Source organism: Thioalkalivibrio sp. ALJ1 (genome assembly GCF_000745395.1).
Taxonomy (GTDB): Bacteria; Pseudomonadota; Gammaproteobacteria; order Ectothiorhodospirales; family Ectothiorhodospiraceae; genus Thioalkalivibrio.
In genome coordinates this window covers 2,041,343-2,156,685 of the sequence record NZ_KN050684.1, presented here as the reverse complement: position 1 = coordinate 2,156,685, position 115,343 = coordinate 2,041,343, and the positions used below count along the sequence as shown (strand labels likewise).

Sequence of the window (115,343 nt, the reverse complement as noted above, 5' to 3'; positions counted from 1 at the left end):
CCATCTGTTCCTTCAGCAGGTCGCCCAGGGTCGTACCACCACCCGCGTTGCTGCCGTAGTCGGAGACCATTTCGGCTTCCTCGGCACGATCCTTCGCCTTAATCGAAAGGCTGATGGCACGGGTCTTCTTGTCGACACCCATGAACTTCGCCTCGACCGTCTCGCCGACCTTCAGCACGGTGCTGGCATCTTCCACACGGTCCTGGGAGATATCCGACGCACGCAGGATGCCGTCGATCCCATCGGCCAGCTCGATCACGGCGGCCTTGGCGTCAACTTCCTTGACGGTACCGGACACGATACTGCCCTTGCTGTGTTCCGCCACGAAGTTGGCAAACGGGTCACGATCCAGCTGCTTCAGGCCCAGGGAGATGCGCTCACGCTCGGGATCCACGGACAGGACCACCGCCTCGACCTCGTCACCCTTCTTGAAGTTGCGGATCGCCTCTTCACCGGCTTCATGCCAGGACAGGTCGGACAGATGAATCAGGCCATCGATGCCGCCGTCCAGGCCGACAAACACACCGAAGTCGGTGATGGACTTGATCTGGCCATGGACCTTCTCGCCACGATTGTGGTTGGCTGCGAAGTCGTCCCACGGGTTGGACTGGCACTGTTTCATGCCCAGCGAGATGCGGCGGCGCTCTTCGTCCAGGTCCAGGATCATGACCTCGACCTCGTCGCCGATTGCGACCATCTTGCCCGGATTCACGTTCTTGTTGGTCCAGTCCATCTCGGACACGTGCACCAGGCCTTCCACGCCGTCTTCGATTTCCACGAAGCAGCCGTAGTCGGTGATGTTGGTGACCTTGCCGAAGATGCGGGTGCCGGTCGGGTAACGGCGGGTGATGTTCTCCCACGGATCCTCGCCCAGCTGCTTCAGGCCCAGCGATACGCGCATGCGCTCGCGGTCAAACTTCAGCACCTTGACTTCGACTTCCTGGCCGATCTCGACCACGTCGGACGGATGCTTCACACGCTTCCAGGCCATATCCGTAATGTGCAGCAGGCCGTCGATACCGCCCAGATCCAGGAACGCACCGTAGTCGGTGAGGTTCTTGACGATGCCCTTGACCTGCGCGCCTTCCTGCAAATTCTTCAGCAGTTCTTCGCGTTCGGCGCTGTATTCCTGCTCGACCACGGCGCGACGCGACACGACCACGTTATTGCGGCGACGGTCGAGCTTGATGAGCTTGAACTCCAGCTCTTTGCCTTCCAGATACGCGGTATCGCGCACCGGGCGGACATCCACGAGCGAACCCGGAAGGAATGCACGAATGTCACCCAGCTCGACGGTGTAGCCGCCCTTGACCTTGCCGGAGATCTTGCCGGTGACGTACTGCTCTTCTTCCATGGCCCCTTCAAGACGGTCCCAGGCCTTGGCCCGCTTGGCCTTCTCGCGCGACATGCGCGTCTCGCCGAAACCGTCTTCCGGGGTCTCGAGGGCCACTTCGACGACATCGCCGACCTTGACCTCGAGCTCACCCTCGTCGTTCATGAACTGCTCGGTGGGAATGACCCCCTCGGATTTCAAGCCGGCGTTCACCACGACGACTTCCGGGGTGACCTCAATGACGGTAGCACTGAGGATGGCACCCGGCTGCATCTGGGTGTAGGCCATGCTCTCTTCGAGCAGTTGCGCGAAACTTTCACTCATGGATTTGTGAACCTGTGGTTTAACAAATGCTTGCAGAAACTTCCTGCAACCAGTTCTAGACGTTTATGATCCCGCTTCCGACGGCTTATTCCGCGGGGCGGGGGCTTGGTTCCGGGAGTACGTCCCGGAGGCGCTCCAGGATCATGTCCACCACGCCAACGATGTCGAGGTCCGTGGTATCCAGTTCCCAGGCATCTTCGGCGGGCTTGAGGGGGGCCACGCTACGCTCGCGGTCGCGGCGGTCACGCGCCTCCATCTCGTCCTGAAGGGCGGAGAGATTAGCACTAAGTCCTTGTTCCTTCAACTGCATGTAACGTCGCCGGGCACGCTCCTCGGCGGAGGCCGTCAGGAACACCTTCAGGTCCGCGTCGGGGAAGACCACCGTGCCCATATCGCGCCCATCGGCCACCAGCCCTGGGGCCTTTGCAAAGCCCCGCTGACGCGCCAGTAGCGCCTCGCGAACCGCCGGAATGGCCGCGATTTGAGAGGCGTCGCTTCCCGCCTGTTCCGTCCGCAGAAGCTGATCCACCGAGGCCCCTTCCAGCAAGGTATTCACGGCGGTCGCGTCCTGATTGACCTCGAAATCGACATCCAGGCCGGCGGCAAGCCGCGTCAATGCGACCTTGTCGGTCAATTCGACCCCGTGCTGGCGCGCGGCCAGTCCGACCAGACGATAAAGCGCACCGCTATCCAGTAGATGCCAACCCATCGCGGCCGCCACGCGCATGCACACGGTGCCTTTGCCCGCCCCACCAGGGCCGTCGATGGTCAGGATAGGAATCGCGGCACTCATACCACCTCCAGCTGCAATCCGGCCGTGCGGGCCAATTCGACAAAACCGGGGAATGAGGTCCCCACGTTGGAGCAATCGCGGATGCGGATTGGCGCGTCAGCACGCAACCCCGCCATCGCGAACGACATCGCAATGCGGTGATCGCCATGGCTGTCCACGTCGCCTCCGGTGAAACCCTTTCCGCCCTGGATGCGAATCCCATCCGGCTGCACTGCGCACTCCACACCCAGTGCGGCCAGGCCGTCTGCCATCACCTGGATGCGGTCACTCTCCTTCACCCGCAGTTCTTCGGCCCCGGTCAGCACCGTCTCACCCTCGGCACAGGCGGCCGCCACGAAGAGCGCGGGGAACTCGTCGATCGCCAGGGGTACCAGGTCCTCGGGAATCTGGATGCCTTTGAGCGCGGCGGCCTCGACTTCCAGATCGGCCACGGGCTCACCACCTGCCTCGCGCTCGTCGAGCACTCGGATTTCCGCGCCCATCAGGCGCAGAATATCGATCACACCGGTGCGGGTCGGGTTGATCCCAACATGCTCCAGGCGCATCCGCGAGCCAGCAGCGATGGAGGCCCCGACCAGGAAGAACGCCGCCGAGGAGATGTCCGCCGGCACATCTACGGGACTCGCGACCAGCTGGCCGCCGCCCTCGACACAGGCCCGCGGTCCGTCCCCCTCGACGGGATAACCGAAGCCGGCCAGCATCCGCTCGGTATGATCGCGAGTCGGTGCGGGCTCGGTGACGCAGGTGCGACCCTCCGCCCACAACCCGGCGAGCAGGAGCGCAGATTTCACCTGCGCACTGGCCACCTTGAGTACATGATCCGTGCCCCGCAGCGGCGCACCGCCGTGGATCCGCAGCGGCGGCGTACCGGCCTCGCTGGTATCGATCCGCGCGCCCATTAACGCCAGCGGATCGGTGACCCGTCGCATCGGCCGCCCGGTCAGGGAGCGGTCCCCAACCAATTCGCTGTCAAACGCCTGACCGGCCAGCACACCGCATAGCAGGCGCATCGCGGTTCCCGAGTTCCCCATGTCGAGGGCCACCGCTGGTGCCTGCAAGCCACGCAGACCGGCACCTTGGATACGCACATCGCCAGGCCCGGTACGCTCAATGGTTACGCCCATGGCACGAAAGGCCTCCAGCGTGGCGATGCAATCCGCCCCTTCGAGAAAGCCGGTCACGCGCGTTTCGCCCTCTGCCAGGGCCCCCAGCATGATCGAACGATGAGAGATGGACTTGTCGCCCGGCACGCGGGCGCGGCCCGCGAGCTGCCCACCGGGCTGTACGGTAAAGGTATTCATTGGTTATCAGGTATCCAGTTGTGCATCCGCAGGGTCGCAGAGGCGATCGCGGGTTTCCTTGGCATGTTCGAAGTTTTGTTCGATTTGGGCGGCATCGCCTCGCTCGATCGCGGCGCGCAACGTCTCCAGATCGGCCTGATAATGGCGGATGACCTCGAGTATGGCCTCGCGATTGGCGAGGCAGATATCACGCCAGACCACCGGGTCACTGGAGGCGATGCGGGTAAAGTCGCGAAAGCCCCCGGCTGCGTAATGAAAGATCTCGTCACGCTCGCTCATGTTCGAAAGCGAGGACACCAGCGTAAAGGCCAGGACATGGGGCAGATGGCTGGTCGCGGCCAGTACCCGATCGTGGTGCGCCGGGGTCATGTATTCCACCCGAGCCCCCGCAGCCTGCCACATCGCCGCGACCCGGTCGGTCGCGAGGGGATTGGTGGCATCCGCCGGGGTCAGGATCACTAGGCGCTCGCGGAACAGGCTGGAAAATGCCGCCCCTACCCCGCTTTTCTCCGTGCCCGCGATGGGATGCCCCGGGACAAAGCCACGCGGGACCTCGCCAAACCCGGCACCGACGGCGTCGATCACCGCCTGCTTGCTGCTACCCACGTCGGTCAAAGGGCTGCCCTCCGGCCAAGCGTCCGCGAGATCACGGGCCAGTGGTTCCATCGCGCCCAGCGGCACCGCCAAGACGCCCATGTCGGCGCCTTCGGCGGCCTCCGCCACGTCGGTGGTCCAGCGATCAATAACGCCTAGGCGCTGCGCCTCGCGCAGGTTGTCGGCATTGCGCGAACAGCCAACGACTTCGCGCACCGCCCCCGCCTCGCGCAGAGCCAGCGCAAGCGATCCCCCGATCAGCCCCACACCAAAGATGACGAGCCGTTCGATCACGCCAGGGCCTTCTTCAGTGCCATGAGAAACCGATCATTGTCCTCCGGCGTTGAAACCGTCACGCGCAGATGCCCAGGAAGACCGTAGTTCTCGACCGGGCGCGTGATGACCCCTTCGCGCAGCATCACGTCGTATACGGGGCCGGGGTCTCGGCCGGTGTCGAAAGTCACGAAATTGCCCACCGAAGGGATCACACGCAGCCCCATCTCGCGCAGGGCCTCGCTCACCTGGCGCACGCCCGCCCGGTTGATGGCGACCGATTTTGCCACGTGTGCGGCATCATCCAGGGCCGCCAAACCGGCTGCCTGGGCCACTGCGTTTACGTTGAACGGCTGACGAACCCGATTCAACAGCTCTGCAACGCCCGGTGAGCTGACCGCGTAGCCGAGCCGCAAACCGGCAAGGCCCTGGATCTTGGAAAAGGTTCGCGTCACGATCAGATTCGGGAAGCGATCCAGCCACTGCGTCGTGTCGGGATAGCTGGCTTCTTCAACGTACTCGAAGTACGCCTCGTCGACTACGATCACGGTGGTAGCAGGCATCGCGGCCACGAATGCCTCAAGCGCCGCTGTGTCCAGCCAGGTGCCGGTAGGATTGTTCGGGTTGGCCACGAAGACCACGCGCACATCGGCATTCACGCGCGACTGCATCGCGGCAAGGTCGTGTCCAAAAGGCTGCGCGGGATGATCGGCGGGCAGCGCTGGCGCCACCCGTGCTTCAGCGTTGACCGCCTGTGTAACCAGCGGATAGACCGCGAACGCATGCGCCGAAAACACGGCGGCCCGACCCGGCGCCAGCCAAGTGCGGGCAATCAGTTCCAGCACCTCGTTGGAGCCGTTGCCCAAGGTAATCTGCTCCGGGGCAACACCATGGCGTTCGGCCAGCCGGGACTGCAGTTCAAAACCGTTTCCGTCGGGATAGACATGGGCATCGGCCAGCGCCGCATGGCCAGCCTCCACCGCCAGCGGTGACGGGCCCAGTGGATTCTCGTTGGAGGCCAACTTAATTGCCTGAGTGATCCCCAGTTCACGCTCCAGCGTGGCCACTGGCTTGCCCGGCTGGTAGGGACTCAGCCTCTGGACCCCGGCGACCGCAAGGGTCACCGGATCAAAGTCCACACGGGCCGGGTCGGCCTGACCCGATACGGAAGGATTGGATGCCATTGGGGATGCCTCGGCGTGTCAGGTAGAAGATTCAGGAACGCAATTCAGGTCGCGGCTTGGGGATAACTTCCCAGCACCTTGACCGTGTCCGCGCTTGCGCGCAGCTGTTCCAGGCAATCACGGATCAACGGGTCTTGCTGATGTCCGATCAGGTCGAGGAAGAAGACGTAGTTCCAAGGCGTGCAACGCGAAGGCCGCGACTCAATCCGGGTCAGGCTGACCCCCGCCTCCGCGATCGGCTTCAACAGCGAGTACAACGAACCGGGCCGATTCGCAGTACTCAGCATCACCGAGGTCCGGTCCGCGCCACTGGGCTCGGTGGTGCCGGAGCCAATAATCAGGAAACGGGTGGTGTTGTCGGCGCGATCTTCCACGTGTGGCACACGTACCGGGAGCTGGTAATGATCCGCGGCCGCCTGGCTTGCCAGCGCCGCCACCGAGGGATCGGTCGCGGCGATCTCCGCCGCGCGGGCATTGCTGGAAACCGCCTCGCGTTCGGCGTGCGGCAACTCGTTGTCCAGCCATTGCCGACATTGCGCCAGCGCCTGGGCATGGGCCAGCACCCGCCGCACCTGACCCAACTCCTCCGCATGGGACAGCAGATGATGATGAATCGGGGTAATCACCTCGCCACAGATCTGCAGAGAAGAATCCATGAAACAGTCGACGGTGTGGGTCACTACACCCTCTGAGCTGTTCTCGATGGGCACAACCCCGAACTGGGCGCGCCCCGTCTCCACCGCACCAAACACGGCGTCGATGGAGGCAAGGGGCTGGGTCTCCACCGCATGGCCAAAGTGCTTGCGAGCCGCCAAATGGGTAAAGGTTCCCACCGGCCCCAGATAAGCCACGTTAAGCGGATACTCCAGCGCCAGACACTCCGACATGATCTCGCGGAACAGTCGGGTGATGGCTTCCGCCGAAAGCGGCCCAGGGTTTTGCTCTCGCACCCGCCGCAGGATCTCGGCCTCCCGTTCCGGGCGGTAGAATACGGGATTGCTCTCTTGGCTACGTTTGACCCGCGCCACCGCCTCGGCACACCGGGCACGCTCGCTCAGATGCGCCAGTAATTCACTGTCCAGCGCGTCAATGCGCGCCCGCAGCGCGGCGAGATCGTCCCGCTCGGGGGGCTGGTGCGAATGCTGATCTTCAGCCACGGTCTACAACACCCGCGCCCGCAACACGCCGTCGATTTCGTGCAATGCGCTTAGTGTCGCCGGGTCAGGGTGCCCATCCACGTCCAGCAGGGTGTACGCCAAATCCCCGCGAGAATCGTTCATCAGATGCAGAATGTTGATGTTCGATTCACCCAGGGTGTGCGAGATGCGCCCCACCCGGTCTGGAAGATTCTGGTTGATGATGGCGATGCGCGTATCGCCCTTGCGGTCCAGGACCAGGGTTGGGAGATTCACCGAATTCACGACGTTACCGTTTTCCAGGTAGTCGCGTAGCTGATCCGCGATCATTATCGCGCAGTTCTCTTCGGACTCGGTCGTCGAGGCCCCCAGATGCGGCAAGGTGATCACCCGCGGGTGTCCGACCATGCCCTGAACGGGAAAGTCGGTGACGTAGGCGTGCAGACGTTCACTGTCCAGGCCCTCGCGCACGGCCTCGTCGTCCACGATGCCTTCGCGCGCCAGATTCAACACCATTGCCCCAGAATTCATCCCTGCCAGGGTCTTGGCATTGACCAGATTCGCGGTGTTCTCCGTTAGTGGCACATGCACGGTCACCGCATCGGCCCCTTCCAGTGCCGCCTCGACCGAACGGGCGCGCTCGATGCCTGAGTGCAGGCGCCAGGCGTTTTCCACAGTCACCTTGGGATCGAACCCCACGACATCCATGCCCAGCGCCCGTGCCGCATTGGCCACGCCCACGCCGATCGCACCAAGGCCGAGTACCGCCAACCGGCGTCCGGGCAGTTCAAAGCCGGTGAACTTCTTCTTACCCTGCTCTACCGCGGACATGAAGTCTTCCTTGGTCGGGTCGAGCTCCCGGACATAGCCAGCGGCCGGCAGCAAATTGCGCGCGCCCAGCAGAAGGCCGGCGATCACCAATTCCTTCACTGCGTTGGCATTCGCTCCGGGGGCGTTAAAGACCGCTACGCCACGCTCGGACAGCGCCTGCACCGGAATATTGTTCACTCCGCTACCAGCACGACCGACGGCCAGCACCGATTGCGGAATCTCCACCGAATGCAGGTCGAACGACCGCAGCATTAGTGCATCCGGCTTGTTGATATCCGAAGCTACTTCGTAATGGTCGCGCGGGAAACGGTCCAGTCCGCGCACCGCGATGTTGTTGTAGGTCTGAATTCGGTACATCACGACCTCCTGGCCCGGTGGTTACGCCGGTGATTGCGGTTCAACGGGATCAGGCGTGGCGGTTCTCAAAATCCGCCATGAACTCGATCAGGCCATCCACCGCGCTCTCCGGCACCGCGTTGTAGATACTGGCGCGCATACCGCCCACGGAGCGATGCCCCTTCAGGGAGGACAATCCTGCCGCATCGGCCTCATTCAGAAACGTCCCGTCCAGCGAGTCATCCGCGAGAATAAACGGCACGTTCATCCACGACCGAGCCGCGGGCTCGACCGGATTCCGGTAGAAGGCAGAATTGTCGATGTAGTGATAGAGCTTGGCGGCCTTGCGCTCGTTGATCTCCGCCATTTTTTCGAGGCCACCCTGCTCCAGCAGCCACTCGAATACCAACCCGGCCAGATACCAGCCAAAGGTCGGCGGGGTGTTGTACATCGAGTCATTCTTCGCCTGCAGCGCCCAGTCCAATACCGCCGGCACGGGGGCCTGCCTGTCGCGCTCCAGCAGATCGTTATGCACGATCACCACCGTCAGGCCAGCTGGCCCGATGTTCTTCTGCGCCCCGGCGTAGATCACGCCGAACCGCGACACGTCGATCGGCCGCGACAGAATGGTGGAGGACATGTCCGCCACCAGCGGCACGCCCCCGACATCCGGGATGTCGGGGAACTCAACCCCGCCGATGGTCTCGTTCGGGGTGTAATGCACGTAGGCGGCATTCGGGTCGAGATTCCAGGAGGCACGATCCGGGATCGAGTCATACCCGCTGGCCTGCGAGCTGGCCACGATATTGACCGGCCCGTACTTCTGGGCCTCCTTGATCGCCTTGCCCGACCAGGCGCCGGTGTCGATGTAGTCCATACCCTGGCCATTGCCGAGGTTCAGGGGGATGGCCGCAAACTGCCCGGTGGCACCCCCCTGCAGGAACAAAACGGTGTAGTTGTCGGGGATGTTCATCAGCTTGCGCAGATCCTGCTCGGCCTTCTCGGCGACCGCCATGAACGGCTTGCCGCGATGGCTCATCTCCATCACCGACATCCCGGAACCACGGAAATCCAGCAGCTCGTCGCGGGCGCGTTCCAGCACCGCTTGAGGCAGAGCCGCCGGCCCTGCGCTGAAATTCATCACTCGCGTCATGCCTGTTCTCCATCATCGCTGGATTCGGGACCCGCATTCGGGTCCGCTTCGGCTTCCATCTCGTCCGAATCGTCGTCCTCACCCTCGCCCTGCAGCTGCGCCACGCGGGCCAGTTCCACCAGATTCTCGTTCTCGTCGAGGCGGATCAGACGCACGCCCTGCGTATTGCGCCCAATCAGCGGAATCTGATCCACCGGGGTGCGCACCAGCGTCCCGCCGTTGGTAATCAGCATCACCTCGTCATCGTCGAGCACCCGGGAAGCACCCACCAGGAGGCCGTTACGGCCCTCGGTCTGAATCGCGATCACGCCTTGGCCACCGCGGCGGTGGACGGGGAATTCGTCGAACCGGGTGCGCTTGCCATAGCCATGTTCGGTCGCCAACAGGGCCGACCCTTCGTCTACATTCAGCAGCGCGATCACACGCTGATCGTCCTCCATGCGCACGCCGCGCACCCCGCAGGCGGTGCGCCCCATGGCGCGTACGTCGCTCTCGTGGAAGCGAACCGCCTTGCCCGCCGTCGTCACCAGCATTACATCCAGCGTGCCATCGGTCAGCGACACGTCCACCAGATGATCGCCCTCGCGCAGATCCACCGCGATGATGCCTGAGGCCCGGCGGCGCGAGAAATCGGTCAACGGCGTCTTCTTGACCGTCCCCTGAGCCGTCACCATGAAGACGTAATGATCCGGATCGTACTCACGCACCGGGAGAATCGCATTGATGCGCTCGTCAGACTCCAGCGGCAGCAAGTTCACAATCGGCTTGCCGCGGGCGGCGCGCGAACCCTGCGGCAGCTCGTAGACCTTGAGCCAGTAGACGCGTCCACGACTGGAGAAACACAGGATCGTGTCGTGCGTGTTGGCTACCACCAGGCGGTCGATAAAGTCCTCTTCCTTGAAGCTGGTCGCGGCCTTGCCCCGTCCACCGCGACGTTGCGCGCGGTAATCGGCCACCGGCTGGTACTTCACGTAGCCGGCATGCGACAGCGTGACCACGACGTCTTCTTCGCCGATCAGATCTTCCAGCGTCAGGTTGGCCTGGCGTTCGCGCAGCTCGCTGCGCCGTTCATCGCCAAACTGCTCGGCGACCGCCAGTAGCTCGTTGCGGATCTCCAGCTGCAGGCGATCGCCGGATCCGAGGATGTCCAGCAGATCGTCGATCAGTTCCAGAAGCTCGCGATACTCATCGAGGATCTTGTCTTGTTCCAGCCCGGTAAGTCGATGCAGCCGCAGGTCCAGGATCGCCTGGGCCTGGGCCTCGGAAAGACGATAGCCGTCCGCACCCACGCCGTATTCGGCTGCCAGGTCTTCCGGCCGCGAAGCGCTGGCCCCGGCCCGGTCGAGCATGTCGCTGACCACACCCAGCGGCCAGCTGCGGGCCAGCAGACCGGCCTTGGCCTCGGCAGGGTTGGGGGCCGCGCGAATCAGCTCGATCACCGGATCGATGTTGGCCAGCGCAATCGCCAGGCCTTCCAGGATATGCGCGCGCTCTCGGGCCTTGCGCAGGTCATAGATCGTGCGCCGGGTCACCACCTCGCGGCGGTGACGCAGGAAGGCCTGCAGAACCTGACGCAGGTCCAGCACCTTCGGCTGGCCGTCCACCAAGGCCACCATGTTGATCCCGAAGACGTTCTGCATCTGGGTGTGCATATACAGGTGATTCAGCACAACCTCGGCCATTTCGCCGCGCTTGAGCTCGATTACCAGGCGCATGCCGTCCTTGTCGGACTCGTCACGCAGCTCGGAGATGCCTTCAATGCGCTTTTCCTTCACCAGCTCCGCGATTTTCTCGGTCAACCGTGCCTTGTTCACCTGGTACGGCAGCTCGGTCACCACAATGGCCTCGCGCTGCCCGCCTTCTAGGGGCTCCACGTGCGAGCGGGACCGGATCAGCACCCGACCACGCCCGGTGCGGTAGGCCTCGCGTACACCATCGACACCGTTGATGATGCCGGCGGTGGGGAAATCGGGCCCGGGCACATGTTCCATCAGACCGTCGATCGAGATCTCGGGATCATCAATGAGCGCCACGCAGGCGTTGATGACTTCGCGCAGGTTGTGCGGCGGGATGTTGGTCGCCATGCCCACGGCAATCCCGGCGGACCCGTTGACCAGCAGGTTCGGGAACTTGCTCGGCAGCACCGCCGGCTCGGTCTCGGAACCGTCGTAGTTGTCGATGAAGTCGACGGTTTCCTTGTCGATGTCGGCAAGCAGTTCGGCCGCGATGCGCGCCATGCGCACCTCGGTATAGCGCATGGCGGCCGGCGAATCGCCGTCGATGGAACCGAAGTTGCCCTGCCCGTCCGCGAGCATGTAGCGCATCGAGAACGGCTGCGCCATGCGCACGATGGCGTCATAGACCGCGGAGTCGCCATGCGGGTGATATTTACCGATCACGTCACCGACCACGCGCGCCGACTTCTTGTAAGGCTTGTTGTAGTCGTTGCCCAGCTCGCGCATCGCGTGAAGCACGCGGCGGTGGACCGGCTTGAGGCCGTCTCGGACATCGGGGAGAGCCCGGCCCACGATTACGCTCATTGCGTAATCGAGGTAAGACTGCTGCATCTCGTCTTCGAGATTGACCGGGAAGATTTCCTTGGCAAATTCAGCCATCGAGAGTTACGCCGTCCGTCTGAACAAGCTCGCGATGATACCACAGGGGTAACCACTAGGGACGGCCTTTTCGCCCCTCAAAACGGTTCTCCGAGCCTCTCAGGCCCTTATCGGCTTCATGCAGCCCCGTATTGGGCGGCTGTCAGACAAGCGAGCCGGTCTCCGCAGGCTCCCGCAACACAGCCAGACGCTCCATTGTGGGCGCCTCGACCACGCCGCTTTCGGTCACAATGGCGTCAATCAAGTCCGCCGGGGTGACATCAAACGCCGGGTTGAACCCGCGAGCGCCATCGGCGGCAACACGCTGCCCCCCAAGCGCCAGCACCTCGTCCTCACCCCGCTGCTCGATGGGGATGCCATCACCATTCGGCATATCAAAGTCGATGGTCGCCACGGGCGCCGCCACCATGAAGCGCACACCGTGGGCACGTGCCAGAACCGCCAGTCCATAGGTGCCGATCTTGTTCGCGGTATCACCATTGGCGGCAATCCGGTCCGCGCCCACAATCACCCAGCCGATCCGGCCAGAACGCAGGAGACTGGCGGCTGCACCTTCGCACAGAACCTGGACCGGGATCCCGTCATGGACCAGCTCCCAGGCGGTCAGGCGACTGCCCTGCAACCAGGGGCGGGTCTCGTCGGCAAAAACCTCTTCGATGCGACTGGCATCCCAAGCCGCCCGGATCACACCGAGTGCCGTGCCATAGCCTCCGGTTGCCAGTGAGCCAGTATTGCAATGCGTCAGGACCCCGCGCCCCGGCTCAATCAGCTCCGCACCCAGTGCACCCATGTTTCGATTGCCCGCGATATCCGCATCGAGCATTCGTTGGGCCGCCGCTGTGGTCGCGGCTACAGCGGCTTCGGCACTGGCACTGGCCGTCACTTCGGCTTGCATGCGATCCAGGGCCCAGAACAGATTAACGGCGGTGGGTCGCGCACCCCTCAAGGTCTCGACATCACCCGTCACCCGCGCACGCCAGTCGTCATGTCCCTGGGCCCGCTGACAGGCCAGCGCCACCCCAAAGGCCGCGGTGATGCCGATTGCCGGCGCGCCACGCACCACCATGTCGCGGATCGCTTCCGCAACGGCGGGGGCGGCATCGTACGTCTGCCAAAGAGTCTCCTGCGGGAGCCGTCGTTGGTCCAGCAGCTGCAACTGGCCCTTCGCAAATCGGATCGGGCGAATGGTGTCGGAGTGTACTTTGCTCATGTGCTCATTCTATCAGGGCGGTCTCGCCGAGCGCCCAGCTTGGCAACCTTCCCGAGGGATGGGCGTGGTGGGAACGGTGGTATGCCACAGGCGGCGGGTCTGGGCACGATTTCCAGGCGTCACCCTCAATTCCGTATCCGCCTCCAGTCGCAGGGCCCCCTGTACGCCGGTTTCCTGCAACGGGATGCAGGCGGCCATCAGCCGCTGGCGAACCGACTCGGCCAGGCCTCGACGCTGACCATCGGTGCTCGCCCATGCGATTTGCGGCCGGGCATCGTCCAGCCAACCCCGGCTCAAGCTATCCGCGCCGGCCCCACGTGGCACTACCAGTAAGTCGCTCTCCCGGATCGTCGCCGACCGCCGCATCAGGATCGCCTCGCCCAGCCCGGAAAGGCCCCCGGTCAGAACCAGCCGTACGCCGCCTGCCGTCTCGACCGCCAGTACACACGAGGCGGAGGCCTGGTCATTCCATCCAGGCGGTGGATGTAGCACCTCGAAGCGCACCCCATCCCACTCCCATTGCTGTCCGGCTCGGCATTGCCGTTCGTTATGTGCTTCCGGACGACGCCGCAGAACCTCCGTCACGGGCATTGCGTCGCGAACCGCAGGAGCACCTCCGGCATGGGCGGCATGCTCATGGCTTAGAATCATCCGGTCCAGATCCCGTAGCCCCGATGCACGCAGGGCCGGCACGACGATCTGCTCTCCTGCACTGAAACCGTCGTCCCGTCCAAACCCGGCATCGAACAGCAAGGCATGTCCACGGGTCTGCAACAACACAGACTGGCTATTCCCCACATCCAGCAGCTGAGCTCGCAAGGCGCCCTCCGCGATGTCCGGTCGCAACGGCAACACCAGCGCCAGCCCCACCAGCAGAGTCCAGACCGCCCCTAACCGCAGCCGGGGCTGCAAGGCGAGTAGCACCCCCAAACCGCCCAACAGGCTCGCGGCTAGGGGCACTCGCCGCTCGTCAACCAGTACCGGAAGCGTGGACAGTCGGTCCAGCAACACCAGCAGCATGGCCAGAACGCCGTCACCAAGGTAAAGAAACGGGGCGCCCAGTGGGGTCCACAACGCACTGAGCCCCGCGCCCACCAACAACACCGGCAACACCAGAAGGCTGATCACGGGCACCGCGATCAGATTCGCAACCGGCGCGATCCAGGACCCCAGCTGGAACCAGGCCAGACTGAGAGGCAACATGGCGAGAGCCAGCATCACCTGGATGGTCCCGGCCTCGCGCCATCCCGGCCGGCGAGAGCGTCCCTGCAATAGCAGCAAAATGACCGTGACCGCGCCGAAGGAGAACCAAAAACCGGGCGCCAGAACGCTGGCCGGCTGCCAGACCACCACCGCGATGGCCGCCAACATCAATCCGCGCCAAGCGAAGGCCTCACGGCGCCACAACAAGGCCGCCATGAAGGCACCGAGCATGATCACGGCGCGTTGGGTGGGAATACTGAACCCTGCCATGGCCGCATAGATCACAGCGCCGAAGAGACCCGTGAGCGCCATGAAAGCGGCTTTTCTGGAAACGCCCTGAAGGGGTCGCGACACGGACCACAAACCACCCGCCAGCAAACCCACGAACCCCGCCACCAGGCCCACATGCAGCCCGGAAATTGCCATCAGGTGGTTGGTCCCGGTGCGCAGAAAGGCCTGCCACTCTCGGGACGTCATGCCCTGGCGATCACCAATCACCAGGGCCTGGATCAAGCCTGGATGATTCAGACTTGGCGCCGCGCGCTCCATGCGATCGCGCAACCAGCCCCGCCCATGGTGCAGACGTGCCCGCCAACGGATTGTGGTCGATGGTGGAACCGACTCCTGGAGCGGTGTCCATTCCAATAGGGTCCCGGAACCGTGCAGCCCCTCACGGTAATACCAACCCGCACGATCAAAGCCTCCGGGATTCGAGCGGCTAGCGGCAGGACGCAAGCGCACGGCCATTCGTGCCCGTGTCCCTGCGAGGATCTCCGGTCGCCCAGGATAGACCGTCACCAATAAATCGCGGGCGGATACATTCTTCGGCCCGGCCAGCACTGCATCCACCGTGATCCGAAAGCGGCTGCGATGCTCGAGATGTTCCGGCAAGCTGGTGACCGTTGCCGAGACGACGATCTCCTCACCCGCAAGCGAGGGCTTCACCACCTGTTTGAGCCAAGTGTCGGCCGTCACGAAAACCAAGGCCCAGGCCATGAGGGCACCGGCTGCGGTGGCGACGAACACCCGGATCGGAAGCTTCAAATGCCGCGCGGCGGCGAGGATGAACAAACCCGTCAGCGCAAGAACCACGACGTACGATGCAGTCAGCTGGGGTAGCTCCGGCTGACGGTGCAGCCACCAGGCGACCAGCAGCAACCCCAACGTAAAGCCTTTCATTGCGGGGAACCGGACGCCGTCGCGTGGGTGTGACCCAAAATCGGCACAGGGACATCGCCGCGCAGCGGCCAGGCAAAATCGGCGAGAATGCAGGGAACGTGCGTGGCAGCGTGCCCGCGCCAGGCGTACCATCGGCAGCGCGGAACATGGCAAGACACATCTTCAAAAGAATGTTTCCCGGCATGGAACACATGCGCGGGCACAAGGCCCTCGCCCCGCTGGGCCCACGCCTGGGTTCGCCTGATCTTTGGCATCTGAACCGCCGCTCCGTGGCTGGTGCGTTTGCCGTTGGGCTTTTCGTGGCCTTCCTGCCACTGCCCATGCAGATGCTGATCGCGGCCGCCATCGCCCTCGTGGTCCGCGTCAATCTGCCGATATCGGTGATCCTGGTATGGATTTCCAACCCGGTCACCATGCCCCCCATGTTGTATACGGCCTACACGATCGGCCGCAAGTTGCTGGACGAACCGCGGCGGGATATACACCTGGACTGGAACTGGGAGTGGTTCACCACCGAGCTGCTGACGATCTGGCAGCCCCTGTTGTTGGGCAGTGTTCTGCTAGGAGCCGTCGCGAGTCTATCCGGATACCTGTTCGTACGATTCTTGTGGCGCCTGAACGTCGCCCAACGCATGCGTAGCCGGCGCTACCTGCGACGCCTTCGAAAGGAACTCGCAGAACGCGAAACCGCGGAACAAGACCGCCAACGGCAAGCGAAAGATCAGGAACCGCCTTCGTTCAAGTAACCCGCCTCACCGAAATGCGTCGGGCCTAGCCGCTCGCCAGTTGCCCATCCAGGGGCTTTTGCTCGAGATGCCCCTTGACCAGTTGCACCGATCGATCAAGCTCGCGGGCCAGGGTGATGTCATGCGTCACGAGCGCCAACGCCGTCCCGGTCGAACGGTTCATCGCCCGTAGCAGCTCGAACACCTGGGCCGCGCGTTCCTGATCGAGGTTGCCGGTGGGCTCATCGGCCAGAATCGCCGATGGCCGGGTAACCAAGGCTCGGGCAATCGCCACGCGTTGGCGCTCGCCTCCGGACAGCTCGGAGGGCTTGTGGTCCAGGCGATGCCCCAAATCCACCTGTTGCAACCAATGCTGCGATTCCTCGCGCGCGCGGCGGTTGCTCATCCGCCGAATGAGTAGCGGCAAGGCGACGTTTTCCGCCGCCGTAAGCTCCGGCAGCAGATGATGGAACTGGTAGACGAATCCGAGGTGCTTGTTGCGCAGGTGTCCGCGACGCGCTTCGCTCATTCGGGTCCAGTCGGTCCCGAGCAGCCGCACCTCGCCCGCTGTCGGCCGGTCCAGGCCGCCAAGCAGATGCAGCAACGTGCTCTTGCCACTGCCCGAGGCGCCAATAATCGCCGTCTGGTCACCAGGCTGCAGGGCAAAGTTGACGCCACTGAGCACCGCAACATCCAGTTTGCCGTCGCGAAAACGTCGTTCGAGACCGCGGGCCTCGAGCACCGGGGTCTGGGCTTCAGTCATAGCGCAAGGCCTCCGCCGGCTGGGTACGTGCGGCCCGCCACGCCGGGAACAACGTTGCGACGACGGTTATCAGGAATCCAAGCACACCCACCCGCAAGACATCTGCGAGTTTCAGTTCCGATGGCAAGTCACTGATATAGTAAACATCAGCGGACAAAAATTCGACGCCGGAAACGCGTTCGATAAACGGCACGACCACATCGATATTACTCGCGAGCGACACCCCGGCGAGCGTACCCAGAAGGATGCCGATCGCGCCAATCACCACGCCCTGGACCATAAAGATCACCATGATCCCACCTGGCGACAGGCCCAGCGTTCGCAGGATTGCAATATCGCCCTGCTTGTCCGTGACCAACATGATCAATGTGGAGACGATATTGAACGCCGCCACCGCGACGATCAGCGAGAGGATGATGAACATCACCATCTTTTCCATCTGAATCGCCCGGAAAAGGTTCGCGTGCTGACGGGTCCAGTCCGACACCCGGAACAGACCATCCAGCTTGGCCGCCACATCACGCGCCACCACACCCGCCTGCATCATGTCGGTGAGGCGCAGACGCAGCCCGGTTACCTGATCCCCCAGCTGGAAAACCGCCTGGGCGTCCTCCATGTGGATAAACGCCGTACCGCGGTCGTATTCGTACATCCCGACCTCAAACAGTCCGGACACCTCGAAGCGCCGCATGCGGGGCATCACGCCGGCTGGGGACACCGATGCCTGTGGCGCCATCAGGATGATGGAATCGCCCACCCGAACGCGTAGTTCGGCCGCCAGTTCGCGTCCCAGCACAACGCGATAGGCACCCGCCTCAAGGCTTCCCAGTTCGCCTCGGATCATATGCTCGCCAATCCGTGCGACCCGCTCTTCGGCTTCCGGCTCGATCCCGCGAACCAACGCCCCGGAGATATTCCCGCGGGCGCTCAGCATCGCCTCGCCTTGCACGTAAGGCGCCGCGGCCACCACACGCTCATCAATCTCCGGCGCCTCACGCTGCAGGCGCTCCCAGTCCCGCAACCCTCCATTCGCCTCCTGGATCGTGGCATGGGAGGCCATCCCGAGGATGCGTTCGCGAAGTTCTCGCTCAAAACCGTTCATCACCGAAAGCACCGTGATCAGTGCCATCACACCGAGCGCCAACCCGATAATCGAGACGACCGAGATGAACGAAATAAAATGATTGCGTCGTTTGGCGCGCGTGTAGCGCAAGCCGATCGCAAGGGTCAGGGGGCGAAACATCGGGAAATCATGCCAGAGATCCCCTGCCCCGCCTATCCCCAGACGGGCCTTCGCGCCCACCCGAACGTCGAGGGGAGGCATGCCGCCCCAGTTGACGCTACCATGGAGATATCCAGCAAACGGAGAGTTGGCGATGCCAGGGAAATGCGACGTGTTAAATCCCACCCCGAAGGTCACTCGAAGCCGGGTGTATCACCTTTCGGCCCGCGCCTGCATGGTATTCGCGCTCGTCCTGCTCAGCGGGGCCTTGGCCACTGCGTCGGCCGACATCTTGCGCAGCCCCGATGGTGGTTTCACCGTGCAGGAACGCGACGGACTCCCGACCCGTGGACAGTCGCAGTCTGCCGTGACCCGGCAGCATGGCGAGCCCGAGCAACGCCATCCGACCGTCGGCGATCCGCCCATAACCCGTTGGGACTACGGCGATTTCTCCGTCTTCTTCGAAGGCGAATACGTCTTGCATAGCGCGGTGCGCGACGGATCCCACTCCGACCGTCCATGACGGCCGGGGATCCATCCCCTGCTCGGCGACGCCTGCCTGCCGAGTGGGAACCCCAGGGCGCGATTCAGCTGACTTGGCCACACGACGGGACCGACTGGGCCCCGGTGCTGGACACGGTCCACCCGGCCTTTGCCCGCATCGCCGCGAGCATTAGCCAGTACGAACCGGTCATTATCGTCGCCCGTGATCCCGAGCACATCGAGGAGATCTCCGGCTTCTTGACCGAGACCGCCATCCGGCCGGACCGCCTATGGTTCGCCCTGGCCCCCAGCAACGACACCTGGGCGCGCGATCACGGCGCGATCAGCGTATTCGAGGACGACCAACCACGGCTGCTGGATTTCACCTTCAATGGCTGGGGCGGCAAGCACCCTGCGGACCTGGACAACGCTATCACCCGGGCACTGGCCAGCCAGGGGGTATTCGGCCTCTGCACCCCGGAACCTACTGGAGTGGTCCTCGAAGGTGGCTCCATCGAATCCGATGGTAATGGAACCCTCCTCACCACCAGCCGCTGCCTCCTCTCCACGACCCGCAACCCGGATCTCGATCGTGCCGGAGTCGAACAGCGTCTCGGGCTATGGCTGGGTGCCCAACGCGTCCTGTGGCTGGAGCATGGTCAGCTTGAGGGGGATGACACCGACGCCCACATCGACACCCTGGCCCGGTTTTGCAGTCCCGACACCATCGCCTACGTCCAGTGCGACGACCCGAATGACACCCATTACCCCGAGCTCAAGGCCATGGAGGCCGAACTGCTGGCCCTGCGCCAAACCTCGGGAGAACCCTACCGGCTGATCGCGCTGCCGTGGCCTAAACCGGTTATCGAGGATGGCCAGCGCCTCGCCGCGACCTATGCGAATTTCCTGATCCTCAACGGCGCGGTCCTGCTTCCGGTCTACGGCGACCCGGCCGACGCAGTCGCCCGCGACCGTCTGACCGCGGCATTTCCAGGTCGCGAGATCGTAGAGATCGACTGCCGCCCCATCATCCGGCAGGGTGGCAGCCTGCACTGCCTGACCATGCAATACCCTGCCGCCATCCTCGGCATCCCGCAGGAAGAATTCCCGAGCGAGCCCGAAGAATGACCCAAACGACGCTGCCCATCGCCCTGATCCAGCACCAAGATGCTGGCAGTGTTGAGGACAACCTCGATGCCACCACGAAGGCGGTCGCGGCGGCCGCGGCGGTCGGGGCGCGCCTGGTCGTGCTCGCCGAGCTGCACACGGGTCCCTACTTCTGCCAGACGGAGGATCTCGCCACCTTTGATCGCGCCGAGACGATCCCCGGCCCGACGTCCGAACGGTTGGCCGCAATCGCGCGGGAAAACGAAGTGGTACTGGTCGGCTCCCTGTTCGAACGCCGCGCACCCGGGCTCTATCACAACACCGCGGTGGTATACGAGACCGACGGGCAGCAGGTCGGCAACTATCGCAAGATGCACATCCCGGACGATCCGGGCTATTACGAGAAGTACTACTTCACCCCGGGCGACACCGGATTCGTGCCCATCGATACCTCCGTCGGCCGCCTGGGCGTGCTCGTGTGCTGGGATCAGTGGTACCCGGAGGCCGCGCGAATCATGGCCCTCTCCGGCGCTGAAGTGCTGATTTATCCCACCGCCATCGGCTGGGACCCACAAGACACGCCCGAGGAGCAATCGCGTCAACGCGAAGCCTGGATCACCGTGCAGCGCGGCCATGCGGTCGCAAACAACCTGCCGGTCATTGCCTGCAACCGTGTCGGGCACGAGCCCGACCCCTCCGGCCACTCGCCAGGCGCCACCTTCTGGGGCCACAGCTTCGTCGCCGGACCGCAGGGCGAGTTTCTCGCCCAGGCCAGCCAGGACCAACCGGAGATCCTGACCGCCTCCCTGGACCGCGGCCGTACGGAGGCGGTACGCCGCCAATGGCCCTTCCTGCGCGACCGCCGCATCGACGCCTACGCACCCATCCTCAAGCGCTACATCGACCCCGACTAAGCGAAGAAAAGCAATTCACAGGAAGATGTGAAGATTGGAAGATTAATGATGTGTAGGGCCGCATAGGTCTACTGCTGGCGCGGTACATCCGCAGCGCTCACCCGCCACCTCTTCACCCTAAAACCCTTCCCGCCTTCCAAACTTCCTGTAGATCGCGGTTGACCTCGCCCTTCTCCGTGACCTCCGTGTCCTCTGTGGTAAATCACCCTTGACCTTCACATGGCCGATCGCGCACCTGTGGGGCGGAATCCGTATAATCGCGGCCCTTCTCCGCAGCCCCCAAGCACACGAATCATGTCCGATCCACGGCGAAATCCGCTCCATCCCGGTCGTTTGCCCGGCTCCGGCTTCGAGGTGTGGTCGGGGCTGAATCCCTCCGCGGCCACCCTGGCCCTTGCCCACAGCGCAGCCGAATTCAGCGGACCGATACTGGTCATCACCGCATCCAACGAGGCTGCCGATCGCTGGCAGGAAGAGTGGGAGTTCTTTGCCGGGCATCACGACCTTCCGCTGATGCGCCTGCCGGACTGGGAAACCCTGCCCTTCGATGTCTTTTCCCCGCACGAGGACATCATCTCCGAGCGCCTGCGCACCCTGTATCACCTACCGAGCCTGGAACGCGGGATCGTACTGATGCCGGTTTCCACACTGATGCAGCGCCTGCCCCCGCGAGACTGGCTGACCACCCAGGGGCTTTCGCTGCGCACCGCACAGCGTCTGGATCGAATGACCCTGCGCGAGAATCTTGCCAACGCCGGATACAGCGCCGTCCAGCAAGTGATCAGCCATGGTGAATTCGCGGCGCGAGGCGAGATCCTCGACCTGTTTCCGATGGGGGCCGACGAGCCCGTCCGGATCGAGTTCCTGGACGACGAGATCGACTCCCTGCGGCGCTTTGACACCGAATCCCAGCGTTCCACGGAACGGGTAGAACAGCTCGAAATCCTTCCCAGCCACGAATTTCCGCTGAACGACGAGTCCATCCGAGAGTTCCGAACCCGTTATCGGGCCCAGTTCGCCGGCGACCCCTCCAGCCACCCAATCTACCGTGACATTAGCGAGGGACTAGTCCCACCGGGTATCGAAGCCTACCTCCCCTTGTTCTTCGAACACATGGACACGGTTTTCGACTACTGCCCCAAGGCACAGGTCGTCCAGGTTGGAGACATTGCAGGCGCTGCGGAAGACTTCGCGCAGGAGATTCGGGACCGCTTTGAGCAACTCAGCCATCAGTACGACCGCCCCCTGCTGAATCCAGAGCGGCTGTATCTGGATACCAATGGGCTCGGAAGCGCCCTGCGCGAGTACGCCGGGATTGCCTTGGGCGATCCTGCAGCCCCCCTTCCGGCCGAGCGCGGCGCGAATATTCCATTCGATTGCACCCCACTTCCCGAGTTGGGGCTTCAGCAGGGCAAGGACGACGCGGCCCAGCGCCTGAAGTCGTTCGCCAGCGAGCAACCGCGCCTGCTGCTAACGGCCGAATCCGCCGGCCGCCGCGAGGCCCTGCTGACCTTACTGCGGGATCAGGGCGTTGCCCATCACTCCGTCGATGACTGGGCGCACTTCCTCACCGCCGAGCCCGGCCTGCATGTCACCGTAGCGGCGCTAGGGGAGGGATTCGTACTGCCGGATGGCATCGCGGTCGCTCCAGAGGCCGCGCTGCTTGGAGAGCGGGCGCGCCAGACGCGCGGGCGTAACCGCAGCACCCGTGATGCCGATGCCGTCATCCAGAACCTCAGCGACCTGACCATCGGCGCACCGGTGGTCCACGAGGAACAAGGCGTCGGCCGTTACCTGGGACTGCAGACGCTCGATTTCAATGGCCAACCTGCGGAGTTCCTGACCCTCGAATACGCCGATGGTGCAAAGCTCTATGTCCCGGTTTCGTCCCTGCACCTGATCAGTCGTTACACCGGCGCGGACGCCGAGCATGCCCCCCTGCATCGACTGGGCAGCGAGCAATGGGACAAGGCCCGCAAGAAGGCTGCCGCGAAGGCACGCGATGTCGCCGCCGAGCTCCTGGACATTCATGCCCGACGCGCTGCCAAACAGGGAACGGTTTTCGCAACCGACACCTCCGAATATCACGCGTTTGCGGCCGGCTTCCCGTTCGAGGAGACACTGGACCAGCAACAGGCAATCGACGCGGTTTTGGACGACATGGCCGATACCCGTCCGATGGACCGCGTCGTCTGCGGCGATGTGGGCTTCGGCAAGACCGAAGTGGCCATGCGCGCCGCCTTTGTCGCGGTACAAAACCAAAAGCAGGTCGCGGTACTGGTCCCCACCACGCTGCTCGCGCAACAACATCATCAAAATTTCACCGACCGGTTCGCGGACTGGCCGGTCGAGATCGAATCACTGTCGCGCTTTCGCAGCAGCAAGCAACAGGCAGCTGTGCTGGAGGGGCTCAAAGACGGCAAGGTCGATATCGTGATCGGCACCCACAAGCTCCTGCAGGCGAATCTGAATTTCTCGAACCTGGGTCTGGTGATCGTGGACGAGGAACAGCGCTTCGGGGTCCGCCACAAGGAAGCGCTCAAGAAACTGCGCGCCGAGGTCGACATGCTGACCCTGACCGCCACCCCGATCCCGCGCACCCTGAACATGGCGCTGGCCGGCCTGCGCGACCTGTCGGTGATCACCACACCGCCGCGCGAGCGCCTGGCGATCAAGACCTTCGTCAATGAATGGAACGATGCGATCATCCAGGAGGCCTGCCTGCGCGAGATCCGCCGCGGGGGCCAGGTCTACTTCGTGCACAACGAGGTGAACACCATCGAACGCACCGCGCAACGCATACAGGAATTGTTGCCCGGAGCCCGCGTGGGTATTGCACACGGGCAGATGCGCGAACGCGAGTTGGAACAGGTGATGCTCGATTTCTATCACCGGCGCTACAACATCCTGGTCTGCACGACCATCATTGAGACCGGCATCGACGTTCCCACCGCCAACACCATCGTGATGAATCGGGCGGACAAGCTTGGGCTAGCCCAGATGCACCAGCTGCGCGGTCGCGTCGGACGCTCCCACCACCGCGCCTACGCTTACCTGGTTACGCCACCCGAAAAGGCGATGACCGCCGACGCGAAGAAGCGCCTGGAGGCCATCGCGTCACTTGAGGACCTCGGGGTGGGCTTCACCCTGGCCAGCCACGACTTGGAGATCCGCGGAGCCGGCGAACTACTGGGCGACGAGCAGAGTGGCCAGATCCACGAGGTCGGCTTTTCGATGTACAACGACTTGCTCAACCGCGCGGTGAACGCCCTGCGCTCCGGCAACATGCCGCAACTGGACACGCCCGAGGCTACTGGGACCGAGGTCGAACTCGGATTGCCCGCCTTGCTGCCATCGGCGTATGTCCCCGACGTGCATACGCGCCTGATCCTCTACAAGCGGATCAGCTCGGCGGCCTCATCCGAAGCGCTGCGCGATCTGGAGATCGAACTGGTGGATCGTTTCGGGCTGTTGCCCGATGCCGCCAAGGCCTTGTTCGAGGCCGCGCGTCTGCGTCTGAAACTGACTCCGCTCGGCATCCGCAAGCTGGAGCTGGGCCCCGCCGGCGGACGCCTGGTTTTTGGTCCCAGTCCCAATCTCGACATCGCGGCCCTGATCCAACTGGTGCAATCCGATCCACAGGGGTACAAACTGGATGGCCAGAAGGCCTTCCGATTCGTTGCCGAGATGGAGACCCTGGAGGCCCGTGCGCAGTCCGTACTGCGTCTTTTAAATACCATTAGCCCCGAACAACAGGCCGCCTGAATGTCCGACCACGCCCCGAACACCCCGAACCCTCTGCGCCGCCGCGTCCTCGCGGGCCTCACGGCCCTGCCCGTCGTCGGCCTGGGAAGCCCGGCGATGGCCCAGGCCGGTCGGGAATACCGCATCGAACTGGTGATCTTTGAACACCGCACCGATGAAAGCCGCCGGCTGCAGATGGAGCTGGCCGCTCCCCGGGAGCCCCGTTTCGGAGAATCCGAGCTCGGCGGTCGCGTCTACCGTACCTCGCGGCGGGGCTTCGAACTGCAACGGGCGGCGGGCCGGGTGGAGGATTCCGGCACGGGTCGCGTCCTCGCGCGTCTGGCCTGGGACCAGACCGGGCGCGACCACGCCTCGTCACCGTGGCTGCGTGTACAGGAAGGGCGTCGTCTGGGGGCACGCACGTTGGTGCAAGACGAGCCCGGCCCTCTCACCCCACGCGCCCTGGTGGAGGACCAGCACGCTCGATTCGAGCTGGAGGGACGGTTGCGCATCTGGGTCGGACGTTTTCTGCACCTCGAAACCGACCTGATCTATCACGTCGATGAACCGCGCGACGATCAGCCGCCACGCTCCGTCGTCGTGCGCGGCAGTCAGCGCATGAACTCCGGGGACGACCTCTTCTACCTGGACCACCCCATTATCGGCATGATTGCGCGCGTCACCCGTATCGACGAGGGGCGTCGCAGCTAATGGAAGCGAGCGATCCGCCCCGCTTTGGGGCGGCGTACCACTCGATGACGCGTCACCGCCACTGCGGCGTGGTTTCCCAGCTCATCCATTGCTGGAACGCGGCCATCCCCAGATCCTCGAACAACAGCTGCAAGGCAGTTCGCCGCGGCTTGAAGACCACCAGCTTCTCCACACCAACGACGTCTCGGGCCACAGTGCGGTCCGTCCCCAGGCCGTCAATCAGCCCCAGCTCCAGCGAGCGATCCCCGGTCCAGATCAGGCCATTGAACAGATTGTCGGACTCGTTCAGGCGGTCACCACGACCACTGCGCACGACGTCCACGAATTGTTGGTGAACGCCTTGCAGGACACCGTCGAGGTGGTCCACATGGTCGGTGTCCAACGGCAGAAACGGGTCCAGGAAGCCCTTGTTCTCGCCCGAGGTGAACAGGCGGCGCTCGACGCCGATATTCTCGATCAGGTCCACTAACCCAAAGCTATCCATGCGTACACCGATCGAGCCGACCATGCTGGCCTGGCTGGCGTAGATCTCGTCGGCCGCGACCGCGATGTAATACGCCGCCGAGGCGCCCACGTCACCGATCACCGCATAGACCGGGATGTCCGCGTGCTTCTCCTTCAGGCGCAGGATCTCGTCATGGATATTCGCAGCCTGGACCGGGCTACCACCACCGCTGTTGATTCGCAGCATCACCGCCTGGGTGCCCTCGGCCTCGAAGGCCTCGTTCAGCACCTTGGAGATGTCTTCAGCATTGGCCGAGGCACTGGAGGCAATCAGCCCTTCGACCTCCACGACCGCCACATGGGCGGTCGGCTCACGATCGCTCTCGAACAGACCGCCAAGACCCATGTCGCCACCGCGTACAAAAATCAGAAGCGCGACCAGATAGAAGAAAAACAACAGCTTGAAGAAGATCCCCCAGCGCCGTGCCCGACGCTGCTCGATCACCTGGGCCTGTACCAGCCTCTCAAGCGTTTCACGTTCCCAGCCCGGTTTGTTCTCGTTCGCCCAGCCCATCTTGAGTCCTTTATTCGGTTTCGCGTTCGGCCTGCCGGAAGACGTCTAACAGGGATTCCAGATCCGGTTGCATTCCCAGCGGCGCTTCCTCGCGTAGCCGTTCCGGTGAATGCACCCCGTGGGTCACCGCCACTGCTGGCACCCCGGCATGACGCGCCATCTGCAGATCATAAACGCTATCACCGACCATGCGGGCTCGCGCACGTTCGACGCCCGCGCGATTCATCACATGTTCCAGCATCGCCGGGTTGGGCTTCGACGGGTGTTCGTCACCGGTCGCCGTCGCCACGAAGCGACTTGCCAGACCGGTTGCCTCCAATGCCTGATCCAACCCGCGGCGGGATTTGCTGGTCGCCACAGCCAACAGGACATCGCGCGCCTCCAGCCAGTCGAGGAGCAGCGCCACTCCCGGAAACAGCGGCGTCTCCGGCGCATCCTCGGCGCCCAGGTAACATTCGCGATAGGTCTCCGCGAACTGGCGCACGAAGGCATCATCCGCCTGTGGATAGAGCTCGCGTACGGCAGCGTCCACACCAAGGCCGATGATGTTGCGCAGGGCAGCTTCATCCCGCACGGGCGCCCCGATCTGCCCGGCAGCCCGCTGCAGGCAGTGGACGATCCGGCGGGGCGAATCCATCAGGGTCCCGTCCCAGTCGAACACCACCAGCCGCAGGGCATTCTCCGCTGGTGGCAGGAGAGGTGTATTCACGCGTCGTCGCCCGCGTCCAGACTCGCCAGAACCGCCACCAGCTCGTCCGGAAGCGGCGCCGAAAAGATATGTTGTTCGCCATCCGCTGACTGGTAGCCCAATGCCTGGGCATGCAGGAACAGGCGCTTCAACCCGTGCCGCCGCAACAACCGATTGGCATCCGGGAGGCCGTAATCGTGATCCCCTACCACCGGATGCCCGATCGCCTGACCATGCACGCGAATCTGGTGGGTACGTCCGGTGCCAATGCGAACCTCGGCCAGCTGGAACGTCCCATGGGTCTCCAGCGGCACGAAGACGCTTTGCGCCTCGCGTGGGCGCCCGCCCTCGTCTTCAGACTCACCGGTGCTCATGCGGCGACGTCCGTCGTCCTGGCGGCCGCTGGCGATCGGGGCCGCACATTCGATCGGCTGGTCCTTGTCAAAACGGCCAACCAGCAACGCCAGGTAGCGTTTCTCCACCCGCCCCTCGCGCAGCGCTGAGTGAAAGTCCTGCAGCGCCGCTCGGCGTTTCGCCAGCAGGAGACAGCCACTGGTCTCCCGGTCCAGGCGATGGCCCAGCTCCAATTCGCAATCCGGCCGCAGCTGACGCATCGCCTCGATGATCCCAAAGGCCAGCCCACTGCCCCCGTGGACGGCGAGACCGGAGGGCTTGTCCAACACCAGAACATCGTCATCTTCAAAGATGATCGCCTGGCGCAGCCGTTCCAGCACCTTGGGCGGGATCTCGGCGGTGGCCGTTTCCGGCCGATCCAGATCGGGCACCTTCACCTCGTTGCCCGCTACCAGCCGCTTGTGTGCCTTGGCACGGCGCCCATCCACCCGTACCGCCCCTTGGCGTACCAAGCGATAAATCAATCCTCGCGGCACGCCCTTCAGCTCGCGGAGCAGGAAATTGTCGAGCCGTTGCCCGTCACCCCGTTCGGTGACCTGCAAAGTACGAGGGCCGGAGGATTCACGCCTTGCATTCATGGCGCGGGATGCTACCCGAGCGGCGCGTCCCGGGCTACAACACACACCACACGCAATACCGAAAAAACTTGCCCATACGGGGGGTTATGCCCTACATTGGCGCACGGTACGTAGCCGCGTGAAGCGGGCCAAGTACCTCGAATCATCCGCCACTTCGACCCGCGAGCTGACAGCAGCTTCCGGTCGGAGGGCAATCGCCGAAAAGCGACACTGTGACACTATTTCTTCTAACCCAGTCCTGTCTCCCCGGCTTCGCCTCCCGCAGGCGACTAAACCCATGGTTGCTGGTGAATACCTGGCTGGCGCGCTGGCTTGCGCTACGCGCCGCCGCTGCGAGCACGCGTGCGCAAGCGTTGCCGTGCCGCCGCTCCATCACCACTCCACGGGCTTTTGCTGTTACCGCCGGCTGGCAGGACGGCCTACCGAGTCCAATGCATGAAACGGATCCTGATCAATGCCACGCAGCCCGAAGAGCTGCGTGTCGCCATGGTCGACGGCCAGCGGCTGTACGACCTGGACATCGAACTGCCTTCGCGCGAGCGCAAAAAGGCGAACATCTACAAGGCCAAGATCACCCGCGTCGAACCGAGCCTCGAGGCCGCGTTCGTCAACTTTGGTGCTGATCGTCACGGCTTCCTGCCGTTCAAGGAAATTGCCCATTCGGCGGTGGGTGGTCCCGCCGACAGCGACAAGCCGATCCGGGACTTCCTGAAGGAAGGCACCGAACTCCTCGTACAGGTCGAGAAGGAAGAACGCGGCAACAAGGGTGCCGCGCTCACCACCTACATCAGCCTGGCGGGCCGCTATCTGGTCCTGATGCCCAACAACCCCAAGGCCGGCGGCGTCTCGCGCCGCATCGAGGGGGAAGATCGTGCCTCCCTGCGTGACGCCCTCTCCGGCCTCAACATGCCCGAGGGCATGGGGGTGATCGCGCGCACGGCCGGGGTTGGCCGCAGCACCGAAGAACTCCAGTGGGACCTCGACTACATGACCGCCCTGTGGGCCGCCGTGACCGAGGCCGCCGAAAAGGCCAAGGCGCCGGCACTGATCCACCAGGAAAGCAACGTCATCATCCGCGCCCTGCGCGATCACATGCGCAACGACGTCGGCGAAGTCATCATTGATGACAACGACGTCTACCAGCAGGCCGAGGAATTCGTGCGCCTGGTGATGCCGAACAGCCTGCGCAAGCTTAAGCGCTACGACGACCCGGTCCCGCTGTTCAATCGCTATCAGATCGAGAGCCAGATCGAGAGCGCCTTCGATCGAGACGTCACCCTGCCCTCGGGTGGCGCCCTGGTGATCGATCACACCGAGGCCCTGATCTCCATCGACGTCAACTCCGCCCGCTCCACCAAGGGCGGCGATATCGAAGAGACCGCCTTCCACACCAACCTGGAAGCGGCCGAAGAGGTCGCCCGTCAGCTACGCATCCGCGATTTGGGCGGCCTGATCGTGATCGATTTCATCGACATGAACGCCAACAAGCACCAGCGCGAGGTGGAAAACCGGCTACGCGAGGCGCTGGAGATGGACCGTGCACGGGTTCAGGTCGGCCGCATCAGCCGCTTCGGTCTGCTGGAGATGTCGCGCCAGCGCCTGCGCTCCTCGCTCGGTGAGTCCAGCCAGAACACCTGCCCCCGCTGCGAGGGCCATGGCCAGATCCGCAGCGTCGAATCTCTGGCTCTGTCGATCCTTCGCCTGATCGAAGAAGAGGCGATGAAGGACCGTACCGGCCTGGTCATGGGCCAGGTTCCGGTGGATGTCGGCACCTTCCTGCTCAACGAAAAGCGCGAATCGATTACCGATATCGAGGATCGCCACAAGGTCGATATCAGCATCATTCCCAATCCTCACTACCTTACCCCTCGTTTCGAGGTCCGCAGGGTGCGGGGGGACGAGCGCGAAGAGGCCGTCAGTGATCGCGGCTCCCACGAGCTGGTGGAGACCGTCGAGGAAGAGAGCACTCCGCACCACGAACGCCGTAGCAAGGTCGAAAAGCCGCTGGTGAAGGGTGTCAAGATGACGGGTCCCGCACCGGTCAGCGATTCCGCGACGGAAACGGCGGAACCGGAAGCGCGAGTACCCCAACCGGGTTTCTTCACCCGCATCTGGTCTTCGTTGTTCCCCAACGCCCGCCCAACCGAAGACGAAGGCGAACCGGAAGCGTCCGGCAAAGCCGGTGGCCGACGCGGCGGTCCCAAGGGCGAAGGTGGCGGCGCCGGGAAATCGGGCGGCCGAGGGCGCGGTGGTAGCCAGAAAAAGGCAGCCGACAAGGCCCCGACGACTTCCAGCGAAGAGTCGGGCAACGCCAAAAAAGGTGCGTCCGACAAGCCTGAAGGCGGTGGAAAGGGGCGTTCTCGCCGCGGCGGCAAGCCAGCTGCACCTCAGGCCGACAACAAGCCGGCGGCGGACAAGGCGGCGAAGCCCACCGGCGACGGCCCGTCCGAACCCAATTCCAGGGGTCCGGAGAAGACCGAGGACGACGACGCCAACAAGGGCCGTACACGCAGCCGTCGGTCCCGTCGGGGCGGACGCCGTCGCGGCGGCCGGGGTCGTTCCGGGGGCGATCAATCCGGTGAAGCGGGGGCCGAGGCCGGGAATAGCAATGATCAGGAAAGCGATTCCGCGAATTCGTCGAATCAAGAGGCCCGCAAACCGGAATCCGACTCGGGCCCTGCTGCGACACCTGAAGCCACGAGCCCCAGCGACAACGCACCCGAGCCACGAGCGACAACGAACGTGGCCGATAGTCCCGATCAGGCCTCCAGCCCCGAGGCATCGTCCGGCGAGCCCCCCAAGGGCGACGACACCGATGCGACGGCACCGGCCTCGCCGCGCCGAAGCCGAGGCGGCCGTAGCCGGAAGCCGGCGGCCGACAAAGCCCCCGCAGAAGCTCGCTCGGATGCGTCCGACACGTCTGCCGCGGCAGCGGACCCGGCTTCGGGCCAGAAAGCCGAACCCGCGTCCGTAACCGAAGCGGGTGCCGCGAATGATCCGGCCTCGGAGAAGATGGGCAGCGCCGGCCCTGATGCCGCTGACACTCCACCGAAGCCCCGCCGCTCACGGGCGAAGGCCCCGGCACGTGATGCCGATGCTAGTGCACCGTCGAACCAGTCCGAAGGCCAAACGCCGGGACCCAGCCAGCAGGTTGACCCTTCCGGCGATGCACCGAGCCCTTCTGGCCAGAAAGATCGTGATTTGGCGTTTACTACGGAAAGCAACGAGAAGTCCGCACAACGCGAGCCTCGCTCCGAACCGGCCGCCGAATCTTCCGATCCAGGGGAGCGCAAGGGCGGCGACTAAACGCCCGTCCAAAACGCAAAAGGGCCCGCCATTGTGGCGGGCCCTTTTGTTTTCTGAGCAGATTCAATGACCACGAGTGGCGCCGCACTGCGCGGGCCGCGCAACCGTTCAAGCCCGGTTGTACACCCCCGTCCGTCAGGAAGCCTTCAGGGCACGATGGGTACGAATATGCTCCAGCAGGCCATCGGCCGCAGCCTCGACGAGATCCATCACGTGAACGAAGCCCTGATCGCCTCCATAGTACGGGTCCGGAACCTCGTGTTCGTCAAACTGCGGCGCAAAATCCAGAAAGCGCAAGAGCTCCGCACGCCCACCAGCGGGTCGAATATCTTCCGCATTCTGGTAGTTCGCATCGTCCATCGTCAGGATATAGTCGAACTCTTGAAAATCTTCGGGCTCAAGCTTGCGGGCCCGCAGATGCTCCAGGTCATAGCCTCGGGAGCGAGCCTCCTGGCGAGCTCGGGGGTCTGGCTTGGCCCCGATGTGATAACCCGCCGTACCGGCCGAGTCCACCTCGATGACATCCTCCAGGCCGTGTTCACGCAAACGCGCCTCGAATACCCCATGCGCCATGGGTGACCGGCAGATATTGCCCAGACAAACCATTAATACGCGTATCTTCGCCATACATCCACACACCCGTCTCTAACGAATGCTCAGGATACCAAACCGATCGCCCCCGAGTTCTCGTGCTTCTTGCACCACCCTTCTGTGTGCGATGCTGGGGTTTTCCATCGGCGGAGCATGCCATGGCCGACCTGAACGGACCCCGTGTACCCGGCTGGATGGTGCCAGGCGCCAGCCCGGCAGGAACGGCGGCCAGCGAGCGGCTGAATCTGACCACCGGCACACGGGTTGAAGTCCGGGTGATTGAGGTGCTGGCCGATCGCGCGGTGCGGCTGCGGCTCGAGGCGCCCACGACACGCGCGGGTCCTGGTACGCCATCAACACCCGTAGTCACTGCACAACTGGCGGCGGGCGCCCTACCTGACGCCCTGCTCAATCGAAGCGCGGCGGCGATACGCGCCCAGCCCATGCTGGCCGAGATCACCCGTACGGAACCCCGCCTGGAGGCACGCCTGATCCCGCTGGCCGCCGACCGCACCGAACCTCGGCCAAGCAGGAACGTAGCGGCGAATCCGGCCCAGCAATGGCTGGGCCAGGAGCTGCGCCATCAGTTGCCGGGCGCCCGTCCCTTGGCGCAGGCCCTGCAAAGCCTGCTACCCAGCGCACTGGCGGCGGCACGCCCCGATGCAGGCGAGGCGCCTGCTCAGCCCGCTCCTCCCGCGTTGCAGCGAATCCTTGAACAGCTCCCGGGACCGGGACAACTCGTGCAGCCGGACACGCTCCGCCACCAGGTGCAACAGTCCGGTCTGTGGATGGAGGCGATGTTGGGACAGGCCGTACGCAGCACGGTCATCGCGCCCCAACTTGCCGCCGATCTCAAGGTTCAACTCCTGCGTGCCGCCGATCAGCTGCGCCAGACGCCGCCCCAGCCACGCATGGCAACTCCGACGCCTTCGACAACACCCACGCCGGCAGTGACCACGACCCTGCCTTCCCTTACGGGGCTCCTAGAAGGATTGCTCAAGCGCGTGACGTCACTGCAACTCCAGTCGCTGCAGTCCTTTGCCAGTGATGAGCCCGGGAACAACCGCTGGTTCTTCGAACTTCCGTTTCGGGGCGAGCAAGGCATACACGGCATAATGGGCGAAATACGTGAGGGTTCCGGCGCCGAGCAGGAGGGCCAGGACGCCTGGTCCATCGTGCTGACCCTGGATCTGACCGAACTGGGCCCGACACGTATCGCGGTCGCCTCACGCGAAGGGAATATGAACGTCCATTTCACGGCGAGCGAACCCAACACGGTCGCGCGACTGCGCGAGCAGATGCCCGAACTCCGGGAACGCCTGGCTCGGCGGGAACTCAAGATTACCGGGCTCTCGGTGCGCCAGGGCCCCGTCGACACCGACCCGAGACCGGCCTCCGGCGGGCCCCGCATGCTCGACGAACAGGCTTGAGGCCATGGTAGACAACGATTCGCGCTCATCGGCCCAGGACTCATCAGGCAAGGGCTCAAACGCCGATCGCACCACCCGCGCAGTGGCCCTGGAATGGGACCGCCGAAAGGCACCACGCATTACCGCCGCCGGGTCGGGACTGACGGCGGATGCGATCCTGAAGATTGCCGAAGAGCACGGAATTCCCCTGCACCAGGACCCCGGTCTGAGCGAGGCCCTTGCGCAAATCCCGCTAGGCAGCGAGATTCCTGAAGAGCTCTATGTGGCCGTTGCGGAGATCCTGGCGTTCGTGTTTCTGCTGGCGGGCATCACGCCCGACGACCGAGAAGATGGCTACCGCGGGCCCGGACCGCGATCATGAATACCCGCTTGTCCCGCTCCCGGCGGCAGTTCCGGAACCGTGCAGGCTGAACAGGAGATCGAGCTCGGTGGTGGTGAGTCCGCAGCGGCGACGAACCTCTTCCCGCCCCTGCCCCTCCTGGATCAACCGAATCGCCTGCTCATAGGCGCCGCTGTCGCCATCGCGGGCCCGCAATTCGCTGTGCTGGTCATGCAGGCGCTCGAGGGCACGCTGAACCGAGGCCTGTGCCTGGCCATGCGTCGCAACCCCCTCGGACAACGCCTTCATCGCGCCCTGCAATGCCATCACCGAGGTTGCCTGGCGCTGGTAGTCCACGCGCAGCGCGGCCAGTTGCCGGCGTAACAAGATCACCACACCCACGGCGAAGCCAGCCACCACAGTGGCCAACAATGCAATCAATGCAGCCAGCCAGACCAGTAATCCCTCACCCATTTCGCACTCTCTCCTGGCACCCGGGGCTCGATGATTGTCGCGTGAAACATGCCCAAATGACCAGCCATACGGGCGCTCGATACTCCACGGGGAATTTTTGGGCGGTGAGGATCGGCTCTTACCAGGACAACACCGCTCAGGCGTAGTCGTCGATCAGGCCCCGCCTGGGGGGCGGACGCTCATCTTTGCGCGGAGGGCGTTGCTGGGTCGGGCGCACAGCGGGCCGGAAGACGGGATCCCGATCATGGTCATCGCTCAGGCGCCGCCCGGGAACGGTTGTGTGAACCGGGCGCACGGTCCGGTCCGGCTGGAGTTCATCGACCATGATTCACCTCCCGGCTAAACCCGATGGCCCTTATCCAGATGGACCCCGGGTATCAACCTAGAGTTCGCGCAACTGCGCCCACTCCTCGTCCGATAGCAAGCGGTTCAGGTCGACCAGAATGGTCAAGCCTTCCTCCGTGCTGGTCACGCCCTGAATGAAGCGGCTGCTATCGTCATTGCCGACCTCCGGTGCCGGCTCGACCGAGTCCGGCGAGATCCGTACAACCTCGGAGACCGAATCGACCAGGATGCCAACGTTCTGGTTGTCGACATCGATAATAACGATGCGCGACGCCTCGTCGGATTCGCGATCATCCAAGCCCATCCGGCGGCGGGCGTCGATCACGGTCACCACGTTACCCCGCAGGTTAATGATCCCGAGGATGTAGTCCGGCACGCCAGGAACCGGCGCGATCTCCGTCACCTTGAGGACCTCCTGTACCTGAAGGACGTCAATGGCATAGGTCTCGTCCGCCAGACTAAACGTCACATACGGGGCGGTATCGGCATTGGCCATGGCTTGTACGTCTTGTGCGCTGCTCATGTCGTCCTCGTCATTCCGTACAGGTACAAACTGCCCTGTAATATCGTCCTGCCCAGTGTATCGGCCGCACATCCGGATGCTTGAACGGACATGACAATCGGCAGGCCTTGATCACTCCCAGGCCCCTTCATCCAGAGTCCGGTCGAGTGCCTCCAGATCCAGTAAAGTAGCCATCTTTTCGCGCTCCACGCCGGCCAACCAGGGAAGGCGCCGGCGGTGGCTGCGCCAGCGCAGCGAATCCGGCTGGATCACACGCGTGCCATGGACTGCGCGGCAGGCAAGGGCAAAACGCGAGCCCGCGACAAAGACCACCTGGCGGGCGGTGTCGGCCTCGTATTCACGATCCTCGGGGGTTACCACCGCCGCAAGATCGATCAGCTGCACCCGGCCCTGCTTGGTATCCGCGAGTCCAAGGTACCAGACCGAATGATTCGGAGTGGGTCGCACCTCCAGACTGTCCAGCGGGGCAACACCCCCAAGCGCATGCAATGGCGCCAGCAAGGTCAAATTGCCGGCCTCGATCACCAGGGCCGAGAAGGACTGCTCGGGACGGGCGTACTCGCGCTCACTCGGCACGGTCGGTGGCGGAACCACTGGCGCCTCGGCGGCCACTTCGACCTCGCGCACCGTGGTTTCTACCTCCACGACAGGCTCCGCCAACACGGACCGCGGCTCCAGGATATCCGGGCGCAAGAGGGAGCGAGCCGGTGCCGGATCGTCCAACAAGCTGCCGAAATAGTCGTCCAGCGCTTCCGGTTCCGCCTTCAGGGCAAGATTATCTGCCTTGGATGGGTTCATCCGCGTCGCCTCCGCTCATGGGGCTCGGACAGCCTTCCTCCGATCGCCTCCAGCAGGTCCGAATAGGCCAGCACACCACGGGCATCCGGGATCATGAAACAAAGCGGCTGCCCGGCACTGGATGCATCACGAAATTTGGTGTCCACCGGGATCACGCCAGGCCAGACGTCATCGTCATACAGGCGACGCAACTCGGCCAGCGCCTCGTGCGCTGCACGCGTACGGCGGTCGAACAAGGTGGGGATAATCCGATACTTGAGTTCGGCCTTGCGCGACTTCTGCACCATCTTCAGCGTGTTGATCATCCGTTCAAGCCCCTTCAGGGCGAGGAATTCGGTCTGCACCGGCACCAGCAACTCGTCGCAGGCCGCCAGTGCATTCACCATCAGCACCCCAAGCATCGGCGGGCAATCCAGCAGCACATAGTCGTACTGGCCTTCAATCTTTTCCAGGGCCTGCCGCAAGACCAGGCCCATGCCGCTGCGGGTACCCAGCTGACGATCCAGAGTCGCCAGCGCCGTACTGGCCGTCAGCAGATCCAGCCCGGGGAAACGACTCTCGCGGATCAGGCCCGTCGGGTCAGGCGCTTCCCCCTCCGCGCACTGGCTGAACAGCTCGTACACGCCGCGGGTGGCCGTCTCCGGATCGTGGCCGAAATAGGCGGTCAGCGAGCCATGCGGGTCGACGTCCACCAACAGCACACGCTGCTCTGGCCCCGACAACAGGCCGCCGAGGGTCACCGTCGTCGTGGTCTTCCCCACGCCCCCCTTCTGGTTTGCTACCGCCCAGACCATCATGGTGTGTCTCCATCCGTCGAGAGCGGTGCGAGTGGCAAGTCGTCGCGCAGGCGCTCCGGCTCCTGTGCGCCTTCGGCACGTGGTCGTGCCCCAGGCAGCACCACGATCGAGACACGCCGATTCTCTGCCCGGCCGTCCGCCGTATCGTTGCTCGCCACCGGGCGATGTTCGCCATAGCCCAGAGCCACCAGGTTTTCGGGATCGACGCCGGCCACTTCAAACTCGTTCACCACAGCCGCCGCGCGCCCGGAAGATAGCTCCCAATTGGAAGGATAGACGGCGGTCTGTATCGGCACATTGTCCGTGTGCCCCTCTACATGAATGCGCGAGACACGCGGCGCAAGGATCACCCCAACTTCACGCAGCAACGCCGTTGCCTCGGCATTGAGCGTTGCGGACCCGGAAGGGAACAACAACCGGCTCGTGATCTCGATCTCCAGCCAGTAGGCCTCACGGGTGACACGCAGATCACCGTCCTCGATCCACTGCGCCATAGCCAGTTCGATCTCCCGAGCCGTATCCGCCAGCTCGTCGAGGAAGGCCTGCATTTCATCGGCCTCGGGGGTATCGTCCATCAACCCGCTCAACGCCATATCGATCGGCTGCGGCCCATCCTCCACCAGCCCCGGTTGCACCTCGATCGGCACCAGGGCACGCAGATCCTGTGGAGTGCGCTCCCGAGCAACTGTCGGCTCCCCCACCTGGATCGGATCGGCTTGCATGGGTGCGCGGAACGCATCCACAAGCGACTCCGAGAGGACCCGGTACTTCCCGTCATCCACCGAGGAGATCGCGTACATCACCACAAAAAACGCGAGCAGCAGCGTAACCAGATCCCCGTAGGGAATGGCCCAGGCCTCGTGATTCTCGTGTTCATCCGCCCGTTTGCGTCGCGCCATGGTGACCTCACTCGTGGATGAAGCCACTCAGCTTGCTTTCGATGTTCCGGGGGTTCTCGCCCTCGGCAATCGAAATCAGTCCTTCCATCAACATTTGTTGATGTTGCGAGCGATTCTGAATAATTGACTTTAATTTGTTTGCCACCGGAAGGAACAACAGGTTCGCCGACGCAATCCCGTAGATCGTCGCCACAAACGCCGCCGCTATCCCCGCCCCCAACTTGCTCGGATCGGCGAGGTTCTGCATCACCGCCATCAACCCCATCACTGCACCCACAATGCCTAGAGTCGGGGCATAGATCCCCATACTCTCGAAGACCTTGGCCCCTTGCAGGTCAAAGTGCTCGCGGTTGTCCAGGTCGGCCTCCAGGATCTGTCGAATGGTTTGAGGCTCACTGCCATCAACCAGCAGCTGCAACCCCTTGCGCGCAAACTCGTCACTTTCCTCGTCGGCCAGCGTCTCGAGACCCAACAAGCCCTCTTTGCGCGCGACATTCGACCACTCAACGATCTGCTCGACCATCGCCTGGTTATCGATCTTGGGTGGCTTGAAGGCCCAAGGCAGGATGCGCATCCCATGCAAAAACACCACCATCCGCGCCTGCACCAGAGTCGCCCCCAGGGTCCCCAGCACCACGATCACGAAGGCTGCCGCGTTCCACAGCGCACCCAGACCGCTGCCCTTGGCAATACTTCCGCCCAAGACGGCCACCAGCCCCAGCGTGATCCCGACGAGGCTCAGGATATCCATGTCAGCAGATCCCCTTTACCAGAGCCGGTCCGATCTCGGGCAACGGATACACGTGGTCCGACAGCCCCGCCTCGGCAACCGCCGCCGGCATCCCGTACACCACACAGGTCGCGGCATCCTGCGACCACACCTGAGCACCGACCGCCTTCAGAGCACGGGCCCCTTCACGGCCATCCGCACCCATACCGGTCAGCACCACGGCCAGGACCTGCCCCCGCAGGGCATCAACGGCAGAAGCAAACGCCGCGTCCACGCTTGGCTTGTAGATCGTCCCCAGTGGGCTCTCGGAAATACGGACTAGCGTCTGGCTCCCGCGCTCCAGTGTGGTTTGCATACCACCCGGCGCGAGAAGGGCCACACCCGGCTTCAGGACATCACCGTCCTTCGCCTGGCGCACCTCGATATTGCACATTGCATTCAGGCGTTCGGCGAAGGCCGGGGTAAAACTGGCCGGCATGTGTTGCACCAGCAGAATCGGGAGTGGAAAGCTCGCTGGCAGCGGCTTCAGAACTTCCTGCAAGGCGACTGGGCCGCCGGTTGAGGTCCCAATCAGCACCGCCCGCATTTGCCGCAGCGGCGTCTTGGGACGCGTACTGACAACTGGGGGAGCCTGCTTGCGGGCGTCGGCCGCAACCCGGTCGGCCTCTTCCCGGCGCGCGTTGGGCCGGGCCTCGCGAGCAGGCGCACTACTGCCCGGTGCACTCACCGAGCGTGCCCGGCTGCGCGACAAGGAACGCACGCGCCGGCGCAACAGCATGCGCGCGCTGTCTTCGTCACTCGCCATATCGCTGAAGCGCTTGGGCAGGAAATCGACCGCCCCCGCCTCCAGCGCATCCAGGGTCGCCTGCGCACCTTCGGTGGTCAGGCTGGAAAACATCAGGATCGGCCGCGGGTTCTCGGCCATGATCTTGCGCACAGCGGTGATGCCGTCCATTACCGGCATCTCGATATCCATCGTTACCACATCGGGGTCCAGCTCCCGAACCCTGGCAATCGCCTGCTCACCATTCTCGGCTGAACCGACTACTTCTATACCGGAATCGGAATCGAGAATCTCCGCAATTCTTCGACGAAAAAATCCGGAATCATCGACCACCAGGACCTTGATCGGCATCCTCAGCCCTCGCTCGAACGCACCGCGCGGCGCGGCCGACCGGACATCTGCAGCTGCCGCATCAAGATGGTCACCAGGTCCGAGACGTCGAGGATCAGCGCGATTCCACCATCCCCCGTAATGGTTGCCCCCGCGAGGCCCTTCACCCCCTGCAGATTCTGACCGAGAGGCTTAATCACTACCTCTTCCTGTCCCACCAGGTCGTCCACCACCAGCCCCACCTTACGGTCGGCAGTATGCACCACAACCACATGGGCTTCCTTGCTCGGCTCGGGCTCGTGGCCAGGCTTCAGCCAGCGCTTGAGGTAGTGAATCGGGAGCGCGTGCTTGCGCACGATGATGACCTCCTGGTCATCCACGTAGTGCGTCTTGGTCAGATCCAGGTCCAGGATTTCCGAAACCGAGGCCAGTGGGATCGCGAAACGGCGCCCATCCAGAATCACCATCAAGGCCGGCAAAATCGCCAGCGTCAGCGGCAGTTTGACGCGCAGCGTGGTCCCGACACCAATCTCGGACTCAATGTCGATCATGCCGTTGAGTTGCGAGATCTTGGTCTTGACCACGTCCATGCCGACCCCGCGGCCGGAGACATCGGAGATCTCCGTCTTGGTCGAAAAACCAGCCATGAAGATCACGTTGAAGGCCTCGCGATCCGTCATGCGCTCAGCCATGGCGGGCTCCATCAGGCCTTTCTCCACGGCCTTGCGACGCAGGGCATCAGGATCCATGCCACCGCCGTCATCCTTGATCAGGAGTGCAATATGGTCGCCTTCCTGCGCCGCACCCAGCACCACGGTCCCCTTGCGCGGTTTGCCGGCGGCCTCGCGCACCTCCGGGGTCTCGATACCGTGGTCTACTGCATTTCGTACCAAGTGGACCAACGGATCGGAGAGCGCCTCGACCAGGTTTTTGTCGAGGTCGGTATCCTCACCGAAGATCTCCAGTTCGATCTCTTTACCCAGATTGCGCGACAGGTCGCGAATGACTCGGGGGAAGCGATTGAAGACCTTCTTCACCGGCTGCATCCGCGTCTTCATCACCGAGGTCTGCAGATCCGAAGTCACCAGCGCCAACGAACTGATCGCCTTGCCCAACTCGTCGTCGACATGCTGCGAGCGCAGCATACTCAGGCGATTGCGCACCAGCACCAGCTCGCCAACCAGATTCATGATCTCGTCCAGACGCTCGGTGTCGACGCGGACGGAGGTTTCGCCCTGCGGGGCCGAGCGGCCTCCAGCCTCGCCGCCCCCGCCTGCGCGGGCACCACCACCCTGCCCTCCAGAGCCGACCTCCGCTTTGGCAGGCTCTTCGGACGGGGCACTGGGGGCCGGCTCTGGCGTTGCGGGTTCGCGGGGTTCGCTTGTGGACGTCGCCGCAGGACCTTCGCCCCGGGCCTGCAATTCATCCAGCAGATTCTCGAATTCGTCGTCGCTGATCAGGTCGCCGCTCGCAGCGGTATCCACATCACCGTCCGTGCCACCGGCCGGATCGGACTCCGAATCCTTGGCCACGGGTGCGGGCGCAGAGTCCCCATGCAGGGTATCCAGAAGCGCTTCGAACTCGTCGTCTGTGATCTCGTCACCAGCCCCCACCATTCCGTCCGCAGCCGAGTCCTCGGGCTCGGGTTCCGGCTCAGGCTCAGGCTCAGGCTCAGGCTCAGGCTCAGGCTCAGGCTCAGGCTCAGGTTCCGGTTCCGGTTCCGGTTCCGGTTCCGAAGGTGAGGACGGAGCAGCGGCCACATCTTCGTTCTTGGCCATGCGGCGCAGATCTTCGACCAAATCCGCTTCTGCCGGCGTCGGATCGACACCGGAGCGCAGATCCCCGAACATGACGTTCAGGCTATCCAGCACCCGAAGCATGGTGTCCATCAGGTGGCTATCCACCCGACGCTCGCCATTGCGCAACAGATTGAAGACATCTTCGGCGTGGTGACACACGGTCACCAGCGCGTCCAGGCTCAGGAAGCCGGCACCGCCCTTGATCGTATGAAAGCTGCGAAAGACCGCATTCAGAAGCTCCCGGTCGTCCGGGTTTTGCTCCAGGTCAATGAGTTGCTCGTTGAGCCCCTCAAGAAGTTCCCCGGCCTCGATCAGGAAGTCCTGAAGGATTTCGTCGTTGGGGTCGATGGCCATTCAGTCTCTCCAATCCCGTGGCGCCAGTCGCATGAGGGGTGCTGTCAAAAGCCCAGGCTCGACAACAGATCGTCCACCTCGTCCTGTCCTTGAACGACATCTTCGCTGGAATCTTGAGTCTTTGGCACACTCGGGCCATGCCCTTTGCGATTGGCTTCGCGGTCGTCCTTGCTCTGCTCGATGGAGGCCTCGGCCGCCTCCACCTGCTCCATGCGGCCACTGGATAGCCGGATCAGGGAGACCAGGTTCTCCTCCAGGTCTGTCACCAGCTGGATTACACGACGAATGACCTGCCCCGTAATATCCTGATAACTCTGGGCCATCAGCACTTCGGAGAGCAGTCGCCGAAGTTCTTCCGTATCGGTACCGGCCTGGGCAAAGAAGCCATCCAGATCCCGGGCGAAATCCCGGAACTGATCCACCGATAGCTGGCGGTTACGAAACCGTGTCCATTTTTCTGTCAGCTCAGCGGCCTGCTGGCTGAAGGACTCGGCAATGGGAAGACTCGACTCGATCGCATTCATCGTGTCGTGTGCCGCCTGTTCGGTCATCGTGACTACGTAATTCAGGCGTTCCTTCGCATCCGGGATCTCGGCCCGCGTCAGTTCGACCAGTCTCGAGTCGCCGCGGAAGCTCTGCAAGGCCTCGTGGAGGTCTCGAGTCAGTTTGCCCAGTTCATCGAAGAGTTCCCGGTCATAAGGACGCGCCAGGTCCTGGACCAACGCCCGGGCACCCGTGTCGTCACCGGCTTCCAGTCGCTCGACGAGTTTGCGGGCGAGATCGAGCTGTCCGTCACGCGGCGGATGTTCCTGTTCAGTCATGAAAAGCCTCTTGCTGAAACCCCGCCGCCAGGATATGCCTCCCGGCGGTGTTTACAGGCGAACCGGGCCGCTTTGGCGCCAATCCAAAATGGTCCGCTATCGGCACAAACTTATCCTTGTGCCTCAATACGTTCAAAGATTTTATCGATCTTTTCCTTTAGGGTTTCAGCGGTGAACGGCTTGACCACATAGCCGTTCACACCTGCTTCCGCCGCCTCCACGATCTGGTCGCGCTTGGCCTCTGCCGTCACCATCAGCACCGGCATCGACTTCAGATTGGCATCCGCCCGGACGGCCTTGAGCAAATCAATGCCCGGCATGTTGGGCATATTCCAGTCCGTAATGAGGAAGTCGAAGTCACCGTTTTGCAGCATCGGCAACGCGGTACTCCCATCATCGGCTTCCTGGGTATTGTTAAAGCCGAGATCGCGCAAGAGGTTCTTGATAATGCGCCGCATCGTGGAAAAGTCGTCCACGATGAGAATTTTCATTCCCTTGTCCACACGTCACTCCGGGATTCGTAGGGTGGGTTTTAGAATAACTGCAAAGCCGTGCCGTCTTCGAGCCACGACCCCATGCGCGCGCGCAGGCGGATCACCGCCTGACTGCGGATTTGGCTGACACGCGACTCGGTCACGCCCAACACCGCACCGATCTCGCGCAAATTCAGTTCCTCGATGTAGTACAGCGAAAGCACCAGACGCTCGCGTTCTGGCAAGTCGCCCAATGCCTCGGCCAGTTCCTCGCGGAACTCGCCCGCTTCCATATTCCGCGCGGGCGAAGCCTCCTGACCCTCAATCACCCGATCGGCGCCATCATCGCCGCCGCCGAGGTCATCCAGCGCGAACAAATGGGCACCGGCGTGATCCTGGAGCATCTCGTAATACTGATCGATGGGCACTTCCAGCTCCGCCGCAACCTCGCTACCGCGTGCGGCCCGGCCTTCGCGCGCCTCGACCGCCTGAATCGCGGAGGCGATGCGGCGGCTATTGCGATGCACCGAACGCGGCGTCCAGTCACTACGGCGCAATTCGTCAATCATCGCACCGCGAATTCGGATCCCGGCATAGGTCGCGAAAGTGGCGCCCTGGCCGCCCTCAAACTGCCGCGCAGCCTCTAACAAACCGATCATTCCCGCCTGAATCAGGTCATCCACCTGTACCGAGGACGGCAGGCGCGCCATCAAATGATGGGCGATCCGATGCACCAGTTCGATGTGATCTGCAATCAGCCGTTCGTGCCCACCGGATGCGGTGGACGTTGTTTGGTAGCCGGAAAGTCGATTTCGGGTCGCCATCATGCGCTCTGGAGCATTCGTTCCACGAAAAATCCGACGCCTCCGTGGTCACCCTTGCCGACCGGCCAACGATCAACCGTCCGGGCCAGCTCGGCGAAGGCCTTGCCCGCCGGGCTGCCGGGATACTGCTGGACCACCGGCGCGCGTTTCTGCACCGCCTTGCGGAGGTGCTCGTCCACGGGAATATAGCCGGCCAGGTCCAGGACCACCTCCGGCAAATAGTTGCCGCAAACGGTATTCAGTTTCTGCATCAGGCGGTCGGCACTCTCGCGCCCGCTGACCATGTTGGTCACCATGCGGAAACGACGCATGCCGTGGTCCCGGTGCAACACCTTGATTAGGGCGTAGGCATCGGTAATCGATGCGGGTTCGTCACAAACCACCACCAGGGTCTCTTGAACCGCGCGACAGAACGAGGTCACGGACTCCTGCAGCCCTGCTGCGGTATCCACGATCAACACATCCAACGGCTTGCGATAGGCGCTGAAAGCATGGATCAGCCCGGCATGTTCGGCCGGGGTTAGGTTCGCCATCGCGGCGATGCCGGAAGCCGATGGCACCACCTTCACCCCGTCCGGCCCCTGGACCAACACCTCCTCCAGGCTCTCCACCTCGCCGGTCACGAGGTCGTGCAGCGTTCGTTCCGGCCGCAAGCCAAGCAAGAGATCGACATTGGCGAGGCCCAGATCCGCGTCGAACAGCATCACCTCGCGCCCCAGCCGAGCCAGTCCTACCGACAGGTTGACCGAGACATTGGTCTTGCCAACGCCACCCTTGCCGGAGGCGACTGCGATGACCTTCAAGGGTTTGTTAGTGCGTGGCATAACGGCCCTTTCCAACCGGCTGAATCAGTTCCAGGCTCGCGGGTTCGGCACTGGTGACCGGGCGCGGTTGCGAGCGCGCTCGGCGGGGCGGGTCCATCTCCGCCAGGCGCTCGGCGGCCCAGGTCTCGCGGGCGTTTGCTTTAGCCATGGAACCATCCGCGTCGTCATCCAGTGCCAAGTGGGTCAGATGGCCGGTATCCACGCGATGGAAGTCTTCCGCGACGCGTTGGCCATCGCTGACGAATCCCAGCCCCAGATGTTGATCCAGCAGCACTGACAACACCTCACCTAATTGTTCGGCCTCGTCCAGCTTGGTCAACACCAGCGCCGAAGGCTCTGCCTTGCGGAAGGCCTCGAGCACCCGCCGCAGGGTGTTGCCCTGAGTAGTGGCCGAAACCACCAGCCAGCTCTCGGCGCGAATGCTCGGCGGCAGATGTGCAAACAACGACTCCTCTTCCACTGCGTTCGGGGCCTGCCCCGCCGTATCCACCAGAATCAGGTGTCCATCCTCCACCCGCCGGGCCAGGTCACGCAATTCACGCGCATTTTGCAACGCACGTACCGAGACCCCCGCCATCTGGGCAAAGGCCTGCAGCTGCCGCGTCGCGCCGATCCTTTGTGAGTCCAGTGTAACCAGCGTAACCGAATCCGGGCCCATGCGACGGATTTGGCGCAGCGCGATCCGCGCGAGGGTGGTGGTCTTGCCGACACCTGTGGGTCCGACCATTGCCAGCAATCCGCCTTCGTCGAGAATGGTTGGGCGATGCGTCGCGATCGCCCCCGACAAGCGGGCGCGCAGACGCTCCCATGCCTGTTCCGGGGAGCTGTCATCCAGAATGCTACCCGCAAGACTACGTGCCAGGGATTCACTGAAGCCCCGATCCATCAGGCGCGCCTTGCACTCGGCCGCCAGCGGATGGCGCGCAGCCCATCGGGCCTCTTCGCTCTCGGCGTACTGTCGACTCATCAGACTGCGCAGGTCGCGAAGCTCCTGACGCATCGCCTTCAGCTCCGGGTCGGCTGGCCAGGAGCCCCCCCCCTGCTCCGGTGCTCGTTCGGCGGACGGGCGCGCTGGGCTGTTGGAGCGTGTCCTTTCCGGCTCGTGCATCGGCTCGGAGGATTCACCGTCTTCCAGCGCGGCGACCACCTCCAGCCAACCATCGACGCGCCGGCTGGACAGAATCACCGCATCTTCGCCCTGCTGCTCGCGCACCTGACGCATCGCGTCACGCATGTCCCGGGCCCGATATCGTCTGACGTTCATGCTTTATCTCCTGTGCCGCTTGCGCGACGGAACCCTTTTGCTCGTTCTTCGGCACCCGTTCTCAGGCGCTTACCTTCAGGCCGGCTGTTTCTGTGATTCTTCCTGACCCACGGTGGCCACCACTCGAATCCGACGGTTGTCCGGGATCTCGGTGAAGGCCAGCACCGTCAGGCTACGAACCGCGCCGCGCAGCCACCCGGCAATCCAGGACCGGATCTCCGGTGCCACCACCAGGATCGCCGCTTGTCCGGCCATTTCCTGACGACGGGCCGCATCGGCCACCGAACGCTGCAACCGTTCCGCCAGTCCGGGCTCCAATCCAACCGTCCCGCCCGAGCTGCCTTGCAGGGACTTATGCAAGAGCTGTTCCAGCGAGGGGTCCAGTGCGATCAATGGCAGCTCATCCTCCGGTCCTACAAGGTCCTGGACGATCGAACGCGACAATGCGACGCGCACGGCGGCAGTCAAAGCGCCGGGATCCTGACTCTTCACGCCCTCGTCTGCCAGGGTTTCGGCGATCGTTCGCAGATCGCGAATCGAGACCTGCTCGGCCAGCAGGTTCTGCAATACCTTCAGCACGATCGACAGCGACAGAGTCTTGGGAACGAGGTTCTCCACCAGCTTCGGAGAATGCCGGGCCAGCTGGTCCAGCAAATGCTGAGCCTCTTCGTGGCCGATGAGGCGGTGAGCGTTCTCGCGGAACACCTGCGACAGGTGCGTGGCAATCACGGTCGAACAATCCACCACGGTATAGCCCGCCCCCTGGGCCTGGTCCCGATCCGCCGGATCGATCCACAGGGCGTCCAGGTTGAAGGTCGGATCCTTGGTGGGCGTACCCGGCACCGTTCCAAAGACCTCGCCCGGATTGATCGCCAACTCGCGATCGGGGAACACCTCGGCCTCGGCCACGGTGACTCCGAGCAGACTGATGCGATAGGCATTGGGGCTCAGTTCGAGGTTGTCGCGGATATGCACCGGCTGCAGCAGGAAACCCAGTTCCTGCGACAACTTGCGCCGAACCCCCTTGATGCGGCCCATCAGCTGTCCGTCCTGGGTGCGATCCACCAGCGGAATCAAGCGGTAGCCGACCTCCAGGGACACCAGATCCACCGGCGGCACGTCTTCCCAGGTCAGATCGCGATCCTCCGAGCGGGTTGCAGACTCGGACTCCGGTGCGATGCGTTCAACCTCCACCTCGGCCTGGCGGCTCTGCCGCCTGAGCAGGTAGGCCCAACCAAAGATCAGCGCGGCCAGACCCAGAAACACCGCATTCGGCATCCCCGGTACGACGCCCAGTGCGGCAATCACGGCACCCGCGACATACAACACGCGCGGGTTGGAGAACATCTGGCCGTAGACCTGCTGGCCCATGTCCTGGCTGCTGGTCACGCGGGTCACGATGATGGCGGTGGCCGACGACAGGACCAGCGAGGGGATCTGCGCGACCAGGCCATCGCCAATGGTCAACAGCACGTAGTTGGTGGCGGCGTCGCCAAGCGACATCCCGTGCTGCACCGCACCAATGGTCAAGCCACCGATGATGTTGACGAACAGGATCAGGATGCCCGCGATCGCATCCCCGCGAACGAACTTGGAGGCACCGTCCATCGAGCCGTAGAAATCCGCCTCGCTGGCGATCTCTTCGCGGCGCTTGCGCGCCTCTTCCTGGCTGAGGATGCCGGCATTCAGATCGGCATCGATCGCCATCTGCTTGCCAGGCATGGAATCCAGCGTGAAGCGGGCGCTGACCTCGGACACGCGCCCAGCCCCCTTCGTAACGACAACGAAGTTAATAATAATCAGGATCGCAAACACCACCAGGCCGACGGTGTAGTTCCCACCGACCACGAAATCACCAAAGGCCTGAATCACCTTGCCGGCGGCGTCGGTTCCGGTATGCCCCTCCAGCAGGATCACGCGCGTGGATGCGATGTTCAGCGCCAGACGCAGCAGAGTGGCGACCAGCAGAACGGTTGGGAATACGGCAAATTCAAGCGGTCGCGGTGTATACACCGCCACCATGATCACGACCAGCGACAACGCGATGTTGAAGGTGAACAGTACGTCCAATGCCAACGGCGGCAATGGCAGTACCATCATCGAGAGCATCGCGACCAACAGGATCGGCGCGCCCAGCCCCCATTTGCCCACGTTCCCGAGGCGGTCGAAGAAGGCCATTAGCGATTCCTCCGATTACCGCGTTGCTTGTCAGGATCCAGGTAGTCCTCGGGTACCGGCAGGTCACCCGGCATTTCGGCATCCGCGTCGGCGCGCTTGAGCTGGTAGACGTAAGCGAGAATGCGCGCCACCGCCACAAACAGCCCGTTCGGGATCTCCTGATTCAGATCGGTGGTGAAATAGATGGCGCGTGCCACGCGCGGGGCCTCGACACGGATGATCGCGTGCTCATCAGCCACAGCGCGGATCGAGGCCGCCACTTCATCCGCGCCCTTGGCCACGACCTTCGGCGCCGCCATGCGCGAAGCCTCGTAGACAATCGCCACCGCATAGTGAGTCGGGTTGGTGATCACGACGTCGGCCTTGGGCACCTCCTCCATCATCCGGCGCTGCGCCATCTCCTGCTGCAACTGACGCACTTTCTGCTTGACCTCGGGCTTGCCGTCCGTCTCCTTGTATTCGTCCTTGACCTCCTGGCGAGTCATGCGCAGCTGCTTTTGGTGGTTCCACATCTGGAACGGGGCATCGATCGCCGCCACCAAGATCAACGCCGCCGAGACCGCGATGAACGTTCCCAGGACCAACTGCGCGGCATGCGCAATCCCCTGATGGAGCGGCTCGTATCCAAGCATGAGCAGTCGGTCCGAGAACGTGGCCAGCACCGCCACCGCCACGCTGGAGATCAATACGAACTTGGCAAAGGTCTTGCCGAACTCCATCAAGCCCTGCCAAGAGAAGATGCGCTTGAGGCCCTTCAGCGGATTCAGCTTAGAGGCCTTGGGAGCCGCGGCCTTCCACGAAAAATTGGCCCCACCAATTACGATCGGCGCCAGCATCGCGGCGACAACGAGCACGCCAAACAACGGGAACAGCATGCGCAGCGTGCGAAAGATCTCCTCCGCCAAGTACGGCAACAGCAAGGAGGAGTCGTACACCATCTCGCGTTCGATATCGAAGCGGTTGCCCGTCTGATCCGCGAGCTGCGCGCCCATGTGCGGACCGAACATCAACATGAAGCTCCCAGCCGCCATCAGCACCAGGAACGTACTGAGCTCACGCGAGCGCGGCACCTGCCCCTTCTCCTTCGCCTCGCGCAGGCGTTTCGGAGTCGGCTCTTCACTTTTTTCTTGTCCGCTCTCGTTCTCGGCCATCTCAGAAACCCATCCGCGTCTGCATCAGGTGGAAGCCTTCGAACATCAACTCCCCGAAGCGCTCCGGCAGGCCGGGTAAGGTGAACATCAGCAGCACAAAACCCATCAGGATCATCATCGGGAAGCCCACCGCGAAGATGTTGAGCTGCGGCGACGCGCGGGTGATGACCCCCATGGAGATATTCACCAACAACAGCGACGCGACCGCCGGCAAGGCGACCAGTACCGCGCCGACAAACATCATGGAGCCGAACGCCGCCAACGCATGGAACGCCTCGGCATTCAGACCCGTCGGCGCAATGGGCATGGTCTCGAAGCTGGTTAGCATTAGCTCGAGCGCAATCAGATGCCCATTCATGGCCAGGAACAGCAAGGTCGAGAAGATTACGAAGATGGTCGACACCACCGGGACTTGCACCCCCTGGGCTGGATCCACGATGGACGCAAAACCAAGACCCATGCCCAGTGCGATCACCTCGCCCGCCTGGGTCACGGCCGAGAACACCATCTGCAGGATGAAACCCATGAACACGCCAATCGCGATCTGATGCAGGGTAACGACGACCCCCTCCAGGCTAAGCGGGTCGATGTCCGGCAGTACCGGACCCTGCATCGCGACGAAAATCGACAGGAGCAGCGCCAGGCCCATGCGCACACGGGCATTCACGGTATCGGCGCCAAAAATCGGCATGGCCACCAACATGGCGCCAATGCGTGCGAACGGCCACAGGACCGCCCCCACCCACAGCACCAGCTGTTCGGCCGCCAGGGTCACTTAGCCCACCATCCCCGGCGCGCCCTCGTAGAGCCGCTCGGTGTAGTCAATCAGCAACGCCAGCATCCAGTGGCCACTGATCAGCAGGGCCGCGAACATCGCCAATAGCTTCGGGATGAACGACAGCGTCATTTCCTGCACTTGGGTCGCCGCCTGCAACATGCCGATCGCCAGGCCCACAGCCAAGGCGGTTAGCAGCGGTGGCGCCGCCAACAGCACCACGATAGTCAGGGTCTCGCGCCCCACATCGACAACCAGTTCGGGTGTCATCTGAATCTCCTAAACAAAGAAACTGGTGGCGAGGGTGTTCATCATCAGGGCCCAGCCATCGACCAGAACAAACAACATCACCTTGAACGGCAGCGAGATGATCAGCGGTGACAGCATGACCATCCCCATCGACATCAGGACGGATGCGACCACCAGATCAATGATCAGAAAGGGAATCAGGATCAAAAAGCCGATCTGGAAGGCGGTCTTCAGCTCGCTGGTGATGAACGCGGGTACCAACAGGCTCAAGGGGATGTCCTCGGCTTCCTCGAAGCCGTCGATCCCGTTGATCTCGGCGAACATCGCGATATCGCTTTCGCGCGTGTGCGCCAGCATGAACTCGCGCAGGGGCTGCACGCCCGCCTCCAGCACCTCTTCCGTACCCATCTCCTCGTTCACATAGGGCACGAACGCAGTCTCGTAGATCTCGTCGAACACCGGTGCCATCACGAACAAGGTCAGGAAGAACGCCAGGCCAATCAGGATCTGGTTGGATGGGGTCTGAGTCGTCCCCAGGCCCTGACGCAGAATCGCCAGCACCACCAGGATACGGGTAAACGCGGTCATCATGATCAGGATCGACGGCAGCAGGGTCAGCAGCGTCATCAGCAGGATGATCTGCAGCGTGACCGAGTAGGTCTCGCCACCATCCCCGTTGGTGGTCACGGTCAGGGCCTCGATGCCCTGTGCGACCTGAGCACCCGCCAGGCCCGGCAAGGCCAACAGACCCAAGGCCATTGCGATTCGCATAACCCGCGACATCACGGATTTCCCCGTTCGCTGGCGGGCGTGCTACGGCGGCTCACGGCGCGCTTGAGTGCGCTGGAGAAATCCGGGGTCTCACCCACCGCCGCCGTCACCGGCTCGTTCATTGTGTGCAGGGTGCGAATCCCGGAGGGCGCCACGCCGACCAGGACCTGCTCATTCCCGACCTGAACGAGCACTAGACGCTCACGGGTCCCCACCGAGCGTGCCGCTACGATCTCGATCGCCTGCGATCCCCGGTTCAAGCCACCCTGTGTTCGACGAAGGACCCACCCCAACACCACGATGGCCCCAATCACGAGCACCAACCCGCCAATCAGTTGGGCCAGATAGCCCGCCGCACCACCACTGCCACTGTCGGCAAGGGCGTTGAGTGGCCAGAGACTCCCCGTGACGGCCGCCAAAATGGTGGCCGATATGCGCGTATAACGTTGATTCATGGCTATTTAAGCTTGCGGATCCGCTCGCTGGGGCTAATCACGTCGGTCAGGCGGATACCAAACTTTTCGTTGACCACCACCACCTCGCCATGGGCGATGAGCGTGCCGTTCACCAGTACGTCCAACGGCTCACCGGCTAACCGGTCCAGCTCCACCACCGAACCCTGATTCAACTGCAGGAGGTTGCGGATCGGGATTCGGGTACGGCCGATCTCCATGGAGATGGTGACCGGCACGTCCAGCACCATCTCCAGATTCATCTCTTCGCCGTCGCCCTGGACGACCCCCGACAGCTGTTCGGGCTGCAAAGCCTCGGCGCTTTCGTCAGGCTTGTGCTTGCGCTCTCTCTTCTCGACCTTCTCTGCTTTCTCGGCCTTCGGGGTCTCCTCTGCCACCGCGTCGGCACTGCTGCCACCCTGTGCCTCGTTCAACAGGGCGTCCGGGTCGGCGGCGCCTTCGTCGTCCTTCTGTTGAGCCAGGGCCGCCGCCCATTCATCGGCCAGGGCTTGGTCATCGGAGCCACCTTCCGTCGAATCCGTGGCCTCGTTTTCCGTGGCCTCTTCATCCGGGGTTGGGGTGTCCTGTTTGGGATCGTCGGTGTCTGCCATGTTGCGGCCCTCTATCGTTTGATAATGCGTTCCGAAACCTGGAGCGCATTCATGCCATTGGATACGCCGAACTTCCCACGGAACATCGGGATGTCTTCGACTTGCAAGGTGATCGTGTCGGGGAGATCGACCGGGATAATGTCGCCGGGCTGGATATCCAGCAGTTCACGTACCGTGACCTCGGTCTCGGCGAGCATGGAGCTGATCTCGACCTCGGCGGTCTGAATCTCCTCCTGCAAGGCGTGCATCCAGCGCTGATCCACATCGGAACGATCGGACTGGATACCGGTATCCAGCTGCTCGCGTATCGGCTCGATCATCGAGTACGGCAGGGTTACGTGCAGGTTGCCGCCCCCACCGTCGAGCTCGATGTGAAATTCACTGATCACCACGATCTCGGTGGGAGAGACGATATTGGCGAACTGGGGATTCACCTCGGAGTTCAGGAACTCAAACCGGAGCTCCATCACCGGCTGCCAGGCCTTCTGCATGTCCTCGAAGGCACCCTGAAGCACCCCGTGTACGACCTTCATCTCCATCGGCGTGAAATCACGCCCCTCGATACGGGTGTAGTAACGCCCGTCCCCGCCAAAGAAGTTGTCGACCAGGATGAAAACCAGCTTGGGATCGAACACGAACAGCCCCGTGCCATGCAGCGGATGCGCGCGCACCAGGTTCAGGCTGGTAGGCACGAACAGCGAATGCATGTACTCGGAAAATTTGGTGATCCGGGTGCCCACCACCGAGATCTCGGCGGACCGCCGCAACACGTTGAACAGACGGACCCGGAGATGACGCGCAAAGCGCTCGTTGATCATCTCCAGCGTGGGCATGCGTCCACGGACGATCCGATCCTGGGTCGCGAAATTGAACTCCCGCGCCTGCCCATCTCTGGGATACGGGTCTTCGACCTCGACCTCACCCTCATCTACACCGTGCAGGAGGGCATCGATCTCGTCCTGGCTGAGGATATCCGTCTGTGCCATGACGAGGCTCCTACTGCATCACCAGTTCGTTGAACAACACGGCCTCGACCGCGTTCGGGGCATCCCGCGAGCTCAGAATTCCACGGATCGCCTCATTCAGCTCCTCCGCAAGCGTCTCCTTGCCCGACCGTGTGTTCAGGTCTTCATAGCGCTGCTCGCCCAGGATGCCGAGAACGTCGTTGCGGATCGCCGGCATATGTCGCTCGAGCGCCTCGGTGACGCCCGCGTTGTGCGTCACCAAGCTCAACTCGACCCGCAGGTAGCGAATCCGGCCTGGGGCCTCGATGTTCACAGTCATCGGCTCCAGGCTGGTGTAGAAGCGTTCCGGCGGGCCAGTTTCGACTTGCTCGTCATTGCCGTCTCCGGCGAGGAAGAACCAGGCCGCTCCCGCAGCCCCGCCGATCAATAGAACGGCAACCAGCAGCAGGACAATCAGTTTGCCCATGCCACCCTTCTTCGGGGCGCCGTCTCCACCGTCATCGAGATTGACTTCCTTCTCTGCCATTTCACATCCACCGTCCGATAAACCAAGAATTCGCTCTTGATCAGGACCATAGCAAGGTGGATGCCAGAGTTCGATTTTCTTCGAACTATCCGACGGTTATGACACAAAGGAGATATTGAAGAGGGCGCGGCCGCGCCCCTGGAGGCCGGATAACGTCAAGAATCGGCCGTCACAGCACACCGAAAGACGGGATCTTGGCGCCCATCAGAAGGGCCGGCCAGAACGTCCAGAGGGACTCTGTACATCAAGGTAGAAAAGGGCCCAGGACCACCGCTAGGAGACGCGGGCCGGCTGTTCAGGCAAACAGGTCCAGGCGACGGTTCAGCATCGAAAGCGTGCTGCCTTCGTCGTCATCGTTGGCCTCATCCATGATCTCCGCCTCGGCATCGGCCGCCGCCTGCTGCGCATCCTGCTCGGCATGTTCTTCAGCCGGCTGATCGGACACGGTTGCATCCTCGAGCGTCAGCCCGCTCTCCGCCAGACTATCGCGCAAGCGGGGCATGGCGGCTTCGAGAACTTCGCGGGTCACTGGATTGGCACTGATGAACTGGATGCTGGTGCGATCACCATCCACCAGCACGCGCACATCCAGGCTCCCCAGCTGTGGGGGGTGCAGCTTGAGCTCGGTACGTCCACCCTGAGCCTGCGCGAGCATCCGGACCTGATCGGCCAGCTCCCGCGCACCGTTCGGCTGCTGCAACAAACGGGTCAAATCCAAGCGTGGCAGCGCTCGCGCCGACTCACTCGCCTCGGATTGCCCGGCCAGAGCCGGCAACACACCCTGCACCGTATCCGTTCGGGAACGCCGGGCATCATCACCGCCCTGCGTCATCCATTGGGTCAGCACATCCAGCACGTTCTCGCGAGTCAGGCCCACAGGTGCGCCCACCGCGTCAGGTTTCAGATTGACCCCGCCCCCTGAGGCCTGGCTGGCTTCGATAAAGAGACGCATCACGGCCGCCGGCAACGGCTTGACCGGAAGCGCCTGCGCCTCGCCACCCGAACGGCCCGTTACCGGAGTCGTTTCGCTCCGTCTGGAGGCATTCGAGCCGGAATCCGATACTGCCGCCATCAAACCGGCGAGCGGCAAGCCCTTGCCATCGGCCTCTCCCTGGTAGGCGAACTCCTGCCCGTCTAGCAGATCCTGCAAGCGCGAGAGCATCGCCTCCAGGTCCATCCCTTCAAGCTCGTCCGCTGGGACTCCAAGATTCGCCAACAAGGCCTCCATCTGCGGTTCAAGCACCGCCAGGAAGCTTTCGCCACCCTCACCCTTCAAGCCCGGCAAGCCGCCTTCCAGGCCCTTCAGGCCATCCAGGTCCTGCAGCGATCCACCGCCCAACAGTTGCAGCAGTGGCAGCATCCCTTGGCTGGCGTTTTGTGTCGCGATCATGTTCAGATCCTCTTCGTGTCGGGGCATTCCCCGCGTGCTCGCCTCATTCGATACTCAAGGCCCATTCAAGAACTCTGCCAATCTGTACTTTCCGACTTCTGACTGCCTCCGGCCGCGCCCTCGCGGGCATGAGCCTGACGCGTCGCCCACATGTCCTGTTCGGTCTGTTGACGACGCGCATCGGTCTGCGCAGCCTCGGCCCGCCGCCGTTCCACCAGCTTTTCCAGCGAAAGGCAGTTGCGGTGTCGCTCCAGCCATGCCTGGCGGGCGGTCTCTACCTGTGACTCCGCGGCCTGAATCCGCAGATCCTGCTGTTCCAGAGCCGTACGCAACTGATCACGCATCCCGGCCAGCCATTTCAGGGCATTGGCATCATCGGGCAACGTCGCCTGCAGGTACTCGTGCTGATAGCTCTCAAGCCGATCGCGCTGGTCCGCGATCCCGTCGAGTTGTTGCAACCGCTCGCCCAGCTGCCGCGTCGCCTCGCTCTCCTCGATCCGACGCAACCGCAACAAGCGCTCCAGCCGCTTTGAATTCACGCGCCACCACCCACCAGAGCCAACAGGTCATCGCGGGCGCGATCAAAACCGACCGCCTCGTCACGCCCCTGCCCCAAGTACGCCTCCAGGCGCTCGTGCATCGCCACCGCCTCGTCCAGGTGCGGATCCGCCCCCTTGCGATAAGCGCCCACCGCAATCAGGTCGCGATTACGCATAAAGGTGGCGGCCAGGTCACGGAAGCGTCGCGCCGCACGTTCGTGCTCCGGTCCAATCAGAGACGACATCACGCGCGACACGGACGCGCCGACATCAATCGCAGGATACCGTCCGGTCTCCGCGATCTCGCGGGAAAGCACTACATGGCCGTCGAGGATGGCCCGCGCTGCATCCACGATCGGATCATTCTGGTCGTCCCCCTCGGCCAGCACGGTGTAGAAGGCCGTAATCGAGCCACCCCCGACGTCGCCATTGCCCGCGCGCTCGACCAACTGCGGCAACCGCGCAAACACCGACGCCGCGTAGCCCTTGGAGGCTGGTGGCTCGCCAATCGCCATGGCGATCTCGCGGGCCCCCTGAGCAAAGCGGGTCAGAGAATCCATCAGCAGCAGTACATGCAGCCCCTGATCACGGAAATGCTCCGCGACCGCAGTGGCCACCCACGCGCCATGCTGGCGCAGCAGCGGCGACTGGTCGGCCGGCACCGCCACCACCACGGTCCGGGTCCGTGACTCCTCATCGAGGATCTCGTGGATAAACTCGTTTACTTCTCGCCCACGTTCACCAATCAGCCCCACCACGATCACATCCGCGGTCGTGTTTCGGGTCATCATCCCCAGCAACACACTCTTGCCGACCCCCGAGCCCGCGAACAGGCCCAGACGCTGGCCACGCCCCACGGACAACAAGCCGTTGATGGCCCGGATCCCCACATCGAGTGGCTCGCGCACCGGGGCCCGCAGCAGCGGGTTGATCGGCCGACCGGCCAACCCCCCGAATTGATGGGTCCGAATCGGCCCCTTCCCATCCAGCGGCTCGCCGTTGGCGTCGATCACCCGCCCTAACAGGCCGTCGCCCACCGGAATCTGGCGCTGATTATCCAGCGGTTCGATTCGCGAACCCGGGGTCAAACCCGCGGCCAGCTCTTCCGGCATCAGGAAGGTACGATCGTTCTGGAACCCCACCACCTCCGCCGGCACCGGCGGGCCGGTCTCACCGTGGATCAGGGCGCGCCCGCCAATCGGAAGCCGCAGGCCTTCGGCCTCCAGGGTCAGCCCCGTAAGGCGGGACAGATGCCCCTCTGCCTGCGGCAAATTGACCCGCTCCACGCGCCCGCGCGACTGCTGCAGCCGATCCAGGAGGCCGCTGCCTAGTCGTTCCCGCCCCTTGCGGCGGACCTCGTCGATTGGGGTGCTCACAAATCCTCCCGGGGCGAGCGATCATCCGCCTGTGCCGGGTCGACTGGCGCCGGCGAAACCTCGTCGGGATAGTCACCGTTCCACAACGCCTCCACCGCATGCTGCAGGCGTCGCTCCAGGCTGGCATCAACCGTGGCTGCACCCGCCTCGACCCGACACCCGCCGCGTGCCAGCGCGGGGTCTGGAACCCAGGTGATACGCACGTCTGAACGTTCGCCGTAGGCCTCGACCAGTGCTTGGTCCTCAGGGTGCAAGTGAACCCGAACCTCCTGGTTACGACCCGGAAGCTGGGCCAACGCCCCCTGGAGCACCGTCTTGATCTGCTCCGGACGTGCCTCCAGTTCGCTCTGAACCACCTTGCGCGCCAGCGCCGTCACCAGGGCCAGCAACTCGGGCTCCAGGGCATCCACCCCGTCTGCCAGCGGATCGGCCAAGCCTCCCGCGACGGCCTCCAGCTCGGCCACCGTCGCCCGCAGTTTCTTTTCCTCTCGGGCGCGCGCGGCCTTTTCAGCCTCCCGCTGGCCCAGTTCATGCCCTTCGGCATAACCACTCTCGAAACCATTCTTACGGGCCTCTTCTTCGATCGACTCGATCTCGGAGGCCGTGGGAAGCCGCCGCGGAGGATGCACACCATCGTCGCCGATCTCCGGGGGCTCCCAGAGCGACGCCGACGCGTCGGTGTACAACCGGGCCGCGGGGCCGTCGGTCACAGCATGGCCTCGCTACCACCACCGCCCAGCACAATGTCGCCGCTTTCGGACAGACGCCGGGCGACCGTCAGGATCTCCTTCTGCGCGGCCTCAACTTCGCTCACACGTACCGGCCCCTTGGCCTCAAGGTCCTCTCGCAGCATCTCGCCCGCACGCTTGGACATGTTGCGGAAGATCTTGTCCTTGAGGTCGTCGTCCGCACCCTTCATCGCCAGGACCAGCGATTCGGTCTGGATCTCGCGCATCAGGGTCTGGATGCCACGGTCGTCAATCTCCACCAGGTTCTCGAAGATGAACATCTCTTCTTCGATCTTCGAACCGAGGTCGGAATCCGACTCCTTGATGGCTTCCATGATCTCCGCTTCGCGTGAGCCTTCCATCAGGTTCATGATGCTGGCCGCCGAGCGCACCCCACCCAACAGGGAAGTCTTGCTCGCCGCATTCCCGGACAGCTGGCGGTCCAGGATGTCGTCGAGTTCCTGCAGGGCCTGCGGCTGTACGCCGTCCATGGTGGCAATACGCATGACGATGTCGGACTGCACGCGGGATGGCAGATACTTCAGGGTATCCGACGCCTGATCCGAATCGAGATGGGACAACACAATGGCGACGATCTGGGGGTGTTCATTGCGCAGCATGTCCGCGATGGCACGCGGATCCAGCCACTTCAGTGCCTCGATCCCCTTGGAATTGCGCCCTAGCAGAATCCGGTCAATCAGGCCCGAAGCCTTGTCGCCCAAGGCGCTCTCCATCACGCTGCGGACATAGTCGTCCGCACCCACTCCCAGCGCCGTCTGCTCCTGCACATGGGTGGAAAATTCGTGCAAGGCGGCGTTCACGTCACTACGCGAGATGCGATCCATGGAGGCCATCGCGGTGCCGATCTTCTGCACCTCCTTCGGTCCCATGTGACGCATAACTTCAGCGGCTGCATCTTCGCCGAGGCTCATCATGAACACGGCGGCGCGCTCGGCGCCTTCCAGCTTGGAGTTTTTTTCAGCGGCCATCATCACCCAACCACGTCTTCATCACCTGAGCCACCCGCTTCGGATCCTCGCGGACCATCTCGCGCACCGCCTCCAGATCCATCTCCTGTTGATCCGGACCCTTCGGACCCGTCAGGGCCGCTACCGCGGAACCCTCGCTACCTTGGCCGAGCCCCATACCTGCCTCGCCGGATTCATCAGTCAACGCCTCCTGCTCTTCCCGACGCGGCGGCGGACGCTTCATCAACTGTTTCATCGCCGGGCGCACCACGGTTAGCAAGATCAGTAGCGCCAGTAGCAGGGCCGCGACGATTTTGACCACCTCAAGGAACCAGGGTTGCTCCCAGAACGCGATTTCCTCAGCCGGAAGCTCCTCGTCCACGGCCTCGAACGGGGCGGTCACCACATTGATCGTATCCCCCCGCGCGGCGTTGAAGCCAACGGCCTCGCGGACTAGCGCCTCGATCCGCTCCAATTCCTCCGCATCCCGGGGCACCTGCACGGTCTCGCCGTCTTCGTTCACCTCCTGGCGGAAGTCCACGACCACGGCGGTGGAAACCCGTTGCACACCACCCGGCATCTCGCGGATGTGATTGATGCGACGATCCACTTCGTAATTGCGCGTCACGTTGGTACTGCGGCTGCCGGGCAACGGGGCGGGCTGGGCCACGCCTTCCTCGCCCTCTGCCCCAATGACCCCGCCATCCGGCGGCTGATTGGTCAAGGCACCGGGCACCCCACCGGCACCCCCATCAGCACCCGTTCGCTCTTCTTCGCGGGACTGTTCGGACCGCAGTGCGATCGTCTCGGGGTCATAGAGCTCTTCGGTACGCTCGACGCTCGAGAAGTCGATATCGGCATTTACCTGCACTCGCACCTTGTCACGTCCCACGATCGGAACCAGCAGATCGCGGACACGGTCGGTGTAGCGGCTCTCCACATCACGAGTGAAGCCCAGGCGATCCCCACTCCCGCCCATGCCGGCGGCGGCACCATCCTCTGTCAGCAGGGTCCCACGCTGATCCACGACGGTGACGCGGTCCGGGTCCAGGTCGGAAGTACTGGAAGCGACCAGATGCACGATGGCCCCCACCTGCGACTCGCTGAGGGAACGGTTGCCGCGCAAGTGCACCACCACTGACGCACTCGCCGGGCGTCGATCACGCACGAACACGGACTGTTCACCCTCGGCGATGTGCACGCGCGCCCGGTCGACCGCATCCAGCGAAGCCACGGTACGCGCCAATTCGCCCTCCATCGCTCGATGGTGACGCGCGCCTTCGATCATTCGGCTGGTGCCAATCCCGGTGTCTTCTTGCAGCAACTCGAACCCCATGTCGCCGGAGCGCGGCAGCCCCTCACCGGCAAGCTGCAGCCGGGCATTGGCCACGTCGCCCTGCGGGACCTTGACCTGCCCGGTGGTGGTATCGACTTGATACTGAATCCCGGCCTGCGTAAGGACCTGCACCACCTCCGCCGCATCTTCGGCGTCCATGCGCGGGAACAGCGGCACATAGGTCGGGCGCAACGCCCAATAGAGCAACGCAACAATCACAACGATGGCGCCGGCCACCATGCCCATCAACGCCAATTGACGGCCCGCGGGCATCCCGTTGAATTCCTTGATCCCGCCCGTTACCACCGCGGGCAGGGATTGTGCATTCTCGGCCATCGTCCGTACTCTCCTTCAGCCAGCGCGGCCGATCAAACCTGCATTCGCATGATTTCCTGGTACGCCGTCAACAACCGGTTACGTACCTGGTTGGTCGCCTCGAAGGCGATGCTCGATTTGCTCATCGCCGTCATGACCTGCGGCAGGCTCACGTTCTCGTCGCCAAGCTCAAAGCGAGTCTGCAGGTCCGTCGCCTCCTGCTGTACCTGGTTCACACCTCGCAGCGACTCCGTCAACACGTTCTGGAAGTCCGCACCGCCGACCCGCTGAGGCTCACGGTTTTGCTGCGCCGGGTTGGTATTTTCCACCCCACTCGCCTGCGTCAGCTGACGCATCTGCTGCAGGACGTTCTGAATCTGCATCTCGCTCATAATCTTCATCCCCAAGGCGTGCCGTGATCGGAGTCACCAGCTGTTGCACGTCCTCTGCTAACGCGTTACTCGCCACCAAGCATCAAGCAATCCATATGCCAGTGCGAGCATTTCAACCCGATGCGGGAACCGCGAAGCCGTGTTCGCGCAACCGCGCGATCTTGTAACGCAATGTTCTTGGACTAATTCCCAGCCGGTCGGCCGCCTCTTTCCGGCGCCCGCCCGATTCTCGAAGGACGTTCAGAATCACCCGGCACTCCTGCGTCTGGAGGGTTTGCTCCAACATCGGCGTCGGGTTCTCGTCGCCCACGGTGGCGTCCGCCGCGTATGCGTCGGTTCCTTGCACTGAGTCGCCACCAGTGGACCAGGGACTGAGCATGTCCGCATCCAGCCAAACCGCCTCGGCGGACACGCATTCGCCCTCGCCTTCGTGGAGCGTGATGGCCCGCTCCATAACGTTGGCGAGCTCGCGCACGTTGCCCGGCCAGTCGTGTTCGTTCAGGCGCCGCTGTGCGCCTGCGTCCAGGTCCCGCAAACGCCCACCGCTAAGCCGGCGCAAAAGTGCTTGCGCCAAGGGCACGATATCCTCGTGGCGCTCCCGCAAAGGCGGGATATAAAGGGGGAAAACGTTGAGGCGATAATAGAGGTCCTCACGCAACAGCCCATCACTCACGGCCGTGCGAAGGTCTCGATTGGAGGTCGCAACGACGCGCACGTCGACCCGCTGTGTCTGCCGCGCCCCCAGGGGCTCCACCTCTCGCTCCTGCAGCGCGCGCAAGAGCTTGGCTTGCAGATGCACCGGGATCTCGGTGACCTCGTCCAGCAGCAGCGTGCCGCCATGGGCCCGCTGAAACTTACCCGAGCGCGCCTCGACCGCACCGGTAAAGGCGCCCTTGGCATGTCCAAAAAGCATCGCCTCCAGCATGGCCTCGGGCAATGCGGCGCAGTTTATCGCCTCGAACGGTCCACGGTTGCGCGGCGAGCGCAGGTGCAGCTGGCGTGCGAAGACCTCCTTCCCCACACCCGATTCACCCGTCACAAAGACCGTGGCCGAGCTGCGCGCGATACGCGAGACAAACCGATCCAGACCGCGCATTGCCGCGCTGCGAGCCACCAGGGCTGGGGCTTCAAACCCATGTTCTGGCTGGATGAGCGGCCGCAGCCACTGCGCAAGGCCATCGGCCATCTCCGGCAATCCAAAATGGGCCTGAACCCCGGCGCGCATCGCCTGCAGAGCGCGCTCCTGAGTCGATTCCAGGCTGACGGCGGCCACCGCCGCGGTCGGTTCCGGAAGCGCATTCAGATGCAGTTCATCGAGTCGGTGAACAAGAATCGCCGCGGGGCGGCTTGCCTCCAGCATCCGCGGCAAGTCGGCGGCCGTACTGGCCTGCAATCGCACCCGAGGGATCTTGGCCAGGACCGCGACCACCGCTTCGCGCAATGCAGGGTCGGCATCCACCAACAGGATTGTGGCTCGCGACATGAAGGTCTTCCCATAGAGATTCGGGAGACATTCAGCAAAAAGCGCGCCATCTAGATACGAGCCTTGTTTACATGGACTTACGAAAGCTCCAATCACGAGTCCGTCAAACTCATGGCGCTAAGCGAGCCCGACCCACAACCACCCAGTGACGAGATCTCGACCTTTCCCGCATGACGATCCCCACGTAACCATCGGGCTTGGGGGGACGCCCGGCTAGCCATGAATGACACAACAGCTACCGACCACGCACACACCGCATGGAGAACGAACGAGGAGGTTTCGGCCCCCATTGGAGCCGGCCGGGTCTAAAAACGACGGGTGAACTCTATTCGGTGCGAATCGACCTCGAGCCGAGTGTCGCAACGTCCACTACGAGCTACTTACCCAAGCCAAATTTGCGCATGCGTTCGACCAGGGTAGTCCTGCGCATACCCAGTCGACGTGCAGCGCGCGCCACCACGTGTCCGGTTTCATCCAGGGCCCGGGTGATCATTTCGCGCTCCAGATCGTTGAGGAAACTGCGCAGATCCACCCCTTCAGGCGGCAGCCCTCCCACCAGAATGTTGCTGTCCGCGCCACTCTCGGCGCTCGACTCTTGCGTGGAAGGCGGCCGCAGCGCCAAGTCCTCGATTCCCTCGGGACGCACACGCTGCGGTAGTTGCGCCAGATCCACCGGCAAGTCCGGATACATGATTGCGAGTTGTTCCAGCAGGTTCGCCAGTTCCCGGATGTTGCCGGGCCACGCGAGCTGGCCCAAATGGGCAATCACGGCAGGCGTCAGATGGGCCGGCATCATGCCCTGGTCACGCAACCGCTCCTCCAGAGCAACGAGCAACTGAGGCAGATCGCTGGTGCGCTCACGTAAGGGGGGCAACTCGATGGGAAACACACTCAGACGGAAAAACAGATCCTGGCGGAAGCTACCCTCCGCCACGGCATCGTCTAGATTGCGGTGGGTCGCAGCAATAATTCGGGCGCGGGCCGGAATCGACTTGTTCGAACCGACGCGCTCGAACACCCGCTCCTGGAGCACGCGCAGCAGCTTCACCTGCATCGGCAGCGGCATGTCACCAATCTCGTCCAGGAACAGGGTGCCGTCCTCGGCCAACTCGAAGCGTCCGGCGCGGGCCGTGAACGCACCTGTAAAGGCCCCCTTCTCATGGCCGAACAACTCACTCTCCAGCAAGTCACCCGGAATGGCACCGCAGTTCACCGCCACGAACGGCTTGTCCGCGCGATCCGATGCGTTATGGATGGCGCGGGCGACCACTTCCTTGCCGGAACCGGTCTCGCCCAGGATCAGTGCGGTGGCATCAGTACGCGCGACCTGTCCCACCAGACGCTTCACGGCTTGCATGGTGGGATGTGCGCCCACCAGGCCCGGCATGTCGTCATAGCCGGGTTCACGGCCGAAACGCAGCCACTGCAGGACCTGCGACACGCCACCAATCGACAGGGGATGGTCGACGACGCAACCGATACCGTCCGCCTGAACCTCGCCACCATCGGTCGGCTGCACCACGATCGGCGCCACCTCACCACGTTGTTCACGCAAACGGGCTTCGAGTTCTGCCGCCGGGCCACAAAGCCACACGGCGGCGGCTGGAGTGCCGTCGGTCAGGTCTTGGGGGTTGCTGTGGGTTTCGGCCTCGTATCCCAGGCAGTTCAGGATCGCCCGCGTGGCATCCGCCGCGCCGGCGTCGCCACTGAGTGCAATACGCATGTTCTGCTGCTTGTCGCCCGAGTCCGGCATACCGCTGTGCCCCGATGGCCGAAACCGGATGCCGAGAAAGGCCGCATCCGGTGATGTGATCGAGTTCTCAGTATCCCGTCTAATTGCGATTGGCGTCAACTTTCTGGCGTTTTTCCGCCACCTCACGGCGATGCAGGCGGAAGATCCAGCGCCCCATGGCCTCTTCCAGAGGACCCTCGATCCCTGTCCAGCGAGTCATTTGCTGGCTTCCGCGCGTTGTCGGAGTCTCGACACCCAAGACGCAGGGTTGGGGTAACAACCGGCTGAGATAAACCTCCACACGGTCGCAATCTTCCGGCAACGTTCCCGCCGGTAGTGCAATCCCGTGGCTACTAAGCGTTGTTTCAACAGGATCGGGTCGCTCGGGGTGAAGCGACTCCGCCACCAGGTGCAGCAAGAGGTCCAACTTGTGCTCCAGGCGTTGCACCTCGGGTGAGGACTCGTCCTCGTGCGGCATCGCGCCACGCGGATGCGCATCGTCGAACAAATCCAGACTCTCAATGAGGCGCTGCGCCAGGACCGGGTCGGTTGCGGTACGTGTCGACGGCCCGATCATCAACGCCGTCGTTACACGCAGTTCATCACCGAGAAATTCCTCCTGATTGGCGTCATCCATGCCCGCTCCCGCCTCTCATGTTGTCCGCGCGAATGGCCCGGTTATACACCATTGATTAACGCAACGCTGCGGTCGGATCCAGCCTCAGCCGACGAACGCGCGGGCATTGCGGAACAAACGCAACCACGGCCCATCTTCGCCCCAATCCTGTGGATGCCAACTGTGCTGAACACTGCGGAACACGCGTTCGGGGTGGGGCATCATGATCAGGGCGCGGCCGTCCTCGCTGGCGAAACCCGTCGCACCGCCCGCGGACCCGTTCGGGTTGGCTGGATACAGCTTTGCCGGCGAATCGTCCGCCTCCACGTAGCGCAATGCCGCTTGGTCGTGCACGGGCGTCCCGTCCGCGTAGCGGATCCGCCCCTCCCCGTGCGAGACCACCACCGGCAATATCGACCCGGCCATGCCTTCAAGCAGCGCCGAAGGACCGGGCTCAATGCGGACCTGCGACAGCCGGGCCTCGAATTGCTCCGAGCGGTTACGCACGAACCGTGGCCAGTGACCCGCGCCGGGAATCAGTGGCGCCAGGTGGGACAACATCTGACACCCGTTGCAGACGCCAAGCGTGAACGTCTCGCCACGCTCGAAGAAGCCCTGGAACGCGTCCCGCAGCGCGGGATGATTCAGGATCGTCTGGGCCCAGCCACCGCCCGCGCCCAGCACGTCCCCATAGGAAAAGCCACCACAGACGGCCAGACCCTGCATCGAACCGAGGTCCTGACGCCCATCCAGCAGGTCCGTCATATGCACATCCACGGGCGCGAAACCCGCACGCTCGAATGCAGCCGCCATCTCCAGCTGCCCGTTGACACCCTGCTCGCGGAGGATCGCCACACGTGGGCGTTCGCCGCGGGCGATCATCGGTGCAGCGATGTCTTCCGCCGGGTCGAACGTCAGGCGCGGCTGCAGACCACCGTCTTCCCTCACGCGAGCCAGCTCTTCATCGGCACATTCAGGATCATCACGCAGGCGCTGCATCCAGGCCGACGTCTCCTGCCACTGGTGTTGCAGGTCCGCGCGGGACGCGGCCAGGATTTCGCGTCCACCTTGATGGATCAACACCTGTTCGTCATCGCGCAGTCGGGCAACCGGGTACAGATGAGCTTCCAATCCGGCTTCGGCCATCGCATCGCGCAAGGCCGATTCAGCCCCCGCCGCTGTCTGGACCACGGCCCCCAGTTCCTCGTTGAACAGCCAGGCCATGGGCGATCCATCGGTGGGCACCTCGACATCAAGGCCACAGCGCCCGGCAAACGCCATTTCCAGCAGCGTTGTGATCAGCCCGCCATCAGACCGATCATGGTAGGCGCGCAGAAGGCCGTTGCGCCGCAGCGTGCCGATGGCGTCGAAGAAGTGGCGCAGACGCCCAGCGTCGACCACATCTGGCGTCGTCTCGCCCACATGCCCGTAGCTCTGAGCCAGCGCCGAGCCGCCCATGCGGGTACGCCCCTCGCCCAGATCAATCAGCCACATACGTTCATCCGCATCACGCTTTGGTTCCGGGGTCAGCGTGCGCCGCGCATCCGCGACCGCCGCAAAACCGGACACAATCAGCGACACCGGTGCGTGCATGTGGCGCGCCTGGCCGTCAGCGGTTTCCCACACCGTCCGCATCGACAAGGAATCCTTGCCCACCGGAATCGAGATCCCCAGAGCCGGGCAAAGATCCTCGGCGATGGTGCGCACGGTATCGAACAGATTGGCATCTTCACCCGGCACGCCGGCGGCGGCCATCCAGTTCGCGGAGAGCCGAATCGACGCCGTCCCGTCAATATCCGCGGCTGCAAGGTTCGTAATCACCTCGCCAATCGCCATCCGGCCGGAGGCCGGGGCCGACAGCATCGCCAACGGCGTGCGCTCGCCCATGGCCATTGCCTCACCGGTGTAACGGTCGAAATCCGTCAGAGTCACCGCACAATCCGCCACCGGAACCTGCCACGGCCCCACCATCTGATCCCGTGCCACCAGGCCGCCCACACTGCGGTCCCCAATCGCGATCAGAAAGTGCTTGGACGCCACCGATGGCATGTGCAGCACGCGCGCCAGAGCCTCTCCCAGCGGCTGGGACTCCGGATCGAACACGGACACCGGCGGCTCTAGACGGCGGTCCTCGCGGGTCATCCGCGGAGTCTTGCCCAATAGCATGCCCATGGGCATGTCCACCGGCGGTTCGTGGAACAGGCGATCCTCAACCTTGAGATGCCCGGTATCCGTGGCCTCGCCCACCACCGCGAACGGGGCACGCTCGCGTTCGGCCAGCGTGCGGAAGGTCTCCAGTTGATCCGCCGCAATCGCGAGTACGTAGCGCTCCTGGGCCTCATTGCACCAAAGCTCCATGGGCGACAAGCCCGACTCCGCGGTTGGCAGATCGCGCAACTCAATCACGCCACCGCGTCCGGCGTCGTCCAGAATCTCCGGTATCGCATTGGAAAGCCCACCCGCACCCACGTCGTGAATCGACAGGATCGGATTGCCGGCACCCAGGGCCGTACAACGATCAATAACCTCCTGGCAGCGGCGTTCCATCTCCGGATTGCCGCGCTGGACCGAGGCGAAGTCCAGGTGTTCGGCGCTCGCACCGCTGGCCATGGAGGAGGCCGCACCGCCGCCCAGGCCAATCAGCATCGCTGGACCACCCAACACCACGATCGGGGTACCCGCTGGCACGTCCTGCTTGTGCACGTGCTCGCCGCGGATGGAACCGACCCCGCCTGCCAGCATGATCGGTTTGTGATAGCCGTAAAGCGTCTCGTCGCTGTCCGCGTTGGGCACGGCGAGCTCCAGCGTCCGGAAGTAACCCGCCAGCGCCGGGCGCCCGAATTCGTTGTTGAATGCCGCCGCCCCAATCGGCCCATCCAGCATGATTTGGCGCGCGCTCTCGATTCGGCCGGGCCGCCCAAAGTCCCGCTCCCAGGGCTGTTCATGCCCAGGGATCTGCAAGTTGGACACGGAAAACCCGGTCAACCCCGCCTTCGGTTTGGAGCCCTGCCCGGTCGCGCCTTCGTCGCGGATCTCCCCACCGGAACCGGTCGCGGCCCCCGGGAAGGGCGAGATCGCGGTCGGGTGGTTATGCGTCTCCACCTTCATCAGGATCGGTAGATCCAGCGTCTCACGCTGGTATTCGCCGGTAATGGCATTCGGCATCAGGCGGGTTCCCTGATGCCCGGCGATCACCGAGGCGTTATCACTGTAGGCCGAGAGCACACCCTCTGGATGGCGCGCGTGTGTCTGCCGGATCATGCCGAACAGCGTGCGATCGTCCGCCGCGCCATCCAATACCCAGGCCGCGTTGAAGATCTTGTGGCGGCAGTGCTCGGAGTTCGCCTGCGCGAACATCATCAGCTCGGCATCCGTGGGCGCACGTCCCAGGGCCGAGAACCCATCCGCCAGGTAATCGATCTCATCCGGCGACAGCGCCAGCCCCAGTTCGCCATTGGCCCGTTCCAGCGCGGTACGCGCGTCATCTCCCAACGCCACGCGCGTAAGCGAGCGCGGCGTTTCGCTATGAAAGAGCTGTACCGCGGCCGCCGGGTCTTCGATGACCGTCTCGGTCATGCGATCGTGCAGCACGGCCGATAACGTTTCGAGGTCGGCACCCTCGGCCGCCTCGCCACCAATCAACCAGTGCACACCCCGTTCAATACGCTGGACCGCCCCTTCCAGACCCGCGTGATGGGCAATCTCCGTGGCCTTCGAGGACCAGGGGCTGATGGTGCCAAAGCGTGGAATCACCACCAATTCGCGGGCCACCGTGAACGCCGGCGAGGCCCACGCCTCGCCCTCACTCAACAGCCGCTCCAGCACGGCGTCCTCTTCCGTGCTCAGCCGCCGGCGCGTCTCGACAAAATAGACGAACCGTGCCGCTAGCGGGCCCGCACCCGATACGCTTGTCCGCAGACCTGCCTCCAGAGCCTGCAGCCGAAACGGCGAGACCGCCGCGCCCCCTTCCACAACCCGCATTGCGTATCCTCGAAACCGGACGTGCCAAAAGCAGCGCATTGTACCGGACCCGCCCCCCGCGCGGGACCTGTTAGACCGATCTCACCACGGAGTCCACAGAGGGCACAGAGACCATCAAGGTCAAGGTCAAGGTCAAGGACTTGGCTACAGGAAGACGGGAAGGCAGGAAGGTTTTGGGGTGTCGAAGATTGTCCTGGCGGATACCAGTCAACCCATTAAAAGTCTTCCTGTCTTCCAATCTTCCTGTGAATCGCCCTGCTCTGTGTCCTCTGTGGACTCCGCGGTAAACCCGCCCTTGCCCTTCCCCCCGCCGAAGAAGCACATGGCCGGGGAACTCGCGATGCGTTACTATGTCCATGAAAGTACTTGGGGGGCGACTTGGCTTCGACGTGGGTCGCGAAACCTTAGGTGCATGCCGAGGATGTGGTGAACCTCGTAAAAATCACTGCAAAAAAATAGTTGCCAACGACGACAACTACGCACTCGCCGCTTAAAAACCGGTAGATGCCGTCCGACTGGAGCCGTGCTTATGCGTCCAGTATCGGGCGTCGACTCTCATAAGCTCGTGGTGAAGCGCGCCCGGCGTGGATCCATTAAAACTCAACCGGGATCGCCAGTTACATTCCCTGCCTGTCGGGTAGTCGCTGGTTAAATTAAAAGACAGAATAAGCATGTAGAGCCGAAGGCGGAGGTCCTGCGGACGCGGGTTCGATTCCCGCCGCCTCCACCAATTTAGATCGACCAATCAAGCGCCTACGGGCGCTTTTTTGTTTGGATTCGAGGTAATGAATGGCCGTCTACCAGGACACCCTCACCCAACGGACTCAGGGTCGCGGCACGATCAACGTCACCGAAGCGGTGGAGCACATCGTGCGCGCATCCGGTATCACCACCGGTACCTGCCACGTGTTCCAGCATCACACCAGCGCGTCCCTACTCGTCACCGAGAATGCCGATCCCGACGTGCGCCACGATCTCGAAACCCTGATCGCCCGCATGGCCCCGGACGGCGACCCCGAATACCGCCACGACATGGAAGGCGACGACGACATGGCCGCCCACGCCCGCGCCATGCTCACGCACAACGATCTGACCATCCCGGTCGGACAGGGGCGCCTGATTCTGGGCACCTGGCAAGGCCTGTTCCTCTGGGAGCACCGCTACGCCGCCCACACCCGTCGCCTGACCGTCACCGTCCAGGGCGAATAGCCCCGGGCTCAGCTCAGTCCAGCTTCACGTGGGCCGTGATCTCCTCGCGGTCGTGATAGAGCTGCCGCGCCCTCAGCCGGAACCGCACCCGCTCGTCCAGCAGGCGTTCCTCGATGTGGTCGAGGCAGTCGTACACGGTCTGCCAGCGCTGTTTCATCGGCAGCTTCAAATTGAAGATGGCCTCCCGGCACCAGCCCGCCTCCAGCCAGTCCGCCATACGCGCGGCGACCTTGGCTGGCTTGTCCACGATGTCGCAGACCAGCCAGGTCACCGACGTTGGCGGAACCCACGAAAAGGCATCCTCACGGTGATGCTCTACCTGGGTGGTAGCCATTAAACGCGCATCCATCGGGCCGTTGTCGACCGCGTGCACGTACATCCCCCGCTGCACCAGCTGCCAGGTCCAACCACCGGGAGCGGCACCCAGGTCCACCGCCTGCATCCCCTGTGCCAGGCGTGTATCCCATTCGTCCCTGGGGATGAAGGTGTGCCAGGCCTCCTCGAGCTTCAGCGTGGAACGGCTGGGGGCCTCGCGCGGCGAGCGCAGATGAAGTACCCCGCCGGGCCACTCACTGCGACGGCCCGGACGACTGAATCCCAGTTGCACCCGATCACCGGCCTGCCAGAACACATGCAGCCGCTGCCCCCCGGCATCCGAACACAGCACCCCACGCTTGCGCAGCACCGCTGCCAGAGGGCGTTCCACGGCCTTGATCAGACGCCGCAGACCTTTACCTTCGTTGGTATCCGGCGTTTCGTGCCAAACCGAATCCACGCGCCACCCGGCCGCGACAGCCTGTTCAATGATGGGCGTCAGGCGATCCGCCCGGTCCAGATCCGCCAGGACCGGTAGCGCCGGGAACACCTGCCGGGCAAAGATCAGCTCTGTCAGCGGCAAGGCCCGAATCAGCTCCTTCAAACTACAGCCCGCCGGTTCAAAGAACACGTGTCCCGCGCCAGCCTGCACTCGTGCATAACCGCCTAAACCGGCACGGGCCGCCCGCTCGGTCAGCTCCGCCGTCAGATCCGCCTCGAATCCCGCGCGGCAGTACAACAGCAACCCCGCAAAGTCCGCCCCGATTCCCTGCATCCCGTATCCCCTGTGACAGGCACTACCCGCCAATAAAAAACCGCCGCACACTCCTCGAAGTGTACGGCGGCTGCGAGACTACCCGGCCCGCGTGCGCGGGCCAAGCCGGCTGGATCGCTTAGCTGGAGCGCGCCAGACCGGGATCGCCTTCCACGTTCTTCAGCTTCGGCAGATACGGCTTGCCGGGGCTGATCGTGTCGTGCTCACGCAAGTAGCTGGCAACGACATCCCACACCGGATCGGTATCCAGCGGCTCGTGCACATTGGCCCAGCCGGCCACCACGTACGACTTGTCCGGGTCTACCGGTTCGCCGTTGATGTGCATGTCGCTGATGCGGCTCCCCATCGACTCGTGCGGATCGATGGTGTACTCGATTCCGGAGGTCCGCACCATGTCGCCACCGCGGTGGTGGTAAGGATTGGCGTTGAAGATCGAGTTGGCCACATCTTCCAGCGCATTCTTCAGCTGTTCACCACTCATCTCGTTACGCTGGGTCTCCGAGTAGGTCGTGGCCGTCTGCGTCATCAGCTCCTCAAAGGTGATCGGCGCCCCCGGCAGCACGCTAATACCCCAGCGGAAGCCCGGAGAAAGCGCCACCTCGGCGTCCATCTCCTTGATCATGGCGTCCATGATCACCTCGTCGAAGGTGCCGTTGAAGTTGCCGCGGCGGTACAGCACACCTTCAGTCACAGCCAGCTCTTCGTTCAGCTTGTCTTCGTACGGCTCACGCACCTTGCGGATGTGCTCTTCCATCTCCGCATCCGCTTCCAGCAGGTTGGAGAATACCGGCAGCAGCGTGAACTTGTAATCGCGAATACCGCTGTCGGTGACGTCCAGGTCCATCACACCCAAGAACTTGCCGTTGGAGCCCGCGTTGGTCACCAGGGTCTTCTCGCCACCGGCATTCTCGATCTCCATGGCACCCGGCACCGCATCGTGCGTGTGACCGCCCATGATGATGTCGACGTCGCGCAGGCGGCGGGCCATTTCCATATCCGTGACCATGCCGTTGTGCGACAGGATCGCCACCACCTTGGCGCCCTTCTCGCGGCATTCGTCGATCATGCGCTGCATGTGTTCGTCGCGGATGCCGAAGGACCAGTCCGGGAACATGTAATCCGGGTTGGCCACGGAGGTATACGGGAACGCCTGCCCGATCACCGCGACCGGCACGCCGTTCATCTCGCGGATGGTATAGGGATCGAATACCGGGTCACCCCAGTCACGGTCCTCGACGTTTTGCGCCAGGAAGTCGATGTTGTTGGGCTTGAAGTCATTCTCGATGATCTCCATCACCCGCTCGTCACCGAAGGTGAACTCCCAGTGGCCGACCATGATGTCCACACCCAGCAGCTTCTGGGCATCGACCATGTCCTGGCCATTGGTCCACAGCGAGGTCGCGGAACCCTGCCAGGTATCACCGCCATCCAGCAGCAAGGAGTTCGGACGTTCGGCGCGCAGCTTCTGGACCAGGGTGGACAGGTGCGAGAACCCACCCAGCCGACCATATTTCTCGGCGGCGTACTTGAAGTCCAGGTGCGTCACGGCGTGCGCGAGCGGCGTGCCCGGCTCGATGTCGAAGTACTCGAGCATCTTCTCGCCCGCCAGTACCGGCGGCTTGCCCTGCATGTCTCCCACACCGATATTCACATCCGGCTCGCGGAAGTGCACCGGTTTCAGCTGCGCGTGGCAGTCCGTGTAGTGCAGCAGAGAAACGTTGCCAAACTTCGGCAGGTCATACATATCCGACTCGGCCGGGCGCCAGGACCCTTTTTCACCGGCCCAGGCATTCATGGAAAAGCCGGCGGCACTGGCCGCAACCATGGCTTCCAGAAACTCTCTGCGCGTCAGGCTCATTATGGATCTCCTTGGTGGTTTGAATATTTTCCAGGCACGAGAAGCGCACCTCCTACCTGCATCACGACGCCCTCCATCCAGGATTGTTCCATACCCCATCACGGAAAACGGCAGGCCAAACCCGCGATTTCGCGCTCAATGCACGGGTTTCGCGCGAGATCGTACCGATTTATCGTCTGTTCGCAATTTTCCAGAAATTTGGGAAAGGCTTCACATTTCCCCGCGAAGCGGGCACAAAAAAGCCTGCTATCCGGAGATAGCAGGCCAAGACGCGACATACACCGTCGAATACGAGGGTCTGGCACGCACGTTGGGGCTCGTGCATCCCTTGCCAGACCACGGGTCGAATCCGACGCCCTCAGGCTAGTAACGGCCGACCCGCTCGTTCTTGATCCAGATCAACAGACGATGCAATTCGTGAGCATCAGGCGGCGTATTTGCCCTGGGCCGCCAACCCGTTGTCGCGCGCACGTTCGTACACGGTCTGCTGCGCCTTCTCGAAGTTGTTGGCCATGTCCTTGCCCCAGAGCTCCATCGCGGCCTGCTGCATACCACGGCCATAGGAGAACGACAGCGGCCACGGGGTACCCCCAATGCGGTTCATCGCATCCAGGTGGTTCGTGGCATCGGCATCGCTCTGACCACCGGACAGGAACACGATCCCCGGCAGGATCGCCGGCACCGCGGATTCCAGGCAGCGCAACGTGGCGTGCGCCACATCCTCGACGCTGGCCCTTTCGGGGCAATCCTTGCCAGGGAGCACCATGCTGGCCTTCAGGATGGTGCCCTCCAACAACACGTGGTGTTCGTACAAGGCGCGGAATAGCGCCCGCTGCGTGGCCTCGGTCACGCCATAGCAGGTCTCGATATCGTGGCTGCCATCCATCAGAACTTCCGGCTCCACCATCGGCACGATCCCCTGCTCCTGACAAAGCGCGGCGTAGCGCGCCAGGGCATGGGCGTTCGCCTCGATGCAGGTATCGGTGGGCATGGTCTCGCCAATTGTGATGACCGCGCGCCACTTGGCGAAGCGCGCACCCATCTTGGCGTATTCCTCGAGCCGTTCGCGCAGGCCATCCAGGCCTTCGGTCACCTTTTCACCAGGGAATCCGGCCAGATCCTTCGCACCGGTATCCACCTTGATGCCCGGCAGGATGCCGGCTTCGTTCATCACATCCACGAACGGCTTGCCGTCGCGAGTGGACTGGCGGATGGTCTCGTCGTACAGGATCGCGCCGGAGATATATTCATTGAGTCCCGGCGTCGTCAGAAGCAGCTCGCGGTAGGTACGCCGACTCTCCTCGCTGTTCTCGACACCGACCGCTCCCAGGCGCTTGGCAATCGTCCCGGTGGATTCATCGATCGCGATGATCCCCTTTCCGGGTGCCACCATCGCTTCGGCCGTTTCTACCAACTGATCAATCTTCATACGGGCTCCTTGCATTTCTGCGTGGGACTGCCTTCGGAGAGTAGTCACCCTCCGCAGGTTCTTCCAACCTGACAGACAGAACCCCAACACAGTTTCCGGAAATGCACGAAAGGCCTTTGCGCCAGCGCTTGATCGGACTTAAACGTATTCGCCCGCCGCGTGTCCCGAGGCCCAGGCCCACTGGAAGTTGTGGCCCCCCAGATGCCCGGTCACATCCACCACCTCGCCAATGAAATACAACCCCGGCGCGCTGCGGCACTCCATGGTCTTCGAGGAGAGGGCATCGGTATCCACCCCGCCCAGCGTCACTTCAGCCGTGCGATAGCCCTCGGTACCCGCGGGCCATACCGTCCACGGCTGGCAGGCGGCCACAACCTGATCAATGTCGGCATTGCTCAATTGATCCAGCGGCCGATTCTCCACCCATAGCTCGCACCAGCGCTGCGCCACCCGGCGCGTCAGCTGCTCCCCCAGCACACTCTTGAGCTCCACCTTCGGACGTTGTTCGCGCAGCTCCCGCAGGTGCGCCGCCAGATCCAGCTCCGGGAACAGGTCGATCTCCACCGGCTGTCCCTCCACCCAGTAGGACGAGGCCTGCAGCACCGCCGGACCGCTGAGCCCGCGATGCGTAAACAGGATGTTCTCGCGAAACCCGGCCCCACCGGCACGGGTCACGGTGTCGAGCGAAACGCCCGACAGGCCCTCCAGTTCCTCCAGTGGCCGCCCGCTCAGGGTGAATGGCACCAGCGCCGGGCGCGTCGGTCGTACCGGGATGTTCTGCGAACGCGCAAGGTCCAGCCCAAAGCCGGTGGCCCCCATGCGCGGGATGGAATAGCCACCCGTGGCGATTACCAGCGACTCGCAGCTCACCGGCTGCGAACCCGCCATCAATCGGTGCGGCGCACCCGGCTCCACCTGGGTCACCGGCGTATCCGTGCGCACCGTCACCCCGGCCGCCGCACACTCGTCCAGCAGCATGCGCACGATGTCTTTGGAGGAGTCATCGCAAAACAGCTGCCCGAGCTTCTTCTCGTGGTAGGGGATCCCGTGTTTCTCCACGAGGGCGATGAAGTCCCACTGGGTGTAGCGGCTAAGCGCCGATTTTACGAAATGCGGATTCGCGGAGATGAAGTTCTCCGGCTCGCAGTACATGTTGGTGAAATTGCAGCGCCCGCCGCCGGACATCAGGATCTTCTTGCCGACCCGGTTGGCATGCTCCAGCACCAGTACCCGACGCCCACGGGCCCCGGCAGTCAACGCGCACATCAGCCCTGCCGCGCCGCCGCCGACCACCACTACATCAAACGCCTCTACTGTATGCCCCGCCTCGCTCATGGCGGGCGATTCTACCCGAAGCGCTGGCGTCACCCCCGAGCGGGCAACCGAGCGCTCAGCGCAGCCACTCCTTGCGCACCACTACCGTCTGCGCGATCAGGTCATGCAGGGCCTGCCGGCGGCGGGTAAAGGCCACCATGATGTACCCGATCATCAGGATCATGGCCGAAAGAATGGTGGCGAAGTGGCGCCCCGTTGCGCGCATGAACGAGATCCGCTCACCGTGGTAGTCGACGACCCGCAGCCCGAACACCAGCTTGCCCAGCGTCGCCTGATACTGCGAGCTATGCATGCCGGCCCAGTACAACCAGCCCACCACCACATTCACCAAAAACCAGGCCAGCTCCGCCGGCGGCATCGGGTCACCCGGCTCGCGTGGCACCATGGTCTCCGGGCTGATGACCAGCTGCGCGAGTACTTGTGGCACACCGATAATCACCGCATCCAGCAGGTACGCTCCCGCGCGCACCCAGAAGCCGCCATAGGCATTGCGATCCTCTGGCGGACCGGACGCCCCGACTTCCTCCTGTGGGACCGAGCGGGCCTCACCCGCATCCATCCGGCTACCACAGTGCTGGCAGTACCGGGCATCGTCCGGATTATCCTGACCGCATTCCCTGCAGTTCATCCATTACCTCCTTGTGCTGGATTCAGTACGGCGAAACGGCCGTGTTCTGGGCAAAGCGAATCTGCCAGCCGGCATCCGCGTCCTGCTCCAGAAGGAAACTCATACGGGTATGCAGGATGCCGTCACCCCCATCCGGCAACCCCTCGGGCATCGACTCGATGTTCGAGACCGCCAGCTTGGCCACCGCCAACGCGCGGTCGTCACCCAGCATTTCGATGTGCTCTACCGAAAGATCCAGTTCCGTACCTGCAAAAGGACCCGCAAACACCGAATCATGCCGCTGCGCATTCTCGTCGCGCCCCTCCAAGCGGCTTCCTGCCAGATTCACTACCACGGAATCTTCCTGGTAGTCGCGTGCCCAACCGGCGCCATCCGCAGCCGACCAGGCCGACTCCTTGGCCTTCAGCAGCTGCTCAATCGCCGCCTCATCCCCGGCGACAACCGAGCCGGAAAATGCCATCAGCCCAACCATGCCGGTCAGAAACACTATCTTTCGCGTCATACCCAACCCTCAACCGTTAAACCAACCCCCTGTTTACAGGAGACCCCCACCCCACGCCAATCCACTCACCTCATCCGCCCCTTCCCGCTCTCCCTGCCTCCCTGTCAACCGCCCTTGACCTGGACCTGCCTGCCTTCCTTCGCCTCTTCGTGCCCTTCGTGGTCAACAACCCGCCCTTGACCTTGACCTTGACCTTGACCTTGCCTGTGCACGCCCTCGTCCCATTACCTTTGGGCCAATCCCATCAACCCCCTTCCCTACCTCCCTATCTTCCTGTCATTCGACCTTGACCTGACCCTGCCTTCCTTCGTCTCTTCGTGCCCTTCGTGGTCAAAACCCGCCCTTGACCTTGACCTTGCCTGCGCACGTCCTCGTCCCATTACCCTTGGGCCAATCCCATCACCCCCTTCCCTACCTCCCTATCTTCCTGTGATTCGACCTTGACCTTGAATTAGCCCCGCCTTACAGCAACGGCTCCACCGGCAAAATCCGCGTCACGCCCGAAACAAAGCGCCGCCACAAGCTGGCCTTCGGCTCGTAGCGGTACACGTTACCGTCAGCGTCCCGCCACTCCAGCCAGCCCATCTCATCGTGGCTCACGCGAAAAGCCACCTGCGGCCGAATCCCCTGTTGATGCAGAGCCGCCAGCCGCTCGACCAGCACCGGATCGCGCAGGAACACACCGGACTCGCTATTCGTATGGGCCGAGCGCGGATCCAGATTGAACGAGCCGACAAAGGCCTCCTCCCCATCAAACACCAGCAGCTTGGTGTGCAGGCTCGCCTGCACAGGTCCCCTGGTCGGGTCCCGTTCCAGGCGCGCCCAACGCGGCGGCCCGGTCGGACGCAACTCGAACAACTCAACGCCCGCCTCCAGCAGCGCATGCCGCCGGCTCGCATAGCCCGCATGGGTAAACGCCACATCGTTTGCCGCCAACGAGTTCGTCAATACCTGAACCCGGACACCGCCTTCGCTCATCCGCGAGAGCTGCGCCGCCCCATCGCGTCCCGGCACAAAGTACGGCGACACAATCAGCAACTCCTCGCGCACGCCTCCGATGCGCTCACCCAGGGCATCCGCGACCCGCGAGCCGGTCCCACGTCCGCGCGCCTTGGCCTCATCGTCGACCACGAACTCCGCCGCGTCCGTCCACACATACGCGGCCGAATCCGTAACCGGCTGGGGCACAGGCTGACCGTTCAGGGGTTCCATCTGCATCAGGGGGTGGGTGTGATGCCGTGCCACCCAAGCGCGTAATTCACCATGCTGCCGGGCGAGCTGCTCGGGCGAACCCAACTCCCGTGCCACGCGGGCCACGTGCAGCGCACCCGGGCTATTCCAGAACTCCACAAACGAGTGCTCCACCTCCGCGACCAACGGCCCCACCAACACAAGGTCCAGATCCGCAAAGTTGTAGTCTGGGCTCGCCTCGAAGTACTCATCCCCCACATTGCGCCCCCCGGTGATCGCCAGGTGCCCATCCACCACCCACGCCTTGTTGTGCATCCGATGGTTCAAGTCGCTGCCGCGAAGAACAAACTCCGCACTCGCCCGTAGCAGCCCAGCACGCGTTCGGAACGGGTTAAAGATGCGCACCTCGATATTCGCGTGCTGATCCACCGCTGCCAGCAACGCGTCCCGCCCGCGGGCGTCGATATCATCCAGCAGTAGCGATACCTGTACCCCGCGATCGGCTGCCCCCAGCAACTCCCCCATCAACACACGCCCGGCCACATCGTCACGCCAGATATAGGACTGCACCTGAATCCGCTCGCGCGCCATTCGCACGCTCATCACCCGCCAGCGAAAGGCCTCCGTCCCGTCATCCAACAAGCGGAACCCGGTCTTGCCGTCCTCGCGGGCCGGCGCCAGTTCGCCCAGCCATTCGGCCAAAGGCCCCTGGCTTGCAGGCGGCTCCTGGGCCACGGGGACGCGGTCCGGCGCCGGCTGCAACGGCGCACAGCCGCCCGCCAGCACCACCAGAAGCAGCACCGCCAAAGCCCCAAAGCCCCTGTAGAGATCACGCATCAATCGCCTGCCGCAAACAAAGCCCCCTAGGGAAACGCTGTTTAATGTGCACGCTCGCGCTCGAGTCGCTTTTGAGTGCGAACAAGGCGCGGTGACTGCCGTGCAGTCACTCTGCACAAGGGAGCCGCAACGCCGTGCGCGCTCAAAAGCGGCCGAGCCCCTGCACTCAATAGCTTGTGGGGTTGGCGCCCCAGGTTCCCCGATCCTGCGTTGCAGCCCTTGCCGGTAGAACCACTACCGGCTGCGCGCCGCGCCTGGTCTCGGAAAACCTGGGGCGCCAACGCGAGCGTGCACATTAATCAGCGTTTCCCTAGCACGCCAGGCACAGCGTGCCGCCCCACCCGGTGCCTGTCCATTCCGGTGCCCAGAAACAAAAAAAGCGAGCCGGGCGGACCCGGACTCGCTTTTTAAATTTGGTAGGCGCGATTGGACTCGAACCAACGACCCCTACCATGTCAAGGTAGTGCTCTAACCAGCTGAGCTACGCGCCTGTCGTCTTCGAGCGGCGTATTGTACCGCCTCCCCGCCCCCTGTCAAAGCCCATCGCAACGCATCGCCTTCCAGCTTTCCCAGGGGCAACTCCGCCCCATGCCGCCCGTTGGAGCCTGCTTGCAGGCGAAGCCCCTGCCTGTGCCCGGCTTTGGCTGGAGCTTCGCCTGCAAGCAGGCTCCCACAAGTTTTGCTCCCCTCTTCATCCCGGCGCAGCGAAGCGAAGAGCCGAGATCACCCACACACGAACCCACCACGTCACGACACACCTCACGGCGAGAGCCGCACCCCACAGGACAACCGCCAGCAGAATCGGTAAGGTCAGGCCGAACACGTAAACGGACATGCGTCACATGGATGGACTCGCGGCCCGCCCGGCCCACGCCGAAGAATCCGGCCCCGCCCCCATCGCCGCGCCGGAGCAGGTCGAGGCCTTCCTCGACCGTTGGCACGACACCGGCGGCAGCGAGCGCGCCAACTACCAGCTCTTTCTCACCGAGCTGTGCGCGCTGCTGGACCTGCCCCAGCCCGACCCGGCCAGCGACGACACCCGCGACAACGCCTACGTGTTCGAACGCCGCGTCACCATCCGCAACCCGGACGGCAGCGAAAACCGCGGCTACATCGACCTCTACCGCCGCGGCTGCTTCGTGCTGGAGGCCAAGCAGACCGGCAAGGGCCTGCACACCCAGGGCTGGGACAAGGCCATGCTCGCCGCGCAGAACCAGGCCGACCAGTACGTGCGCGCCCTGCCGGAAGACGAAGGCCGCCCGCCGTTCATCGTCGTCACCGATGTCGGCCGCAGCCTCGAGCTCTACGCCGAGTTCTCCCGCTCCGGCGGCACCTACGTCCCCTACCCGGACCCGAGCCGCCACCGCATCCGCCTGGAAGACCTGCGCGACCCCGAGATCCAGCAGCGCCTGCACCACCTGTGGCTGGCGCCCGACCAGCTCGACGCCAGCAAACACGCCGCCCGCGTCACCCGCGAGGTCAGCGCGCGCCTGGCCGAACTCGCCAAATCCCTCGAACAGCACGGCTTTGATGTCGAGCGCGTCGCCCACTTCCTCAAGCGCTGCCTGTTCACCATGTTCAGCGAGGACGTCGAACTCCTGCCCAAGGGCAGCTTCACCGCCCTGCTGGAACGCCTGCAGCAAAACCCCGAACACTTCCCCGACGCCATGCGCTCGCTGTGGGAAACGATGAACACCGGCGGCTATGAAGGCCAGCTGATGCACAAGCTGCAGCGCTTCAACGGCGGCCTGTTCCAGAACATCGACCCCATCCCGCTCAACGCCGACCAGATCGGCCTGCTCATCCAGGCCGCCCGCGCCGACTGGCGCTTCGTCGAACCCGCCATCTTCGGCACCCTGCTGGAACGCGCGCTGGACCCGCGCGAACGCCACAAGCTCGGCGCCCACTACACCCCGCGCGCCTACGTGGAACGCCTGGTCATGCCCACGCTCATCGAGCCCCTGCGCGCCGAATGGAACACCGTGCAGGTCGCCGCCGAGGCCTGGCTGCAGCAGACCAAGCCCGAAAAGGCCCTGGACGAACTGCACCGCTTCCACCAGCGCCTGCGCGAAGTGCGCGTGCTCGACCCCGCCTGCGGCTCCGGCAACTTCCTCTACGTCGCGCTGGAACACCTCAAGCGCCTCGAAGGCGAAGTGCTCAACCTCATCCGCGACCTAAGCGCCGGCCAGGCCACTTTCGACACCGAAGGCCTCACCGTCGACCCGCACCAGTTCCTCGGGCTGGAGATCAACCCGCGCGCCGCCGCCATCGCCGAAATCGTGCTGTGGATCGGCTACCTGCAATGGCACTACCGCCTGCACGGCCGCCTCAGCCTGCCCGAACCCATCCTGCGCGACTTCCACAACATCGAATGCCGCGACGCGCTGATCGACTTTGATGCCCGCGAACCCATGACCGACGACCACGGCCAGCCCGTAACCATCTGGGACGGCATCAGCTACAAAAAAAGCCCCGTCACCGGCGAACTCATCCCCGACGAGACCGCCCGCACCCCCGTCTACCACTACAGCAACCCGCGCCGCGCCGAATGGCCCGAAGCCGACTACATCGTCGGCAACCCGCCGTTTATCGGCGCCGCCACCATGCGCCGCGCACTGGGCGACGGCTACGTGGACGCCGTGCGCAAGGTCTTCAAGGGCATCGTCCCGGACTCCGCCGACTTCGTCATGTATTGGTGGCACACCGCCGCCGGGAAGGTGCGCAAGGCCGAGGCCCGGCGCTTCGGCTTCATCACCACCAACAGCCTGCGCCAGACCTTCAACCGCCGCGTACTCGAACCGCACCTGAACGACAGCAAGAGGCCTCTCTCGCTCGCCTTCGCCATCCCCGACCACCCCTGGGTGGACAGTGCCGATGGCGCCGCCGTGCGCATTGCCATGACCGTCGGCGTAGCCGGAGACCAGCCCGGCACCCTGCAGCATGTCCTTGCCGAACGCGATACTGGCGACGATGCCCGCGCTGTGGAACTAATCCGCAAGGGGGGCAAGTTATTTTCGGATCTGGGCGTCGGTGCCAACATCGCTGGCGCTAAACCGTTGCTCTCCAACTCAGGACTTTGTTTCCGTGGAGTGCAACCAATCGGCATGGGGTTTGTTGTTAGTAAAGATGAAGCACTCGCCTTGGGCCTGAAACATGTGGCAACCAATGATGTGCCCATCCGACCGTACCTGAATGGCCGCGATATCATGCACAAGCCTCGAGATGTATTCATCATCGATCTGTTTGGGCTCAGCCTGAGTCAAGTCCGAGATCGTTTTCCACAGCTCTACCAGTGGGTAAAGGAACGCGTCAAACCCGAACGCGACCAAAACAAGCGTGCCACCTACCGGGAGAATTGGTGGGTCTTTGGCGAGCCAGTGCCGGCAACACGGCGCTCTATCGATGGCCTAAATAGATACATCGCTACCACAATGACCGCAAAACATCGCGTCTTTGTTTTTGTTGAAAGCGGTGTTGTTCCTGACCAGAAACTCGTTACGGTCGGCACTTCACAGGCTGACGTCCTGGCTATTCTCTCCTCACGCCTACATACACGGTGGGCACTGGCAACAGGGGGCAGCCTTGGCGTCGGTAATGATCCTGTTTATGCAAAAGGCCGCAGCTTCGACACTTTCCCTTTCCCCGACCTCGACGAGAAGCAGGCTGCCACTATCGGAGACCTCGCCGAACGCATCGACGCCCACCGCAAGGCGCGCCAGGCCGAACACGCGGACCTCACCCTCACCGGCATGTACAACGTGCTGGAAAAACTACGCGCCGAAGAACCCCTGACCGCCAAGGAACGCACCATCCACGAACAGGGCCTCGTCTCCCTGCTGCGCGAACTGCACGACGACCTCGACCGCGCCGTCTTCGACCCCTACGGCTGGAACGACCTCGCCGAACGCCTCGTCGGCCGCCCCGGCGCCACCACGCCGCTGCCGGACAAGCCCGCCGACCAGGCCGAAGCCGAAGAAGAACTCCTCAGCCGCCTCGTCGCGCTCAACACCGAACGCGCCGCCGAAGAAGCCCAGGGCCACATCCGCTGGCTCCGCCCCGACTACCAGGCCCCCGAAGCCACCCAGACCACCGCCACACTGGACGCCAAACCCGAGGCCGCCGCCGACACCCCGACCGAACCGGCCAGAAAACCCACCTGGCCCAAATCCATGCCCGACCAGGTCGAAGCCGTCCGCCGCCTCCTCGCCATCGGCCCCCAAACCCCGGAAGCCCTGGCCAGCCACTTCAAGCGCAAACCGACAAAATCGATCACCCAGGTCCTCGCCGCCCTCCAAATCCTCGGCCAGGCCACAACCGACAACGACCACTGGCGCCTGACATGACAAACGGTCAACACCATCAAGGGCTCACCGATCGGCCATGGCCCCAAACCACATCGACAGCCCGCGAGATAACCCCGTGTTAACACCCAACCGGGCCACGCATCCGTATGATTCCACATCCTTCTCTTACACCGGGCAGCCGGTCCAATATCCAATTGAACACGCGCAAACGTTCATCCAATATCCGTGCGCGCTACCCAATCACTGTTAACCCCCCAAAATCACACGAGGAGATCTGAGATGGCTCAATATGCAATAGCTTTTGACCTGGATACGGCCGCTATGCGCGCAAACGGCGTAAGTGACGCTGACCGTACTCGCATTTACCAAACAGAGATACCGGACGCATTGGCCAGCTGCGGTTTCACCGCCCATCCTCAAGGCTCGCTTTATCACACTGAAGCAGAGCACGACCCAATCACAGCAATCATGAGGCTGCAAAGTTCACTTCAAAATGATGCCCCCAATTTTTGCCAATATGTCCGTCGGGTGCACGTGTTCCGTATGGAGGAATGGAGCGATGTGACCAACTTGGTTGCAAACCGTGAAGCTGCTGGGGCTCCCGATGCCGAGGAGGAGCTGGCTGAGCAGGAAGATTTCGATATGGCTACTCGGGGTTAACAAGTCGCTGCAGTTGACCGCCCGAAACGCTGTCGCGTTTCGAGTTCCCTCCGCGCTTCGCGCTCCGGCGGCAACTGAGCTTAGGCGTTAGGCATACAAGAAGAAGGAGAATCTAGTGGATCAAGAAATCCAAGCAATGGCATCAATCTCAGATGCTCTCGGAGAGCTAGATGACGCCGCAAAGGCTCGCGTGCTTCGTTGGGCTGCTGACCGTTTCGGTATCTCAGGCATGACTGGAAGCCTGAAGAAAGGGGCATTTGACCAGGCAGACGAAAGTTTAGGCAATGATGAGCAAGGGTCAGAGGTTGGCGGCGCTAGCCCCAGCGAAGGCACCGAAGAATTTGACTCTTTCGCAGAGCTCTTTGCTCAGGCAAATCCTTCTTCTGAGGCTTATAAAGTATTGGTGGCTGGCTATTGGCATCAAGTCGTATGCTCTGACAATGAGATCACGTCTGCAAAATTAAATAAGGATCTGAGGGATCTTGGGCATTCAATCGTTAACATTAACCAAAAATTCGATTCGTTAATGGCTGCGAAGCCTCAGCTAGCTATTCAGCTAAAAAAATCCGGCAGCTCTAAGCAGGCTCGGAAAAAGTACAAGATCACGAAAGCAGGGATAGAGAAGATTGAAGAAATGCTAGGAGCTGAGAATTGATAGATAAGTCTCGGCTAAAAGATTTGTTGGCAGCCAAGGAATACAACCGTCTAGAAAAGGTGCTGATCTGTTTGGCTGTAGATTCCGATACTCCAAAGCAAGTTAGAGACTTGAAGGCACTTGCTACGAGTTCAGGGCTTAGGGCTGCCCAGAAATGGAATTTCTCTGCGATATTAGGTGGTAGTAAAGGGCTGGCAGTTAGAACCGATGATGGATGGGAGCTAACTACGGATGGTAGGAAGGTTATCGCAGATATAGTCGGGCCTTCCGCATATAGTGGTGTGCCCATTATTGCGTCTTCGTTAAGACAGCATTTGCCAAATATTTCCAATCCAGACACTAAGTCATTTTTGGAAGAGGCTATTGAATGTTATGAGAATGGACAGCTTAGAGCAGCTGTTGTCCTTTCATGGGTTGGTGCGATCTCGGTTCTGCACAATCATGTTGTTTCTGCGAAGCTTAGCGAGTTCAACGCAGAGGCTGCCCGGCGCGATAGTAGGTGGAAGCCCGCTAAAAACTCAGACGATCTTGGGAAAATGAAAGAATTTGATTTCCTAAATATTCTTGAGGCACTGTCAGTCATAGGGAAGAATGTCAAGCAGGAGCTTGAAGGTTGCCTACGCCTGAGAAATAGCTGCGGGCACCCAAATTCACTTGAGATTGGCGAATCTAAGGTCTCGGCGCATGTTGAAGTTCTTTTGCTAAACATATTTTCCAAGTTCAGTGCGTGAGAGGAAGAGGACACCCATCTTCTTCGAGGCGCCACACCGTCGTCCCGGCCGGAGCGAAGCGCAGCGAAAAACGGGGACAGATTTATTTTTCCGCGGCCAGAACGTGATCCCGGCCGGAGCGAAGCGGAGAATGACCAAAAAGGGGACAGATTTATTTTCTCTTCCAAAAGAGAAAGAGGACACCCATCTTCTCCCTGGCGGCAGACCGTCATCCCAGCCGGAGCGAAGCGTAGAGCGGGGATCTCTGGTGTCCGCTTCTGCCCCGGCGCTCGAGATCCCGAATAACCGCTGCGCGGTTTCCGGAATGACCTTACAGGCTGGGCGAAAGGATAATTCCTGGAAGGACCCGACCCGTTGCCGCAGTTTCTGCGGTCTCTGGCAGTGACGGGGTACCCGTACGGTTTACGGAACGTACGCCAAGGCGTACTCTTGGTCGAAGCCCACACACTTGCGAGGTGCGCCATGACGGGAATTACGGCTACAGAGGCGCGCAGCAACCTCTACCGACTGATCGACGAAACAGCGGAATCCCATGAGCCGATTGTGATCACCGGCAAGCGGAACAACGCAGTCCTGCTATCCGAGTCGGACCGGTCGGCCATTCAGGAGACCCTGTACCTGCTATCGGTGCCGGGGATGCGCGAGTCGATCCGCGAGGGCATGGATACTCCGGCGGATGAATGCCAAGAGGAGCTGGATTGGTGACATGGAAGTTGGTCTACACCCGACAGGCCCAAAAGGATGCGAAGAAGCTGGCGGCCAGCGGCCTGAAGCCGAAGGCACAGGAGCTGCTGACGTTGATCGCGGAAGATCCGTATCGAAAACCCCCACCCTTCGAGAAGCTGGTGGGTGATCTCTCCGGCGCGTACTCGCGGCGCATCAATATTCAGCACCGGCTTGTGTACCAGGTGGGAACAGCGGGGTCGGACCACGGCAACCATCTGTATTGCAGACGATTAACGTCCCCTGAAGGCTTGTTCAACGCCTTAAAGCGCCCATTTTGACGCTGAAGTCGGCCGCTGGGGGTGCCTAGCGCAAATCGTGTAAGGCGACGACGGAGAAGCTGTACGGCTCAACTCAGGAGATTCGATGATTCTTAAGGAGAAGGACGGCTCAATCGGCCAGGATGAACGCTCAAAGGCCGGGCACCAGCAGGAACAGGACGTAGCGTTCTACCTGCGACGTGAATTTGGCGACGATGAGACCGTGCGGATCATCAACGACCTGCGCATCGAGCATAACGGGGAGCGCGCGCAGATCGATCATCTGGTGGTGCATCCCTACGGGCTGGTCATCATCGAGTCAAAGAGCATCTACGGCGAGGTGAAGGTGAACGGCCATGGGGAGTGGTCGCGTAGCTACCGCGGCGACTGGTACGGAATGCCCTCCCCTGTGCGGCAGGCGGAGCTGCAGGAGGCCCTGGTCAAGGATCTCCTTCGCCAGAACGTGGAGAAGTTTCTCGGCCGACTGCTGGGCCTCCAGACCCAGATTGGCGGACGGGACTGGAGGACGCTCTGCGCCGTATCCAGCAGCGCGATCCTGCATCGCGATGAGATGCCCCGTCCGATCGCCAACCGCGTGGTGAAGAGCGAGTTCGTCGCGGAAAAGGTACGCGAACTGGTGGGCTCACGAGCGAAGGGGCTGGTGACCGCCCGGCCGAGATTCAGCCAGAAGGAAATCGAAGGCATCGGCGACTTCCTGCTCCAAAGCCACCTCGGGCCAAGCGCGAATACTTCGGCCGTGGCCGAGCCGGCCCCGCAGGTACATGAGCGGCCCCCTTCCGTTAAGTTCGAGCCAGCACCAAAGACGCAGCGACCGTCGACGCCGAAACCGCAGCCCAAACAAGCCACGCCCTCACCGGCTACGAGCCCGAGTCAGGCCTCCACCCTCGCCTGCAAGAAATGCGGCAAGCAAGACAAGCTGACCGGCATGTACGGCAAATACGGATACTACGTGCGCTGCGACTCCTGCGGCACGAATACGTCAATGAAGGTCCCCTGCCCGGCCTGCCAGTCCCGCAAGGTCCGAGTGACCAAATCCGGCCCGACCTACACCAGCGCCTGCCAGGACTGCGCCCACGAATGGGTGGTATTCGAGCAACCTAGCAGTTCCGCCGAGCAGTAGCATCCTGACTTCGACAAATCCTGGAACCTGAAAAGCGGCTACAAACGGGCGTTAACGGTTGCGGCTTTGCCCCCGGGGGGACACCGCCGGACTCGTATTTCTGAGCCGTACCTGTGTAACCCGCATCAAGTACAAGGCGATACGAATGGCAAAATATGAAGTGAAGCAAACTGCGGTAAGCCAGGTGCTGGCTGACGTGCGAACCGACAAGATCGCGATTCCGGAACTACAGCGGCCATTTGTCTGGAAGACGTGGCAGGTTCGAGACCTTCTGGATTCCCTCTACAACGGCTACCCGGTCGGCTATCTGATCACCTGGCAGTCGGTTGGCGCGAAGCTCAAGGGGGGAGAAGTCGCTGCGCATCAGCAGATTCTGATCGATGGGCAACAGCGCGTAACAGCCCTCCGCGCTGCGATTGCGGGCCAGGCGGTTGTCGGTACGCGATATCAGAGAAAGCGCATTGCGATCTCCTTTAATCCTCTTACCGAGGAGTTCGCGACGCAGACGCCCGCGATCCGAAAGAGCAGCTTGTGGATCCACGATATCAGCGAGTTCTACTCGGGCACGAGCCAGCTAACCTTTCTGCGCAGTTACTTCGAGAAAAATCCGGATGCTGACCAGCACAAGGTCGAGGAGTCGGTAACCAAGCTCGCGGCAATCGAGCACGCTCAGGTCGGCGTGATCTCGCTGGCGGATGATCTGGATGTGGAAACAGTGGCCGAGATCTTCGTCCGCATCAATGCCAAGGGCGTCCCTCTTTCGAGCGCCGATTTCGTGATGAGCAAGATCGCCACCTACGGTGACGAAGGCCGAAATCTCCGAAAGCTGATCGACTACTTCTGTCACCTGGCGGTGGCCGGACACGCCTTCTCGGACATCAAGGAGAACGACGAAGAGTTCGCCGCCACGGAGCATCTGAACAAGATCCAGTGGCTCCGAAACCAATCCGACGAGCTCTTCCAGCCCGAGTACACCGATGTGATCCGTATTACCGGATTGGTCGGGTTCAATCGAGGCAAGGCCGGCGCAATCGTGAGCGAACTCTCCGGACTAGACCCCGAAACCCGAAGGATCGATGAATCTCGGATCCCTGGCGCCTACGAGCGATTCGGGCAAGCGCTGGATCAGCTGGTGAGTAAGACTCACTTCGAACGCTTCGTGATGATGATCAAGTCCGCTGGGTTCATTGACTCCAGCATGATCGGCTCGAAGAACGCGCTGAACTTCGCCTACGCCCTGTACCTGCTGTTACGGCAGGATGGCGAGCTGACCGAAGGACAACGCTCTCGGATCGTTAAGCGCTGGTTTGTGCTCAGCCTGCTCTCGGGGCGCGCTGTAGGAAGCTTCGAGTCGACCTGGGAAACTGACCTCAGGCGTATCCGCGAAACTGGCGCCGGGCGTTACCTGGAAATACTTGAGGAGTCCCTCCTTGGCGAAGGATTCTGGAATGTAGCCCTTCCCCAGGAGCTCCACACGCCCAGCAGGCGTAATCCAGCTTTTCAGACGTACCTCGCGGCACGGGTTAACAACGGCGGCCGCGGCTTCCTGTCCAAGTCCGTCAATGTCGCACAGATGATCGAAGGTCACGGTGACCTGCACCATATCGTGCCGAAAAACCACCTGATTCAGAATGGATTTCCCAAGCAGGGAGATTACAACCAAGTCGCCAATTTCGCGCTCACCGAGACTCCCATCAATATCACGATCAAGGACCGCCCGCCCCGGGAGTATATGGCGTGGGTATCCGAGCAGATTGCAACCGGCAACCTTCGGTTGGGCGAGATCACGAACGAGGAAGATCTCCAGGCGAATCTGGCCGAGAACGCCATACCCGAGTTTATCGACGACGTTTCCGCCGACAACTACCAGGAATTCCTCGAGGCACGCCGCAAACTAATGGCCGCCCTAATCCGCCGGTATTACGAGGCGCTGTGACGATAACGTCAGGGGCTTTGGGGTCTACCTTTCGGAGGAAAAACGGGGACAGATTTATTTTTCCGCGGCCAGAACGTCCTCCCGGCCGGAGCAAGGCGGAGAATCGAGATCGCTGACGCTAACGCCTACCCCGCCGGCCGAGATCCCGGATAACCGCTTTGCGGTTTCCGGGATGGCGTTGCAGGCTGGTCGAAAGGACAATTCCTGGAACGATCCGAACGGTTGCCGCAGTTTCTGAGGTGTCTGGCGGTGACGGAATACCCGTACGCTTTACGGGACGTACGCGAACGCGTACTCTTAGCCGAAGCCCACACACTTGCGAGGTGCGCCATGACGGGAATTACGGCTACAGAGGCGCGCAGCAACCTCTACCGGCTGATCGACGAAACGGCGGAATCCCACGAGCCGATTGTGATCACCGGCAAGCGGAACAACGCAGTCCTGCTATCCGAGTCGGACTGGTCGGCCATTCAGGAGACCCTGTACCTGCTATCGGTGCCGGGGATGCGCGAGTCGATCCGCGAGGGCATGGACACTCCGGCGGATGAATGCCACGAGGAGCTGGATTGGTGACATGGAAGTTGGTCTACACCCGGCAGGCTCAAAAGGATGCGAAGAAGCTGGCGGCCAGCGGCCTGAAGCCGAAGGCACAGGAACTGCTGACGTTGATCGCGGAAGATCCGTATCGAAAACCCCCACCCTTCGAGAAGCTGGTGGGTGATCTCTCCGGCGCGTACTCGCGGCGCATCAATATTCAGCACCGGCTTGTGTACCAGGTGCTTGAAGACGAGAGAGTGGTCAAGGTGATTCGTTTATGGAGCCACTACGAGTAACCCGGCTACACGATCCCGTGGAGACGCGGAAACGGGGACAGATTTATTTTTCCGCTTGATTTTTCCGCGGCCAGAACGTCATCTCCGCCGGAGCGAGGCGGAGAACCGAGATCGCTGATACTAACGCCTGCCCCGCCGGACGCCTACTGGACGAGGGGTGTGTCAACGTCTGGCTTTGGTGGGAGTGCTTCCACGGGGGTCGGGTTTTTCAGGGAGTAATGGACCTTCACGGCACCCTGGATACTCTCAGTGAACCAGGGAGACGAATGGCGAGGACTGGTCCGCTGATGCGCGCGGTATTGCATTTGCGATACACTCCGTGAAGGTCCTTGCGGAGACGCGGTATGAAAAACTCGACGTTACCGGCCCTTCGGGTCAGCGGTGGTTTTCGGCATCAGGTGGAGCAGGCCCTTGGCGAGGGAGAAACGCTGTCAGCCTTTATCGAGGATGCCGTTCGCCACGAGATTGACCGCCGACAAGCCCGAGCCGAGTTCCTGGCGCGCGGTCTGGAATCCGCGCGCAGTGCCCGGGAAGCGGATGAGTACTTTCCGGCCCAATCGGTGCTTGACGATCTCGACCGTCTGTTAAGTAAGTAGTAGCCGCCCCACTGGAGTCTCAAGGATGAGTTACTCGGTACGATTTACAGCGCAGGCTCGCGGAGATCTCCTGCGGCTCGTCGCGTTCCTCTCGGAGAGGGACCCGGCGGCCGCGGCCCATGCCCGAACCGCCATCGGCGAGGCGGTGTCGCTACTGGAGCGCTTTCCGCTGAGCTGCCGCATGCCCGACGCCTCCCGCCCCCGCATCCGCGAACTCCTGATCCCGTTTGGGCGCTCGGGTTATGTTGCCCTGTTCGAGATCGACGATGCCGAGACGGTCACCCTGCTGGCGTTTCGGCACCAGCGCGAGGACGACTATTTCGGCGGCGAATGACGGGGAAAAACGGGGACAGATTTATTTCTCATGCCTGACGTGAGGGCGGACGGCCTGGACGCCGCCGCTCAATGCGACAGCCGATGACCTGCTCCACCAAATCCACAAAACGCTGGTTGCCGGTAAGTTGGCCGCGCTGCAGCGCCTCGCGCATCAGCGACAGCTCCTGCTTCGGGACGCCCTGCTCCACGAACCGCGCATACCGGACACGTCGTTCGGCGTTGTCATCCGCGAGCTCGCAATACGCCGAGTCGAGATCGATCCAGCATTCCGCCTCACCCATGCGCTGGCGGAAGCTGGACCAGGGGTACTCTCCGGCGGCCGGAACCATTTGCGCTCGTACGGGGTTCAACTCGATGTAGCGCGTACAAGCCAGAAGATACGTCTCTGTCTGCACCGGGCTGGACTTGTAGCGCCCTTCCCACAACGTACCGGAGCGCCCTTCCAGTCGATTGCGATACCGCGTGGCATGCGCCGCCAATGCCTTCATCAATCGGCCCATTGCAGCCACTTCTTCGCCTGGCCCCAGCAACAGGTGCACGTGGTTGGACATCAGGCAGTACGCGTACACCCGAATGTCCAGCGCACTACTCAGTTCGCGCAGGTCTTCCAGGTACCGCTCGTAATCCTCGTCCTCCGCAAACACGATCTGCCGATTGTGCCCCCGCTGCACCACATGGTGCGGCATATGCGGCAACACCACTCGCGCCATCCTTGGCATACCTCTCCTCCTGCATCGCTGCCTCATCCTCGCAGCCGAAAATAAATCTGTCCCCGTTTAACCTTAAATCAGTGTAGATGCACCGCCTCGAAACGAGCACGCGCCTCGCCGTCGCCATCGATGAGCGTCAAGATTTCGCCGTCGACCTGCCAGCTGGCGACGTCGCCTAGAACATCGAGAAATTTTCTCTCGAGCTCCATCATGCCGGCGGGACAAGCCATCATGGTGGTAGCTACCTGGTCAAAGCTTAGTTGGTCGCGATCAAGCTCATACCCACCCATCAGGCGGTTGCAACCCGTGGAGCCTGCAAGGCGAGCATCTTCAGCGTGCAGCACCAAGTGTGCCTCGCGCGCCTCTTCTGTAGCCACCGCCTCATGCTCGCCCACGGTCACCAGTTTCCAGTACGTATTTTCCAGACGCTCGGCGCCGGTGCTCCCGTCTGACGGAGTATCAACCCCGGCACACCCGACCAAGAGCAACATGGCAGCTAAAAAACCTATGAAAATTAGCTTCGGTTTCAACGCAAGCACTCCATTACCATTCACGAGCCCAATAAGACCACACAGAGGCACAACGTTCCACATAAGCGATGGCGTTCAACGAAAGCATACGGAGTCCGGGAGTCCCAGATCATCTTCGGAAACGCAGAAACATTTATTTCTCATACGACTAATGACGGAGTCGGTCCACGGTAACTTGCTGTCGAAACTGGATTTTCGGAAATAAATCTGTCCCCGTTTAGCTTTTGTCACGTTTAACTGAGCTGGTCAGGTCTTGCTATCGTACTCCGACTGGGTCCACGGGAGTCGGCCCTCGATCTCCAGGTGCAGGGCAAACACTAACAGTGTGCGTATGAGAATAATCAGGGCCAGCATGAGTACGTTCTCCATGGAGTACTCGATCGCAACGGTCATGATGATGTCGGCCGCAACCAGGAACTCCAGTCCGAGAATCAGGCCGCGCACGCTGCGACGGCGATAATCGACGTAGGCCTCGTGTGTGCTCATGCGGCGCATGTTCACCAGCCAAACCACTGTTGCCAGAACGAATCCACCTATGATCACGGCGATGCCGACTGCTTCGAGCCCTAGTACCAGTGCGTTGGCGATCTGAAGTAAGACATCGGTCATGTCCGCATCCTTTTCTGGTCAGCGATTTGCGGCAAGTCTACTGCCGGCTGTTGGTCGTCGCCCAATGTTGACCCGCCAGGAGTCTTTCGGACCTGTGAGGGCTCCGAGGTCTGCCTTTGAATTTCGCAGGCCATTCAGCTCACATTTGACGGCCTCGAAAAAAGCGGCCTGCTGGGCGGAACACCAGCGTCTTACGCGGCCGGGATCACAAGCGAGACGTCCGACAGCAAGCCCTTCGCGTGGGTCTACACTCCTCAGGGTGGCCTCGTGGGTTCCTCGAGACTGGTGGGCGAACCCTTTTGCCAACGCTTTCGCTCGATTCGCAATGGCCCCGAATCCGCCCCCGGAGGATCTCATGCCCGCCCGCTCGCAGAATGGACATACCCATTGGCCCGAGCTCCCACCCCTTGATCAGTGGGAGGACACCTGCACCACGGTCCACATGTGGACACAGATTGTGGGCAAGATCCGGCTCGAACAGGGGCCCTGGGTGAATCACTCGTGGGGTTCCACGCTGTATGTCACCAGCACCGGGTTGACGACATCGCCGATTCCCTACCAGGGGTGGACCTTCACCATTGACTTCGATTTCGTCGCGCACCAACTGGTGATCGCCACATCGAACGGCCGCAAGGTGCTCTTTTCGCTGGAACCGATGAGCGTTGCCGATTTCCATGAAAAGCTCTTTGATGCACTTACGTTCCTCGGCATTCACGTACACATCCTCGCGCGCCCGGTGGAGGTACCAGAAGCCATCCCCTTTGCCAGGAACACGCGAAACCGCAGCTACGATCGGCATGCCATCCACACTTTCTGGAAGGCACTGGCACAGGCAAACAGGGTTTTCTCGGAGTTCCGCGCGGGCTTTCTGGGGAAGTGCAGCCCCGTGCACTTTTTTTGGGGTGCGTTCGATCTGGCGGTCACACGCTTTTCCGGTCGCGAGGCGCCGACGCATCCCGGCGGTGCCCCCAACTGTGCCGACTGGGTGATGGAGGAGGCGTATTCCCATGAGCTGGCCAGCGCCGGCTTCTGGCCCGGCACGGGACTGGGTGAAGCGGCTTTCTATGCGTACGCCTACCCGGAACCTGACGGGTATCGCGACGCCGCCATCCAGCCCGCGGCCGCCCGTTTCCACGAGAGCCTCGGAGAATACATCCTGCCATTCGACGCTGTTCGAACGTCGGCCGATCCCGATGCTGTGCTGCTGAGCTTTCTGCAGAGCACCTACCAGGCGGCTGCCGACAATGGCCGCTGGGACCGCGGAGACCTCGAGTTCGTCCATCCCAACTCGAAGTAGCAACAGGGCTAGCTAAATAGGACACCATTCTTTCTGTATCGTCCCAGGCACCGCGCAGTTCCAGGGGATCCGCTGGAACAGCTGTATGACAGGAAAGCCCGCCTGTTTCATCAGTCACCCAACCCAGGCAGCGCCGCCGTGGATTCTCACACGTCGGGGAACGGCTCCGAGGGTGCATACTGGACACCGACACGTAGACTCAGCAGAGTGCGATAGATGGCACGTCTCGTCCTCATCATCCATCAGCACGACCGGCTGTACCGGTGGAGCCCAAAACGGTGGAAGTGGAGGCCCTGCTACCTGATCGTCGATATCATCGAGGAGCTTCAACGGCGCGGACACGAGATTCATGTGCAAAAGGGGACCAGGGGGGCGCCACAGCATGCCGACCTGGCCTTGCTGCATGTAAACGCCACTCGTGTACCGGCCGAATACACCGCACTCGCAAGTCAGTATCCCCGCTGCCTCAACCTGTTGCCGACCGACATCTCGAAACGAGTCATCAGCGGGGCGCTCCTGCGCCCCGATATGGACTGGTCGGGCCCGGTGGTCGTCAAATCCGACCTGAACTGCGCGGGCACCCCAGAGGTACGGCTGAACCGCGCTGCCCGAATCAGACTGAAACGCGCGCCCTTCCCGCTGGTACGAGCATTCGGCCAGTATCGCGTTTATCCTCATCGTGATGCCATTCCAGAGCAGACACTGCGCGACGCCCGCGCGGTCGTCGAACGTTTCATTCCCGAGCCGGATCCGAACGGTTTTGCACTACGCTTCTGGCTATTTCTCGGAGATCAGGAACGCTGTATGCGCTATGTCTCGGGAGTACCGATTCTCAAGGGCCATTCGGTCCGCGACGCGAGGGCGGTCGAGGTACCGCATCGCCTGCGCGAACTGCGGCAGGAACTGGGATTTGATTACGGCAAGTTCGACTTCGTTGTCCATGATGGGGAAGTCACGCTGCTGGATGCCAACAAGACCCCGGGTCGCCCTCCGGAGATGCTCGGTTCCTTCGCCGAGCAGGTCCGGCGCCTGACGGATGGCTTTGAATCCCTGATCGACGCGCAGACCATGGCAGCGTGTACCAAGGCTGACGCATGAGGCGAGGCTCGGTGCACACATCCTACTCACCGTCTGCCGTCCGGGATGCACCGGGCCAGTGGCGCAACGTGGCCGCCGACTGGCGACAGATCGGGTCGCCCCTGCGACCCTGCGCCGCCGACATCGGACATTTCTCGCAGGTAATGGAACGCTGGCAGGCGCAGCATTCGAGCCAGCGACCTCAAGGGCTGATCCTCGGGGTTACCCCTGAGCTCTACAACCTGCCGTGGTCACCCCAGCGGCCTGTCCTGGCCGTGGACCGAACCCCGGCGATGATTGATGCGATCTGGCCGGGCGATTCCAGCAACGTCATGTTGGCCGACTGGCGCGAGACCGGACTCGAACGCGCAAACATCGACATCGCTCTGTGCGATGGGGGGCTGCACCTGCTGGATCACCCCGAGGGTCAGAGACAACTGGCAGAGCACCTCGCCCACATTGTTGTCCCGGGCGGATTGATTGCCTTCCGGCTGTTCGCCTTGCCTGCGGTCCCCGAAACAACGGATGACGTACTGCAAGACCTGATGTCTGGAGACATCCGGGACCTGAACGTCCTGAAGCTGCGGTTGGGTATGGCATTACAGGAATCCCCGGAGTGGGGAGTAAACCTGGCCGATGTCTGGCAGACCCTGGCGAATCTCGCAGACGGCGAATGGTCCAAACTGGCGGGACATCTGGGCTGGTCGACCGATCACCTACGCGTAATCGATGCCTACCGAGGGTCGCCGGCTTCCTATCATTTCACCGGCATCAACTATGTGCTGAGGCTGTTTGCCGATGCCGGTTTCGAATGGCAGACCACACTGCAAGCCGACTACGCACTGAGCGAACGTTGCCCAGTGGTCGCCTTCCGGCGTGGTACGTGAGCCAAACACCCATGCCATCCGCGATCGACGACCGTGACCTGGAATCAATGATCGATGGCTATCAGACCACGGCACTGCTCTGCGCCACCGTACGCCTGCGGCTTGCCGACCTCCTGGCCGAGCAGCCGGCAACCGCGCAGGACCTGGCGCGGGTCCTTGATACAGACCGCCCACGCCTACTGCGATTGCTCAAGGCACTGATCGCTCTCGGCATCTGTACCGAAGAGGCATCGGGAAAGTTTGGCCTGACCACCCGGGGACACCGCCTGACCGCCGAATCCGGATCGGGCCTGCGCGAACGCGTATTGCTCGCCGTGGAACAGTTTGCCGACCCCTGGTTTTCCCTCGACATTGGCACGGCATGCGCCACCACCGCGTTCGAGCAGGTCCATCGCTGTTCGCCCTGGGAATACCGCAAACGCAACCCCGCTACGGGCGAACTCTTTGATCGCTGGCTGACATACGAAACCCGGTCGCACGCCCAGCACCTTGCTCCGGACCTTCCGCTCGAAGGGGACGAACACGTAGTCGACGTCGGAGGCGGTTCCGGGGCGCTTTTGGCGGCCTTGCGGACCGCTGCACCCGCGCTGCGGGCCACCCTTTTCGAGCAACCCCACGTAATACAGGCGCTTGGCGAGGGGTACTGCCAGGGCGATTCGCTCACGCCGTTCGACTGCATGGCCGGGGACTTTTTCACCGCTATCCCGGTACGGGCCGATGTCTACATTCTGAAGAGCATCCTGCACGACTGGGACGACGCACATGTCCGGAAAATCCTCGAAGCGTGTCGAAACGCGATGCCGGCCGAGGCGCGTCTGCTGCTGATCGAGCGCATGCTGCCCGATTCGCCACAAGAAGATCCTGCCGTGCACCTGCTGGACATGCACATGATGATTGTGACCGGAGGCGAGGAACGCAGCCTGTCGGCTTATACGGAGCTGCTGAGGTCATCAGGGTTCCAGGTGACGGCCACTCAGCGGACTGCCACACCCTTTACCCTATTCGAGGCCCGGCCGCGATGAGTGCTCGCCCCACCGGACGTCAGGCCATTGTTCTGCGTGCCACCGACGAACCCGTCGCTGGCACCACCAACCCCCCGCCTCACCAGCGCTACCGTCACCCGCAGATCAGCCTGGAACCTCGGGGTCTGGGCCCTCTGGCACCGGAGAATGTCCGCGTCGAGATGCTGTATGCCGGCCTGTGCGGCACCGACATTCACCTCACCGAGTGCGACCGCGACACCGGTTACGTACGCTCGTCGGCACCGGCCCACCTACCTCCAGAGGGCCGCATCCTTGGTCATGAGGGTGTCGGGCGCGTACTGGAATCCGGTACCGACGTACACCATCTGCAGACGGACGACATCGTCGCGTTTGCGTCCATACAGGCCTGCTGGGTCTGCGACACCTGCAAACAGGGAGCCCCCAACCAGTGTCCTGAAGCCAGGCTGCTGGGCACCGAGATCGACGGGCTGTTCGCCACCGTGGCCGATATCCCGGCCGTACTCGCCCTGCATGTGTCCTCCACGCCGCTCGCAGACGAAGAGATTCAGGCTGCTGCCTGCCTCGAACCCGCCGGCTGCGCCCTGCTTGCATGCGAGAAGACCGCAATCCGACCCTCGGATCGGGTACTCGTACTGGGTGGCGGGCCCATTGGCCAATACGCAGCCTTGGCGGCCAGCAGGCGCTACAACGCCGCACATGTTCAGCTAATCGAGCCGCTCCGGGTGCGCCGTGAACTGGCCCGACAATGGTGCGATGAAGTGGCTACACCGGACCAGCTCGACCACGCACTGCGTGGCGGCGTCGATGTGGTCCTGGAATGCTCCGGCGATCTGTCGGTACTGGATACGGTATTTCCCGCGATCCGGCCGGAAGGCCGGGTCGCCCTGCTGGGACGCAACGGGCAGCCCCTACATCTAAAAAACGTGGACCACATGATCACCAACGCGATCCAGCTGGTCGGCTCCCGCGGACACCTGGGCGGGCCTCAAGCGCAGGCGCTTGCACTGCATCGCAACGGCATACTGCCACTCTTGGCTCCCGTCACCGGCACACTCTCTTCGCTGGACGAGCTAGCTGAATTGCTCCAGGATCCGGCGCGCGCCGTGCAGGGACACTGCAAACTCCTGATCGACCTCTCGGCCACCTGACCAGTTCCGTTATCCCCAGCAATGCGCATCGGAGGGGTCGGACCGCCGTAACTCGCTGTAGGAAAGACACTTGCATGCCATCAATGGAGCGGGAGAATGAGAGGAAATGAAACCACCTTCTTCATCCAGGCGTCATGCCGCGTTCCCGGAGTCAGCATAACGGAGAGCCGGAACCTCTAACGTCGGGACGAACTTCGGCCCCCGAGGTCCCGGATAATCGCTGCGCGGTTTCTGCAGAACCAAATGTGGCCCACGTGAAAGCCCTGCCTATTGCCCCTGATCCGTTCGAGAGACCGGAAGTACGGTCGGACTTTCCGGCGCGCAGATCAGGCACTGCGCGGAAAGGATGCCAGTTAACCCATGGCCACGCCCGGGAAACGAGGCCCTCATCGGCCGCTGCTCAGCTCAGTCCGTTGTTTGATGCGGCGGAAAATCCTGGACGATGCGGTCGCGGCCGAGCTCCTTTGCCCGGTACAACAGTTCATCCGCCCGATTGATGGCTTCCGAATAGCCGCGTTCCGGATCCACCCAGGTCAGGCCGATGCTGGCGGTGATGCGGTCCCCTTTCATTGCACCGGGCAGCTCAATTGCCCGCACGGCCGACAGGACGCGTTCGCAGCCTTCGACCACGTCGTCTCCGGATTCTGGGAACAACATCAGGAATTCTTCGCCACCCCAACGACCGAATATGTCGTATTCCCGCAGCTGGTTGCGGACCGTTTCAGCGACCCGGCAAAGCAGCTGATCACCGACCTCGTGGCCATAGCGATCGTTGACCCGCTTGAAACGATCGATGTCCAGCATGGCCAGGCTTAATGGTCGACCCACGCGCCGAGCGCGGTCCTGCTCTTCGCGCAGTCGCTCGACCAGGTAGCGGCGATTGCCGACACCCGTGAGCTGATCGGTCAGCGCCGCCTCCTGCAGGCTTTCGCTGAGCTCTCGCATGCCTTCGTGATAACGATCCGAGATCCGCACCAGCTTCTCCAGCCGGCGCAGGTGATGGTCATAGGCCTCCATCAGCGACTCGCGCTCCTCCATGGCCACTCCCTGGAAGCCATCCGAGATACGAACCAGGCGCTCCATGCGTTCGCGCTGACGCACAGCGAGGTCCAGTAGCTCTTCCAGGGGTTCGCGCAACGGATTGTTCGTGTGCTCCGGATCTTCCAGCGCCTCCCTGACCCGATCCAGGATCACGGTCTCAGCGCTCACTGGATCCAGTTGTTCTGCCATCAAGCGGGCTCTTCTGCGGTGATTTCAAAAGAGAGGGTGCAATCTTCCTTGAATTCTTCGGCAAGATCGGCGACACGATGATTGCGAGAGTCGTAGTACCAGACCACGCCTACATCTACGCCACGACCGTGCGCAGCCTCCAGCATGTCGAAGATGTCCAGCATTGCGCGGACCGAACTGGTGTTCAGATAGATCAGGCGCAACTCCACTCGCACTGGATGGCTCGCCTCAGTCAGCTGCTGGCGCACCCAGTCGATCACCGGATTAAAAAACTCGAAGGAGTTCTCGGGATAAGAATCGCCCTCCATCTTCAGCACGCCTTCGGCGCTGTCAGCCTTTATGGCCGGAGTGGACTGCGTCTTTTCAACCTCAAGATCGGTCATTGGTTTGTTCCCGTGTTTCGGAATTTTGGTCGCCGGGTCCTCAGACAATCGCGCGCAAGCTGAAAAAGGACCTGGACGTGCCATCGTCCTGCAAGTTCGCCGACAGGGGTTCGCTGGCCCGGCGCGCCATGTCGATGAGACCAAGCCCTGCACCACTGACCCCGCCCTCGTCGCGCGGGGCGCGAAGTTGTTGCTTGTAGGCGGCCTTCAGCTCGGCGGCATCCATACCCGCAAGCCCTTGTACCCGCTCGACCAGCCATTTGCCGTCGGTAGACTCAACGCGGTTTCCAGCTTCAATGACATAACGGCCCCGTTCATCCGTGCCGATCACCACTGTGGCAGCGGCATCGTTCTCGGCATAGCCGTGGCGGGCGGCGTAGTGCCGGATGTTCTGGGTCATTTCGATGTAGATACCGAAGACGTCGGTGATCGAGTCGGCCTCAATACGCTCCGCCTCCATGTAATTCTTGAGAGCATTGCCGAGCTCTTCGATCAGGCTACGCGAAATAGGACCATTGAAACAGAGCAGAATACGCTGGTCCTGAAAGTGCTGGCGTAGACCGTACAGATCGAATTGGTTCATCCCTGACTCCCCGGGTTATTCCACACGAAAGGCGAGGACGGTGACGTCGTCGCGTTGATCATATTGGCCCCGATATTCGCTCAGGGCCGCCTCGATGGCTACAGCCTGATCGCCCATGGACAGCGCCGCATGTGTCTGCAATAGCTCGGCAAAGCGCGCATTACCAAAACCGAAGCCAAGGTCCCCACCGGCCTGGTCGAGATAGCCGTCCGTGACCATGTAATAGGTCCGGCCGGGCTCCGCGACGACTTCATTGTTGCTGTATTCACCCTTGCGCCGATCGCAGAGAGCGCGCCGTCCACCAGGCAACTCCTCCACCACCTCGCCGTCGCTCCAGTAGAGGCCGATGCGGGCACCGGCAAAGTACAAACGCCGCGCCGCCGGTTCTACCAGCACCAGACCGGCATCAAGATTGGTCGCGACCGACGATGGCATTTCGGATTGCTGGACCATCTCGCGCAACACATCATCGGCATGGTGGAGCAGTTCCGCCGGGGAATCGATCCCTCGGCGGTTCATTGCGTCGTCGAAAGCGGCGCGGGCCAGCATCGTCATCAGGGCACCGGGTACGCCATGTCCAGCGCAGTCCACGACCCCGACGAGGAAGCGCTCGCCTTCCTGCCGAAATAGGTAGAAGTCCCCTCCCACGCCATCCCGAGGATGCCAGAGCACGAAGTGGTCCCGCCCGAGTGTATTGCGTAGTTGACTATCCGGCAGCAGGGCACGCTGGATCAGTCCTGCGTAGTCGATGGAGTCACTGATCTGCTTCTGAGCCGCGGCCATGACCCGGTTAGCCTCTTCCAGCTCCCGCGTGCGCTGACTGACCTTGTCCTCCAGTTCCTCGGTGTGGTTGCGTATCTGTTTGGCCATCGAGTCAAAGGCTAGACTGAGATCACCCACCTCGTCACGGCCCGGCGACGGCAACGTGACCGCATAGTCTCCGTCAGCCATCGCCCGCGCTGACGTGCTGAGCTGGCGCAACGGCCGCAACACGACGCGGTCCACGCCATAGGCAAAGGCCAGTATCAGCACCAGAAAAGTAAGAACCAGCGCCACCACCGCCAGCCGAAACCATGGGCCCTCCACTACTCTGGCCGCCTGCAGATCCACCGCATTGACCACGTGCCAGCCCAGCTCCTCGACGAAGGTCAGGGCCAAGAGGCGCTCTCCATCCTCCAGTACAGCGGTGGTGAGCTCCACCGTACCGGGGTTTTCTTCGGCTCTTGCCATCGCGGCCTGAATTGCCTCTCCCTGCTTTCCTCCAAGGCGATGTTGCAACGTTTCGTCGGAGCCGGCTGCCCGCGCCGCCGAGCCAAAGGCAATCTGTTCCGGGTCCGGATGGGCCTGGATGGCCCCTTCTCGGTCGAGGATCATCGGGGTCACCCCCGTCTCTGAGGTACTCAGAAACTGCTCAAGAAACCGACTGAGATCGAGACCGGTACCCGCCAGACCCAAGTGTTCCCCCTCGGGCCCCGTGACCGGGACATTGATCCAGACACGCGTCACCCCAAGCTCGACATCGGGGTTCACGTTGATGTTGAAAGGCTCGTCCTGCGCGATCGTGGCAAAAAACCAGCGGTCGTCGACACTGTCCCGTTCGAGGGTGTAGCTCGGTTCTTCGCTGAAGTCGGAGTCTGTGTCGTTGGTGTAGTAATGCAGTGTTTCCGCACTGGCAATGAAGTAGTTGCCATCGCGGAAATCCGTCCTGTAACGCTCTGCTTCCCGGAAAAACCGGTCCCGCCGCTCGGCATCCTCTTCATCCCGCAACCAGTCTTCGGTCACAACCGAATCGGCCAGTCGTTTCGCCAGCGCCAATTCCCGGGAAACGGGAGCCAGTATGTTCTGAGCACTGAGCTGAGTGATATTGCGGGCATAGGACTCGCCGAAATGGCCACGCACATTTTCGACCACCTGCCAGCCCACCAGACTCATGGGTAGCAAAGCGATGATGCAGGCGATGACGAGCGCCAGAACCGACTTTGTCCGCAGCCCGTATCCCCAACTCGCCATGCGCCTCTCGCTACAGCCCACTGGGCTGATTGTCATCATGTAACACTGCGTTCACAGGCGAGTATCGGGCGCCCCCCGACCACCGTCAATTCAGGGGGTCGAGGCCGGTGGTGGTTGACATAACGAGGCGATGGCCCATGGCCGCATCACGGGGTATTGGGAACCCTACTCGGCTTGGTCAAGGACGGACGGGTCCTCCTTTTGTTACCGGTTCACTCGGTTTGAAACGGGGTACGCCTGCAAAGCGCTGGGCAGCAGGCACCGGGTGATGTGGCGGCCCTACTCACCGTCGGTGATGGCGGGGTCAAGCCAATCCCAGCGGCATCTGGCGTTCAGCGCGAGAGGCTGCCGGGCGTGGATATGCGCCAGGTACTCGGACGCGGGCTCTGTAATGATCGCGCAGCAGCCCCCCTCCGCGGACGGCTCACAGTCGCCGGCGAGGGACAGCGCGTCCTGCGGCGCGTCGTCGGTCAGGGTGATGAAATGGGGCTACTTGCCTCGTGCAATCAGTTGTCACTCGAACGAGCCGCCCATCGGGATGATGCGGCGCCGACGCGCGAAGCCGCTTCGAACGTGCGGGCTGCTGGCCACCTTTTCCGCACACGCATTGAAGGGCTGCGGCCAAAAATAAATCTGTCCCCGTTTAACTCGTCCCCGTTTAACTCACCGATCCGGGTCCGGGAACAGATCCATCTGATCCCGCGTACGCGCCTGCCTCGTCCGGCCCTGGGTAGGTGCAGGAGGGCGGCGCCGGCTGCCATGGCGCTGATGGATTCCGGCTGCCTCCTGACGGGATTCCCCGGTCCCTCGGACCGACTTGAATCGTTCACGTGCCAGCCGCGCGGCGTTTTCGTGATTCACCACCGGCAGCGGATAGTCGTGGCCGATGCGGCAACCGGATTCACGCTGCAGGCCCTCTGTCATCTTCCAGGGCTGGTGAATCCAGTCGCCCGGCACTCGCGCCAGTTCCGGTACCCATTGCCGAATAAACAGGCCGTCCGGATCCTGATCCAGCGATTGCTTCACCGGGTTGTAGATGCGCAGGGCATTGATACCCGTCGTTCCCGACTGCATCTGCATCTGGCTGTAGTGGATGCCGGGCTCGTAGTCCGTGAACATGCGTGCCAGATGCTGCGCGGGCCGGCGCCAGTGGAGCCAGAGGTGATACGAGGCAAACGCGACGACCATCGCGCGCATACGGAAGTTGATCCAGCCGTGATCGCGCAAGGCTCGCATGCACGCATCGACCAGGGGGTATCCCGTGAGGCCGTCTTGCCAGACACGAAAACGGTGCTCATCAAAGGCGTCTTCGCGCAGCCCATCGCAGGCACGATGCAGGTTCTGGAACTCGATGTCCGGGGCATCTTCCAGCTTCTGCATGAAGTGGCAGTGCCAGTGCAACCGCTCCTCGAACTGGCGCAGCGACTTCTTCCATGCAGCCTGCCGGCGGTCCAGGCCGCGCGGCGCGGCCACCTCCCTCTGACGTTCGCGCGAGGCCTGCAGCACGCGGCGCAACGAAACCGTACCGTAAGCCAGATGCGGGCTCAGCCGCGAACTGGCGATCCAGGCCCGTGCGGGGCTGCTGATACCACCGGCATAGCGCTCTCCGCGCTCGCGCAGGAAATCGCGCACAACGCGGCGCCCAGCTTGCAATCCCGGGGACTGCAGATCGATCGCGGCGTCGGCCGCAACACCCGCCGGAGCCTGCGGCAGGCGGTCGACCCCGCCCGCCACCGCGGGTCCGGCCGCCAGGGCCCCAGGTGCGCAGAACGGGCGTTCACGCATCAAATCCTCCCACTGGGACGCCCAGCCATCGCGGTGGCGCATCCCGCGCACGACCCCATGCTGGCGATACTCGCGCCACGGGACACCGCGATCGCGCAGCAGGCGTGCGACCGCACGATCACGGTCATAGGTCCAGCGATTCCCGGTTTCCTGATGGCTGTACACGGCCGCAACCGGGATCTCGTCGAGTAGCTGCTGGAGCACCTCCACCGCAGAACCCTCGCGCACGACGAGGGATCGACCAAGATCGGATAAGGCCTGGTCCAGTTCCAGGAGGCTGGCCCGGATGAAATCCCAGTGGCGCCGGCTCGTATCCGGCAGCTCCCAGTAGCCGGGCTCCACGATGTACAGCGGCAGTATGGGCCCCGCCTGTGCGGCGTGATGGAGCGGGCCGTGATCATCGACTCGCAGATCGCGCTTGAACCATACGAGGTGGACGGGCTTGGGCATCGGTCAGGGCCTCCGGAAGGCGCGACTGGACGGGCCTGTGCATCTACGCCGCCGGCACAGTCTGTTCCTGTGCAGACCGCCGGAGCCGCTCCGGGTTCGTGCGCGCCTCAATGACATCCCGCTGAGGCGCGCCTCGACCCCCCATTGAACTTGCCCTCAGGAGACAGGACGAACGCTTTGTCTTGCCTCATGTAAGCAGCCCCAAGGAGCCGTGCGCGATGAACAAACGGACAGTACTGGTGACCGGCGCAACCGGCGGGGTGGCAAGCGCGCTGTTGCGATCCCTCGATCCCGCATATGACCGGGTCGCTCTTGTCTCGCGCAACGCCGAGGGACTGGACGCCCTTCGCGGGCAGCTTCCGAATGACCTCGAGGCCTGTACGATCGTCGCGGATGTCAGCACCGTTGAAGTCGCGGATGCGGCCGTGGTCCGGGCCTCCGAACATTCCGGCGAGCCCCCCGCGCGACTCGCTCACTGTGCCGGCAGCGCGCTGCTGGCCCCGTTGCACCGAACCACAGAGGCGCAGTATCGCAACTGCATGGCGGCCAACCAGGACAGCGCCTTTTATACCTTGCGCGCCTGGGTGAAGGCCCGACTCCAGGCAGAAGAACCCCGCGGCAGCGCCGTTCTGTTCAGCTCGGTCGTCGCCCAGATCGGCGTGTCCAATCACGAGGCGATTGCGATGGCCAAGGGCGCGATCGCCAGCCTGGTCCCGGCCGCGGCCGCGACCTACGCCGGCCACGGTATCCGGGTCAACGGGATTGCCCCCGGGCTGACGCGCACGGGCGCCACCGAACGGTTGTTTGCCTCCCCGCGTGCCGAGGCGCAGATCGTGGCGCAGTATCCGCTGCAACGTTACGGGCAGGCGGAAGACCTCGCGCGGGCCGTCACATGGCTGTTGTCCGACGAGGCCGAATGGGTCACCGGCCAGGTCCTGTCGGTGGACGGCGGGTTCTCCCGTGTGCGCCCAATGGTCCCGACAGGCGGCTGAAAGGTTTTGGCACGCATCGCGATCATTGGTGCCGGGATCTCTGGGCTCTCAGCCGCCCGTCGGCTACACGATGCCGGTCATGACTGTCTCGTGCTGGAGAAGAGCCGGGGCCTCGGCGGACGCATGGCGACGCGGCGCACGGATGGCCTGAGCTTCGATCACGGGGCCCAGTATTTCACCGCTCGTGGGGCAGGCTTTTGCCATCAGGTAAAGGCCTGGCAAGAGCAGGGTGTGGTGGCGGCGTGGGGACCGGACCGACTCGTGGGCCGCCCCGACATGACGGCTCCGGCCGGTGCACTGGCTGCGCCCCTGGAGGTGCGGCGCAACTCCCGAGTCGAGGGCCTTCGACGTTCAGACGGGGTCTGGTATCTACAGATCGAGTCGATGCCTGAACATGCCAGCCTTAAGGGCCCGTTCGACGCAGTTCTGCTCGCCCTGCCCGCACCGCAGGCCGCCGAGCTGGCGGCCACCGCCGAGAAGGGCTTTGCGGAGCTCGCGGGCGTTCGCTATGCCCCCTGCATTGCGTTGATGGCCGCCGTCGACGGCTCCACCGATCTGTACGAAACATCGCGCGAATTGTCCGGGCAACCACTGGCATGGGTTGCCCGGAACGCCACCAAGCCTGGTCGTGAGGCAGAAATCGAGACCCTCGTGGCCCACGCCGGTCCCGACTGGTCCCGCGAGCACATCCAGCAAGACCCGGATCACCTGGAAAATCCGCTACTGACCGCTCTGCGGCCCCTGCTCGGCTCCGCCCGCCTGCTCCAGCATCAGGTCCACCGGTGGCTGTACGCGCGGGTCGAGCAGGCCGCCGGCCGCCCCTGCCTCTGGGACGCCGGGCAACGCCTGGGCGCCTGTGGGGACTGGGCCCTGGGACCGCGCGTCGAGTCGGCATTCGACAGCGGCCAGGCCCTCGCGGAAGCGGTCCTCGAGACCCTTCCCGCCCCGCATAGGATCACCCCATGACCGGCCTCGTCGACACCGACGGCGACGCACCAGACGAACGCGCTGCCCTTTTCCCTCCGTCACGGGCGGCCGCCCTGGAGCGGCTGTCGGATTTTGCCCCCCGCGCGGGGCGTCACTATGCGGCCCAGCGCAACCGCGATCCGGGACCCGGTGGACGCGACAACGTATCGCTGCTTTCGCCCTACATCCGCCACCGGACCATTAGCGAACACGAGGTGATCACATGGGTCCTGGCCCGGCATTCACCCGAGGCGGCCGAGAAGTTTGTCCAGGAAGTCTTCTGGCGTACCTACTGGAAAGGGTGGCTGCAGATGCGCCCAAGCGTCTGGCGGGCCTTCCTGGAAGAACGCGACAGCGACCGGGCACGCCTCGCCAAAGACGATGGTCTGCGCGAGGCCGTCGCCGCGGCCGAGGCCGGGCGCACCGAAGTCGACGGATTCGACCACTGGGCCCGTGAACTGGTCGCAACCGGGTATCTGCACAACCACGCGCGCATGTGGTTCGCATCGATCTGGATCTTCACCCTGAAGCTGCCGTGGACGCTGGGGGCGGACTTCTTCCTGCGCCATCTGCTCGATGCCGACCCTGCCTCCAACACCCTGGGCTGGCGCTGGGTCGCGGGCATCCAGACGCCGGGCAAGACCTACCTCGCAACGATCGAAAATATTGCCCGGTTTACCGATAACCGGTTCAGTCCGCAGGGTCTGGCGTCCGAGGCGACCGCGATCCGTGACGAGGCCCCGCCTCCCGCCGGCGCCCTTCCGGTCCCACGGACCCTGCAGCGCGGCCGGCGTGTGCTCCTACTGTTGCATGGGGACGACTTCAGCGGTCAGGAAGTATTGCCGGAGGGAACCGACGTGGCGGCAATCGCCGTCGCCCGGCGCAGCCACCCTGACATGCCATGGCACTTTGGGGCCGCGACTGGCCACTGGGTAGACACGCTAGCCGAGGATGCGGCACGGCGCGCGGGCGAGAGCCTGCAGCAGCCCGCAACCGTTCTCCCGCAACTCGATACAGAGACCCTCCGGTTGCAGTGTGCCGCCGCCGGCGTGACCACCATCGCCACACCGGAGGCACCTGTGGGGCCCCTGGCCGACGCCCTGGCTGTCATTTCTGACGAGTTGGCCGAAGACGGGATCGAGGTCATTTCGCTGCGCCGGATGTGGGACGACCTAGCCTGGCCCCATGCCACCCACGGATTTTTCCGCTTCAAGCGCCAAATCCCGGAGCTGCTCGCCCGAAACGGCCTGTAACGCAGGCAGTCCGATCAAGTATGTCGAAGGCATCAGACCTTGCCTTTTGCCCATGGGGAACGCCACGCCTTAGCGAGCATTGGCGAGACGGAGGATGCCCTCGCAAAACGGAAAACTACTAACAAGCGGGATCAGGGGTCCGCCCGCATCCGCGAAAAGCGAAGCCTATCGCGGTAGCACGTGGGAGCGATTGGCATCGTCACAGAGTTCGGATTTCACCCGATCGGGCCAGGCGCATGTGTCGGCGACCCGAGTGTTATACCCTGCGCCTGTAAAGGTAAGCGCCGCGTCCGAGAAGGCTATGCGGGCTCCGGCGATCTTTTGGGTACGAATGCGAGCAAGCGGAGGCCAGTGACGGCGTGCGGTGCAGTCTCGATATTGGGAACGAACTGACGGAGATCCCTCGACTCGCAGGTGAAGTCGAGGCGTTCTGCGAGCGCGCCGGCATGGAAGCCAACACCGTGAATCTCGCGCTCGACGAATGGATTACCAATCTCGTGTCCTACGCCTTCGATGACGGCGGCGAGCACCGGATTGGTGTGGAACTCGAGGCGGACACCGAAGGCCTGACAGTCGTGGTAACCGATGACGGCCACTCCTTTCATCCGCTAGAGGACGCACCGGAGGTCTCCCTGGAGGGAGGCGTCGAGGACCGCGCGATCGGAGGCCTGGGGCTGTATTTCATCCGAACGCTGATGGACGACATTCAGTACGACAGTGCCGACGGAGTGAATCGCCTTCGACTGCGACGTCTCAAGCGCAAGTGACAACGAACTGAACAACAAGGCCCGATTACGTAATGGAATTGAATAAAGAGAACGTGGACGGCGTATGTGTGGTGAGCCCCGAGGGGCGCCTGGACAGTAATACGTCGCCGGCTTTCGAGGCGGAACTGCTCGCCCTTCTGGACGATTCGCCCACCCTGGTGATCCGGTTTGCCGAACTGGAATACATCTCCAGTGCCGGGCTGCGGGTCATGCTTATGGCGGCGAAGAAGGTTCGGCAGCTGAATGGTCAGCTGGTGCTGTGCGAGATTCATGAGCCGATCCGGGAGGTCTTCGAGATCAGCGGCTTCCTTTCGATCCTGGACGTCTGCGATGATCGGGCGGTGGCCGTGGCACGCGCCCGCGGTGAGGGCTGAAGCCCGGTACTAATTCAGTGTTCGGGCCTCAGGTGCGTCCGCCCGCCGGCCCGACAAAGTGCAGTGCCAGCACGGTGACGTCATCCGCCTGATCGGCCTCGCCAGCAAACTCCTCTACCGCCTTCATGACGGCCGCAGTCTGCTCCCCAACCGCTCGGCCCTTGAGCTCGCCGTACAGGCGGATCAGGCGGTCCTCGCCGAACAGGTCCTGCGCTGGATTCGCCGCCTCGGTCACTCCGTCGGTGTACAGCAGCAGCTCTTCGCCCGGCGCCAAATGCAGATGCTGCGTCGCGTACGGCATATCTTCCATCGCCCCGAGCACCAGTCCAGGTGCCAGCTTCAACCACTCTGCGGTGCCATCCACCCGCCGGATCAACGGCGGGTTGTGGCCCGCATTCGCCATCACCAGCTCCCCGCTATCCAGGTCGAGAATCCCGCACAGGTAGGTCACGAACATCCCGCTGTCGTTGTTCAGGCACAGCTCGTTGTTGACCCGTTCGAGGATGCGCCCGGGATCGGGCTCCTGTTCCGCAATGCCCTTGACCAGGGTCTTGGTGACGGCCATGAACAGTGCGGCCGGGACGCCCTTATCAGAGACGTCCCCTACGGCAAAGAACAAGCGGCGATCGCCCTGCATCGTAAAGAAGTCATAGAGATCGCCCCCAACCTGGCGTGCCGGGAGCAGATCCGCATGCAGATCGACATCCGCCTGCATCCGAGAGAGCTCCAGCCGCCGCGGCAGAAAGCTCATCTGAATGTTGCGGGCGATCTTCAGCTCGGACTCGATCCGCTCCTTGGCCGCTGTGGTTGCGGTCAGGTCGTTGATGTAGTCCTTCAGGGACAGGCGCATGTCATTGAAGGATCGAGCCAATTCACCGATCTCGTCCTGAGAGCGGATGGGGGGCATCGGCTGATCGAGATTGCCCCGGGCGATCTCGCCGGCACTGGTAACCAGCCCCTTCAGGGGGCGCGTGATACCCCGGGAGATCGCGATAATGGCCCCCAGCAGGATCAGGAACCCGACACTTCCGATGATCAGCACCAGGTGCATCACCCGCAGCACATCACCGAACAGTTCCCGCTCCGGGATGACCACCCCCACCACCCAGTCAGGATCCGGGAGGCGGACGTGGTAGAGCCGCGCAGGTTCGTCCAGCAGCGCATTCGGCAACCGGCTGAACCCCTCCTCCTGACGCTGCAGCATGCGCCCGAGTTCGCGCAGTTCCGGTTCATCCAGCGTCTCTGCCAGACTGAACAGGCTCTCGCGCATAATCCAGTCGCTGTTCGGCCAGGAAATAAACCGCGTCTGCCCGCTCAACAAAAAGCCGAAGCCACTGTCCAGCACCTCAACCGCATCGACGGTCTCGGTCAGACGTCGCAACTCGACGTCGAGGGTCACGATCCCACCGAGTTCCTCCGTGCCGTCCGCCACGGCATTAGCCATCGCAAAGGGCGTCGAGAAGGTGGTGATCAGGCGATCGGGATCGGCCGCCGATGCAAACGGATCCGCCCAGAATGCTTCGCCGGTGAGCGCGGGGATCTGATACCAGTCGCGGGTGAAATAGTCGAAGTCGGCCCCGCCGAGGTTCATGTACTCCAATTCCCCATCGGGCCCCTCATAAACGAAGGGCCCGTGGTATCGCTGTCCGGGGATTGCCGCTTCCGGCTCCCAGGTGATGGCGGCACCCTGGGCGGCCGCTGTATGGGTCGTAATCGACTCCAATAGAGGCCGCATGGCCTCGGGGTCATGCCCGCCCTGAGTCAACGAGGCGGCCAGGGTGCGCCCCGAGCCCGCGACTTCGTTGAGTGAGGCCTCGATGCGCCCGGCCGTGGCGCGGGTCAGCTCGCGGGCCTGATGCTCCGCATGGTCCAGCATGATGTCGCGGACCATGTAGTACAGCAGCCCCGACGTGGTGAAGAAGATGGTCGCCACCGTCACCACGGTGACCAGCGCCAGACGTACCGCCAGGCTCTTACTCGGGGCGTGCATCAATCACCGGGCGGTGGAAGGTGTCGTAGTCCGCAGGTTCACGCTCAAGGCTGACCAGGTTGTTCATCAAGTTGTGGGCCATTAGATAATCATTGGGGTCGAGCACCGGGGCCGGCAGGCGGCCGTCCGAGTCGAAGTAAAGCGAGCGCAGCACCTTGAGCATTAGGCTCTGGTGGGCGCGGTTCGTGGGCTCACCGTGCTGCTGGACCCGCTCCATAACCGCATCCACCGCCTGCTCCGGATGCTCGAACGCGTGCTGCCAACCGCGTAGCGACGCAGCCACGAAGGCCTTTACAGCTTCGGGGCGCTCCTCGAGCGTGGATTCGAGAACGTAAATCCCGTCCTCGGCCAGGCCAGTGCCGTGTTCCTCCAGCCCGATCGTGGAAAGCTCCTCCGGCTCGAATCCCGAAAGATAGAGCTCCACCATTTCGTTGAACCGAGTGGCCATGGCCGCATCGACCGCACCCGAGCGCAGGGCATTTACACCCGATCCCTGATCGATAATCTCCGGCTCCACGCCGTAGGCGCGAAACAGCGCTTCGGGTTGAGTGCGAAAGCTCTGCCAGCGGGCCACACGGCGCCCATCGAGATCCTCGGGTGCGAGAATATCGCGATCGGCAAAGGACACGATCACCAGCGACGAGTCGTGCAGCAGTTGTGCTACGTTGACGACCTCCACACCGGCGTCGCGAAGCTCCAGCGCCTGCACCAGATACAACAGGGCGATATCGGCCTCGCCGCGAGCCAGCGCCTCGGATGCCGGATAGTCCGGGCCGTGCGGAAGGATGTCCACGTCCAGGCCGGCATCGCGGTACCAGCCCTGGTCGGCGGCGACATAAAAACCAGCAAACTGCGACTGCGGAACCCAGTGCGGCTGTACACGCAAGGGTTCCGCGAATGCCGAACCCGCCGCCAGGACCAGACTCAGGGCCAGCAACCGGCCGGCCCACCGGGTCGGGTTCAAGGGGAGACCCGGTGATGGAAGTCGCATGGACGAACTCGGCATCGGCTGAAGACCACCGGGAGGATGGATGAAAACGACGGACAGCATACCGGTCGGGACGGCCTCGCGCATCCGGGGGCGGCTGCGGGATCTGTTCGTGATTTTGTTGTTGATGGTGGCCGGACTGGTAACGGTTCCCGTGGCCGCTGCCGACCCGGTCGCATCCCTCGCCGCGCCTCTTCCGGTCACAACGGAAGGCCCTCCGGAGACGCTGCGTTCCGGCTGGTTCGAGCGCCCGCCGTACCAATATGCCGATCCGGATGGCATATCCGGAGCCGCAACGGGGCTGGATCTGCGTGTCGCCCGCGAGGCAGCCGAGGCCACGGGCCACACCGTACGCTATGGCCCCATGCCTTGGTCCGACCAACTGGCGGGGCTGAAGCAAGGCACCCTCGATCTGGTCGTCGGGACGTACTATGAACCCGCGCGCCTGAGTTACGTCCACTACTCGCGGCCCTATCGCGAGGAACGCAACGCGCTCTACCTGCGCGATGACGGCGACATCCGCCCGACCAGCCGCGAGGAGTTCCTGGAGGCGGTCGAAGCCGGCGCGTTTCGCCTGGGCATCACACGGGGTTATGCCTTCGCCGACCCCGAGGTCGCGCGCCTCGTGCGCGACCCAGGCGATGCAGCCCGAATCCTGGAGACTGACAGCGATGCGGCGAACGTAGCCGCCCTGGTGGAGGGCCGTATCGACGGGTTTATCGCCGACCCGGTGATCCTCGACCTGTTCCTGGCACAAAACGCCCAGACCCACGAGGTCCGCCGCGCCCGCCTCGATCTCGGCTCGGTTGGCGTACGGGTCATGTTCAGCCGCGCGACCGTTCCACGCGAATTCGTCGACGCCTTCGATGCCGAGCTGCAGGCTCTGGGGGACAGTCGCCGGATCGCCAACCTCGAAGTCGAGCACCTGCTACCCGCGTTTCTGGCCATGACCACCAGCGAGGGATGGTTCAACGTACTGACGCTGATGGGCATCCTCGCCTTCTCCGCCTCCGGCGTGATGCTGGCGCGCCGCGAGCGCTACAACCTGTTCGGCGCCCTGATCCTGGCCACGCTTCCCGCCATCGGCGGCGGTGTGCTGCGTGACCTGCTTCTGGGACGCGATCCGATATTCATCTTCGAAACGCCCGAATTCCTGTTACTGCCACTGGCGGTGGTGCTGGGCGGCTTCGCGCTCTACAAGCTGCATGACCACTGGCTCGTGCATCTCGCCCCCGCACAGCGACTGTTGGCACGTCAGCGCGCGGGCCTCGGCGGGCGCATGGTCGGCAATGTGCAGCACGGCCTGGATGCCTGGGCGGTAGCCGCGTTCACCGTGATCGGCGTGGGCGTGGCCGTCGAAGCCCACGCCAGCCCGCTATGGCTCTGGGGACCGGTGATGGCCGTGGTCACCGCATCCTTCGGCGTGATCATGCGCGACGTGGTTCGCTCGGACTTCAACATCGACATGCTCAAGCGCGACTCCTTTGCCGAGATCGCGATCGTCGGCGGCATTGCTTACTCGCTCCTGCTTCTCTGGCCGCCCGTGGAACTCTCGATGTTCTACATCCTGATGGTCACCAACGGCGTCATCGTGAGCCTGTTCGTGGCGCGGCTTCTGGTGTTGTGGTCCGGCTGGGTGAACCCATTACAGATGGGCGACCCGCATACCCTGCCGGAACGTCGTCTGGATGCCCTGGAAGCGGCGGAACCCGCCCTGTGGCAGCGCCTGTCGACCTACCTGGAAGAAAGCGAGACCGGCCGTGCCCGCGGTGTCGACCCGAGACGCCTGGAATCCCTGCACAAGGACTTCGGCTATGCCCTGGAGCCCTGGCAGACAGAGTTCACCGCGCTGGCCGGAGAACCGCTGTTCGAGTCCACGGTCATGCGCTATCAAAACCTGCGCGCCCGATTCGACACACTGCGCGCGCTGGAGCAGCAACTCTATGACCACCTGCGTATGCCGATCGCCGACGCGCTACCGGATGCGGAAGAGGCCGGCGAACTGGAGACCCGAGTCTCCGAGGGCCTGCGCAGCCTGCTGGACACCGTCAGCATGGCGGTGGAAAGCGGCGAACGGGAAGACTTCGAATGGTTGCAGGAACTCTCGCGCAACCAGCGGACACGTTTCGACGACCTCCGAGCCCGGTATCTCAAGGCCGATCCAGCGCCCGGCGGCGCCCTGGACCAGGTGCTACAACGCACTCACCGGGTCGAACGGATGATGTGGATGCTCGCCGACTACGTGGACCAGCGTCTGTCACCAGGCGGCGTGGCCGCCGTCAGCGACCGCCGCCAACGGCAGATGATGATGCAGACCGGGGCCCACTAGGTGTGATCTCTCAATAGGCTGTCCACAGGACGACTCCGGAGGATGCTGAGTTTGCGGACTTAGCCATTCCTAAGGCGAGAAAGAAGACACCCATCGTGGTCACCTGCCGCCACAGCCGCTTTCTCTCGTGGGAGCCCAGCCCTCTGGGCGATTGGGAGCTGGACACGCCCGATCGGCGAGAGGGCTCGCCTCCTACAGCGAGTACCGAAGGGTCGGGTCTTGCCCTGCGCCCCACGGCAGGAGACGTTGGATGTCGAACGGCGTGCGCTACACTGCGCAACATCCCCTGCCCACCCCATCCCACGAACCGTCATGCTGATCACGTTCTTGCTTATGTTCGCCGCACTGGGCCTTGGCGTTGCGCTGATGCTTTGGCACGCGCGGCTAGTGTTTTCGGTGGAGCTGCGCGATGGCGCCGCACGTGTACGTCGTGGCAAGCCGCCGTCGCGGTTCGTGAGCGGCTGCGAGGATGTGGCGCGTCGATATGGCTTGAAGCGTGGCCAGATCAATGCGGTACGAACCGACGGGGGTGTGCAGCTGCGCTTCTCCCGAGATCTTCCCGAGATGACACACCAGGCCTTCCGCAATGTCTGGACACCACCGCCGGGCGGTGGGGGTGGCGGCGGGATGCGGGCAACGGGCTAGCCGCGGGGGTAAACGGGGACAAAAAAACGCCCGGGATGATCCCGGGCGTTCTGGTCTGCAGGCCGGGCTCACTGCCCGGCGCGGGTTGACGTTACTGCTGGAGTCGCTCCAGGTCGAAGCGGTCGGCGTTCATCACCTTGGTCCAGGCCTGGATAAAGTCCTTCACGAACTTCTCCTCGTTGTCGTCCTGGGCGTACACCTCGGCGTAGCTGCGCAGGATCGAGTTGGAGCCGAACACCAGGTCAATACGGCTGGCCGTCCACTTCACCTGGTCGCTCTTGCGGTCGCGCACCTCGTAGGTGCCGTTACCCGCGGTTTTCCAGGCGTAGGCCATGTCGGTCAGGTTGACGAAGAAGTCGTTGGTCAACTGTCCTTCACGGTCGGTGAACACGCCGTGCTTGCTGCCACCGTGGTTGGTGCCCAGCACGCGCAGGCCGCCGAGCAGAACGGTCATCTCCGGCGCGGTCAGGCCCATCAGCTGGGCACGATCCAGGAGCATCTCCTCCGGCTTGACGATGTAGTCCTTCTTCAGCCAGTTGCGGAAGCCATCGGCCAGCGGCTCCAGCGGGTCAAAGGACTCGGCATCGGTCATCTCGGCGCTGGCATCGCCACGGCCCGGGATGAAGGGCACCTGGACGTCGTGACCGGCCGCTTGGGCCGCCTGCTCGATGCCCACGCTGCCGCCCAGCACGATCAGGTCGGCCACGCTGGCACCCGTCTCGGCGGAGAGCTGCTCATAGACCTTGAGCACCTTGGCCAGACGCTGCGGCTCGTTACCTTCCCAATCCTTCTGGGGTGCCAGGCGGATATGGGCACCGTTGGCACCGCCGCGCATATCGGAGCCGCGGAAGGTACGGGCGCTATCCCATGCCGTGCTGACCATCTCGGCGATGCTGAGCCCGCTTTCGGCGATCTTCTGCTTGGTGGCCTCGACGTTGTAGTCGGTGCTACCGGCCGGCACCGGATCCTGCCAGATCAGGTCTTCCTGGGGTGCTTCCGGGCCGATGTAGCGGGTCTTCGGCCCCATATCG

The 115,343-nt window shown here is 63.0% G+C and carries 103 protein-coding genes, 1 tRNA gene, 1 other RNA gene and 2 pseudogenes (2 of these 107 running past the window's edge); 35 read left to right on the top strand and 72 right to left on the bottom strand.

Annotation, left to right across the window (positions count from 1 at the left end):
- The 11 genes from rpsA to F462_RS12410 form a co-directional block, all read right to left on the bottom strand.
- Positions 1–1,657, bottom strand: the 5' portion of a protein-coding gene (gene rpsA / locus F462_RS12460) for a 30S ribosomal protein S1 (RefSeq protein WP_018140122.1). 14 nt of this gene lie to the left of the window's left edge; 1,657 of the gene's 1,671 nt are visible here — the first part of the coding sequence; the start codon lies at positions 1,655–1,657; its stop codon lies beyond the left edge, outside the window.
- Between the two features lie 85 nt (positions 1,658–1,742).
- Positions 1,743–2,450: a (d)CMP kinase gene (cmk, locus tag F462_RS12455; protein WP_018140123.1), complete on the bottom strand. Its 708-nt coding sequence runs from the start codon at positions 2,448–2,450 to the stop codon at positions 1,743–1,745.
- Positions 2,447–3,751 carry a 3-phosphoshikimate 1-carboxyvinyltransferase gene (aroA, locus tag F462_RS12450; protein WP_038054656.1) on the bottom strand — a complete coding sequence of 435 codons (1,305 nt, stop codon included), beginning with the start codon at positions 3,749–3,751 and terminating at the stop codon, positions 2,447–2,449. The genes cmk and aroA overlap by 4 nt, the downstream gene beginning before the upstream one ends.
- 6 nt (positions 3,752–3,757) lie before the next feature.
- Positions 3,758–4,639 (bottom strand): prephenate dehydrogenase, encoded by an 882-nt coding sequence (locus F462_RS12445; RefSeq protein ID WP_018140125.1) that lies wholly within the window; start codon positions 4,637–4,639, stop codon positions 3,758–3,760.
- A complete protein-coding gene (gene hisC / locus F462_RS12440; protein ID WP_038054654.1) occupies positions 4,636–5,802 on the bottom strand; it encodes a histidinol-phosphate transaminase in 1,167 nt (388 codons plus the stop codon). The genes F462_RS12445 and hisC overlap by 4 nt, the downstream gene beginning before the upstream one ends.
- 44 nt (positions 5,803–5,846) lie before the next feature.
- Positions 5,847–6,959: a prephenate dehydratase gene (gene pheA / locus F462_RS12435; RefSeq protein ID WP_038054652.1), complete on the bottom strand. Its 1,113-nt coding sequence runs from the start codon at positions 6,957–6,959 to the stop codon at positions 5,847–5,849.
- Positions 6,960–6,962: 3 nt separating this feature from the next.
- The gene (locus tag F462_RS12430; protein WP_038054650.1) at positions 6,963–8,126 is read right to left on the bottom strand and encodes a 3-phosphoglycerate dehydrogenase family protein; all 1,164 of its coding nucleotides are present in this window, start codon (positions 8,124–8,126) and stop codon (positions 6,963–6,965) included.
- A gap of 49 nt (positions 8,127–8,175) precedes the next feature.
- Entirely contained in the window at positions 8,176–9,258 is a 1,083-nt protein-coding gene (gene serC / locus F462_RS12425) for a 3-phosphoserine/phosphohydroxythreonine transaminase (protein ID WP_038054649.1), read from the bottom strand.
- Complete coding sequence (gene gyrA, locus F462_RS12420) at positions 9,255–11,873, bottom strand: DNA gyrase subunit A (RefSeq protein ID WP_038054647.1); 2,619 nt, start codon at positions 11,871–11,873, stop codon at positions 9,255–9,257. Before gyrA ends, serC begins: the two co-directional genes overlap by 4 nt.
- Before the next feature lie 142 nt (positions 11,874–12,015).
- Positions 12,016–13,083: an S-methyl-5-thioribose-1-phosphate isomerase gene (gene mtnA / locus F462_RS12415; RefSeq protein ID WP_038054645.1), complete on the bottom strand. Its 1,068-nt coding sequence runs from the start codon at positions 13,081–13,083 to the stop codon at positions 12,016–12,018.
- A 12-nt stretch (positions 13,084–13,095) separates the two neighbouring features.
- On the bottom strand, positions 13,096–15,396 hold the full coding sequence (locus F462_RS12410) for a DNA internalization-related competence protein ComEC/Rec2 (RefSeq protein ID WP_208854179.1): 2,301 nt from the start codon (positions 15,394–15,396) through the stop codon (positions 13,096–13,098).
- A 215-nt stretch (positions 15,397–15,611) separates the two neighbouring features.
- Between F462_RS12410 and F462_RS12405 the strand changes: the two genes are divergently transcribed.
- On the top strand, positions 15,612–16,211 hold the full coding sequence (locus F462_RS12405; protein ID WP_026181434.1) for a DUF2062 domain-containing protein: 600 nt from the start codon (positions 15,612–15,614) through the stop codon (positions 16,209–16,211).
- Positions 16,212–16,236: 25 nt separating this feature from the next.
- Here the strand turns inward: F462_RS12405 and F462_RS12400 are convergent, their stop codons facing one another.
- Positions 16,237–16,953: an ABC transporter ATP-binding protein gene (locus F462_RS12400; RefSeq protein WP_018140134.1), complete on the bottom strand. Its 717-nt coding sequence runs from the start codon at positions 16,951–16,953 to the stop codon at positions 16,237–16,239.
- On the bottom strand, positions 16,946–18,196 hold the full coding sequence (locus tag F462_RS12395; protein WP_018140135.1) for a lipoprotein-releasing ABC transporter permease subunit: 1,251 nt from the start codon (positions 18,194–18,196) through the stop codon (positions 16,946–16,948). The genes F462_RS12400 and F462_RS12395 overlap by 8 nt, the downstream gene beginning before the upstream one ends.
- Positions 18,197–18,410: 214 nt before the next feature.
- Between F462_RS12395 and F462_RS12390 the strand changes: the two genes are divergently transcribed.
- The 5 genes from F462_RS12390 to F462_RS12370 all read left to right on the top strand — a co-directional run bounded on the left by F462_RS12390 (position 18,411) and on the right by F462_RS12370 (position 25,134).
- Complete coding sequence (locus tag F462_RS12390) at positions 18,411–18,698, top strand: hypothetical protein (protein ID WP_231362905.1); 288 nt, start codon at positions 18,411–18,413, stop codon at positions 18,696–18,698.
- Positions 18,695–19,786, top strand: coding sequence for an agmatine deiminase family protein (locus F462_RS12385; protein WP_038054639.1), 1,092 nt, complete (start codon positions 18,695–18,697; stop codon positions 19,784–19,786). Before F462_RS12390 ends, F462_RS12385 begins: the two co-directional genes overlap by 4 nt.
- On the top strand, positions 19,783–20,679 hold the full coding sequence (locus F462_RS12380) for a carbon-nitrogen hydrolase (RefSeq protein WP_038054637.1): 897 nt from the start codon (positions 19,783–19,785) through the stop codon (positions 20,677–20,679). The genes F462_RS12385 and F462_RS12380 overlap by 4 nt, the downstream gene beginning before the upstream one ends.
- Before the next feature lie 294 nt (positions 20,680–20,973).
- Positions 20,974–24,444, top strand: coding sequence for a transcription-repair coupling factor (gene mfd / locus F462_RS12375; protein ID WP_038054635.1), 3,471 nt, complete (start codon positions 20,974–20,976; stop codon positions 24,442–24,444).
- Positions 24,445–25,134 carry a CsiV family protein gene (locus F462_RS12370; RefSeq protein WP_038054633.1) on the top strand — a complete coding sequence of 230 codons (690 nt, stop codon included), beginning with the start codon at positions 24,445–24,447 and terminating at the stop codon, positions 25,132–25,134.
- Positions 25,135–25,186: 52 nt separating this feature from the next.
- Here F462_RS12370 and F462_RS12365 read toward each other — a convergent pair whose 3' ends face one another.
- Genes F462_RS12365 through F462_RS12355 form a run of 3 tightly spaced genes read right to left on the bottom strand, consistent with a single transcriptional unit; the run spans position 25,187 to position 27,832 of the window.
- Entirely contained in the window at positions 25,187–26,152 is a 966-nt protein-coding gene (locus F462_RS12365; protein ID WP_038054631.1) for a S49 family peptidase, read from the bottom strand.
- A gap of 10 nt (positions 26,153–26,162) precedes the next feature.
- Positions 26,163–26,861 carry an HAD-IA family hydrolase gene (locus tag F462_RS12360; protein ID WP_038054629.1) on the bottom strand — a complete coding sequence of 233 codons (699 nt, stop codon included), beginning with the start codon at positions 26,859–26,861 and terminating at the stop codon, positions 26,163–26,165.
- A complete protein-coding gene (locus F462_RS12355; protein ID WP_038054626.1) occupies positions 26,858–27,832 on the bottom strand; it encodes an RluA family pseudouridine synthase in 975 nt (324 codons plus the stop codon). The genes F462_RS12360 and F462_RS12355 overlap by 4 nt, the downstream gene beginning before the upstream one ends.
- A 435-nt stretch (positions 27,833–28,267) precedes the next feature.
- Here F462_RS12355 and F462_RS12350 point away from each other — a divergent pair, with 435 nt between their 5' ends.
- Entirely contained in the window at positions 28,268–31,138 is a 2,871-nt protein-coding gene (locus F462_RS12350) for an Rne/Rng family ribonuclease (protein WP_038054624.1), read from the top strand.
- Between the two features lie 135 nt (positions 31,139–31,273).
- Here F462_RS12350 and F462_RS12345 read toward each other — a convergent pair whose 3' ends face one another.
- The gene (locus F462_RS12345; protein ID WP_038054622.1) at positions 31,274–31,765 is read right to left on the bottom strand and encodes a low molecular weight protein-tyrosine-phosphatase; all 492 of its coding nucleotides are present in this window, start codon (positions 31,763–31,765) and stop codon (positions 31,274–31,276) included.
- A gap of 122 nt (positions 31,766–31,887) precedes the next feature.
- Between F462_RS12345 and F462_RS12340 the strand changes: the two genes are divergently transcribed.
- Both F462_RS12340 and F462_RS12335 read left to right on the top strand, forming a co-directional pair.
- The gene (locus F462_RS12340; protein ID WP_038054620.1) at positions 31,888–33,159 is read left to right on the top strand and encodes a flagellar hook-length control protein FliK; all 1,272 of its coding nucleotides are present in this window, start codon (positions 31,888–31,890) and stop codon (positions 33,157–33,159) included.
- Positions 33,160–33,163: 4 nt separating this feature from the next.
- Positions 33,164–33,520 (top strand): EscU/YscU/HrcU family type III secretion system export apparatus switch protein, encoded by a 357-nt coding sequence (locus F462_RS12335; RefSeq protein WP_038054619.1) that lies wholly within the window; start codon positions 33,164–33,166, stop codon positions 33,518–33,520.
- Here the strand turns inward: F462_RS12335 and F462_RS12330 are convergent.
- The 35 genes and pseudogenes from F462_RS12330 to purL form a co-directional block, all read right to left on the bottom strand.
- Positions 33,515–33,952, bottom strand: a complete 438-nt coding sequence (locus F462_RS12330; RefSeq protein ID WP_038054618.1) for a DUF2802 domain-containing protein — start codon at positions 33,950–33,952, stop codon at positions 33,515–33,517. The genes F462_RS12335 and F462_RS12330 overlap by 6 nt on opposite strands.
- A gap of 136 nt (positions 33,953–34,088) precedes the next feature.
- Positions 34,089–34,277, bottom strand: a complete 189-nt coding sequence (locus tag F462_RS13555) for a hypothetical protein (protein WP_081610804.1) — start codon at positions 34,275–34,277, stop codon at positions 34,089–34,091.
- Between the two features lie 57 nt (positions 34,278–34,334).
- Positions 34,335–34,793, bottom strand: a complete 459-nt coding sequence (locus F462_RS12325) for a chemotaxis protein CheW (protein ID WP_156100422.1) — start codon at positions 34,791–34,793, stop codon at positions 34,335–34,337.
- Positions 34,794–34,931: 138 nt separating this feature from the next.
- Positions 34,932–35,618 (bottom strand): chemotaxis protein CheW, encoded by a 687-nt coding sequence (locus tag F462_RS12320; RefSeq protein WP_038054616.1) that lies wholly within the window; start codon positions 35,616–35,618, stop codon positions 34,932–34,934.
- Entirely contained in the window at positions 35,615–36,415 is an 801-nt protein-coding gene (locus tag F462_RS12315) for a ParA family protein (RefSeq protein WP_038054615.1), read from the bottom strand. Before F462_RS12315 ends, F462_RS12320 begins: the two co-directional genes overlap by 4 nt.
- Complete coding sequence (gene motD, locus F462_RS12310; protein ID WP_038054613.1) at positions 36,412–37,314, bottom strand: flagellar motor protein MotD; 903 nt, start codon at positions 37,312–37,314, stop codon at positions 36,412–36,414. Before motD ends, F462_RS12315 begins: the two co-directional genes overlap by 4 nt.
- A gap of 7 nt (positions 37,315–37,321) precedes the next feature.
- Positions 37,322–38,065, bottom strand: coding sequence for a flagellar motor protein (locus F462_RS12305; RefSeq protein WP_038054611.1), 744 nt, complete (start codon positions 38,063–38,065; stop codon positions 37,322–37,324).
- Position 38,066: 1 nt separating this feature from the next.
- Positions 38,067–39,179: a protein-glutamate methylesterase/protein-glutamine glutaminase gene (locus F462_RS12300; RefSeq protein WP_038054609.1), complete on the bottom strand. Its 1,113-nt coding sequence runs from the start codon at positions 39,177–39,179 to the stop codon at positions 38,067–38,069.
- A gap of 2 nt (positions 39,180–39,181) precedes the next feature.
- Positions 39,182–40,774, bottom strand: coding sequence for a chemotaxis protein CheA (locus tag F462_RS12295; RefSeq protein WP_371180521.1), 1,593 nt, complete (start codon positions 40,772–40,774; stop codon positions 39,182–39,184).
- Positions 40,775–40,908: 134 nt separating this feature from the next.
- Positions 40,909–41,311 (bottom strand): annotated as a pseudogene (locus F462_RS14105) (Hpt domain-containing protein); the annotation flags it as partial.
- Positions 41,312–41,355: 44 nt separating this feature from the next.
- Complete coding sequence (locus F462_RS12290) at positions 41,356–42,132, bottom strand: protein phosphatase CheZ (RefSeq protein ID WP_038054605.1); 777 nt, start codon at positions 42,130–42,132, stop codon at positions 41,356–41,358.
- A gap of 110 nt (positions 42,133–42,242) precedes the next feature.
- Positions 42,243–42,623, bottom strand: coding sequence for a chemotaxis response regulator CheY (gene cheY, locus F462_RS12285; RefSeq protein ID WP_018145741.1), 381 nt, complete (start codon positions 42,621–42,623; stop codon positions 42,243–42,245).
- 41 nt (positions 42,624–42,664) lie between these two features.
- Positions 42,665–43,432 (bottom strand): RNA polymerase sigma factor FliA, encoded by a 768-nt coding sequence (locus F462_RS12280; protein WP_038054603.1) that lies wholly within the window; start codon positions 43,430–43,432, stop codon positions 42,665–42,667.
- Positions 43,429–44,253 (bottom strand): MinD/ParA family protein, encoded by an 825-nt coding sequence (locus F462_RS12275; protein ID WP_038054601.1) that lies wholly within the window; start codon positions 44,251–44,253, stop codon positions 43,429–43,431. Before F462_RS12275 ends, F462_RS12280 begins: the two co-directional genes overlap by 4 nt.
- Before the next feature lie 168 nt (positions 44,254–44,421).
- Positions 44,422–45,517 (bottom strand): annotated as a pseudogene (flhF, locus tag F462_RS12270) (flagellar biosynthesis protein FlhF); the annotation flags it as partial.
- A 75-nt stretch (positions 45,518–45,592) separates the two neighbouring features.
- Positions 45,593–47,695, bottom strand: a complete 2,103-nt coding sequence (flhA, locus tag F462_RS12265) for a flagellar biosynthesis protein FlhA (RefSeq protein WP_038054599.1) — start codon at positions 47,693–47,695, stop codon at positions 45,593–45,595.
- Positions 47,695–48,846, bottom strand: coding sequence for a flagellar biosynthesis protein FlhB (gene flhB, locus F462_RS12260; protein WP_038054597.1), 1,152 nt, complete (start codon positions 48,844–48,846; stop codon positions 47,695–47,697). Before flhB ends, flhA begins: the two co-directional genes overlap by 1 nt.
- A gap of 1 nt (position 48,847) precedes the next feature.
- A complete protein-coding gene (fliR, locus tag F462_RS12255; protein WP_038054595.1) occupies positions 48,848–49,621 on the bottom strand; it encodes a flagellar biosynthetic protein FliR in 774 nt (257 codons plus the stop codon).
- On the bottom strand, positions 49,622–49,891 hold the full coding sequence (fliQ, locus tag F462_RS12250) for a flagellar biosynthesis protein FliQ (RefSeq protein ID WP_018140446.1): 270 nt from the start codon (positions 49,889–49,891) through the stop codon (positions 49,622–49,624).
- Positions 49,892–49,900: 9 nt separating this feature from the next.
- Positions 49,901–50,653, bottom strand: a complete 753-nt coding sequence (gene fliP, locus F462_RS12245; protein ID WP_018140447.1) for a flagellar type III secretion system pore protein FliP — start codon at positions 50,651–50,653, stop codon at positions 49,901–49,903.
- Positions 50,653–51,096, bottom strand: coding sequence for a flagellar biosynthetic protein FliO (gene fliO / locus F462_RS12240; protein ID WP_038054593.1), 444 nt, complete (start codon positions 51,094–51,096; stop codon positions 50,653–50,655). The genes fliP and fliO overlap by 1 nt, the downstream gene beginning before the upstream one ends.
- Positions 51,097–51,098: 2 nt before the next feature.
- Positions 51,099–51,704: a flagellar motor switch protein FliN gene (gene fliN, locus F462_RS12235; RefSeq protein WP_038054591.1), complete on the bottom strand. Its 606-nt coding sequence runs from the start codon at positions 51,702–51,704 to the stop codon at positions 51,099–51,101.
- 11 nt (positions 51,705–51,715) lie between these two features.
- Positions 51,716–52,690 (bottom strand): flagellar motor switch protein FliM, encoded by a 975-nt coding sequence (gene fliM / locus F462_RS12230; RefSeq protein ID WP_038054590.1) that lies wholly within the window; start codon positions 52,688–52,690, stop codon positions 51,716–51,718.
- Between the two features lie 10 nt (positions 52,691–52,700).
- Entirely contained in the window at positions 52,701–53,195 is a 495-nt protein-coding gene (fliL, locus tag F462_RS12225; RefSeq protein WP_038054588.1) for a flagellar basal body-associated FliL family protein, read from the bottom strand.
- A 295-nt stretch (positions 53,196–53,490) separates the two neighbouring features.
- Positions 53,491–54,585 carry a flagellar hook-length control protein FliK gene (locus F462_RS12220; protein WP_038054988.1) on the bottom strand — a complete coding sequence of 365 codons (1,095 nt, stop codon included), beginning with the start codon at positions 54,583–54,585 and terminating at the stop codon, positions 53,491–53,493.
- Positions 54,586–54,650: 65 nt separating this feature from the next.
- Positions 54,651–55,124, bottom strand: coding sequence for a flagellar export protein FliJ (gene fliJ, locus F462_RS12215; RefSeq protein ID WP_038054585.1), 474 nt, complete (start codon positions 55,122–55,124; stop codon positions 54,651–54,653).
- Positions 55,121–56,500, bottom strand: coding sequence for a FliI/YscN family ATPase (locus F462_RS12210; RefSeq protein WP_038054583.1), 1,380 nt, complete (start codon positions 56,498–56,500; stop codon positions 55,121–55,123). Before F462_RS12210 ends, fliJ begins: the two co-directional genes overlap by 4 nt.
- Entirely contained in the window at positions 56,497–57,210 is a 714-nt protein-coding gene (locus tag F462_RS12205; protein ID WP_038054581.1) for a FliH/SctL family protein, read from the bottom strand. The genes F462_RS12210 and F462_RS12205 overlap by 4 nt, the downstream gene beginning before the upstream one ends.
- Positions 57,207–58,217: a flagellar motor switch protein FliG gene (fliG, locus tag F462_RS12200; protein ID WP_038054986.1), complete on the bottom strand. Its 1,011-nt coding sequence runs from the start codon at positions 58,215–58,217 to the stop codon at positions 57,207–57,209. The genes F462_RS12205 and fliG overlap by 4 nt, the downstream gene beginning before the upstream one ends.
- On the bottom strand, positions 58,207–59,868 hold the full coding sequence (fliF, locus tag F462_RS12195; RefSeq protein WP_038054580.1) for a flagellar basal-body MS-ring/collar protein FliF: 1,662 nt from the start codon (positions 59,866–59,868) through the stop codon (positions 58,207–58,209). The genes fliG and fliF overlap by 11 nt, the downstream gene beginning before the upstream one ends.
- Before the next feature lie 32 nt (positions 59,869–59,900).
- A complete protein-coding gene (gene fliE / locus F462_RS12190; protein WP_038054578.1) occupies positions 59,901–60,239 on the bottom strand; it encodes a flagellar hook-basal body complex protein FliE in 339 nt (112 codons plus the stop codon).
- A gap of 112 nt (positions 60,240–60,351) precedes the next feature.
- A complete protein-coding gene (locus F462_RS12185) occupies positions 60,352–61,722 on the bottom strand; it encodes a sigma-54-dependent transcriptional regulator (protein WP_038054576.1) in 1,371 nt (456 codons plus the stop codon).
- 376 nt (positions 61,723–62,098) lie between these two features.
- A complete protein-coding gene (locus F462_RS12180) occupies positions 62,099–63,475 on the bottom strand; it encodes a sigma-54 interaction domain-containing protein (RefSeq protein WP_038054574.1) in 1,377 nt (458 codons plus the stop codon).
- Positions 63,476–63,554: 79 nt separating this feature from the next.
- Positions 63,555–64,091: a PilZ domain-containing protein gene (locus F462_RS12175; protein WP_038054573.1), complete on the bottom strand. Its 537-nt coding sequence runs from the start codon at positions 64,089–64,091 to the stop codon at positions 63,555–63,557.
- 84 nt (positions 64,092–64,175) lie between these two features.
- Positions 64,176–68,051, bottom strand: coding sequence for a phosphoribosylformylglycinamidine synthase (purL, locus tag F462_RS12170; RefSeq protein WP_038054570.1), 3,876 nt, complete (start codon positions 68,049–68,051; stop codon positions 64,176–64,178).
- Between the two features lie 369 nt (positions 68,052–68,420).
- On the opposite strand from purL, the gene ssrA reads away from it, so the two are divergent.
- Both ssrA and F462_RS12165 read left to right on the top strand, forming a co-directional pair.
- Positions 68,421–68,781: a transfer-messenger RNA gene (ssrA, locus tag F462_RS13550) on the top strand.
- Between the two features lie 59 nt (positions 68,782–68,840).
- Positions 68,841–69,260 (top strand): secondary thiamine-phosphate synthase enzyme YjbQ, encoded by a 420-nt coding sequence (locus tag F462_RS12165; RefSeq protein ID WP_038054568.1) that lies wholly within the window; start codon positions 68,841–68,843, stop codon positions 69,258–69,260.
- A gap of 13 nt (positions 69,261–69,273) precedes the next feature.
- Here the strand turns inward: F462_RS12165 and rlmM are convergent, their stop codons facing one another.
- The 8 genes from rlmM to F462_RS12125 all read right to left on the bottom strand — a co-directional run bounded on the left by rlmM (position 69,274) and on the right by F462_RS12125 (position 78,621).
- Positions 69,274–70,350, bottom strand: a complete 1,077-nt coding sequence (gene rlmM, locus F462_RS12160) for a 23S rRNA (cytidine(2498)-2'-O)-methyltransferase RlmM (RefSeq protein ID WP_038054566.1) — start codon at positions 70,348–70,350, stop codon at positions 69,274–69,276.
- Between the two features lie 118 nt (positions 70,351–70,468).
- Complete coding sequence (soxB, locus tag F462_RS12155; protein ID WP_038054564.1) at positions 70,469–72,208, bottom strand: thiosulfohydrolase SoxB; 1,740 nt, start codon at positions 72,206–72,208, stop codon at positions 70,469–70,471.
- Between the two features lie 424 nt (positions 72,209–72,632).
- The gene (locus tag F462_RS12150; protein ID WP_038054562.1) at positions 72,633–73,637 is read right to left on the bottom strand and encodes a class I fructose-bisphosphate aldolase; all 1,005 of its coding nucleotides are present in this window, start codon (positions 73,635–73,637) and stop codon (positions 72,633–72,635) included.
- 138 nt (positions 73,638–73,775) lie between these two features.
- Positions 73,776–74,972 carry a BaiN/RdsA family NAD(P)/FAD-dependent oxidoreductase gene (locus F462_RS12145; protein WP_038054559.1) on the bottom strand — a complete coding sequence of 399 codons (1,197 nt, stop codon included), beginning with the start codon at positions 74,970–74,972 and terminating at the stop codon, positions 73,776–73,778.
- Between the two features lie 55 nt (positions 74,973–75,027).
- On the bottom strand, positions 75,028–75,600 hold the full coding sequence (locus F462_RS12140; RefSeq protein WP_038054556.1) for an RDD family protein: 573 nt from the start codon (positions 75,598–75,600) through the stop codon (positions 75,028–75,030).
- Positions 75,601–75,622: 22 nt separating this feature from the next.
- Positions 75,623–76,102 (bottom strand): SgcJ/EcaC family oxidoreductase, encoded by a 480-nt coding sequence (locus F462_RS12135; RefSeq protein WP_038054553.1) that lies wholly within the window; start codon positions 76,100–76,102, stop codon positions 75,623–75,625.
- Positions 76,103–76,564: 462 nt separating this feature from the next.
- Entirely contained in the window at positions 76,565–78,130 is a 1,566-nt protein-coding gene (locus tag F462_RS12130) for a phospholipase D family protein (RefSeq protein ID WP_038054550.1), read from the bottom strand.
- 414 nt (positions 78,131–78,544) lie between these two features.
- Positions 78,545–78,621 (bottom strand) — tRNA-Val (locus F462_RS12125).
- Positions 78,622–78,972: 351 nt separating this feature from the next.
- Here F462_RS12125 and F462_RS12120 point away from each other — a divergent pair.
- The 12 genes from F462_RS12120 (at position 78,973) to F462_RS12070 (ending at position 90,303) form a co-directional block, all read left to right on the top strand.
- Positions 78,973–82,473, top strand: a complete 3,501-nt coding sequence (locus tag F462_RS12120; protein WP_038054547.1) for a DNA methyltransferase — start codon at positions 78,973–78,975, stop codon at positions 82,471–82,473.
- A gap of 240 nt (positions 82,474–82,713) precedes the next feature.
- Positions 82,714–83,094, top strand: coding sequence for a hypothetical protein (locus F462_RS12115; protein WP_038054544.1), 381 nt, complete (start codon positions 82,714–82,716; stop codon positions 83,092–83,094).
- Between the two features lie 115 nt (positions 83,095–83,209).
- Complete coding sequence (locus tag F462_RS12110) at positions 83,210–83,749, top strand: hypothetical protein (protein ID WP_038054541.1); 540 nt, start codon at positions 83,210–83,212, stop codon at positions 83,747–83,749.
- A complete protein-coding gene (locus F462_RS13900) occupies positions 83,746–84,480 on the top strand; it encodes a hypothetical protein (RefSeq protein ID WP_208854147.1) in 735 nt (244 codons plus the stop codon). Before F462_RS12110 ends, F462_RS13900 begins: the two co-directional genes overlap by 4 nt.
- A gap of 462 nt (positions 84,481–84,942) precedes the next feature.
- Positions 84,943–85,185, top strand: coding sequence for a type II toxin-antitoxin system Phd/YefM family antitoxin (locus tag F462_RS12105; RefSeq protein ID WP_038054538.1), 243 nt, complete (start codon positions 84,943–84,945; stop codon positions 85,183–85,185).
- A complete protein-coding gene (locus tag F462_RS12100; RefSeq protein ID WP_244270892.1) occupies positions 85,182–85,484 on the top strand; it encodes a Txe/YoeB family addiction module toxin in 303 nt (100 codons plus the stop codon). The genes F462_RS12105 and F462_RS12100 overlap by 4 nt, the downstream gene beginning before the upstream one ends.
- A gap of 85 nt (positions 85,485–85,569) precedes the next feature.
- Positions 85,570–86,604 carry a nuclease-related domain-containing protein gene (locus F462_RS12095; RefSeq protein WP_038054536.1) on the top strand — a complete coding sequence of 345 codons (1,035 nt, stop codon included), beginning with the start codon at positions 85,570–85,572 and terminating at the stop codon, positions 86,602–86,604.
- A gap of 145 nt (positions 86,605–86,749) precedes the next feature.
- Positions 86,750–88,540, top strand: a complete 1,791-nt coding sequence (locus F462_RS12090) for a GmrSD restriction endonuclease domain-containing protein (RefSeq protein ID WP_038054533.1) — start codon at positions 86,750–86,752, stop codon at positions 88,538–88,540.
- Between the two features lie 330 nt (positions 88,541–88,870).
- Complete coding sequence (locus F462_RS12085) at positions 88,871–89,113, top strand: type II toxin-antitoxin system Phd/YefM family antitoxin (RefSeq protein ID WP_018139194.1); 243 nt, start codon at positions 88,871–88,873, stop codon at positions 89,111–89,113.
- Positions 89,110–89,373: a Txe/YoeB family addiction module toxin gene (locus F462_RS12080; protein ID WP_019612481.1), complete on the top strand. Its 264-nt coding sequence runs from the start codon at positions 89,110–89,112 to the stop codon at positions 89,371–89,373. Before F462_RS12085 ends, F462_RS12080 begins: the two co-directional genes overlap by 4 nt.
- A gap of 344 nt (positions 89,374–89,717) precedes the next feature.
- Complete coding sequence (locus tag F462_RS12075; protein WP_038054529.1) at positions 89,718–89,969, top strand: YlcI/YnfO family protein; 252 nt, start codon at positions 89,718–89,720, stop codon at positions 89,967–89,969.
- 25 nt (positions 89,970–89,994) lie between these two features.
- The gene (locus F462_RS12070) at positions 89,995–90,303 is read left to right on the top strand and encodes a type II toxin-antitoxin system RelE/ParE family toxin (RefSeq protein ID WP_038054527.1); all 309 of its coding nucleotides are present in this window, start codon (positions 89,995–89,997) and stop codon (positions 90,301–90,303) included.
- Positions 90,304–90,331: 28 nt separating this feature from the next.
- On the opposite strand, the gene F462_RS12065 is transcribed toward F462_RS12070, so the two are convergent.
- The 3 genes from F462_RS12065 to F462_RS12055 all read right to left on the bottom strand — a co-directional run bounded on the left by F462_RS12065 (position 90,332) and on the right by F462_RS12055 (position 92,154).
- A complete protein-coding gene (locus tag F462_RS12065) occupies positions 90,332–91,024 on the bottom strand; it encodes a transposase (RefSeq protein WP_208854146.1) in 693 nt (230 codons plus the stop codon).
- A gap of 68 nt (positions 91,025–91,092) precedes the next feature.
- Positions 91,093–91,554 carry an META domain-containing protein gene (locus F462_RS12060; protein ID WP_244270874.1) on the bottom strand — a complete coding sequence of 154 codons (462 nt, stop codon included), beginning with the start codon at positions 91,552–91,554 and terminating at the stop codon, positions 91,093–91,095.
- A gap of 237 nt (positions 91,555–91,791) precedes the next feature.
- A complete protein-coding gene (locus F462_RS12055; RefSeq protein ID WP_038054519.1) occupies positions 91,792–92,154 on the bottom strand; it encodes a DUF1622 domain-containing protein in 363 nt (120 codons plus the stop codon).
- A gap of 355 nt (positions 92,155–92,509) precedes the next feature.
- Here F462_RS12055 and F462_RS12050 point away from each other — a divergent pair, with 355 nt between their 5' ends.
- The 5 genes from F462_RS12050 to F462_RS12030 all read left to right on the top strand — a co-directional run bounded on the left by F462_RS12050 (position 92,510) and on the right by F462_RS12030 (position 97,567).
- Positions 92,510–93,451: a DUF5996 family protein gene (locus tag F462_RS12050; protein WP_038054516.1), complete on the top strand. Its 942-nt coding sequence runs from the start codon at positions 92,510–92,512 to the stop codon at positions 93,449–93,451.
- Positions 93,452–93,667: 216 nt separating this feature from the next.
- A complete protein-coding gene (locus F462_RS12045) occupies positions 93,668–94,549 on the top strand; it encodes an ATP-grasp domain-containing protein (protein WP_051918128.1) in 882 nt (293 codons plus the stop codon).
- 11 nt (positions 94,550–94,560) lie between these two features.
- On the top strand, positions 94,561–95,415 hold the full coding sequence (locus F462_RS13860; protein WP_038054513.1) for a class I SAM-dependent methyltransferase: 855 nt from the start codon (positions 94,561–94,563) through the stop codon (positions 95,413–95,415).
- Positions 95,412–96,437, top strand: coding sequence for a methyltransferase (locus tag F462_RS12035; protein WP_167549488.1), 1,026 nt, complete (start codon positions 95,412–95,414; stop codon positions 96,435–96,437). Before F462_RS13860 ends, F462_RS12035 begins: the two co-directional genes overlap by 4 nt.
- A complete protein-coding gene (locus F462_RS12030) occupies positions 96,434–97,567 on the top strand; it encodes a zinc-dependent alcohol dehydrogenase (RefSeq protein WP_038054507.1) in 1,134 nt (377 codons plus the stop codon). Before F462_RS12035 ends, F462_RS12030 begins: the two co-directional genes overlap by 4 nt.
- 405 nt (positions 97,568–97,972) lie before the next feature.
- Here the strand turns inward: F462_RS12030 and siaD are convergent, their stop codons facing one another.
- The 6 genes from siaD to F462_RS12005 all read right to left on the bottom strand — a co-directional run bounded on the left by siaD (position 97,973) and on the right by F462_RS12005 (position 104,008).
- Positions 97,973–98,797 carry a biofilm regulation diguanylate cyclase SiaD gene (gene siaD / locus F462_RS12025; protein ID WP_051918127.1) on the bottom strand — a complete coding sequence of 275 codons (825 nt, stop codon included), beginning with the start codon at positions 98,795–98,797 and terminating at the stop codon, positions 97,973–97,975.
- Positions 98,797–99,180, bottom strand: coding sequence for a biofilm regulation phosphoprotein SiaC (gene siaC, locus F462_RS12020; protein ID WP_038054505.1), 384 nt, complete (start codon positions 99,178–99,180; stop codon positions 98,797–98,799). Before siaC ends, siaD begins: the two co-directional genes overlap by 1 nt.
- Positions 99,181–99,220: 40 nt before the next feature.
- On the bottom strand, positions 99,221–99,763 hold the full coding sequence (gene siaB, locus F462_RS12015) for a biofilm regulation protein kinase SiaB (protein ID WP_038054502.1): 543 nt from the start codon (positions 99,761–99,763) through the stop codon (positions 99,221–99,223).
- Positions 99,764–99,778: 15 nt separating this feature from the next.
- Positions 99,779–101,773, bottom strand: coding sequence for a biofilm regulation protein phosphatase SiaA (siaA, locus tag F462_RS12010; RefSeq protein WP_081911412.1), 1,995 nt, complete (start codon positions 101,771–101,773; stop codon positions 99,779–99,781).
- A 279-nt stretch (positions 101,774–102,052) separates the two neighbouring features.
- Positions 102,053–102,253, bottom strand: a complete 201-nt coding sequence (locus F462_RS14000) for an SOS response-associated peptidase family protein (RefSeq protein ID WP_305809638.1) — start codon at positions 102,251–102,253, stop codon at positions 102,053–102,055.
- Between the two features lie 183 nt (positions 102,254–102,436).
- On the bottom strand, positions 102,437–104,008 hold the full coding sequence (locus F462_RS12005; RefSeq protein ID WP_038054499.1) for an FAD-binding domain-containing protein: 1,572 nt from the start codon (positions 104,006–104,008) through the stop codon (positions 102,437–102,439).
- A gap of 218 nt (positions 104,009–104,226) precedes the next feature.
- On the opposite strand from F462_RS12005, the gene F462_RS12000 reads away from it, so the two are divergent.
- The 5 genes from F462_RS12000 to F462_RS11980 all read left to right on the top strand — a co-directional run bounded on the left by F462_RS12000 (position 104,227) and on the right by F462_RS11980 (position 108,360).
- A complete protein-coding gene (locus F462_RS12000; RefSeq protein ID WP_038054496.1) occupies positions 104,227–105,000 on the top strand; it encodes an SDR family NAD(P)-dependent oxidoreductase in 774 nt (257 codons plus the stop codon).
- Between the two features lie 6 nt (positions 105,001–105,006).
- On the top strand, positions 105,007–105,966 hold the full coding sequence (locus F462_RS11995) for an NAD(P)/FAD-dependent oxidoreductase (protein WP_038054493.1): 960 nt from the start codon (positions 105,007–105,009) through the stop codon (positions 105,964–105,966).
- A complete protein-coding gene (locus tag F462_RS11990) occupies positions 105,963–107,219 on the top strand; it encodes an FAD-binding domain-containing protein (RefSeq protein ID WP_038054490.1) in 1,257 nt (418 codons plus the stop codon). Before F462_RS11995 ends, F462_RS11990 begins: the two co-directional genes overlap by 4 nt.
- 359 nt (positions 107,220–107,578) lie before the next feature.
- Positions 107,579–107,986 (top strand): ATP-binding protein, encoded by a 408-nt coding sequence (locus F462_RS11985; RefSeq protein WP_038054484.1) that lies wholly within the window; start codon positions 107,579–107,581, stop codon positions 107,984–107,986.
- 32 nt (positions 107,987–108,018) lie between these two features.
- The gene (locus tag F462_RS11980; protein ID WP_038054482.1) at positions 108,019–108,360 is read left to right on the top strand and encodes an STAS domain-containing protein; all 342 of its coding nucleotides are present in this window, start codon (positions 108,019–108,021) and stop codon (positions 108,358–108,360) included.
- A gap of 28 nt (positions 108,361–108,388) precedes the next feature.
- On the opposite strand, the gene F462_RS11975 is transcribed toward F462_RS11980, so the two are convergent.
- Both F462_RS11975 and F462_RS11970 read right to left on the bottom strand, forming a co-directional pair.
- Positions 108,389–110,350, bottom strand: a complete 1,962-nt coding sequence (locus F462_RS11975; protein WP_038054480.1) for a SpoIIE family protein phosphatase — start codon at positions 110,348–110,350, stop codon at positions 108,389–108,391.
- Positions 110,334–111,287: an ABC transporter substrate-binding protein gene (locus tag F462_RS11970; RefSeq protein ID WP_018874770.1), complete on the bottom strand. Its 954-nt coding sequence runs from the start codon at positions 111,285–111,287 to the stop codon at positions 110,334–110,336. The genes F462_RS11975 and F462_RS11970 overlap by 17 nt, the downstream gene beginning before the upstream one ends.
- Before the next feature lie 178 nt (positions 111,288–111,465).
- Here F462_RS11970 and F462_RS11965 point away from each other — a divergent pair, with 178 nt between their 5' ends.
- A complete protein-coding gene (locus F462_RS11965; RefSeq protein ID WP_371180520.1) occupies positions 111,466–113,667 on the top strand; it encodes a TRIC cation channel family protein in 2,202 nt (733 codons plus the stop codon).
- A gap of 312 nt (positions 113,668–113,979) precedes the next feature.
- Entirely contained in the window at positions 113,980–114,312 is a 333-nt protein-coding gene (locus F462_RS11960; RefSeq protein WP_018140491.1) for a DUF3634 family protein, read from the top strand.
- 91 nt (positions 114,313–114,403) lie between these two features.
- Here the strand turns inward: F462_RS11960 and katG are convergent, their stop codons facing one another.
- Positions 114,404–115,343, bottom strand: partial view of a catalase/peroxidase HPI gene (katG, locus tag F462_RS11955; protein WP_038054473.1) — the end only. 1,241 nt of this gene lie beyond the right edge of the window; only the last 940 of its 2,181 coding nucleotides appear in the window; the start codon falls outside the window, past its right edge — the gene reads right to left on this strand; its stop codon occupies positions 114,404–114,406.

Coding starts and splice junctions, on each gene's coding strand:
- cmk (WP_018140123.1), bottom strand. CDS start 2,450: ATGAGTGCCGCGATTCCTATCCTGACCATCGACGGCCCTGGTGGGGCG.
- aroA (WP_038054656.1), bottom strand. CDS start 3,751: ATGAATACCTTTACCGTACAGCCCGGTGGGCAGCTCGCGGGCCGCGCC.
- hisC (WP_038054654.1), bottom strand. CDS start 5,802: ATGGCATCCAATCCTTCCGTATCGGGTCAGGCCGACCCGGCCCGTGTG.
- F462_RS12430 (WP_038054650.1), bottom strand. CDS start 8,126: ATGTACCGAATTCAGACCTACAACAACATCGCGGTGCGCGGACTGGAC.
- serC (WP_038054649.1), bottom strand. CDS start 9,258: ATGACGCGAGTGATGAATTTCAGCGCAGGGCCGGCGGCTCTGCCTCAA.
- gyrA (WP_038054647.1), bottom strand. CDS start 11,873: ATGGCTGAATTTGCCAAGGAAATCTTCCCGGTCAATCTCGAAGACGAG.
- mtnA (WP_038054645.1), bottom strand. CDS start 13,083: ATGAGCAAAGTACACTCCGACACCATTCGCCCGATCCGATTTGCGAAG.
- F462_RS12405 (WP_026181434.1), top strand. CDS start 15,612: ATGGCAAGACACATCTTCAAAAGAATGTTTCCCGGCATGGAACACATG.
- F462_RS12400 (WP_018140134.1), bottom strand. CDS start 16,953: ATGACTGAAGCCCAGACCCCGGTGCTCGAGGCCCGCGGTCTCGAACGA.
- F462_RS12395 (WP_018140135.1), bottom strand. CDS start 18,196: ATGTTTCGCCCCCTGACCCTTGCGATCGGCTTGCGCTACACGCGCGCC.
- F462_RS12390 (WP_231362905.1), top strand. CDS start 18,411: ATGGTATTCGCGCTCGTCCTGCTCAGCGGGGCCTTGGCCACTGCGTCG.
- F462_RS12385 (WP_038054639.1), top strand. CDS start 18,695: ATGACGGCCGGGGATCCATCCCCTGCTCGGCGACGCCTGCCTGCCGAG.
- F462_RS12380 (WP_038054637.1), top strand. CDS start 19,783: ATGACCCAAACGACGCTGCCCATCGCCCTGATCCAGCACCAAGATGCT.
- mfd (WP_038054635.1), top strand. CDS start 20,974: ATGTCCGATCCACGGCGAAATCCGCTCCATCCCGGTCGTTTGCCCGGC.
- F462_RS12370 (WP_038054633.1), top strand. CDS start 24,445: ATGTCCGACCACGCCCCGAACACCCCGAACCCTCTGCGCCGCCGCGTC.
- F462_RS12365 (WP_038054631.1), bottom strand. CDS start 26,152: ATGGGCTGGGCGAACGAGAACAAACCGGGCTGGGAACGTGAAACGCTT.
- F462_RS12355 (WP_038054626.1), bottom strand. CDS start 27,832: ATGAATGCAAGGCGTGAATCCTCCGGCCCTCGTACTTTGCAGGTCACC.
- F462_RS12350 (WP_038054624.1), top strand. CDS start 28,268: ATGAAACGGATCCTGATCAATGCCACGCAGCCCGAAGAGCTGCGTGTC.
- F462_RS12345 (WP_038054622.1), bottom strand. CDS start 31,765: ATGGCGAAGATACGCGTATTAATGGTTTGTCTGGGCAATATCTGCCGG.
- F462_RS12340 (WP_038054620.1), top strand. CDS start 31,888: ATGGCCGACCTGAACGGACCCCGTGTACCCGGCTGGATGGTGCCAGGC.
- F462_RS12335 (WP_038054619.1), top strand. CDS start 33,164: ATGGTAGACAACGATTCGCGCTCATCGGCCCAGGACTCATCAGGCAAG.
- F462_RS12330 (WP_038054618.1), bottom strand. CDS start 33,952: ATGGGTGAGGGATTACTGGTCTGGCTGGCTGCATTGATTGCATTGTTG.
- F462_RS13555 (WP_081610804.1), bottom strand. CDS start 34,277: ATGGTCGATGAACTCCAGCCGGACCGGACCGTGCGCCCGGTTCACACA.
- F462_RS12325 (WP_156100422.1), bottom strand. CDS start 34,793: ATGGCCAATGCCGATACCGCCCCGTATGTGACGTTTAGTCTGGCGGAC.
- F462_RS12320 (WP_038054616.1), bottom strand. CDS start 35,618: ATGAACCCATCCAAGGCAGATAATCTTGCCCTGAAGGCGGAACCGGAA.
- F462_RS12315 (WP_038054615.1), bottom strand. CDS start 36,415: ATGATGGTCTGGGCGGTAGCAAACCAGAAGGGGGGCGTGGGGAAGACC.
- motD (WP_038054613.1), bottom strand. CDS start 37,314: ATGGCGCGACGCAAACGGGCGGATGAACACGAGAATCACGAGGCCTGG.
- F462_RS12305 (WP_038054611.1), bottom strand. CDS start 38,065: ATGGATATCCTGAGCCTCGTCGGGATCACGCTGGGGCTGGTGGCCGTC.
- F462_RS12300 (WP_038054609.1), bottom strand. CDS start 39,179: ATGCCGATCAAGGTCCTGGTGGTCGATGATTCCGGATTTTTTCGTCGA.
- F462_RS12295 (WP_371180521.1), bottom strand. CDS start 40,774: ATGGTGGGGGCTGGTGACGAGATCACAGACGACGAGTTCGAAGCGCTT.
- F462_RS12290 (WP_038054605.1), bottom strand. CDS start 42,132: ATGACTGAACAGGAACATCCGCCGCGTGACGGACAGCTCGATCTCGCC.
- cheY (WP_018145741.1), bottom strand. CDS start 42,623: ATGAAAATTCTCATCGTGGACGACTTTTCCACGATGCGGCGCATTATC.
- F462_RS12280 (WP_038054603.1), bottom strand. CDS start 43,432: ATGATGGCGACCCGAAATCGACTTTCCGGCTACCAAACAACGTCCACC.
- F462_RS12275 (WP_038054601.1), bottom strand. CDS start 44,253: ATGCCACGCACTAACAAACCCTTGAAGGTCATCGCAGTCGCCTCCGGC.
- flhA (WP_038054599.1), bottom strand. CDS start 47,695: ATGGCCTTCTTCGACCGCCTCGGGAACGTGGGCAAATGGGGGCTGGGC.
- flhB (WP_038054597.1), bottom strand. CDS start 48,846: ATGGCCGAGAACGAGAGCGGACAAGAAAAAAGTGAAGAGCCGACTCCG.
- fliQ (WP_018140446.1), bottom strand. CDS start 49,891: ATGACACCCGAACTGGTTGTCGATGTGGGGCGCGAGACCCTGACTATC.
- fliP (WP_018140447.1), bottom strand. CDS start 50,653: ATGTCGCGGGTTATGCGAATCGCAATGGCCTTGGGTCTGTTGGCCTTG.
- fliO (WP_038054593.1), bottom strand. CDS start 51,096: ATGAATCAACGTTATACGCGCATATCGGCCACCATTTTGGCGGCCGTC.
- fliN (WP_038054591.1), bottom strand. CDS start 51,704: ATGGCAGACACCGACGATCCCAAACAGGACACCCCAACCCCGGATGAA.
- fliM (WP_038054590.1), bottom strand. CDS start 52,690: ATGGCACAGACGGATATCCTCAGCCAGGACGAGATCGATGCCCTCCTG.
- fliL (WP_038054588.1), bottom strand. CDS start 53,195: ATGGCAGAGAAGGAAGTCAATCTCGATGACGGTGGAGACGGCGCCCCG.
- F462_RS12220 (WP_038054988.1), bottom strand. CDS start 54,585: ATGATCGCGACACAAAACGCCAGCCAAGGGATGCTGCCACTGCTGCAA.
- fliG (WP_038054986.1), bottom strand. CDS start 58,217: ATGGCCGCTGAAAAAAACTCCAAGCTGGAAGGCGCCGAGCGCGCCGCC.
- fliF (WP_038054580.1), bottom strand. CDS start 59,868: ATGGCCGAGAATGCACAATCCCTGCCCGCGGTGGTAACGGGCGGGATC.
- fliE (WP_038054578.1), bottom strand. CDS start 60,239: ATGAGCGAGATGCAGATTCAGAACGTCCTGCAGCAGATGCGTCAGCTG.
- F462_RS12185 (WP_038054576.1), bottom strand. CDS start 61,722: ATGTCGCGAGCCACAATCCTGTTGGTGGATGCCGACCCTGCATTGCGC.
- F462_RS12180 (WP_038054574.1), bottom strand. CDS start 63,475: ATGCCGGACTCGGGCGACAAGCAGCAGAACATGCGTATTGCACTCAGT.
- F462_RS12175 (WP_038054573.1), bottom strand. CDS start 64,091: ATGGATGACGCCAATCAGGAGGAATTTCTCGGTGATGAACTGCGTGTA.
- purL (WP_038054570.1), bottom strand. CDS start 68,051: ATGCGGGTTGTGGAAGGGGGCGCGGCGGTCTCGCCGTTTCGGCTGCAG.
- F462_RS12165 (WP_038054568.1), top strand. CDS start 68,841: ATGGCCGTCTACCAGGACACCCTCACCCAACGGACTCAGGGTCGCGGC.
- rlmM (WP_038054566.1), bottom strand. CDS start 70,350: ATGCAGGGAATCGGGGCGGACTTTGCGGGGTTGCTGTTGTACTGCCGC.
- soxB (WP_038054564.1), bottom strand. CDS start 72,208: ATGAGCCTGACGCGCAGAGAGTTTCTGGAAGCCATGGTTGCGGCCAGT.
- F462_RS12150 (WP_038054562.1), bottom strand. CDS start 73,637: ATGAAGATTGATCAGTTGGTAGAAACGGCCGAAGCGATGGTGGCACCC.
- F462_RS12145 (WP_038054559.1), bottom strand. CDS start 74,972: ATGAGCGAGGCGGGGCATACAGTAGAGGCGTTTGATGTAGTGGTGGTC.
- F462_RS12140 (WP_038054556.1), bottom strand. CDS start 75,600: ATGAACTGCAGGGAATGCGGTCAGGATAATCCGGACGATGCCCGGTAC.
- F462_RS12135 (WP_038054553.1), bottom strand. CDS start 76,102: ATGACGCGAAAGATAGTGTTTCTGACCGGCATGGTTGGGCTGATGGCA.
- F462_RS12130 (WP_038054550.1), bottom strand. CDS start 78,130: ATGCGTGATCTCTACAGGGGCTTTGGGGCTTTGGCGGTGCTGCTTCTG.
- F462_RS12120 (WP_038054547.1), top strand. CDS start 78,973: ATGGATGGACTCGCGGCCCGCCCGGCCCACGCCGAAGAATCCGGCCCC.
- F462_RS12115 (WP_038054544.1), top strand. CDS start 82,714: ATGGCTCAATATGCAATAGCTTTTGACCTGGATACGGCCGCTATGCGC.
- F462_RS12105 (WP_038054538.1), top strand. CDS start 84,943: ATGACGGGAATTACGGCTACAGAGGCGCGCAGCAACCTCTACCGACTG.
- F462_RS12095 (WP_038054536.1), top strand. CDS start 85,570: ATGATTCTTAAGGAGAAGGACGGCTCAATCGGCCAGGATGAACGCTCA.
- F462_RS12090 (WP_038054533.1), top strand. CDS start 86,750: ATGGCAAAATATGAAGTGAAGCAAACTGCGGTAAGCCAGGTGCTGGCT.
- F462_RS12085 (WP_018139194.1), top strand. CDS start 88,871: ATGACGGGAATTACGGCTACAGAGGCGCGCAGCAACCTCTACCGGCTG.
- F462_RS12075 (WP_038054529.1), top strand. CDS start 89,718: ATGAAAAACTCGACGTTACCGGCCCTTCGGGTCAGCGGTGGTTTTCGG.
- F462_RS12070 (WP_038054527.1), top strand. CDS start 89,995: ATGAGTTACTCGGTACGATTTACAGCGCAGGCTCGCGGAGATCTCCTG.
- F462_RS12065 (WP_208854146.1), bottom strand. CDS start 91,024: ATGCCAAGGATGGCGCGAGTGGTGTTGCCGCATATGCCGCACCATGTG.
- F462_RS12055 (WP_038054519.1), bottom strand. CDS start 92,154: ATGACCGATGTCTTACTTCAGATCGCCAACGCACTGGTACTAGGGCTC.
- F462_RS12050 (WP_038054516.1), top strand. CDS start 92,510: ATGCCCGCCCGCTCGCAGAATGGACATACCCATTGGCCCGAGCTCCCA.
- F462_RS12045 (WP_051918128.1), top strand. CDS start 93,668: ATGGCACGTCTCGTCCTCATCATCCATCAGCACGACCGGCTGTACCGG.
- F462_RS12030 (WP_038054507.1), top strand. CDS start 96,434: ATGAGTGCTCGCCCCACCGGACGTCAGGCCATTGTTCTGCGTGCCACC.
- siaD (WP_051918127.1), bottom strand. CDS start 98,797: ATGGCAGAACAACTGGATCCAGTGAGCGCTGAGACCGTGATCCTGGAT.
- siaC (WP_038054505.1), bottom strand. CDS start 99,180: ATGACCGATCTTGAGGTTGAAAAGACGCAGTCCACTCCGGCCATAAAG.
- siaB (WP_038054502.1), bottom strand. CDS start 99,763: ATGAACCAATTCGATCTGTACGGTCTACGCCAGCACTTTCAGGACCAG.
- siaA (WP_081911412.1), bottom strand. CDS start 101,773: ATGGCGAGTTGGGGATACGGGCTGCGGACAAAGTCGGTTCTGGCGCTC.
- F462_RS12005 (WP_038054499.1), bottom strand. CDS start 104,008: ATGCCCAAGCCCGTCCACCTCGTATGGTTCAAGCGCGATCTGCGAGTC.
- F462_RS12000 (WP_038054496.1), top strand. CDS start 104,227: ATGAACAAACGGACAGTACTGGTGACCGGCGCAACCGGCGGGGTGGCA.
- F462_RS11990 (WP_038054490.1), top strand. CDS start 105,963: ATGACCGGCCTCGTCGACACCGACGGCGACGCACCAGACGAACGCGCT.
- F462_RS11980 (WP_038054482.1), top strand. CDS start 108,019: ATGGAATTGAATAAAGAGAACGTGGACGGCGTATGTGTGGTGAGCCCC.
- F462_RS11975 (WP_038054480.1), bottom strand. CDS start 110,350: ATGCACGCCCCGAGTAAGAGCCTGGCGGTACGTCTGGCGCTGGTCACC.
- F462_RS11965 (WP_371180520.1), top strand. CDS start 111,466: ATGGTGGCCGGACTGGTAACGGTTCCCGTGGCCGCTGCCGACCCGGTC.
- F462_RS11960 (WP_018140491.1), top strand. CDS start 113,980: ATGCTGATCACGTTCTTGCTTATGTTCGCCGCACTGGGCCTTGGCGTT.